This is a genomic window from Leisingera sp. SS27, assembly GCF_028368855.1.
In the GTDB taxonomy this organism is placed as follows: Bacteria; Pseudomonadota; Alphaproteobacteria; order Rhodobacterales; family Rhodobacteraceae; genus Leisingera.
Genome location: NZ_JAQNCY010000008.1, coordinates 1 through 112038 on the forward strand (window position 1 = coordinate 1; position 112038 = coordinate 112038).

The following is a 112038-nucleotide window of genomic DNA, read 5'->3' on the forward strand; positions in this document are numbered from 1 at the left end:
TGGCGTTCGCCTGCTTCCATTCCCAGCATTTCCATGAGTGCGGCGACGTCGGGCATGTGCTCCGCAAGCATCTTCTTCAACTTGACGTTCTCGGCCTCCAGGGCCTTCAGCCTCTTGGCCTCGAACACTTCCATACCGCCATACTTCGAAGAACGGCGTCTGCAAGAACTGCTCGTCGATCAGCCGCATCAAGTCGAGGTTCTGTTCGCTCTCCCCCTTCGGCTCGTAGTAAAAGGACGAGCGCGCGATCGACAGCAGCCTGCACTGTTGTCCGATCGACAGCTCCGGGTGGTCAGGCTCGATCATGCCGCGCCTCACTTCCCACCCCAAGACTTCAGCTTTCGTTCCGAAAAAGAGCTGGCCACCGCCAACTCCCCGACTTTGGCGAGAAGCTCCTTCACCTGCTTTTCGCCGATCCCGGGCTTTTTCCGGGCGCCGCGCTCAAACACACCGGAGGCGCCTTTGAGCAATGCCCGATTCCATTGATGGATCATCGTCGGATGCTCCCCGAACCGGCTCGCCAGCTCGGCTGCGGTTTCCTCGCCCTTCAGGGCCTTCAGCGCAACCTTCGCCTTGAACTCCGGCGCGTGCTGCTTGCGTTTCGGCATCTCTGATCTCTTTCTCCTCAAAGATCAGCAGACTGCAAACCGTAGCTTATGTCAGTGTCCGAATTTCGGGGGGAGATCAGTCCTTCTCGGGTTTCTTCGCCGCCACCTATGGTCCTCAGTTTTCTAAACATAGGGACGGGCAACTTCTTTGAGGGAGGCACAGGAGGTCGCCGCCGAGAGGCTGCGCCGTGCTGCAGAGGTGTACCGCATCGAGGGTGAGATCCGCGGCATGGTGGCCGGCCGGCGGCTGTCGGCCCGACAAGCCTGCATCGCGCCACTGGTCGCCGAGTTCGGAGAATGGCTGTAGAGCCAGCGCCACCGGATCTCCTCAAAGTCGCATTTCGTTGAGAAATTGAGCTACATCCACCGCCAATGAGATCGGCCGCAGACTTTTCTCCACGATGGCCGCGTCGAGATCGAATCTAACGCTGTCTAAAACCTGATCGGTCCGATGGTTCTGACTAAGAAGAACGCAATTTTTGCCGGTGACGTACGGGGAAGGCGACGGCGTCTAGTGTGATGCCGCACCGTTCACCGGTACGGCAAAGATCAAGGGCGTCGAGCCCCTTACCTACCTCAAGGCCACCTTTGAAGCCATCGCTGCAGGTCACACTGCCAGTCGGCTCGACGAAATCCTACCCTGGAACTTCCAGTGATCAAGTTGAAAGCACGGTGCTCTCCAGACGCCGCTTGCGCCAATAGTGCGTCACTCCGGGGCCTTCACCTTGCGCAGGTAGGGGAAAATGGTCTCGAACTCGCCGAACTTCGCCTTGGCGTCCTCGTTTGAGACGGTGGGCGGGATGATCACGTCTTCGCCGGGAACCCAGTTTGCCGGGGTGGCAACACCCTTGCCGATCGACATCTGCAACCCGTCCAGCGCCCGCAGGATTTCAGCAAAGTTGCGGCCAACTGTCATCGGGTAGGTCATCGAAAGCTTCAGCTGTTTATCCGGGCCGATAATGAAAACCGATCGCACGGTGGCGCTGTCGGCAGGGGTGCGGCCGTCGGGCAGGTAGGCTTCGGCCGGCAGCATGTCGAATGCCTTGGACACTGCCAGCCCGTCATCGGCAATGATCGGAAAACCCGGTGCTGCCTTGCCGTATTCCTCGATGTCTTTCTTCCACTTCTTGTGGTCCTCGACACCATCGACCGAAACGCCGATCACCTTGGTGTTGCGCTTGGCCCATTCTTCACCCAGCTGGGCAACTGCCGAAAACTCGGTGGTGCACACCGGGGTGAAATCCTTGGGATGGGAAAACAGAATCGCCCAGCTGTCGCCGATCCAGTCATGGAAAGTAATCGTGCCCTGGTCGGTTTCTGCGGTAAAATCCGGGACCGTGTCGTTAATGCGCAAACCCATGGCGGTATCTCCTTGTCAGTGAAATATTGAGTCGTCTTGACTGTTACCTAAGTACTCTAACGCAACGATAAAGCAGCCGTGCAAGGAAACCGCAAAATATCACGGCGCTCCGGGCCGAAAGTGGCCATGAAATGCCATTGACACCGCCTGCGGTAATTTGATCAAATTGCGAGGCGAAGACCCTTGCCCCCTCCGGGGCGCAGTGACAGAGTGGCCGCGAAACCGGCAAACCGGAGCCAGGAATACGTCTGAAACGGGAGTTCCCAGATGATCGAGAAACGTGACTTTTACATCAACGGCCAGTGGGTCGCCCCCTCTGCCGCCAACGACTTTGAGGTGATCAACCCCTCGACCGAAGAACCCTGTGCGGTTATCTCGCTGGGTTCTGAAGACGACACCAACGCAGCCGTGGCCGCGGCCAAGGCGGCTCTGCCTGGCTGGATGGCCACCCCAGTGGAGGAACGCATCGCGCTGGTCGAGAAGCTGATCGATGTCTATGAAGCCCGCGCGGAAGACCTCGCCCAGGCGATGTCACTTGAGATGGGTGCGCCCATCGATATGTCGCGCAGCTCGCAAGTGGGTGCTGGCAGCTGGCACCTGCGCAACTTCATCGCCGCGGCCAAGGAGTTCCCGTTTGACGCACCGTTGAATGAACGCAGCCCCAACGACCGTATCATTCACGAGGCAGTGGGTGTCTGCGCCCTGATCACGCCCTGGAACTGGCCGATGAATCAGGTAACGCTCAAGGTCGGCGCCGCCGCAGTCGCGGGCTGCACCATGGTGCTGAAACCCTCGGAACAAAGCCCGCTGAATGCAATGATCTTTGCGGAACTGATGGACGAGGCCGGCTTCCCGGCTGGCGTGTTCAACCTCGTGAACGGCGATGGCCCCGGCGTCGGATCGCAGCTGACCACCCATCCGGACGTGGACATGATCTCCTTCACCGGCTCCACCCGCGCAGGCATCGCCATTACCCAGGCGGCAGCACCGACTCTCAAGAAGGTGGACCTTGAGCTGGGCGGCAAGGGCGCCAACGTGATCTTTGAAGACGCCGACGAAAAGGCCGTAAAGCGCGGTGTGCTGCACATGATGCAGAACACCGGCCAGAGCTGCAACGCGCCCAGCCGGATGCTGGTCCAGAACAGCATCTATGACCGCGTGGTTGCCGAGGTGGCTGAAGTTGCTGCCAAGGTAGAGGTCGGCCCGGCAAGCCAGGAAGGCCGCCACATTGGTCCGGTTGTGAACGAGATGCAGTGGAACAAAATCCAGGATCTGATCCAGAAAGGCATCGACGAAGGCGCCAAGCTGGTGGCCGGCGGCACCGGCCGTCCGGATGGTCTGAATAAGGGCTATTATGTGAAGCCCACCGTCTTTGCGGATGTGAACAACCAGATGACCATCGCCCGCGAGGAAATCTTTGGTCCGGTGCTGTCTATCATTCCCTTTGAAACCGAAGAGGAAGCGATTGAGATCTCCAATGACACGCCCTATGGGCTGACCAACTATGTGCAGACCCAGGATGGCGCCCGTGCCAACCGCATGGCCCGTGCGCTGCGCTCCGGCATGGTGGAGATGAACGGCAAGTCCCGCTCGGCAGGTTCGCCCTTTGGCGGCATGAAACAATCCGGCAAGGGCCGCGAAGGCGGCAAATGGGGCATTGAGGACTTCCTGGAAGTGAAAGCCGTCGGCGGCTGGGCTGCCGAGTAATCCTTTTGCTTTGAGATGTTGGAGAGCCGCCTTCCGGGGCGGCTTTCTTTTTGCGCCATCGTGCGCGACGGGGCGGTGCTCCCGCGCCTTCAGGCCGCCCGGCTGCGCCGGACCGCATTCTGGCTTGGGCGTGGCCCGCGCTGCGCACGGGCAGGGGACTGCTGAGCGGTGCCTGACCCTCAATGGGTGCTGAGAGTTCTGGTCAGAAATAGGCTCTAAGCAAGCAGATTATGGCGATTCCAGCGCCCATCGTCAGCGGAAGGCTGCGGGTGATCAGTGCCACTGCCAAAGCGGCCGCGCCTGCGGTCCATTCCTGCGGCCCGCCCTGCATCAGCAGATAGGTGACCAGAGACAGGATCAGGCAGCCTGGCAATGCCTGCAGCCCTCGGGCCCAGGGACCGTGATCCGGCAGCCTCCGGCCCAGCAGGTAACCTGACAGCCGCACTGTGAAGGTGGCGGCAGAGAGACCTAGGATCAGGGTCCACGTCTCAGTCATTTCCCAGCACCCCGGCAATCGTGGCTCCGCTCAGCCCGCCCAGGATCAGCGTCCATGTGGGATCCAGGGGCGTTAGCTCCCCGGCCAGCAGCACAACAGCAACGGATCCGGCCCAGGGCAGCAGCATCGCCATGCCGCTCCACAATGAACGCAGGATGGCGATGAAGGCGGCGGTGAACGCAAAGTCCATGCCCAAGGCGCGCGGCTCGGGCACTGCCGAGGCGAAGCCTGCCCCCGCCACCGTGGCCAGCACCCAGACCGCAACCAGCCCCAAACCGCCGCCCACCAGATACCAGTAGCCCGCGGGGCGGCCGCGGCTGCGCGTGGCGTGCATTAGCGCCCAGTTCTCATCCGTGGCCAGATGCACTCCCAAGAGGATCTGCCACCAGGGGCGCCCGGCAAGCTCATCCCGCAAGGACGCGGTGATCAGCAACAGCCGCAGGTTCAGCGCGAGGCCCGCCAGCAGCGCAGCACCGGCACCTGCCCCTGCCACCAGACGTTCGACCGCGATGATCTGCGAGGAGCCGGCAAAGACGATGGTTCCCATCACCCCTGTTTGCAGCCCGCTCATCTGCGCCTGTGCAGCCAACAGCCCGAAGGCCGCCCCGTAGACGGCGACGCCTACCGCCAGCGGCACGATGTCCCGCAATCCCGCCAGCAGCTGGCTGCGGGCGGCAGGTAGAACATTCAAGTCTGGCAGGGCCATTGGCAGGCTCCTCTGGAAACAGGCGAAGCGTTCATTTAAACCGTTCGCGAGGCTTCTATACCGAACGAACGATTTGTTCGTCAAGTCGAACGATTGGATGAAATAGTGAACACATCAGCGCCCCACAAGATGATAGCCGCGGCCATCAAGCGCGAGCGCAGCCGCGCGGGAAAGTCGCTTTCCGCTCTGGCTGCCGAGGCCGGCATCGCCAAATCGACGCTGTCCCAGCTGGAGGCAGGCAACGGAAATCCCAGCGTAGAGACGCTTTGGGCCTTGGCCGCCGCATTGGATGTTCCGCTGAGCCTGCTGTTTGAAACCGAGGCGCCTGCCACCCGGCTGATCCGCGCGGATGAGGGCGAGGTGCTGGCATCGGAGCAGTCGGACTTCGCCGCCGTGCTGCTGTCCCGCAGTCCGCCGAACGTGCGGCGGGATGTCTACCGGGTGGTCATGCAGCCCGGAGAGATCCGCCGCGCCCAGCCGCATCCGCGCGGAACGGTGGAGCATATGCTGGTCTGTTCCGGTCAGATGCGCGCCGGGCCGGAAGGCCAGGAGGAGCAGCTTTGGCCGGGTGATTACTATACATATCCTGGAGACCATCCGCATACCTACGAGGCGAAACAGCCCGACACGATGTTTCTGATAGTCATGGAGGCGCCTTAATCAGGCTCTAAAACTGGGGTTTCACCCGGAATTTCAGCGACTCGCCGCTGTCGGGGTGCTTGATCCGCAGCTCCTCCGAATGCAGCATCAGGCGCGGATGCTCCAGCGCGGCGCCCGTGGCATAAAGCGGATCACCCAAAATCGGGTGGCCCAGCGACAGCATATGCACCCGCAGCTGATGCGAACGCCCGGTCTTGGGGGTCAGCCGCACCCGAGTGGCATCGTCCTCATACTTCATCACCCGCCAGTCGGTGACAGCAGGCTTGCCGGTCTCGTGGCAGACCATTTGTTTGGGCCGGTTCGGCCAGTCGACGATCAGCGGCAGGTCCACGGTGCCGCTGCGCGGCTCCAGCCTGCCTGCAATCCGCGCTACATAGGCTTTCTTCGCGGTGCGTTTCTCAAACTGCATCGACAGGTGCCGCTGCGCATGAGGAGTGAGAGCAAATACCATCACGCCGGAGGTGTCGCGGTCGAGCCGGTGCACCAGCAGTGCCTCGGGGAAGGCAGCCTGGATGCGGCTGATCAGGCAATCGGCCAGATGCTCGCCGCGGCCCGGAACTGACAATAGGCCTGCAGGCTTGTTCACCGCCAGCAGCTCTGCGTCATGGTGCAGGATCTCCAGCGGGTCCTGCGGCGGGGTGTATTCGCTTGAAACGGCCATGGCGGCTTGCCTACTGCGTGGTCCCGGCAAGAGCAAGCCGCGCAGCGCCGCTTTCCTGCCTGCCGTGCCTTTGCTAAATTGACACCGTCCCGGCGATCCGGTAACCGGCGCGCCTCACATACACATGGGGACGATGCATGGCACGCAAACGCAAAGGGCGCGATATTTCCGGCTGGCTGGTGGTGGACAAGCCCGCGGGCCTGACCTCGACAGCGGTTGTGAACAAGGTACGCTGGGCGCTTGAGGCCAAGAAGGCCGGCCATGCAGGCACCCTGGATCCCGAAGCGACCGGCGTTCTGGCTGTTGCGCTGGGCGAGGCGACCAAGACCGTTCCCTATATCACCGATGCCTTGAAGGCATATACCTTCACCGTGCGGCTGGGTCAGGCAACCAATACCGACGACGCTGAGGGTGAAGTGATTGCCGAAAGTTCTGAGCGCCCCACTGATGAGCAGATCAAGGACGCGCTGCTGCCCTTCCTGGGTGAGATCATGCAGGTGCCGCCCAAGTTCTCCGCGGTGAAGATCGACGGCCAGCGTGCCTATAAGCTCGCTCGCGATGGTGAAGACGTGGAGATCGAGGCCCGCCCGCTGTGGGTTGAGGAACTGATCATGCTCGATCGCCCGGACGCGGACCATGTGGTGCTGGAGATGACCTGCGGCAAGGGCGGCTATGTACGCTCCATCGCCCGAGACCTTGGTGCCGCACTAGGTTGCCATGGCCATGTCAAGGAACTGCGCCGGATCTGGTCCGGCCCGTTTGATGCGGCTGAGGACGGGATTTCACTCGAAGAGATCGACCGCCTCGCCCGCACCCCGGATCTGGACGCCTATTTGCGCCCGTTGGAGGAGGGGCTGGCTGACCTGCCCGAGGTCAAGTGCACCCCCGAAGGGGCTGTGCGGCTGCGCAATGGCAACCCGGGCATGGTGATGCCCAATGATGAGGTTGAATACGGCGATGAGGCCTGGGCCTCGCTCGACGGTCATGCGGTTGCGGTCGGCGTCTACAAATCCGGAACCCTGCATCCCAGCCGCGTCTTCAATCAGGACAGCAGCGCCGGTTAACAAAGCGTATCTTTTTGGGTCAGCTGCGTTGACCGGATGTTTCGCGCGCGAAACATTTGGGCAGTAGAGCTGACCTAATATCCTTGGGGGGGGGTGTTCTGCGGTCTTACCTAGGCTTGCCTGGCTGTACTGTTGTCTCCGAACACAGAGTAATACTCTTGAGCGGTCAGGAGGATACTGGCCTGCGCGCCCTCCTCGGCACTGATCTGATTGCCCGCCGCATCGCGCCAACGGTCCTCGCTGGTGGAGTAGTTGTCATGGAAGGCGATACTGAGCCCGGACTGATCCCCGGGCAAGGTTGCGATGGCAATACCGTCCATGGCGATCAGAGTGCTGTCCTGATCCGCGTCGTAGCTGACGCTCAGTCCGGCGATTGCATCTTCGAAGCTGTAGCTGGGAATGGACCCGAAGCCGGCAACGACCGGGAAGTCGATCCGCAACTGATCCTCTGACGGATCGAAATCGGTGATTTCCGCCTCCTGAGTTCCGGCCTCGTACACATTTGCAAAGGCGTGGAAGGTGTCCGCCCCTGCGCCGCCTGTGGCCGTTGTCCCGGGACCGATCCACAGGCGGTCATCTCCAGTTCCACCGTCGAGCACATCACCGTCGTCACCCGCACGGGTCAGGTCACCGGGGTAGTGATTGTAGGACCCTTCATAGTGGATCGAGCCACTGCCGCTGTAGAGCGTATCGTCGCCTTCGCCGCCGGTAAGGGTGTCGGCACCGCCTTCGCCAAAGATCACATCATCGCCTGCGGTGCCGTCCAGTGTGTCACTTTCCGAAGTGCCGCGGATCGCATCCAGGGCGAAGGGGGCGCTGAAGCCAGGGTTTTCAAAGCGCTCTGTCCAGGCAACGTCACCAATGCCGTTCAGAAAATCCACTTCCAAGACCTTTCCCTCTGCAAGCGAAACGCCGGGCAGGGTCAGGATCGTTTGGTTGTTGAGAGTGTCGATAAAGCGCAGGCCGCTGCCGTCCTCGGTCTCGATCAGTTCAACGTAACCGGAAGAATACGGCGTCAGTGCCAGCTGGTCGGTACCCAGTTCAAAATCCTCAATCACCGTTTCACGGCTGCCCGCATCGTCCAGAACGAAACGGTCCGCGCCGTGGCCGCCGGCGGCCGTATTGCCGGCACCCAGATGCAGTTCATCATCTCCGCGGCCGCCAGCCAGGAGATCAAGGTCACCGGCGTTGCCTGTCAGCGTGTCGTTTCCATCTGCGCCGTCCAGGATGTCGTTCGTCCCGGCGGTGCCGGACAAGCTGATGTTTTGGGGCAGCGGATCAGGGCCCGCCGGTATTTCGGGAACAACTGGCGGTTCCGGTTCAGACCGCTCAGACGATTCTTCTCCGGAAACGTCCGCGTTATCAAAACCAACCCCGATTGCGGAGCCAGCCAGTGCCAGAAAGATAAGAAGTTCCATACCGCTCAGGTCAATAAATTGGTCAAATCCTTTGCGGGAAAAATCTGGCCGCGGATCAGTTGGAGGATGGCGAAAGCGGGCTTGGAAGGCAACCTTTGCTGTTCTAAAACCGCTACCATGATCACCCGCAGCCATACCAAGGGCGATGCGCCCTCGACCGCCGTGTATTCCGATTGCGAAACGTACCGCTACAGCCTGACCCGGATCTGGGAACCTGCTGGCCTGCGGGTGATGTTCGTAATGCTGAACCCTTCGACTGCAACAGAGGTGCAGAACGACCCAACCATTGAACGCTGCGAGCGCCGTGCCCGGGCACTGGGATTCGGCGGATTCCGCGCAACCAACATCTTTGCCTGCCGCGTCACTGACCCGCGGGAGATGCGCAGGCTGGAAGCGCCTGAAGGGCCGGATAACATGGCGGCCGTTCTTGAAGGCATGGATTGGGCCGATACAGTCATCTGTGCCTGGGGCACACATGGCGCACACCGCGGACAGGGCGCGCTGGTCGAAGAGGCGCTCCGCTCGACAGGGAAGCCGCTGCATCATCTTGGCCTCAGCAAGGTAGGCCATCCCAAGCATCCCTTGTATATTCCCTACCGCCAGCAGCCGGAACTGTGGGCGGTCATCGCAGGCCACTGACCCGAATTAACCGGTGTTCCTGTTTTGTTTTGCAATTTGCCGTGCGCTGTGAAAGTGTGCTCGCGTGCGAGTAATACATCCGGGAGTTGATAGCCAATGTTGTGGCTTGCAAGCATGTTGGGACTGGTGGCAATGGGCAGTGCGGTCCTGGTCAATGTCGACGGCACAGAGGATGAAGAGGGCGCCGGGCCTGAGGAGGATGGCCTGGACGGCGGTTATATTGAGCCTGGCGGTGAAGCCCCCGGTGATGGTGACACCATAACTGGCACTGATGCTGGCGATGTGCTGGCAGGCAGCAGCGGATCAGACAGCATCAGTGGCGGCGGGGGGGATGACCAGATCGGTGGTTACGGCGGCGATGACTGGCTGGCTGGCGGCGAAGGCCACGATGTACTGCATGGCGATGGCGGCGACGACAGCCTGTTTGGCGGCGGCGGCGACGACCTTCTGCACGGAGAGGACGGCGCCGATATTCTGGAAGGCGGCGATGGGGCTGACAGCCTGTACGGCCATTTCGGAACGGACAGCCTGTTTGGCGGCGGCGGTGATGATGTGCTTCACGGCGGTCAGGACGGCGACTGGCTCGAGGGTGGCGGCGGCACGGATTCGCTGCACGGCAATGACGGCGACGACAGCCTGACCGGCGAGGCCGGCCAGGATGCGCTGTTCGGCGGCACAGGCAATGATGTTGTATCCGGTGCCGGAGATGGCGCTGAGCAGGATTTCTTGAACGGCGGCGATGGCGACGATACGCTGATCGCCGGGGCCGCGGATGTCCTGACCGGCGGAGCAGGCGCGGACCAGTTTGCCGCAGGCATCTGGACCGGCACGTCGGAAGCTGTCCAGTTGATGGATTACGATGCCGCTGAGGATCAGCTGGTGCTGGTCTGGGACTTTGACGGCGGTGCCGAGCCATCCGTGGAGGTGCAGCAGAATCCCGATTTTGAGGGCGAGCACCTGGTCCTGGTGGATGGCGAGCCGGCTCTGCGTGTGTCTGGTGCCGATGAGCTGACCGCCAGCGATGTGGTGCTGATGGATACTGCCTCGGCTGCCGCAGCAGGAATGCTGCCGCAATAGAGGCGGCAATCCCGGCGGGGATACCCGCACATATCCTTTGCCTTTGCTCTGGAATCATCTTATACGCCCGCATCTGCTTCGCTACGCGGCAGACAGCTCCATGGGCCTGTGCTGGACGACATCCCGGCCTGCGCCATCCACTCTAACCTTATGAAGGAGACCCCGATGTCGATCACTGCGGAAGAAAAAGCGCGCCTGATGAAAGAATTCGCAACCAAAGAAGGCGACACCGGTTCTCCGGAAGTCCAGGTTGCAATCCTGACCTCGCGCATCAACACCCTGACTGAGCACTTCAAAACCCACAAGAAGGACAACCACGGCCGCCGTGGTCTCCTGAAAATGGTTGCTCAGCGCCGCAAGCTGCTGGACTACACCAAAGGCAAGGATGAGGCCCGTTACCAGGACCTGATCAAGCGCCTGGGCATCCGCCGCTAATCCGCGCGTATCCGGATTTCTGCGCCCGTTCCGAAAGGAGCGGGCGTTTTCTTTTGCGCTGCTCCGTTTGGTAAAGGCGTACGCCCGCGTCCATGGGCTCACTTGCTTGGCCGGGCTCCCCTTGGCTTTGGGCGCTGCGCACGCGCGGTTGTTGACGAAGGCAAGCCGAGTGATCTGCCCCCTGCGAAATCCCTCGCCATGATGCAGCGTCTGAGCTGGGTGCTCTGATGCGGATCTACGGTAAGCCCGAATGCATTGCGATTGAGCCATTGAGGCACCATTGGCTCGAGCCCAATGGCGAGTGGGCGGACTACACCATCCGGGCCGCACAGAAATTGGCGGACCGGAATGCAATTCCGCGCCCCGCGCTTGCCCAGCCTGAAACGGCGGCTATCAAAATCAAACCCGAAGCTTCCCGATTTGAACGGGGAACCAGTGGAGGCAGGCCCTCTTCATCAATCCAGTGACGCTCCTGCGATTATTTCATTCCCCGGATGTGCAGCAGAGTAGTTTCGACACACTGCAAGCGTTTGAGCCTCGTCAGCTCACCACTGCTGAGCGCGAAAGGGCGGACTTGAGGTGCACGGGCAGTCACGACACACTCTGGGTCCGCTTTGGTGTGAAGGCGAACACCTAGAACCACTGACCGGGTTCCATCAGTCCCAGATCCAGAAGCTGGCGCGAATGCCATTCAAACGGCGCGGAATTATGCCAGCGGAAGGTTTCGATATCGAACGTGGAGCCAGGATTCCGCTTGAGCGCTTTTGCGGTGCGGAAGGAGCAGACCGCAGCTGTCAGGTTGTGATGCCAGGGGCATGCATATGTGTTGTATTCCTGATCGTTAAAGGTGTGGTCCGGGCGCAGTTTCAGGCCCGGTTTGGCGCGAAACAGTGAAATCCGGTCTATTTTTCGGCTGGCTGCAGGGATGTGTTCTTCGAACCGCCAGCGAACTCCGCCAAAGAAATCCAGCTGCCGCTCGCGCGGATGTCCAGTTTCCTGATCTTTGCGCGACTGCGCATAGTAGCCGGATTTGTCGAGATACGCCTCTTCAAGTGACACCGCGCTTGGCCAAGTATTCAGATCGCCGGCATAGAGGTCAATTACATAGGTGAGCATCGCATCCCGGCGTTCCTCGGTGTGAAAGGTGAGCATCTCTCCGATCCCGCGGGACTCGCAAAACGGGTAGAACAAGTATTCCGCATTATAGCAGTAGTAGAGCCAGCACCCTGGCTCAGCCGCAGCGATAACTGCGTTAACGGCGCCTGTGACTGCCCCGTCCTTTCCGCAATCAAATGGCACCCTATGCACCATTGCACGCACATCCGGAGGCAAGTCGAAGGCATCCGGCATCAAGGCTGCCACCGCCGTGAAGCCGCTTTGAAGGTGATGGCGCAGAGTGGTGGCTATCTCCGTTTCATCTTCTATGAAGACCAGCGCCACCGGTCCCTTGGCGAGTAGCGTTTTGCCTTGTTTCAGGAAATCCTGCAGCGAGGAGTACATCATGCCGTTCTGCCCTGCCTTTCTGGCCTTTGCAGCCAAAATCGGGTAAATGCCGCTCCATTGCAAGCTGCGGCATTTGCCTGTATTGCAAGCCGCTGTTTACCCACCCTGGCTGGAAGGCTGACCCGCATGAGCGCCCCGAAAAAGCTGTTTATCAAGACCTATGGCTGTCAGATGAATGTCTATGACAGCGAACGTATGGCCGAGGCGCTGGGCGGCGAAGGTTATATCGAGACAAAATCTGCCGATGACGCCGATATGATCCTGCTCAATACCTGCCATATCCGGGAAAAGGCGGCGGAAAAGGTCTATTCTGAACTGGGCCGCTTCAAGGGGCTGAAGGCTGAGAAGCCGGATCTGAAGATCGGCGTCGCTGGCTGCGTCGCCCAGGCCGAAGGCGAGGAGATCATGCGCCGCCAGCCGCTGGTCGATCTGGTAGTGGGCCCGCAGAGCTACCACCGCCTGCCGGAGATGGAGGCCAAGGCACGGACAGGGGAGAAGGTGCTGGATACCGATTTCCCCGAAGAAGACAAGTTCGAGAAATTGAAAAACCGCCCCAAGGCCAAGCGCGGCCCGACGGCGTTTCTGACGGTGCAGGAGGGCTGCGACAAGTTCTGCGCCTTCTGCGTCGTGCCTTACACCCGGGGTGCCGAAGTCTCGCGCCCGGCAGACCGTATCCTGCGCGAGGCGCAGGACCTGGTCGAACGCGGTGTGCGCGAAATCACCCTGCTGGGCCAGAATGTGAACGCTTACCACGGTGCTGGGCCTAACGGTGATCTGACATTGGCGCAGCTCATTTGGGAGTTGGATAAGATCGAAGGTCTGGAGCGTATCCGCTTCACCACATCGCACCCGAACGACATGCAGGACGATCTGATTGAGGCACACGGTACTTGCGCCAAGCTGATGCCCTATCTGCATCTCCCGGTTCAAGCGGGCTCAGACAAGATCCTCAAACGGATGAACCGCTCCCACACTGCCGAAAGCTACATCCGCCTGATTGAGCGCATCCGTGCCGCGCGGCCTGACATCCTGATCTCCGGAGACTTCATTGTCGGTTTTCCGGAAGAGACTGAGGAAGACTTCCAGGCCACGATGGACCTGGTGGAGGAAGTGAAATACGGCACGGCCTATTCCTTCAAATACTCAACACGCCCAGGCACCCCGGCTGCAGAGCGCGCGCAGGTGGATCCTGCCGCGGCAGACGACCGGCTGCAGCGCCTGCAAACCTTGCTGACCCGGCAGCAGCGCGAAGTGCAGGACAGCATGGTTGGCCGTGAAGTCGGTGTGCTGTTTGAAAAGGCGGGCCGCTTGCCCGGGCAGATGGTGGGTAAGTCCGACTACCTGCATGCCGTGCATGTTGCTGATTGCAGCCGTGGTATCGGCGAACTTGCCCGGGTGCGTATTGTGTCTTCCGGAGCAAACTCCCTGGCTGGTGAACTGGTCGGCTGACACCTTGTTTCGCTCGGCGAATCGCTGCGGCGACGGGCGGGAACAGTTGCAAGTCCGGGCGGTCCGGCTGATCTTCAGGAAGCGATTTGCATCGCGACTGGCAACAATGCCCCGGAGTTGGGTTGAGTGTTTTGCGGAAGTGTTTAATCGGCTTGTGCATTCGGCCGATTTTGAGAATGTTTTAACTAAAAATCAGGTAGATTTACCCGTATGGCCTAAGGGGTGGCCAGGTTTGAGACAGCTCCCTGGGGGGACTTAGGTGAAGGAATTTCGGTTGTGTTGACATTTAAACTGCACAAGGCGATTGCGCTGGCCGCTGCTGCCGCGGCTGCGCTCAGCATCGCCGCTGCGCCCGCGAGCGCCCAATCACAGCAGCGAACCATCAAAGGCGAACGCTATGTGCCGACCATCTGGGTCGACCCGGATGGCTGTGAGCATTGGGTGATGGACGATGGCGCTGAGGGCTACATGACGCCTCATGTCAAACCGGATGGCAAACCCGTTTGCCGCCGCGGCAATATCTGCGGTGTGATGCCGACGGACCAGTTCTTTGCCACTGACAAACACTACATCAATGCAGCAGGCAGACAGCGCCTGCGGCAGTTCTTCCAGCAGGCGCAGGGCAACGGTGCGCGCGCCTTCATCGTTGCGGGCCACACCGACAGCAGAGCATCGGATGAATACAACATCCGCCTGTCCGAGCGCCGCGCAAATGCGGTGGCAGCGGTTGGCCGTTCGGCTGGTGCGCGCATTTCAGGTGTGCGTGCCTACGGCGAGCGCGATCCGCGGGTGCCCAATACCAGCGCTGCCAACATGGCACAGAACCGCCGTGTCGAAATCTATTGCCTGCGCTGAGGGGGAAGCATGATGATGAAAAGAACGCTTGGTCTTGTTGCGGTTATTTCACTCCTTGGAGCCTGCAGCGAAGCATTTGATAAAACCCGCGATGGCCACGTTGGCGATGGCAGCAACAATCACCTGTCCAACCTGACAGCCGGCATCTGGGTTGACCCGAACGGTTGTGAACACTGGATCATCGACGATGGGCTTGAGGGCTACGCTGACCTCCGCCGCACGCCCGACGGGAAGCCGGTCTGCAACAGTGATATTCCGCCCACCCTGGCGACCGGCCCCTTCAAGGACGGTTCGACTTTTGGCGACCCGATCTGAGACATACAACTTGCTTGATTTGCAGCCGCCCTCCGGGGCGGCTGTTTTTGTTTCAAAAATGTGATTTTGCGCAGCGCCTGCTTGCGCAAACGCTGCCGCAGAGGCAGACTGAAGAGGCAACGCCAGATTGAGGAGATCAGCTTGGCCATCAGCGCCCTGAATGACCCGCAGACCCAGACCGCAACCCACGAAGTGCTGCTGGAATTTCCTGACAACCGATTGCTGATCGACCTGTGCGGCGAATATGACCGCAACCTGGCTGACATTGAACAAAAACTGGGTGTGCAAATTGTCCGCCGCGGCAATCAATTGTCAGTGATGGGTGAGGATTCCGCACGGGAGCAGGCTGCTGGGGTGCTGACAGCGCTTTATGACCGCCTGGAAACCGGCCGCAGTGTCGAAAGCGGCGACATCGACCGCGAATTGCGCATGGGGACGGACACGGATGATGCCGAACCCGATGGCCAGCTGCAGATGTTCCGCGGCGGCCGGGTTGAGATCAAGACCCGCAAGAAACTGGTGGAACCGCGCACTGACGCGCAAAAGGCCTATGTTCAGTCCCTGTTCGAGCACGAACTGGCTTTTGGCATCGGCCCCGCTGGCACCGGCAAAACCTATCTGGCCGTTGCCGTGGGTGTTTCGATGTTCATCACCGGCCATGTCGACCGCATCATCCTGTCGCGCCCGGCGGTGGAGGCCGGGGAAAAGCTCGGCTACCTGCCCGGCGACATGAAGGACAAGGTCGATCCCTACATGCAGCCGCTTTATGACGCGTTGAACGATTTCCTGCCGGGCAAGCAGCTTGCCAAGCTGATTGAGGACAAGCGGATCGAGATCGCACCTTTGGCCTTCATGCGCGGCCGCACACTGTCCAACGCCTTTGTGGTGCTGGACGAGGCGCAAAATGCCACCACCATGCAGATGAAGATGTTCCTTACCCGCCTGGGCGAGGGCTCGCGCATGGTGATCACCGGCGACCGCTCGCAAGTTGACTTGCCGCGCGGAGTGCAGTCGGGCTTGGCCGATGCTGAGCGGCTGCTGAAAAGCATTCCCAAGGTCAGCTTCAACTACTTCACTGCCCGTGATGTGGTGCGCCACCCGCTTGTGGCCGCGATCATTGAGGCCTATGACGCGGATTCGACACCGGCCTGACGGACGCACTCAATCGGGCTTCATCTTTGTGAAAATACTCCGGGGGTGCGGGGGCTGGCCCCCGCGTATGCAACCGCATCATGACGCTCGACATCTCTATCGAAGACAGCCGCTGGCAGAGGGGCGGCCTTGAGCCGCTGGCGGAAGAAGCCATCGCTGTTGTGCTGGCGCATTTCGGCCTTGATCCGGAAGTCTGCGAAATCTCGCTCTTGGCCTGCGATGACGCCCGGATCGCTGAGTTGAACGCTGAGTTCCGGGAAAAGGACAAGCCTACCAATGTTCTCAGCTGGCCGGCAGAGGAGCTGGCGGCCGAGGAGGACGGCGGCACGCCTTTGCTGCCAGAGGCCGATTTTACCGGGGAAATCCCGCTGGGTGACATTGCCATTTCCTATGATACCTGCGCCCGGGAAGCTGCCGGAGCGGGCAAAAACCTGGCCAACCATACCCGTCACCTGCTCATTCACGGACTGTTGCATCTTTTGGGCTATGATCACATTCGTGACCGCGATGCCGCATTGATGGAAGGGATTGAGGTCCTGCTACTTGGCAAACTGGGTATCGCGAACCCATATAATAGTTAGGACGCCCCGTGACCGGGGTTTTTGGAATGGAAAGATGGGCGACATAGAAGGCAGTTCTAACGCGGCGCAGGGCGCGCTGAAGGACATCAACGGCACGGCGGCGGATGCTCCGGCCTCGGAAAATACCGGATTGTGGACGCGGTTGCGCAACATGTTCAGCGCCGATCTGCAGGAAGGCCAGGACACCTGCGGCGAACAGCCGGCGCCGGGATCAGCTCCGCACGGAATGATCAACCTGCGCCGGATGCGGGTGGAAGATGTCGCAATCCCCTCTGCTGAAATTGCCGCGGTGCCGGTCACTGTCGCCAAGGATGATCTGGTCGGCATTTTCCGGCAAAGCGGTTTTACCCGCATTCCCGTTTACGAAGGCACACTCGACACGCCTCTGGGCTTTGTCCACCTCAAGGATTTTTCGCTGACTCATGGGTTCAACGGCGGCACCTCGGAGTTCGATCTCTCCAAGATGCTGCGTCCGCTGCTGTTCGTGCCGCCGTCGATGCCGATCGGCGTGCTGCTGACCAAGATGCAGGCCGAACGCCGCCACATGGCGCTGGTGATCGACGAATACGGCGGTGTTGACGGGCTTGTCACCATCGAAGACCTGATTGAACAGGTGGTGGGCGAAATCGAGGACGAGCATGACGCCGACGAACTGCAGACTTGGTTCGAAGAGAAGCCCGGTTGCTACATCGCGCTGGCCCGCACCTCGCTGCCGGAGTTTGAGGCGGAGACCGGCCATTCGCTGACCAGCCACGATGACGTGGATGAAGAGGAGATCGACACGCTTGGCGGGCTGGTCTTCATGTTGTCCGGCCGCGTGCCTGCGCGCGGCGAGGTGATCGAACACCCCGAAGGTGCCGAGTTCGAAGTCATGGATGCCGATCCGCGCCGGATCAAGCGGCTGCGGGTACGGCTGCCGGACGCCGCCGCTTGATGGCACTGGGGCTGCGGCAGGCCGCGCGCCAGCTGCGTCTGGCCCAAGCGGCTCTTGCCTTTGGCAGCGGCGGGCTGCTGTCCTTGGCGCTGGCTCCCTGGCATATGCTGATCGGGCTGCCGGTCGCACTGGCCGCGGCTGGCTGGCTGGTGATGCATGCGCACTCCGCCCGCTCCGCTGCGCTGGCTGGATGGCTGTTCGGGCTGGGCTATTTCACTTTCGGCCTTTCCTGGATCATAGAGCCGTTTCAGGTTGACCCCGACCGTCACGCCTGGATGGCCCCCTTTGCGCTTGTTTTCCTGGCAGCGGGTCTCGCCTTGTTCTGGGGGTTGGCCTTCGGCCTTTCTGTCCGTTTCAGCCGGGCTGCCGCACGGATACCGGTGCTGGTGTCACTGTGGTCCCTGGCGGAATTTGCCCGCGCCTATCTGCTGACCGGTTTTCCCTGGGCTGCTTTCGGCCAGTTCTGGATGGATACGCCTGCCGCTGATCTGCTGCCCTGGATCGGGCCGCAGGGGCTGGCGCTGCTGACACTTGTCGCAGCCTTGCCGCTGGCCTTGCTGAGGACGAAACCTGCCGCGTCTCTGCTGCCGCTGGGATTGGCTGTGGCCGCAGTTGCTGGCGTTCCCCGTCCCAGTGAAACAGCACGGACAGACCGCATAGTGCGGATCGTTCAGCCCAACGCGCCGCAGGAGCTGAAATGGCATCCGGAGCACAGGTGGGAATTCGTCCGCCGCGCGCTGGCATTCTCTGCCGAGGAGCCGCGTCCTGACTTGATCGTCTGGCCGGAAACTGCGGTTCCGCAGCTGATGAACTATGCCGGAGACACTCTGCAGGCCATTTCTGAACAGGCCGGCGGGGTCCCGGTCCTGCTGGGTATCCAGCGGGAGGAGGGCGGTGCCTACTTTAATTCTGCGGTGCTTCTGGATGCTGATGGCCTGCCAATAGCAACTTATGACAAGGCGCATCTGGTGCCGTTCGGGGAGTATGTTCCCTTTGGCGACTTTATGGCCCGTTTCGGGATCCACGGTTTTGCCTCCCAGGCCGGAGCGGGTTATGCCGCTGGCCCGGGGGCCAGGGTAATGGATCTGCCTATCGGCAGTGCGTTGCCGCTGATCTGCTATGAGGCCGTTTTCCCGCAGGATGTGAGCGCCGCCGAAACCCGTCCGGACATGCTGGTGCAGATCACCAACGACGCCTGGTTCGGCACCCGCTCAGGTCCCTATCAGCATCTGGTTCAGGCGCGGATGCGGGCGCTGGAGCAAGGGCTGCCGATGATCCGGGCGGCCAACACCGGTGTCTCGGCCATGATTGCGCCGGACGGTTCGCTGCTGGATCAGCTGCCGCTTGGGGAAGCCGGCTTCATTGACGCGGCCCTGCCCGCGCCGTTGCCGCCGACGCTCTACAGCCGGACCGGGGACTGGCCTGTTCTGTGGTTGTGTTTCTTGATCGCCGGTGCGGCAATCTTTCTTCCCCGTGCTCTTGCGCCGCGGTCATAGGTGCTTAACTCTATCGGAATATAGATTGACCCGCGCGGATGGGCCGCGTAATGCGGCTTGATACCTGCCACAACGGCTTCCTGGCGTGGCAAGGATAAAACAATGGAGCACTTTTCATGACCCGTACGAACTACACCTTCACTTCGGAATCGGTTTCCGAAGGCCACCCGGATAAGGTCTGCGACCGCATTTCCGACGCGGTTCTCGATGCTTTTCTGGCGGAAGAACCCGAAGCACGCGTGGCGGCTGAGACCTTTGCAACCACGAACCGCGTTGTGATCGGGGGGGAGGTCGGGCTGTCCGATCAGGACAAGCTGCACGATTACATGGGCAAGATCGAAGATATTGCCCGCGCCTGCATCAAGGACATCGGCTACGAGCAGGACAAGTTTCACCACGAAACCGTGGAAGTGACAAACTTGCTGCACGAGCAGTCCGCCCACATCGCGCAGGGCGTTGACGCCTCGGGTGAAAAGGACGAAGGCGCCGGCGACCAGGGCATTATGTTCGGCTTTGCCACCAATGAAACCGACGCGCTGATGCCGGCCCCGATCCAGTTCAGCCACGCGATCCTGCGCCGTCTGGCCGAAGTGCGCAAGAACGGCGCCGAGCCGGTGCTTGGCCCGGATGCGAAATCCCAGCTGTCGGTGGTCTACGAGGATGGCAAACCGATTGGTGTCAGCTCGCTGGTGCTGTCGACACAGCATCTGGATGAAAGCCTGACCTCGGCGGATATCCGTGCCATTGTTGAACCTTACATCCGCGAAACCCTGCCCGAAGGCTGGCTGACAGATGCCACCCAGTGGCACGTGAACCCGACCGGCAAATTCGTGATTGGCGGTCCGGATGGCGACGCAGGGCTGACCGGGCGCAAGATCATCGTGGATACCTATGGCGGTGCAGCACCGCATGGCGGCGGCGCGTTTTCCGGTAAGGACCCGACCAAGGTGGACCGTTCGGCGGCCTATGCCGCGCGTTATCTGGCCAAGAATGTGGTGGCCGCGGGCATGGCTGAGAAATGCACGATTCAGCTGTCCTATGCCATTGGCGTCTCTAAGCCTCTGTCGATTTATGCCGAAACCCATGGCACGGGCGAGGTTGACCCGGCGGCGATCGAACGGGCGATTGATCAGGTCATGGATCTGACCCCGCGCGGTATCCGCTCGCATCTTGGCCTGAACAAGCCGATTTACCAGCGCACCGCAGCCTATGGCCATTTCGGGCGCGAGCCGGAAGCGGACGGCGGCTTCAGCTGGGAGCGCTTGGATCTGGCCGACGCTCTGAAAAAAGCGGTCTGAGACCAGCAACGAAATTGGGGAGCGGGCCGTATGGCCCGCTCCTTTTTTTGTTTTTGCGGGCATGAAGAGCGGTGCGAAACATTCCTGCAGAATGCCTCAAGTGTTGGGGGTGGAGTGGCGCGAAAGCCTGCGCCATAGTGCCAGGCAGGATCCATTCAGCCGCCGGAGACGTGATGCTGCGCGTGATTTCTTTGCTTAGCTGCCTGCTTCTGGCGCCCGTCGCTGGCGCCAAGGAAACCTTGCCGCAAAAATTCAGCCTGAAGGGCAAGACGCTCGTCTATGACACAGAAACAGATGTGACCGGCGATTTGGCCGAGATGACCGAAGAGGACGTCTCAAACCTGCGGGACATCCTGAAGAAGCGTCCGGAAGTCACGGAACTGCAGCTCAACAGCGTTGGCGGCAGCGTCTATGCAGGTGAAGAAATCGCCGGGCTGGTGCTGGAATACGAGCTGGACACTCTGGTTGACGGCACCTGCATCAGCGCCTGTGTTGATGTTTTTCTGGCAGGCGGGCGCAGGCGGATGACAATCGGATCCAGTATTGGCTTTCACCAGCGCAACTGGCCGGCAGAGGCCGTGCACAAATACTACCGCAGCGAACGCAAACGCCGCCGCTGGTCCACTCCATTTGAACTCGGCTCCTGGATTTACCAAGACACCCAGAGCGAAGTCTACGAGCACCTCCGCTATATGGTGGAGCGCGGCGTCGATCCCGGCTTTGCCATTGAAACACTGCGCACGGACCCGGACGGCGAGTGGTATCCCAGCCGTCTGCGGCTGATCGCTGCAGGTGTCCTGCGTGAGCTGCGCCCGGGGCAAACCCCCTAGATGGCTTGACCCGCGGGCCTGCTTGCGGCACAGGGGCGGCCAGCCTTTCAAACAACGCCTCGAACAGGAGCCCAGACGCATGTCCGGCGACCAGAAGCCCCGCGACGACCAGTCCAAGGATGCCCGGCCCGCAGTTGAAAATGCGGCCGATAAACACGCCAGCGGTGCGCCCTGGCGCAATTTCTATGGCCGGTTCAAAGGCAAGACCCTGAAGGACAGCCAGAAACGTTACCTTGACGAGGACCTGGCCAGCCTCAGCCCGGGCGCTGTCGGCTGGGAGGAAAACCCGGACCGTAACCCGCTGGACATTGAGGCGCTGTTCGGCGGCAAGGATGTCTGGCTGGAGGTCGGCTTTGGCGGCGGGGAGCATCTGGTGCATCAGGCGGTCAGCAACCCTGGCGTTGGCATTATCGGCGCTGAGCCATTTATCAACGGCGTGGCGATGCTGCTGGGCAAAATCCGCAATGCGGGCGCAGACAATATCGCCGTGCATCCCGGCGATGCACGCGACCTGATGGATGTGCTGCCGGAGGCCTCCATTTCGCGTGCCTTCCTGCTGTATCCTGACCCCTGGCCCAAGGCGCGCCACCACCGCCGCCGCTTTGTGACCCAAGAACATCTGGAGCCGCTGGCCCGATGCCTGAAGCCCGGCGCAATCTTCCGGGTGGCGACCGATATCCCCGACTACGTGCGCCAGACGCTGGAGGAGGTGCCAAAAGCTGGTTTCGAATGGCTGGCCGAAGACCCCTCTGACTGGCGCCAGTCCTGGGATGACTGGATCTCCACCCGCTACGAGCAGAAGGCCCTGCGCGAGGGGCGCACCCCGCATTACCTGACCTTCCGCCGTTTGGACTGAGGCCAATTACGCTGGACCGGCCAGACCCAATCCGTTACCGATAGCGCAAACGAACAGACGAACGACCGACAGACGAAGGAAGCCCCATGTCCGGACACGGCACGCCCATCCCGATGACCTCCCACCGTGCTGACCCGCTCAAGGGCATGGCAGAGGTGCCCGGCGACAAGTCAATTTCGCACCGGTCTCTGATTTTGGGCGCACTGTCGGTTGGCGAAACCAAGATCTCCGGCCTCTTGGAAGGGGAGGACGTGCTGGACACCGCCAAGGCGATGCAGGCCTTTGGCGCAGAGGTGGTCAATCACGGCGGCGGCAACTGGTCGGTGTTCGGCGTCGGTGTTGGCGGTTTTGCGGAACCGGATAATGTGATTGACTGCGGCAACTCCGGCACCGGGGTTCGGCTGATCATGGGGGTGATGGCAACTTCGCCGATCACGGCGACCTTCACCGGCGATGCCTCCCTCAACAAGCGCCCGATGGCGCGGGTGACCGATCCGCTGGCGCTGTTTGGCACCCAGTCCGTGGGCCGCTCTGGCGGCCGCCTGCCGATGACCATCGTAGGGGCTGCCGATCCGGTTCCAGTGCGTTATGAGGTGCCGGTTCCGTCCGCGCAGGTGAAGTCAGCGGTACTGTTTGCTGGCCTCAATGCACCGGGCAAAACCGTGGTGATCGAGAAGGAAGCCACCCGCGATCATACCGAACGGATGCTGGCCGGTTTTGGCGCAGAGATTACCACCGAGGAAACCGACGAGGGCCGCGTTATCACCCTGACGGGCCGACCGGAGCTGAAGCCGCAGGTCATCGCCGTGCCGCGCGATCCGTCCTCCGCCGCTTTCCCGGTCTGTGCGGCGCTGATTACACCCGGCTCTGACGTGCTGGTGCCGAATATCGGCCTCAACCCGACCCGCGCCGGCCTCTACTACACTCTGCAGGACATGGGCGCGGATCTGACGTTCGAGAACATGCGCGAGGAGGGCGGCGAGCCGGTTGCCGATCTGCGCGCCAAGTTCTCACCCAATATGAAAGGCATCGAAGTGCCGCCAGAGCGTGCCGCCTCGATGATTGACGAATACCCGGTGCTATCGGTGGTCGCTTCCTTTGCCGAGGGCAAGACCATGATGGGGGGCGTCAAGGAATTGCGCGTCAAGGAAAGCGACCGCATCGACGCGATGGCCAAAGGGCTGCGCGCCAATGGCGTCACCGTCGAGGAAGGCGAAGACTGGTGGGAAGTCGCCGGTCTCGGCATCGATGGTGTGCCCGGCGGCGGCACCTGCGAGAGCTTCCTGGACCACCGTATCGCGATGTCCTTCATGGTCATGGGCATGGGTGCGCAGAACCCGGTCTCTGTTGACGACGGCGGCCCGATTGCCACCTCCTTCCCGATCTTTGAAAGCCTGATGGGCGGGTTGGGTGCCAAGCTGGAGCGCACATGAGCGAAAGCTTCACTATCGCAGTCGACGGCCCCGCCGCCGCAGGCAAGGGCACACTGTCCAAGGCGCTCGCGGCCCACTATGGTTTCGGCCACCTGGATACCGGTCTTCTCTACAGGGCGGTCGGAGCCAGGATGCTGGATGGCGCTGCACCTGTAGAGGCTGCGCAGAACCTGACACCAGAGGATCTGGCGCGTGATGACCTGCGCGGGCCGGAAGTGGCCCAGGCCGCCTCCAAGGTGGCGGTGATTGCCGAGGTACGCGCTGCACTGGTCGATTTCCAGCGGGCCTTTGCCCGCCGCGCAGGCGGCGCGGTCCTGGACGGGCGCGACATCGGCACCGTGATTTGCCCGTATGCGCAGGTGAAGTTCTTTGTCACTGCCAGCGCCGAAGTGCGCGCACGCCGCCGGTTCCTGGAACTGGCCGCTGCAGGCAAGGTGACAACCCTCGAAGAAGTGCTGGGCGACGTGAAGGCCCGCGACGACCGTGACATGAACCGGGCCGAGGCCCCGCTGCGTCCGGCAGCGGATGCCATACTGATCGACACCAGTGATCTGAGTATCGAGGAGGCCCTGGCCAAGGCGATGTCTGTGATTGAGGCGCGCCGCAAGGCCGGAGAGAAACTGCCCTAAAGGCCCGCGGATCGGCAAAACCCGCAACTGACGCATCAGTTGCGGGCCAAAGGTGTTCAAGGTGAATTCTATACTTGCCCGCCGTCTGTCAGCCCGGATTAGAGTGCACCAACGGCGGTGTGCTTGATTTCCGACCACTGGCTGTCTGCGGTCTTGGCAGTGCCAGCCACGTCTTCCAGGAAAGCAGCGCGGGTGGCAGCGTTCAGGAACAGGAACAGCTTGCCGTCATGCACCAGATACTGGTCCGGGTCGCCATCGAACTTTTTGCCCACTGACACGCCATAGGAGCAGAAGCCGCCGTGCTGCGGCAGGTACTGCGCCGGGTTGGCTTCAAACGCGGTCTTGTTTTCCTCTGACGCGAAGTAATAGGAGGCGCCGTCGACGGTTGCGGAATAGGTGGCAACGCCCTCAACCGGGTTGCGGCTGTCCACCAGCGCCACCAGGTCGACACCATGGGCCGCCAGCGGCGCGCCGCCGGCTGAGATGCCATTGGAGACGTTAACTTCATCGGCGGCAAAGGCCGGCGCAGCAAATGCTGCGGAAAGTGAAATCAGGGCGGTTGTCAGAAGTGTCTTCATGATTTTCCTCATCTGGTTCAGTGTGCAATCAGGCTCTACAGCCCGGTAATCTGAAGCTAGATCCGATGAGCGGGACGATTAATCTCCGATCGTTCGTCTGAGTATGCAGATCGTTCCAAACTGTGCACTGGAGCAGCGCTTCGGGGTTCACTCATCTGTGCATGGCGGCCTGAGCCAGAGCGCATTAGCCTGAGAGGGAATGCGGAAAAGGGGTGTTTCCATGGGTTGGCTGAGGGCAGTTTTTGTGGCGGGTATTCTGGCGGCGCCTGCGCTGGCGCAGGAGGAACCCGAGCCGCCGATGAGTTATGAGCGGCTGGGCCGGATCCTCTTTGCCCTCGATGACGCAGCGCAGCCGGTGGGGCGCGGGTTCCAGCTGACGATCTCAGGTGTTCCGGTGCTGGTGGTTACTGACCCGGCAGCGGACCGGATGCGGGCGATGGTGCCGCTGCGCCCTGCCGAAGGACTGACGGCAGAGGAACTGCTGCGGATGATGCAGGCGAATTTCGACACCGCGCTGGACGCGCGCTACGCGGTGGCCAAGGGGCAGCTCTGGGCGGTCTTCATTCATCCGCTGTCACCTCTTGAGAAGGACCAGCTGATTTCTTCGCTCGGCCAAACAGTCAATATCGCCCGGACCTATGGCACGCTCTATACCGGCGGGGCCATGCAGTTCGGCGGCGGCGACAGTCCGGGGATTCAGCGGCAGCTGATCGAGGAACTGCTGGAAAAGGGGGAAGAAATCTAAAGTCAGCGGCCACCGCCGCAGTACGAGTTTCGACACGAAATACTGAAACAAGGACGAAAATCGTCTCCTGACGGCCTGAATTCTATGCACCAAGTCGCAGTTTGCAGCCTAATGTCGCTGCAAACGGCTTGGAGAGCGCTGATGACCACATTTCAGGACCGCCTGACTGCACTGCGCCGGGATTTCCACCGCCACCCTGAGCTTGGCTTTCAGGAGGAGCGCACCAGGGCCAAGATCGCGGAGCATCTGCGCAACTTGGGGCTGGAGGTGCACGAAGGCGCCGGTGTTATAGGGTTGCTGCGTGCTGGCGGCGGAAACCGTGCCATCGGACTGCGGGCGGATATGGACGCCCTTCCGATCACCGAAATCTCAACCCACGGCTATGTCTCGGAAACACCAGGCAAGATGCACGCCTGTGGTCATGACGGGCATATGGCAATGCTCCTGGGCGCCGCCGAACGGCTGGTGCAGGAGCAGGGGTTTGACGGCACTGTCGTGTTGATCTTCCAGCCCAACGAAGAACACGGTCTGGGCGCCCAGGCGATGATTGCCGAGGGCGTGCTGGAGCAGTTCCCGATTGAAGAGGTTTATGCGATCCATAATCTGCCGGGCGCACCGGTAGGGCAGATCTCGACCCGCTCCGGCCAGATTTGCAACAGCGAGAGCCTGTTCGAAATCGCGATCCAAGGCCAGGGAGGCCACGCCTCAATGCCGCAGGCAGGGGTGGACGCCATCACTGTCGGTGCCGAAATGGTGCTGGCGCTGCAAACCATCGTGGCGCGCAAACTGGCGCCCGGATCCGGGGCCGTGGTGTCTGTGACGGAATTTCTGACCGACGGCCAGCGGAATGTGCTGCCGGGTCACGCCGTGCTTAAGGGCGACGTGCGTGCACGTGTTCCCGAAGACCGTGAGGCGGTTGAGCGCTTCATGCGCCAGATCGCAGCCGGTGTTGCCGCGGCGCATGCAGTCGAAGCCGAAGTGAGCTTCAACACCGAGTTCGTCGAAACCATCAACGCAGATGGTCCGGCGGAGGCTGTCTACCGCGCTGGTGAGGCTGCAGGCCGCGAAGTGGTCCGTAACCGCCCGCCGATGAGCTTTTCCGAAGATTTTGCTCATTTCTCGGCGGCCGTCCCGGGCTGCTTCCTGCTGTTGGGCAACGGCGAAGAGGGGCCGTGCGGCCAGCCGCTGCATTCGGCGGATTATGATTTCAACGATGCTCTGCTGCCGATTGGCGCAGAATTCTGGGTGCAGCTGGTGCGTGACCGGCTGCCCGTAGGAAAGGACTGACCATGCTTGAAAAATTTAACGTTGCCATCCGCCATGCGGCGGGAAATCCGAACACCGTAGAAGCGGCCTATTCGGTTCTCTCTGAGCAGGATTTTGCGAATGCGCAGGCGGAAATAACGGCCTGGGAGGGTTATGAGGCGACGCCGCTGGTGTCCTTGGCGGGTCTGGCCGGACAGATTGGCGTCGGGCGGATCGACTACAAGCACGAAGGCCCGCGGTTTGGCCTCGGCAGCTTCAAGGCGCTGGGCGGGTCATATGCGGCGCTGCGGGTGCTCCAGCGCGAGCTGACCAAACAGCTGGGCCGGGACGTCAGCCTGGAGGAAATCCGCAACGGTGCCCACAAGGACGCCTGTGCCGGGATCACCCTGGTTTCCGCCACCGACGGCAATCATGGCCGTTCTCTGGCCTGGGGCTGCCAGCGGTTCGGCGCGCCTTGCCGCATCTACATCCATGCCGAGGTCAGCGAGGGGCGCGCTGTGGCGATGCGCGAACTGGGCGCCGAAGTGATCCGCATTACAGGCGATTATGACGAATCCGTCCTGCTGGCCAAGAAAGAGGCGGAGGAAAACGGCTGGTTTGTGGTCTCAGACACCTCCTGGGAAGGCTATACTGAGCCGCCGCGCGACGTGATGGCAGGCTATAGTGTGATGACCCGCGAGGCCTGCGAGGCACTGGCACAGGCGCCGACTCACGTATTCCTTCAGGGGGGCGTTGGCGGCTTGGCGGCATCGGTCGCTGCGGCGCTGCGGCAGTTCTACGGTACGGCTTCCCCGCGGGTCGTGATTGTCGAGCCGGAGCTGGCGGCTTGCCTGTTCGACAGTGCCAAAGCCGGCAAGGCGACCAATTTCGCCATTCAGGAGGAAACCATCATGGCGGGCCTCTCCTGCGGCGAGCCGTCGGAAATGGCTTGGGAAATCCTGGCCGAGGAGGCTGCGGACTTCGTGACGATCCCTGACAGTATTGTAGCTCCCGCGGTGCGCTTGCTGGCAAATGCTGAAACCGGCGATCCGGTGGTGGAGGCAGGCGAAAGCGCGGTGGCGGGTCTGTCTGCCCTGATCGCCGCCTGCCAGTCGCCGGAAATGAAGGCTACCCAGGGTCTCGATGAAACCTCCCGCGTGCTGCTGATCGGCTCCGAAGGTGTCACCGACCCGGCGATTTTCGCTGCGATCATGGAAGGCAAAGACCATGTCTGACGCGCCTGTGCGCGGCTTCCCCGAGGCGGAATTCGCCGCGCGCACCGAAAAGGCTCAGGCGCTTATGGCGGCGCAGGGTTTGGACGGGCTGCTGCTGCTGACAGAACCGGAGGTGCGCTATTTCAGCGGGTTCCACACGCTGTTCTGGCAAAGCCCGACCCGGCCCTGGTTCCTGTTCGTGCCGCCTGCGGGCAAACCGATTGCCATCATTCCAGAGATCGGCGCGGACCTGATGCGCCGGACCTGGATCAAGGACATCCGCACCTGGAGCGCGCCGGCTCCGCAGGATGATGGCATCAGCCTGCTGACAGAGCTGCTCGAGCCCATTGCCGGGCGCGGGGGCACCATTGGCCTGATGAAGGGGCACGAAACTTCGCTCAGAATGCCGCTGGGGGACTACGAGCGGCTGATCGCGGGGCTGCCGGGGCTCAAGGTGGCGGATGCCACGCCGATAGTGCGCGGCCTGCGGATGGTGAAATCCGCAGCCGAAATTGAAAAGCTGCGCCACATCTGCGGCATTGGCTCCCGCACCTTTGCCCAAGTGCCTCAGATCGCCCATGCAGGGCAGCCGTTCGAGGATCTGTTCCGCGCCTTCCGGCGCGAGGCGCTGGCGCAGGGGGCGGATGACGTGCCCTACCTGGTCGGCGGTGCTTATCAGGGCGGCTACAGCGACGTGATCTCGCCGCCGACCACGCGGCCGCTTCAGGCAGGCGATATCGTGATGCTGGATACCGGCGCCACCTGGGACGGGTATTTCTGCGACTTCGACCGGAACTTCGCCATCGGCCGTGCTGATGATCTGTCGCGCCGCGCCTATGATGTGCTGTGGCGCGCCACAGAAGCAGGTATTGCTGCAGCCAAACCCGGCGCCACCTGCCGCGATCTGTTCCGGGCGATGCAGTCCGTGATTGCCGAAATGGACGATCAGGGCGGTGACGTTGGGCGTCTCGGCCATGGGCTGGGGATGCAGCTGACCGAATGGCCCTCGCATGCGGCATTCGATGAGACCGTGATTGAGGAAAACATGGTGCTGACGCTGGAACCCTCGCTAGGCTATGGCGATGGCCGTATCATGGTGCATGAAGAAAACATCGTGGTGCGTGCGGACGGCGCAGAATTGCTGACCGTCCGTGCCGCGCCGGAACTGCCGGTGATCTGAAGGAGGCCCCGCGCCATGAAGCTCCCCTATGACACGGACGCAGGTATTGGCAGCCGCGCCACCCTGGGTGTGATCGTGCTGGAGACCGACGAAACGCTGGAGCCGGAATTCTCCCGGATGATGGCGCAACCCGGCGTGGCGCTCTATCACAGCCGCATCCCGATGGTGCCGGAGGTGCGCCCGGAGACGCTGGCGCAGATGCAGGCAGACCTGCCTGCTTCGGCGCAGCTGTTTCCCTCCACGCCGGACTTTGACGTGATCGGCTATGGCTGCACCTCGGCCTCGACCGTGATCGGCTCCTCCAAGGTGGCTGAGGCCGTGCAGACCGTTCTGCCGAACGCCAAGGTGACCGATCCGCTGGCCGCTATCATCGCGGCAGGCAAGGCGCTGGGCGCTGCCAGGTTTGGATTTGTAACGCCATACCTGCCGGAGGTTTCGGCGCAGATGCGCGCCAAGCTGGAAGCGGCAGGTTTTGACATTGCAGGCTTCGGATCGTTCGAGCAGATGGACGACCGGGTGGTGGCCCGGATCTCCGAGTCGGCAATTGCGGAGGCAGCCGCCCAGGTCGCCGGTCAGGAAGACTGCGATGCAATCGTGATCTCCTGCACCAACCTGCGCTGCCTGCGGATCATACCCGGGATTGAGGCTCAGACGGGTGTGCCGGTCATCTCCAGTAACCAGGCGCTGGGCTGGCACATGCTGCGGCTGGCAGGCGTGACAGATCCGCAGCCGCAGTTCGGTAAACTGTTCACTCTGCCGCTTGCTGGCTGATCGCTAAAATTGTCCGGGAATTGCCAGCTGGCAACCTGCGGCAGGCTGCCCCACGGGAGCGGCGCAGTCTGCGCTTGTAATCCGCGCGCAGGCTGCCACAGATTGTCTCCGGAAACCTGATTTGCTCCAGCGAGGAAGCCCGGATGCCTGCCGCACGCCCCGAAAACCGGAATGTCCTGTTCGTTATCATTGACCAACTGCGCGCGGACTGCCTGTCGGGTGCGCTGGCGGACCATGTGGACCTGCCGAACATCCGCTCCTTCATGCAGGAGGCGGTATCGTTCAACCGGCATTTTTCTGTGACCAACCCCTGCGGACCATCGCGCGCGTCGATCCTGACCGGGCAGTACGCCATGAACCACCGCTCGGTCCGCAATGGCACGCCCCTGCGCCACGACACGCCGAATATCGCCACCGAAATGCGCAAGGCCGGCTACCTGCCGATGCTGTTCGGCTATACCGATACATCGCAGGACCCCCGCGCATTTGACGCCAACGATCCGGCGCTCCGGACCTATGAATACCCGATGAACGGGTTTCATGAAGTGACCGAGATGCGGCTGGAGATGTCCTACCCGTGGCAGTCGCATCTGATGAGCCGCGGCTACGAATTCGAGACCTACTGGGACGTCTACAAGCCGGTTTCGCCGGACGGTGCTGCGCTCCGTCTGAACGGCCCGGCGCTGTACGCGGCAGAGGACAGCGATACCGCATTTCTCACCAACTCATTTCTCAACACGATGCCGGCCCACAGCAAGGACAGCTGGTTTGCGCATCTGACCTACATCCGCCCGCACCCGCCGCTTGTGGCGCCGGCGCCCTACAACAGCATGTATGACCCCGCCAGCCTGCCGCTGCCGCAGCGGCTGGCAAATCCGGAAGAGGAAAGCGCACAGCACCCGTTCTTCGGCCCGCTGCTGCGCAAAAGCACCGCTGCCAGCTTTGTCGAAGGCTTCCCGGATCTGGAGCCAACGGATGAAAACATTCAAACCCTGCGTGCGGTCTACCTGGGGCTGGCAACGGAAGTCGATCATCATGTCGGGCGGGTAATCCGGTTCCTGAAGGACAGTGGGCAGTATGACAGTACTATGGTGGTGATCACCGCTGACCATGGCGAAATGCTGGGCGACCGGCATTCCTGGGGCAAGATGACGGTCTATGATGCCGCCTACCACACGCCGCTGATCATCCGGCTGCCGGGCAACGAGCAGAACGCGGGCGCCTGCCTGTCTCAGATCACGGAATCCATTGATGTGACACCGACCATTCTTAAGTGGGTGGGGCAGGAGGTCCCGAATTCCATGGACGGGCGGTCTCTGCTGCCGCTCCTGCGCGGAGAGACACCGCAGGACTGGCGGCAGTATTCCTTCTCGGAGCTGGATTTCTCGGAGCCGCTTGAGCCGACACTGTGGCAGCAGGAGCTGGGCGCCACTGCCAGTGATTCCTGCCTTGGTATCCTGCGGGATGAGCGGTTCACGCTGGTCGAGTTCGCCGCCGACCTGCCGCCGATGCTGTTTGACAGCCAGGGACGGGGGGAAATGGAGAACGTGGCTGGGCAGGCGGAATATGCAGATGATCTGAACCGGCTGACCCGGCTCATGCTGCGCCACCGGATGAAGAACATGGACCATACGCTCTCGCTGACGGCGATCACGGGTGAAGGTCCCCGCAGCAAGCCTCGCTATCCGCAGTAAGCGCTTCGGCATGAACGACCCGCTTTTGCAAATCATTCTCAATTTCATTGACAGTTGCGAATGATTTGCAATAACAGTGCATCAGACACGCCTTCCAAGGGAGAATCGGATGTTTCCGAAGTTGCTCAAGACCGTATCCGCCGCTGCCATCGCAGCCGTTGCTGCCAGCACCGCAATGGCTGAAGACAAGATGAAGGTCGTTACCACCTTTACCGTGCTTGCCGATATGGCCGCCAATGTGGCGGGTGACGCGGCTGAGGTCGTCTCGGTCACCAAGCCCGGGGCAGAGATCCACGGCTATGAGCCGACCCCGCGCGACATTGTGCGTGCATCTGATGCAGACCTCATCCTGTGGAACGGCATGAACCTGGAGCTGTGGTTCGAGCAGTTCCTGTCGAACATGGAGGATGTGCCCTCTGTCACCCTGACTGACGGCATCGACCCGATCCCGATCGCAGCTGGTTCTTATGAGGGCAAGCCCAACCCGCACGCCTGGATGGGTTTGGATAACGCGCTGATCTATATCGACAACATCGTCGAGGCCTTTGCCGAGCATGACCCGGAAAACGCCGCCGTCTATGTAAAGAACGCTGGCGAGTACAAAGACCGTTTGCGTGCCACCATCGAGCCGCTGCGCCGTTCCATTGCGGAAATCCCCGAGGACAAGCGCTGGCTGGTGACCTGCGAGGGTGCCTTCAGCTACCTGGCACGCGATTTCGGCATGAAGGAGCTGTACCTGTGGCCGATGAATGCCGATCAGGTCGGCACCCCGCAGCAGGTGCGCGGCGTGATTGATGGCGTGCGCGACAATGACATCCCGGTGGTGTTCTGCGAAAGCACCGTGAACACCGCCCCGGCCGAACAGGTGGCCCGCGAAACCGGTGTGGCCTATGGCGGGGAGCTTTATGTCGACTCGCTCAGTGAGGCGGACGGCCCGGTGCCGACCTATTTGGACTTGCTCAGGGTCACATCGGAAACGGTCGCCCGCGGATTGACCGAGGTCACCAACTAAGCCTGTTTTCGTATCCAAGTGCCCCGCAACGCAGGTTGCGGGGCGTTTCATTTCACAAAACACGATTTCTGTGTGTAACTCAGCAGGACAGCCCATGCTTGATGCCAGCGAGACCCGCACCATGAACACCAGCGCCGCACCTGCGGATGGCGGTATTGCCGCCAGTAACGTCACGGTCACCTACCGTAACGGCCACACCGCGCTGTGGGATGCCAGCTTTGCCATTCCCCGCGGCACCGTGACGGCACTGGTGGGGGTGAACGGCGCCGGTAAATCGACCCTGTTCAAGGCGATCATGGGGTTTGTTCCGGCAGCGCAGGGCGAAATCCGCATCCTTGGCATGACGGTCAAGGACGCGCTGCGCAAGAACCTTGTGGCCTATGTGCCGCAGTCCGAGGAGGTCGACTGGGCCTTCCCGGTGCTGGTCGAGGACGTGGTGATGATGGGCCGCTACGGCCACATGGGCTTTCTGCGCCGCCCCAAGGCGGCCGATCACGAGGCGGTCGATCAGGCGCTGCGCCGGGTCAACATGCAGGACTTCCGCCACCGCCAGATCGGCGAGCTGTCCGGCGGCCAGCGCAAGCGTGTGTTTCTTGCCCGCGCCCTGGCACAGGACGGGAAAGTGATCCTGCTGGACGAACCCTTTACTGGCGTGGACGTGAAGACAGAGGAGCAGATCATCGCCCTGCTGCGCGAGTTGCGGGACGAGGGCCGGGTGATGCTGGTCTCCACCCACAACCTGGGCAGCGTGCCGGAGTTCTGTGACCGAACCGTGCTGGTGAAGGGGACCGTGCTTGGGTACGGGCCGACTGAAACCACATTTACCCGGGAAAACCTGGAACACGCCTTTGGCGGCGTGCTGCGCCATTTTACCCTGGGCGGCGATGCGCTGCATGACGATGGCGACACCCGCCAGGTCACCATCCTGACCGACGACGAGCGCCCCTTTGTCCAGTACGGCGAGAAGACCCAGACCAGCGAAAGCCAGGGCGAGGGCGGGGGGCAGCAGTGATGGAATACCTGCTGGAGCCCTTTACCTATGGCTATATGACCAACGCGATGTGGGTTTCGGCGCTGGTGGGCGGCGTCTGCGCCTTCCTGTCGGCCTATCTGATGCTCAAGGGCTGGTCGCTGATTGGCGATGCGCTCTCACATTCGGTGGTGCCGGGTGTGGCTGGTGCTTACATCCTGGGCCTGCCCTTTGCGCTTGGTGCCTTCATTGCGGGTGGGCTGGCTGCAGGAGCGATGCTGTTCCTGTCGGAACGCTCTGGCCTCAAGGTCGATGTGATTATCGGCCTGATCTTCACCTCCTTCTTCGGGCTTGGCTTGTTCATCGTCTCGATCAGCCCGATGTCGGTCTCGGTCCAGACCATCACCATGGGCAATATCCTGGCGATCACGCCGGAGGACACGCTGCAGCTGGCAATCATCGGCTTTGTTTCACTCGCCGTGCTGCTGGCCAAGTGGAAGGACCTGATGGTCACCTTCTTTGACGAAAACCACGCCCGCACCATCGGCTTGCGCCCCGGCCTGCTCAAAGCGGTGTTCTTCGTGCTGTTGTCGGCCTCCGTGGTGGCGGCGATGCAGACCGTAGGCGCATTCCTGGTGATCGCCATGGTGGTAACGCCGGGGGCGACCGCCTACCTGCTCTGCGACCGCTTCCCGCGGCTGATCCTAGTCTCGGTGCTGATTGGTGCCCTCACCAGCTTCTTCGGCGCCTATGCCAGCTACTTTCTGGATGGTGCCACCGGCGGCATCATCGTGACGCTGCAAACCGTGATCTTCCTTGTGATCTTTGTCTTTGCCCCGAAACACGGGCTGTTGGCGGCCAAGCGCAAGGCGCGCGAAGCGCTGAAGCGCGGCCCGGCCGCACAAGGGGGTGCTGCGTGATGGACCTCGGTACGCTGCTGATGCCGTTCCAGTTTGCGTTTATGCAGAACGCCTTTCTGATCTCGCTGATCGTCTCTGTGCCGACGGCTCTCTTGTCCTGCTTTCTGGTGATGAAGGGCTGGGCACTGATGGGCGATGCGGTCAGCCATGCAGTGCTGCCGGGGATCGTGCTGGCCTATATCGTGGGCCTGCCGCTGATCCTCGGGGCCTTTGCCGCCGGTATGCTCTGTGCGGTCGCCACAGGCTTTCTGTCCGGCAACAGCCGGGTCAAGCAGGACACCGTGATGGGGGTGGTGTTTTCCGGCATGTTCGGGTTGGGCATCGTGCTTTACGTCTCGGTTGAGACCAACGCGCATCTGGATCACATCCTGTTCGGCAACATGCTGGGGGTGGAAGGGCATGAGCTCTGGACCGCGGGCATTATCTCTCTGGTGGTTGGTGCAGCGCTGGTCCTGAAGTGGAAAGACCTGCTGCTGCACAGCTTCGACCCTGCGCAGGCGCAGGCCTCCGGCCTGCCGGTCACGGTTCTGCACTACGGGCTGCTGGCGGCCTTGTCGCTGACCATTGTGGCGACGCTGTCGGCGGCGGGGCTGATTTTGGCCATCGGCTTGCTGATCGCGCCGGGTGCAATTGCCTTCCTGGTGGTGCGCAAGTTCTCAACCATGCTCTGGGTATCGGTTCTGGTCTGCATGGTCTCGATGCTGGCGGGAACTTATGCCAGCTTCTTCCTCGACAGCGCCCCGGCACCGACCATCGTGCTGATCCTAAGTGCGCTGTTCATCCTGGCTTTTGTGCAGCGCTTGTATTTGACCCGCAAAACCTCGATGCAGCGCACCAGGGAAACCTCCGGAACCGCATGAGTCACTCGGTCCCGGGCCGGGCCATTTCCAGCAGCCATTGCCGCACCAGTTCTGCATTAGGAACCAGGTCCTGCGTCTTGGACCATACCAGATAGAACCCTGATCCGGTGGTCCAGGACCAGTCCTTGCGCGCTGCCAGCAGCCCCTGTTTGATCAGCGGTTCGGTCACATGCTGCCAGCCAAAGGCAAAACCCTCGCCCGCAATCGCCGCCTGCAGCACCAGCGCATAGTCGTTGAGGCGCAGGCCTGCAGCGGGCAGCCGCCCTGTGACCCCGAAATGGGCGAACCATTGCTGCCACCGGGGACGCTCCCGGATCGGCTCCTCCAGATGGATCAGCCGCTCATGCAGCAGGTTCGGCACGGTTGCTAGGTTCACCGCAGAAGCCATTACCCGCGGGCTGGCCACCGGAAAGATCACCTCAGGTGCAATCAGGGCTGAATGGCAATCCGGCCAGTTTCCATCCCCGCGCCGCACCGCCAGTGAAATGCCTTCGGTATTGATATCAGGCTCCCGGTCAGAGCTTTGCAGCCGCAGGTCGATATCGGGGTGCGCCTCGTGCAGCTGGGCCAGTCTTGGCATCACCCAGTAGTATGCAAAAGCGGAGGAGCAGTTGAGCGTCACATGGTCATTGCGCCCGAACTGCCGCACCGCTTTGGCTGATGACAGGATGTCCTCCAGCGCTTTGGAGACATCTGTGTAAAGCCGCATTCCCGCCCCGGTCAGTTCCACCTTCCGGTGGCCGCGGCGGAATAAAACAACGCCCAAAGACGCCTCCAACTGCTTGACCGCCGCACTGACGGCAGGCTGCTGCACGTTCAGTTCCTCCGATGCACGGGTGAATGAACCGTGCCGGGCGGCGGCTTCGAACACGATCAGGTGGCGGGGGCTGGTGAGGAGTTTCCAGAGTTCTTGCATAACTGTGCATTATCTAAATCATCAGATTTTTCAACCGTCACAACATCCGCGCCGGGTCTTATTGTTCCGCAACGCCTGAAGATGGAGAGCCCCATGGCCCGACGCGCCCGCGCATCCCGTGACAGAAACACTGCCCCCGCCGACGTTCCGGCGTCGCCCTGGATCCAGCGCACGCTGCCGTTCTTTGACGCTCTGGATGAGGAGAAGCTGGTCAAGCTGGAAGCACAGGTTGACTGGATATTCGAAGAAGTCGGCATTGCCTTCCGCGACGACCCGGAGGCGCTGCGGATCTGGAAGGAAGCCGGCGCCAGGATCGACGGCGATACAATCCGGGCTGATGCGCAGTGGATCCGCTCCCTTTGCGCCAAGGCGCCGCGGGAGTTCACGCAGCTGGCCCGCAACCCGGCGCGGTCGGTCACCATTGGCGGCAACAACCAGGTGTTTGCCCCGATCTATGGCGCGCCGTTTGTGCGGGATCTGGAGGACGGGCGGCGCTATGGCGATATGGCGGCGTTCGAGAAACTGGTGAAGCTCACCTATATGCATCCGAACCTGCATCACGGCGGGTTTGTGATCTGCGAACCTTGTGACGTGCCGGTGAGCAAGCGCCACTTCGACATGCTGTTTGCCCATATGACGCTGAGCGACAAACCGCATCTGGGCGCCATCACCGAGATGTCCCGCGCACAGGACAGTGTCGACATGGCCGAAATCGTCTTTGGCAAGGACGTCATGGACAACAACTGCGTGATCATGGGCAATGTGAACACCAATTCACCGCTCCTGGTGGACAAGGTGGTGACGGAGGCAATCAGGGTCTATTGCGGGCGGAATCAGGGAATTGTGGTTGTTCCCTTTATCCTCTCGGGTGCCATGGGGCCGGTCTCTACTGCCGCCTCGGTGGCGCAGGCGATGGCGGAGGCGATGATGTGCTGCGCCTTTGCCCAGATCGTCCGTCCCGGCGCACCGTTTGTGCTGGGCAACTTCCTGTCGTCGATGTCGCTGAAGTCCGGCGCGCCGACGTTCGGGATGCCGGAGCCGGTGGTGTCGAACTATGCCATCGGCCAGCTGGCGCGCCGGGCCGGGCTGCCCTTGCGCTGCGGCGGGTCACTGACCGCCTCCAAGATCGAGGATGCGCAGGCGGCCTATGAAAGCGCCGACTCGATGCATTCCACCATGCTGGCCGGGGCCAATTTTGTGCTGCATTCGGCGGGCTGGCTGGAAGGCGGGCTGTGCACCGGGTTTGAGAAGCTGATCATGGATGCGGACCGGCTGGGGTCCTACCAGAAGGTGCTGAGCCAGGGGCTGGATACCAGCGACGAGGCGATGGCCCGTGATGCCTACGCCGAAGTGGCGCCGGGCGGGCACTTCCTGGGTTCCGGTCACACCATGCGCAACTACCAGACCGCGTTTTATGAGCCGAAGCTGAGCGACAGCGAGAATGTCGAGAGCTGGGAAGAAGGCGGGTCCAAGGACATGCGCCAGCGCGCCTATGAGCGCTGGAACCAGATGCTGAACGAGTATCAGGCGCCGCCAATGGATGAGGCGGTGAAAGAGGAACTGGCCGCCTATGTTGCCCGCCGCAAGGAGGAGATCCCGGATGCGTGGTTCTGAGTTAAGAAACTCTTCACCCATTTCCACAGCTTATGCAGGAAATGCCGGATTGACCCGGCACCCCCTGTGCACCCCCCGTACACCACTTGTGCACCCCCTGGGTGCCGTTTGCCGCAATTCCCGCCTTGTGCCCCAGATCTGAGGACAAACCCATGTCAGACAATTTTGCCCAATCGACGCTCAACATCCACAAGGAGGAGAGCACCGGAGACAAGAAACTGCCGAGCCACGCCAAGGCGGTGATCATTGGCGGCGGTGTGGTTGGCTGTTCGATCCTGTTCCACCTGGCCAAATTCGGCTGGAAGGATGTTGTGCTGCTGGAACGGGATGAGCTGACCTCCGGCTCCTCCTGGCACGCGGCGGGGCAGATCCATACGATTTCGTCCGATCCCAACATCTCGCGCCTGCAGTCCTACACCATCGACCTGTATAAGGAGATCGAGGAGACCTCCAGCCACTCCGTCGGTCTGCACATCACTGGCGGGTTTTATCTGGCGTCGAACAAGACCTGGTACGACTACCTGAAGCGGGAACGCTCCAAGGCGCGTTACATGGGTTTGAACCAGGAGTTCATCAGCCCCAAGGAAGTGGCCGAGCGCCATCCGCTGATTGATCCGAAACATTACCACGCGGCGCTGTGGGATGATCAGGACGGCGATCTGGACCCGTCGGGCGCGACCTATGCCTTTGCCAAGTCCGCCCGCGTGCATGGCGCGCAGTATTTCACCCATACGCCGGTGACCGGTACCACTCAGCGCGCCGACGGCAGCTGGGATGTGACCACTCCGCGCGGTGTGATCAATGCCGAGCACATCGTGAACTGCGGCGGGCTGTGGGCGCGGGAAGTCGGCCACATGCAGGGCGTCAACCTGCCGGTGCAGCCGATGGAGCACCATTACCTGATCACCGACAAGATCGACGCGGTGGCCAACCACCCGACCCGCCTGCCGGCCGGCATCGACTATGAAGCCAACATCTATTTCCGGCAGGAACGGCAGGGGATGCTGCTGGGCACCTATGAGCCGAAGGGCACGCCCTGGAAGGTGGGCGGCACGCCCTGGGATTTCGGGCATGAGCTGCTGCAGCCGGATCTGGACCGGATTGCCGACCGTCTGGAGATGTCGTTTGAGCGTATCCCGGCCATCGGGGAGGCGGGCATCAAGGATATGATCAACGGGCCGTTTACATTCGGTCCCGACGGCAACCCGATGATCGGCCCAGTGCCGGGCATGAAGAACTACTGGTGTGCCGTGGGCGTGATGGCGGGCTTCTGCCAGGGCGGCGGCGTGGGCCTGACCATGGCCGAATGGATGATCGACGGTGAGCCGTCCATCGACGTCTGGGCGATGGATGTGGCGCGGTTCGGTGAGTTTGCGACGCCCGACTGGGGTACCGTGAAATCGACCGAGAACTACGAGCGCCGGTTTGTGATGACCTTCCCGAACGAGACGCTGCCGAAGGGGCGGATGCAGAAGACCACTGCGTTGTACGACCGTCTGGTCGCCAAGGGCGCGCGGATGGGGCAGGGCTTTGGCCTGGAGAATGCGCTGTGGTTTGCTGATGGGCCGGAGGATGCGCATGAGGAGCCGACGTTTGAGCGCAACCGCTCGCATGAGTATGTGGCGCGCGAGGTGAAGGCGGTGCGCGAGGCCGTGGGCGGCATCGAGATTGCCAACTTTGCCAAGCATGAATTCAAGGGCGCAGGCGCGCGGGCCTATCTGGACCGCGTGCTGGCGGGATACGTGCCGAAGCCGGGCCGCCTGACCCTGACACCGATGCTGACGCCGAAGGGAAAGCTGTACGGCGATCTGACTGTGGCCTGCCTGGGTGAGGAGCATTTCATGCTGTTCGGCTCCGGCGCCATGCAGGAGGCGCACCGCCGCTGGTTCGAGAAGGACCTGCCCGCGGATGTGTCGTACCAGAACGTCTCTGACGACTGGCATGGTATTGCCCTGTCGGGTCCGAAGTCGCGGGAACTGCTGCAGCGGATTACGCGCGAGGATGTCTCGGGCGAGGCGTTCAAGTTCCGCGATCTGCGCCAGACCTTTGTCGGCGGCGTGCCGGTGATCCTGAACCGGATCAGCTTCTCGGGCGAGCTGGGCTATGAGATCTACTGCAAGCCGCAGTACCTGCTGCGCCTGGCGGAGGCGATCGAGGAGGCGGGCGCCGATCTGGGCTATCGCTGGTACGGGGCGCGCGCGCTGATGTCGATGCGTCTGGAGAAGGGCTGGGGCGTCTGGACGCTGGACTTCCGCCCCGATTTCGACGCGGCGGAGAGCGGCATGGATGTCTTCATCAACTGGAAGAAGGATTTCGTGGGCAAGGAAGCCGCGCTGAAGGCCAAGGAGGCTGGGGCAAGCCGCAAGCTGGTCACCATGACCATCGACGTGGACGGCATAGATGTGTCGAACGACGAGGCGATCCTGAAGGATGGCGAGGCGGTTGGCTACATCTCCTCGGGCGGCTATGCGCATCACGCAAAGACCTCTATGGCGATGGGCTATGTCTCGGCGGAGCACGCCGCGGCCGGTACCAAACTGCAGATCGAGATCCTGGGCGAGATGTATGACGCCGAAGTGCTGGGCGCGCCGATTTATGACGCCAACGGCGCCAATATGCGCGCGTGAGCCAAGACGGGGAGCGGATATCATGACCCAAGCCATGCGAACGCTCCCCCAAGCTGCTGAGGCCGTTCCGGCCTGCCGCTGCATCTTCCTGCTGCTGCCGACCTTCTCGCCGCTGGACCTGTCCAGTGCGGTGGCGGCGCTGGAGGCGGCGAACATGCGTGACGGGACCGCGCGCTATGACTGGCGCGTGGTGAGCGAGGACGGGCTGCCGGTCACTGCCCCGAACGGGCTGGGCGTGGCCGTCGATGGCGGCCTGCCGGACCTGGTGCGCGGCAGCATGGTGTTTGTCTGCGGCGGCCAGGGGGTGGAGCCGGGCATCTCGCTGAAGGTGTTGGGCTGGCTCAGGAAGGCGCAGCGCATGGGGCTGCCGATGGCGGCGCTGGGCGGCGGCATCATGGCGCTGGCACGGGCTGGGCTGCTTGCCGGGCGTCAGGCCTCTGTCCACTGGGCGCAGCGGGCCACTTTGGCTGAGATGCACCCGGATGTGGAGGTGAAAAGCTCGCTGTTCACCATCGACGGTAAGCTGATCACCTGCGCCGGCGGCACCGCCACGGTGGACATGATGCTGAACCTGATTTCAGATCATCACGGATCGGACGTGGCAACGGCGGCGGCGGATCTGATGGTGTGTTCCTCAGCCCGCAAGGGCAGTCAGGACCAGACGGTTTCAGAATTCGGGCGCGCAGGCGTGCGGCATGAAAAACTGGCTGCAGCCCTCAGCCTGATGCGCAGCAATCTGGAAGAGCCGCTGACCCCCGGCGGCATTGCGGATCTGGTTGGCCTGTCGGTGCGCCAGCTGGAACGGCTGTTTTCCAAGTATCTGCAGACCACGCCCAAGGTCTATTACACCAAGCTGCGTCTGGACTACGCGCGCAGCCTGCTGCTGCAGACCAACATGCGGATTATTGATGTGGCGCTGGCCTCAGGCTTCAACAGCCAGACCCACTTCGCCAAGGTCTACCGGCGCTATTTCGGCAAGTCTCCGCATCAGGAGCGGCCGTTCTGAGGGCGGTTGGCTTGCGCGGCGGTCGCATCCGTTGAAGCATCTGGAAAAACCGCGGTGCGGCAGGTGAAACGCGTCCGCATCAGCACAAAACTTTGCTGTTGTGCATTCTGTCATTTCGGGAAGGGTGGTAGCGGAGGAGGGACTTGAACCCCCGACACGCGGATTATGATTCCGCTGCTCTAACCAACTGAGCTACTCCGCCGCTCTGTGTGGAGGCGATTTACGGAATGCCGCCAGCCGGGTCAAGCAGAAAAGCAGAAGAATCCCCGATTCTTCTGAGATTTTTCGCAGTGATAGGATTTCTATATATTTTTCAGCGGGTTGGTTGCGCCTGGGGCCGGGTGCGATCCATCAGGGCGGCTGTTGCGGCGCGTGCGGACGGATGGCGGCAGTGCTTATTCGGACAGGCTGTCGAGGGCCGCGAGATCCGGACGCGGCAGCTTGTCCAGCAGGGCAAACACCAGGGCGCGGCAGGACTCGCCGGTCCAGTCCGCCGGGTGGAAACCGGATGGCAGATCCGGGTGGCGCAGGACCACACGGCGCCAGCGGTGCACAATCAGGGTCCGCAAGGTGCCGGTCTGCACAGGTGTCAGGACGGCGGGCGGTGCAGAGATTTGCTGCAGGTCCCGCTGCAGGGCGCCACAGGCCTGGCACAGGTGGTCCGGGAACAGGCGTGATTTCAGCCAATCAGGCACCGCAATGGAGCTGACGCCCGCCGCAAGCAGATCATCCAGGTTTTGCGGCACAGGGCCGCGGCCCAGAGCGGTGGTGCGGTTGACCGCCACGTAGCTGGGCAGCATCAGCACCTCATCCAGGGTGGCCTGGCCGGCGCCGTCCTCTGCGATCAGCAAGTGCCATTCGCCTGGTACCGCCGCGCGGCGTTCATAGATCCGCGGGGTGACTGCGGCGGATTGCTTGCGGCCGTATTCTGTCAGGTAGTGGACCGAGGCGCGGCCTGCGCGCGCGCTTTCGATCCAGCCGTCCTTGCGCAGCCGGTGCAGGGCCACGCGGATGGCCTCGGGCTTGATCCCCATCGGGGTAATGATGCGTGTCAGCGCCCCGCCGCTGATCTGGGCACCCTTGTCCTGGGCCAGATCACCGAACAGCGAAACAATGACCGACCAGACCCGCTGGTTCTGCGGGTCGTTCAGCTGTTGGACAGTGGCGTCAAACCAGGGGTTATGCTGTTCGTTCATGGGGATAAATATAGAACGCCCGGACTGGATAGACCAGTCCGGGCGCACGGCTGCGTTACCGCAGCCTGCCGCTTTTGCGCAAGTCAGAAGGCGTTCATGGTCAGCAGTTCATATTCCGCCGCGATCTCATCATCCTGATTGGTCAAGGTCACGTGCCAGCGCACCTCGCCGTATTCCTCGTTGCGGGGGGTCTTCTTCTTGACCGACAGGCGGACCTTGATGCTTTCGCCCGCCGAAATAGGCTTCATGAAGCGCAGATTGTCGAGGCCGGTGTTGGCCAGAACCGGGCCCTCGTCCGGCTGCACGAACAGGCCTGCGGCAAAGGACAGGAGCAGGTACCCGTGTGCCACGCGGCCCGGGAAGAACGGGTTCCGCCTGGCGGCGTCGTCGTCCATGTGGGCATAGAAGGTGTCACCGGTAAAATGGGCGAAGGTCTCGATATCCTCCAGCGTCACGGTACGCGGTGCGGTGTGCAGGGTCTCGCCGATGGACAGCTCGCCGAACTTGCGGGTGAAGGGGTGCGCCGGGCCTTCGATCTCGGTGCCGCCGGGGACCCATTTGTCTCCAATCGCGGACAGGATGTCGGGCGAGCCCTGGATGGCGGTGCGCTGCATGTAGTGTTTGACGCCGCGCACGCCGCCCATCTCCTCGCCGCCGCCGGCGCGGCCCGGGCCGCCGTGCACCATGTGGGGCAGGGGGGAGCCATGGCCGGTCGATTCCTTCATCGAGTCGCGGTTGTTGAAGTAGAGGCGGCCGTGATAGGCGCCGGCGCCGATGGCAACCTCGCGGGCGACATTGGCGTCATGGGTAATGACAGAGGCCACCAGCGAGCCCTGGCCGCGGTTGGCCAGATCAATGGCGTGGTCCAGATCGCGGTAGCCCATGATGGTGGAGACGGGGCCGAAGGCCTCTGTGTCGTGCACGCGCTGGGCGTTGTCCGGATCGGCGCAGTGGAACAGCATCGGCGGGACAAAGGCGCCTTTTTCGGCGTCGGCGTCGGCGCCGTCGACTGAGAAGTTTTCCGGGTCGCCAAAGACGCGCTCCGCCTCCTGGCCGATGATTTCAGCCTTTTCCAGCACGTCGCGTTTCTGGCTATTGGAGACCAGCGCGCCCATGCGGGTGGTATCGAGGCGCGGATCACCGATGACAGTCTTGGACAGGCGAGCGGACAGTGCCTCGATCACCGCGTCCACCTGCGCTTGCGGCGCGATGATGCGGCGGATGGCGGTGCATTTCTGGCCCGCCTTGGTGGTCATTTCGCGGCTGACTTCCTTGACGAACAAGTCGAACTCCGGCGTGCCGGGCTGCGCGTCGGGGCCCAGGATGGACGCGTTGAGGCTGTCCTGTTCGGCCACAAAACGGACCGAGTTTTCCAGGATCACCGGGTTCGCGCGCAGTTTCAGTGCGGTATTGGCGGAGCCGGTGAAGCTGACCACGTCCTGCATGGTCAGGTGGTCCAGCATGTCGCCGAGGCCGCCGGAGACCAGTTGCAGCGCGCCCTCGGGCAGGATGCCGCTGTCGAGCATCAGTTTTACTGCCAGTTCCGTCACATAGCAGCTGTTGGTGGCGGGCTTCACGATGGCGGGAACACCGGCGAGCAGGGTGGGGGCCAGTTTCTCCAGCATGCCCCAGACAGGGAAGTTGAAGGCGTTGATATGAACCGCGACACCGCGCAGCGGGGTGCAGATGTGCTGGCCCAGGAAGGTGCCGTTGCGGCTGAGCTGCTCTACGTCGCCGTCGAGGTAGACATGGCCGTCCGGCATCTCGCGGCGGCCCTTGGAGGCGAAGACGAACATGGTGCCGATGCCGCCGTCGATGTCGATCATATGGTCGGACTGTGTGGCACCGGTGTTGAACGACAGGTCATAAAGCGCCTGCTTGTGCTGGTTCAGGTGGCCTGCCAGCGCCTTCAGCATCCGGGCGCGGTCGTGGAAGGTCAGCTTCCGCAGGTTGGCACCGCCCACCGCGCGGGCGTAGTCGAGCATTCCTTGCACGTCGAGTGCGTCATTGCCGGCTGACGCGATCACCTCGCCGGTGATGGCGCTGGCGATGTTGCGGGCGCCTGTGCCCGGTGCGACCCATTGACCCGCTGCAAAGCTGGAAATCTCTAGAAGGCTCATCCTGTCGTCCTTTTCATCAGGCCGGCGCGGAGCCGGCTGGCTGGAATCCGATGCTGAGATATATTGACCGTCCGGTCGGTTTATGCAAGAAATTTGTCAGATGCGCCGCTGACGAGGGTGAGGGAGCGATGAGCGATACGATTCTGGTTGAGGACCACGGCACCTGGGTGGAGATCACCCTGAACCGCCCGGACCGGCTGAACAGTTTCAACGAGGAGATGCACAACGCCTTGCGCGCCGCGCTGGAAGGCGCGCGCGACGGCGGCGCCCGCGCGGTGCTGCTGACCGGCGCCGGGCGCGGCTTCTGCGCCGGCCAGGATCTGGGCGACCGCGACCCGCGCAAGATGGACGGGCCGCCGGACCTGAGCCAGACCGTGCGCAAATTCTATGCGCCGCTGGTGCGGCTGATCCGTGAATTGAACTTCCCGGTGATCTGCGCGGTGAACGGCGTGGCCGCGGGGGCAGGCGCCAACCTGGCGCTGGCCTGCGACATGGTGCTGGCAGCGGAAAGCGCCAAGTTCATCCAGTCGTTTTCCAAGGTGGGCCTGATCCCAGACACTGGCGGCAGCTGGCATCTGCCGCGGCTGCTGGGCGAGGCGCGGGCCAAGGGTCTGGCGCTGACCGCTGAGCCGCTGCCTGCGAAGAAGGCAGAGGACTGGGGCCTGATCTGGAAAGCGCTGCCGGACGGCGAACTGATGGCAGAGGCCCGCGCCATGGCAGAGAAATTTGCCAATGGCCCGACGCTGGGGTTGGGGCTGACCAAGCAGTGCATCCAGGCCGCGGCGGTCAACACCCTGTCCGACCAGCTGGAGATTGAGGCGGACGCGATGAAGACCTGCGGCGAAAGCGCGGATTACGCCGAGGGCGTCGCCAGCTTCCTGGAAAAACGCGCCCCCGCGTTCAAGGGCAAATGACCATGACCCCCAAGGAACGCGCCGAAAAATCTGCTGCCGCGATGTGGGCAGAGGACCAAGCGTCCAAATGGGCAGGGATGGAGATCACCCATGTGGATGAGGGCGAGGCCACGCTGGAGCTGACCATTGCGCAGCACCACTGCAACGGCCACGGCATCTGCCACGGCGGCGTGACGTTCATGCTGGCTGACAGTGCCTTTGCCTTTGCCTGTAACAGCCGCAACCAGTCGACCGTGGCGCAGCACAACGTGATCAGCTTCACCGCGCCGGGACGGCTGGGTGACAAGCTGATTGCCACGGCCCGCGAGATTTCCCTGACCGGGCGCAGCGGCATTTACGACGTGACAGTGACCAACCAGGACGGCCAGCAGATCGCTGAGTTCCGGGGCTTCTCCCGGGCGGTCAAAGGCCAGTTGTTTGACGAATAAGGTGTGGAGGACGCCATGGAAGACCTGAGCCCCAAGAAGGGTGAATTGGACCCGATCGAGATCGCCTCGATCGACGAAATCCGCAGCCTGCAGCTGGAGCGGCTGAAGTGGTCGGTGCGCCACGCCTATGACAACGTGGCGATGTACAAGCAGCGGTTTGACGAGGCCGGCGTGCATCCGGACGACCTGCAGGAGCTGTCCGACCTGGCCAAGTTCCCTTTCACCTACAAGAACGACCTGCGGGACAATTACCCCTTTGGCTTGTTTGCCGTGCCGCGCAGTGAAATCATCCGCCTGCATGCGTCCTCCGGCACCACCGGCAAGCCGACGGTGGTGGGCTATACCGCCAATGATATTTCGAACTGGGCGGATCTGGTGGCGCGGTCCCTGCGGGCGTCCGGCCTGCGCAAGGGCGACATGGTGCATAACGCCTATGGCTATGGCCTGTTCACCGGCGGCCTGGGTGCGCATTACGGGATCGAACGGCTGGGGGCGACTGTGGTGCCGATGTCAGGCGGGCAGACCGAGAAGCAGGTCGGCCTGATAACCGATTTCAAACCCGATGGGATCATGGTGACGCCCTCCTATATGCTCAACATCCTGGAGCAGTACCACAAGGTTGGCATGGACCCGCGCGAGTGCTCGCTGAAGGTGGGCATCTTTGGTGCTGAACCCTGGACCGACGCAATGCGCAAGGAGGTTGAAGACGCCTTTGATATGCATGCGGTCGATATTTATGGCCTCAGCGAGATCATGGGGCCGGGTGTCGCCAACGAATGCGTTGAGACCAAGGACGGCCCGGTGATCTGGGAGGATCATTTCCTGCCGGAGATCATTGACCCGCAGACCGGCGAGGTGCTGCCGGACGGGGAGCTGGGCGAGCTGGTGTTCACCACGCTGACCAAGGAAGGCCTGCCGATGGTGCGCTACCGCACCCGCGACCTGACCCGCCTGCTGCCGGGCACCGCGCGGTCGATGCGGCGGATGGAGAAGATCACCGGGCGCAGCGACGACATGATCATCCTGCGCGGCGTCAACGTGTTCCCCAGCCAGGTGGAGGAGCAGCTGCTGGCGACCGGCGGCCTCGCGCCGTACTATCAGATCGAGCTCTACAAATCCGGCCGCATGGACGCGATGCGGGTGTTTGTGGAGGCCAACCCGGACGCAACCGACGAGCTGAGCAAGACCGCGGCAGCGCGGATGCTGACCAAGCGGATCAAGGATATGGTTGGCGTTTCGACCGAGATCATTGTAGGCGACCCGGGGTCCGTCGAGCGCAGCCAAGGCAAGGCCAAACGCGTCGTCGACAACCGCAGCCAGTCCTGAACCGGGAGAGTGAGCCTTGGCCCGTACGATCGCAAAAGACCACGATGAGAAACGCGCACAGATCCTGAAGTCGGCAGCCAAGGTGTTTGCCGACTCCGGCTACGACCGGGCGTCGATGACCCAGCTGGCGCGCGAATGCGGGATCTCAAAGGCGAACATCTACCATTACTATGACAGCAAGGATGCCGTGCTTTATGGCCTCCTTGATACCTACCTTTGCGAGTTGCGCGACAGGGTCTGCGGAGTGGATCTGGCGGGCCTGAACGCAGAGGACCGGCTGCGCCGCATCGTGTCGGAGATCATGCTGGCCTATCAGGGCGCCGACCATGAGCATCAGGTGCAGCTGGGCGCAATGGGGGCGCTGCCGGAGGAGCAGCAGAAGCATCTGCGCGGCTACCAGCGCGAGATGGTTCAATTCATGAGCGATGCGCTGAAGGATGTGGCGCCGGAGATTTTCAATGGTGACGCCGCCAAGCTGCGTGGCGCCACCATGTCTGTTTTTGGCATGCTGAACTGGTATTACATGTGGAACTCCGGCGCCGGCTCAAAGGCGCGCGAGGATTACGCCGGGCTGGTGGCGGACCTGACGCTGAGCGGGGTCAAGGGGCTCTGACTGCGGCGCGGTTTTGCGTTTCCGCGTTTCTGCGCTAGCCTGTCCGGATACCGGAGGGTGCCATGCAGAAACCTGAGAACTTCGAAAACTTCTATTACAAGAAGGTGGGACTGGGCGAGGCCTGCGGCTGCGCCGAACGGGCCATCGACATGTATGAGTTCGACCGCACGGCCGGGAAGCCGAAGGCGGCCAGCGGCCGGCGCCGGTTCAGCTGGAAGGGTTTTGCGCTGAAATACGGGCTGCTGTCGCGCAAGAGGACACCGGCAGAGTAACAGTGAAACACCCGGCGGAATGTCCCGCCGGGTGCTGTTTCTTCTCAGATCCGGTCAGTTTCAGGCCTGTCAGCCCGGGTTGCCCAGCAGCCGGGTGATACGGCGCACCGCGACGCGGCGGTTGGCGCGTTCGGCTGCCAGGGTGCTGACCGCCAGGTCGCTTTCGCCATAGCCCTGCACAACCATGTTTTCCGGTGCCACGCCGAAATACTCCGTCAGCGCCAGGGCCACGGTTTCCGCGCGCCGGTCCGACAGGGCCAGATTGTAGGTCGCGGCGCCCACGGCATCGGTATGGCCTTCGATCAGGAACACCTCGCCCGGGTTGCGGTCAATCAGCTCGCGCAGCGCGTTGCCGAGGGTTGCCAGTTCTTCTGCCTCTTGCGGTCGGATCACTGAGGAGCCGGTGTCGAAATTCACCGAATCCACGTTGATCACCGGGGTCAGGCGGCGCACCGCGTCAATGTTGCGGATCTGCGCCAGCGAGAAGCGGCGGTCAACGGTCTTGGCGTCCTGTGCGGCCAGTGCTGCGGCCAGATCCTCAGCCGAGACCGTGCCGGTGCTGGAGAAGGCGCGGCGGTTGTCCTGCGCCTGCGGCAGCTCATTGACCACCACGCGCTCAGCCTTCCGGGTGTCGTCGAACAGCACCACACTGCGGCCGTCCGGCAGCAGCTTGGTGCGGCGCAGCACCCGGCCGTCGGCGGAGCGGATGGTTTCCACCTCGACCCCGTTCTCGCGCACCACCACGGTGCGGGTTGAGCCGTCCTGGAACCGGTAGGTGGTCACGTTGGAGCCCGGCTGGCGCAGCAGTGCATCATCATCTTTCAGGACGCGGTACTGGCCGTCCTGCTCGACGATGGCGCGGTCGCCGGAGTTCGAGACCACCTTGCCGCCATTGTTCAGTAGCGTGCCGATTGCCAGCGCGCCAAGGCCGAGCAGGGCGTTGCGCTCGCGAGTGGAGAGGCCGCTGTCATCCTCAGTGGCGGCGTTGACCTGCGGGGCAGGTGCCTGGGCTTGTGCCTGGGCGGTTTCATTGACCCCGGTCTCGAATTCCTCGTCAGAGCTGCGCGCGGTTTCCTCGGTGACCACTTCTTCGGTTACTTCGGCCTCGCCTTCGGCAACAGCGCCGTCCGCGGCCGCGGCGGCGGCTGCAGGCTCACCGGTTTCTTCGGCCAAAGCATCAGCCTGGGCCTGGCTGTCCTGTTCCACCAGCTCGGGATTGTCCGTTTCTTCAGCCGTCCCGCCTTGAGACTGTGCAAGGTCCGCTGCGATTTCCTCGGCGCTGGCGCCGGCGGATGCCTCGCCGCTGATATCAGCCTGAGGATCGGTTTGCACCTCAGCCTCTGCCTGGGCCTGTTCCTCGGCTGCAGCCTGAGCCGCCGCTTCTGCTTCCGCCTGAGCCTGTTCTGTTGCAGCTTGTTCTGCAGCTGCGGCCTGTTCTTCTGCCGCAGCCTGCGCTTCTGCTTCCGCCTGAGCCTGTTCAGCTGCGGCTTGAGCTTCGGCCTCGGCTTGCGTTTGTTGCTCAGCTGCAGCCTGCGCTTCAGCTTCTTCTTGCGCCAAAGCCTCTGCCAGTGCCTGCGCTTCGGCTTCAGCCTGAGCTTCGGCCTCTACTTGCGCTTCGGCCTCTGCAGGCTGTTCCTGCGCGTCCTGCTGTCCTGTGGCTTCCGCCGCAGCTTCTGCCTGGGACTGATCTTCGCTGACGGTTTCGGTCTGGGCTTCTGCTGCGGCCTCTGCCTGCGCTTCGACGGCCTGATCCGCGGTTGCCGTTACCTCTGCCTCCGCAGCGCCGATGCCTGCCAGAACACTGGCAGACTGGAGGTCTGCGGGCAGGGCGGGGTCAAAGGCGCCTTCGCCATAGGCCTGGCAGAACTTGGCGATCTTGCCGGCCTTTTCCTCGACGTCCTGGCCGGCCTCCAGTTTCTTCTGCCGCCGTTCAGCACGCTTGCGGCAACGGTCCACAAGTTCGCCGATTTCTGCGGCGGACATCTGGCTGAGGTCAATCTGCTTGCCGCTCTGGTTCTGCGACAGGGCGGGCAGCGGGGCCGCCAGCGAGATCATCACTGCCAGCGCCGTGGATGATTTGAAAATTCCCGGTTTCATTTCGGTTCCTTTCTTGTTCCGGCACATGGCCGCACAAGGATAACGGATAAACACCGGGTTAGTTGCGCATCGCAGGCCAAAAAGAAAAGCCGCCCCGGGCCGGGGCGGCTTGGATCAGGCTGTTTTCCGCTGGCGGATGACGTGGCGGGCGTCAGACCGCCGGCGGCGGCACCATGCCGATGATGTCATAGGTCTGGCGCAGGATCGGTGCGGTGATTGCGCGGGCGCGTTCGGCGCCGCGGGCCAGGATCTTGTCGATCTCGTCCTGATGCTGCATCAGCCGCGCCATCTCGGTGGAGATCGGCGCCAGCTTGGAAACCGCCAGATCCGCCAGCATCGGTTTGAATTCGGAGAACTGGCGGCCGCCCACATCAGCCAGCACCTGTTCGACGGTCTGCTCGTTCAGGGCGGCGTAGATGTTCACGAGGTTGCGCGCTTCCGGGCGGTCCTCCAGTCCCTTCACTTCGGAGGGCAGCGCCTCGGGATCGGTCTTGGCCTTGCGGATTTTCTTGGCGATGGCGTCGGCGTCATCGGTCAGGTTGATGCGGCTGGCGTCCGAAGGGTCGGACTTCGACATTTTCTTGGAGCCGTCGCGCAGGGACATCACCCGGGTGGCTGCGCCTTCGATCACCGGCTCGGTCTCCGGGAAGAAGTTGACGCCGTAGTCATGGTTGAACTTGATCGCGATGTCGCGGGTCAGCTCCAGGTGCTGCTTCTGGTCCTCGCCCACCGGCACATGGGTGGCGTGATAGACCAGAATGTCGGCGGCCATCAGCGCCGGATAGGCAAACAGGCCCAGCGAGGCGTTCTGCTGGTTCTTGCCTGCCTTGTCCTTCCACTGGGTCATCCGCTGCATCCAGCCCATGCGGGCGACGCAGTTGAACACCCAGGCCAGCTGCGCGTGCTCGGGCACCTGGGACTGGTTGATCAGGATCGAATCCTCAGGGTCGATGCCGGCGGCGATGAAGCCCGCGCAGAGCTCGCGGGTGGATTTCTGGAGGTCCGCGGGATCCTGCCAGACGGTGATCGCATGCAGGTCAACCATGCAATAGATGGTCTCAACGTCCTTGGCCTGCCAGTCGACGAAGCGCTTCAACGCACCGAGGTAATTCCCCAAGTGCAGGTTGCCCGAAGGCTGGATCCCCGAAAACACGCGCGGGGTGAAGCTGGTTTCGCTCATCGCGGAAACTCCCGTCTGGAATTATGCACCATCGTCGCTTACCCATGGGGCCAGGATAGGTCAACAGGCGCGGGGCATTCCGTGCCGCAAGGAGTCCGGATGAGCAGTGAGCCCCATAACGCCCCCGTCAACCCGCTGCCCGCCGCCGTGGTGGCGCTGGTGCTGATCATCATCGGCATCGAGGCGGTTTTCTCGCTGGGTGCGCGCGGCATCCTGGGCGGGCCGGAGGCAATCGGCTGGCGGCTGGAAGCGATCCAGTCCTATGCGTTTTCCGGTGATATCTTCTGGTGGATGCAGGAAAGCGGCCGCTGGGTGCCGGAGCATCTGATGCGTTTCCTGTCCTACATATTTGTGCATGGCGCTTTTACCCACGCGCTGTTTGTCTGCGTCTTTGTGCTGGCGATGGGCAAGATGGTGGGCGAAGTGATGGGTGACCTGGCGATGGTCGTCATCTTCCTGCTGTCCGGCGCCGGCGGGGCGCTGGGCTATGCGCTTCTGGTCAGCTCACCTGCGCCGCTGGTGGGCGGGTTTCCCGCGGTCTACGGGCTCATCGGCGCCTTCACCTTCCTGCTGTGGCGCTCGCTCGCGCTGGTTGGGGCGCAGCAGAGCCGGGCATTCACGCTGATTGCCTTTCTGATGGGGGCGCAGCTGTTGTTCGGGCTGCTGTTTGGCGGCCAGAAGGACTGGGTGGCGGACCTGGCAGGATTTGCCACCGGCTTCGGCCTGTCGTTTTTCCTGGCACCGGGCGGCTGGGCACGGATCAGGAACCGCATCCGCCACGATTGAAACCGGGCTTCTCCCGCCCGCTGGTGACGCCCCTGGCGGGGCATCGCCAGCCGTTGGGCCGGGCCGCGCTGCCGCGCGGCGGCTATGCCGCCCTTGACACGGGACTGGCCGGGAGGGTCAGCCCTGTTTTTTGAGCGGGCAGGTGCTGAGGCCGAGAACCTGATATAGCGGGCAATAGCCCATGAGGCCGGTCGCCAGCGGCACCAGGCCGATGAGGCCCCACAGGGTTTGCGGGCCGATGAACACCAGCGACAGCAGGATCAGGCCAAGAAGGATGCGCAGGGCGCGGTCGAGGGTGCCTTCGTTACGGGGCATTGCGTGGTCCTTTCGAACTCAGGTTGGAAATTCTGAGTCTATTTTAGACCGTGGCGGCACTGGCTGTCGGTGACAGAGTCACCAAAGCTCAGGTTTCATCCTCAGCCACCCGCTCCAGCCCGGCGCGGTCCAGGATGCGCAACTGCCCGCGCTGTGTTTCCACCAGGCCAAGGCGGGCGAATTCGCGCAGGCGGCGGGTCACGAAAGCGCGGCCCGAGGCGGTTTCGGCAGCCAGCGCGTCATGGGTTATGCGGACTTCGTCGCTTTCCTGTGCCAGCCGCAGCAGCACCCGGGCGAGCCGGGCGTCAAACCCGGTCAGGGCGACGTCCTCGACCAGTTGCTCGTAGTCGGCAAAGCGGCGGGCGACGGCGGTCAGCACTTCGCTGCGGAACGCCCCGTCCTTTGACATCGCCTGGCGAAAGGCAGCATGCGGGAGGATCTCGCCCTCCAGCGCGGTCTCTGCCACGCCTTCCGCGGCGTAGCTGCGGCCGTCGGTGAGGCAGGCAAAGGTCTGCAGGCAGACGTCGCCCGGGCCGACGCGGTACAGCACGACTTCGCGGCCGTTGGCGGCGGTCAGGGTGACCTTAATGCGGCCTGCGGTGAGCCGGACAAAGCCGGGGCAGTCCTGCCCGGGGCGGAACAGCACGGTGCCAGCAGGGCAGGACAGGCGGCTCATGCGCGGTTCCGGCGGCTTAGGGCGGTGCGGAACTCCGACAGGCGGAAAGCGCCGAAGGCCTGGCCCGCGGCGAAGTAGACCGCGCCGCCCAGCAGCACCAGCCCCAGCAGGGACAGGTACCGCCAGTAGTCCAGCGTGAACAGCCAGCCCGCTGTGTGCGCCACCGCGTAGAGCACCGCGCCCATCACGGCAGAGGCTGCGAGGATGCGCCAGGCGCGGCGGCGGAAGCGGGTGTCGAACCGGGCTTCCTCGCCCATGCCGAGGGCACCGAGCGCCAGCAGCGCCACCATCGCCCAGCCAGCTGCTGAGGCGGCGATGGCGGGAGCAATCCAGCCCAGCACCGGTTTCAGCCCGAAGGCCAGTCCAGCGTTCACCACCATGGCAACCAGGGCATAGCGGAACGGGGTCCTTGTGTCCTCGCGCGCGAAGTAGAGCGGCTGCAGCACCTTCTGCAGCATGAAGGCCGGCAGTCCCGCGCCATAAATGGCGACCGCAACGGCAATTGCGGCGACGTCCTCGGGGCCGGTGGCGCCGCGCTCGTAAAGCACGGAGACCAGCGGCACCGGTACGGTGATGAAGGCCACAGCGGAGGGAACGGCCAGCAGCAGCGAAAACTCACCCGCGCGGGACAAGGCGTCTTGTGATCCAGAGGTGTCGCCGGCGCGCAGGCGGCGCGACAGGGCGGGCAGCAGAACGATGCCGACCGCGATGCCCACGACCCCCAGGGGCAGCTGGTACAGGCGGTCGGCGATGAACAGCCAGCTGGCGGCCTTTTCGATATCGGAGGCCACATACTGGCCGACGACCAGGTTGATCTGAGTGACCCCCATGGCGAGCGCGGCTGGCAGCGCCACCCGCATCAGATCGCGCATCTCAGTATTCCAGCGGGGCAATCCGGGCCGCAGCGGGATGCCGGCCCGTTCCGCCGCTGACCAGACCAGGGCCAGCTGTGCAACACCTGCAACCGGAATGGTCCAGACAAGCCAGACAACAACGTCGCCGCCCAGAACGGCCCCGGCTGTCATTGCAGCGCAGGCAAAGATGTTGAGGAGTACAGGAGCCGCGGCGGCGGCTGCAAACCGCCCCGTGGCGTTCAGCACGCCGGAAAACAGCGCCGCCAGCGACATGAACAGGATGTAGGGGAAGACGATGTAGCCGTATCCTACTGCCATATCAAACCGAGCGTCTCCGACGAAACCGCCGGCGGTCAGCCAGACCAGCCCGGGCATGAACACCATGCCAAGACCAACCAGTGCCAGCACCGCGGCGGCCAGCAGGTTGAAGGCCTGCTGGGCATAACTCCGGGCATCCTCGCCGGCCTCAAAACGCTTGGAAAAGGCCGGGACAAAGGCAGCGTTGAACGCACCTTCGGCAAAAAAGCGGCGGAACATATTGGGCAGGCGGAAGGCCACGATAAAGGCGTCCAGTACCGGCCCCGGACCGATGAAGGCGGCAATCAGAATCTCACGGGCAAAGCCCAGCAGACGGCTGGCCAGCGTCCAGAACCCGACGGTCAGGAAGCCCGACAGCAATTTGATCGGTTTCATGTATCCGCCCGTTTTGCGCCCTCGGCAATTGCCTCGCGCAGTTTCTTTTCCAGCGTCCGCTGCTTGGATTCGGCGTAGTATTTCAAGCCGAACATGTCCTTGACATAGAAGGCATCCACCACCTGCTCGCCATAGGTCGCGATCACCGCATTGGCAATGTAGACGTTGGCAGAGGCCAGGGTCCGGGCCAGATCATAGAGAAGCCCGGGCCGGTCGCGGGTGTCGACTTCGATAATGGTGTAGATTTCCGACCCTTCGTTGTCGAAGGTGATATGGGTCGGCACCTTGAAGGCTTTTTCGCGTTTCTTGATCTTGTCGCGGGATTTCAGCGCGTCGCGGGTGATCACCTCGCCCTTCAGGGTCTTTTCGATCATCTGTTTCAGCCGGTGCAGGCGGATCGGATCAAAGGGGTGGCCTTCGCTGTCCTGGATCCAGAAGGCATCGGTCACGTAACCGTCCTTGGTGGTGTAGGAGCGGGCATCGACCACATTGGCCCCGACAAGGGCAAGGGCACCGGCGATGCGGGCAAAGATGCCGGGATGGTCTTCCATCACGAAACAGGCGCGGGTCGCGTCGCGGTCCACATCCGGATAGAGCCGGATCATCACCTCGCCCGGGTCGCCCTTGGCGATGTATTCGCGCAGCATTTCGGCGAAATCCACATGCGCCGTAACGTGCAAGCCGTGCCAGTAGGGCGGATAGTGGCGTGCGGTCTCGGTCTTGAGGTCGGCCTTGGACCAATCCGGCAGTGCCTCGCGCAGGGCCTTCTTGGCGGACGCCCCCCGGTGCTCGCGGTTCAAAGCCTCCATGCCGCCCTCAAGCGCGGCGCGGGTTTGGCCATAGAGCGCGCGCAGCAGGGCCGCCTTCCAGTTGTTCCAGGTGTCCGGCCCGACGCCGCGGATATCGCAGACGGTCAGCAATAGCAGCAGATCAAGCCGTTTCACCGTTTGCACTGCCTTGGCAAAATCGCGCACTGTCCGCGGGTCGGCGATGTCACGCTTCTGCGCCATGTCCGACATCAGCAGGTGATAGCGCACCAGCCATTCCACGGTTTCGCATTCCGAGGGCTTCAGCCCCAGCCGTGGCGCGACCTTGCGGGCGATCTGGGCGCCCAGGATCGAATGATCCTGCTCGCGGCCCTTGCCGATGTCGTGCAGCAGCATCGCCACCATCATCACCTTTCGGTTGAGGCCTTTGCGGAGAATTCCAGACGACAGCGGCAGCTCGTCCTCCAGCTCGCCGCGTTCGATGGCAGCAAAGTTGGCGATCACCTGAATGGTGTGCTCATCCACCGTGTAGGAGTGATACATATTGAACTGCATCATCGCCACGATGGGTTCGAATTCCGGAAGGAAAGCGGACAGCACGCCCAGTTCGTTCATGCGCCGCAGGGCGCGTTCGGAGTTTCCGTGTTTCAGCAGCAGGTCCAGGAAGAGCTTTCGCGCCTCCTTGTCGTTGCGCATGTCCTCGTCGATCAGATGCAGATTGGCTGTCACCAGCCGCATTGCATCCGGGTGGATCAGCATGCCGGTGCGCAGGGCTTCCTCGAACAGCCGCAAAAGGTTCAGCCGGTCTTGCAGGAATGCCTTGGGGTCGATCACGTCCAGCCGGTTGTGCACCACCTTGTAGCCGGGCTTGATCCGCGGGCGGCGGCGGAAGATCCGCTCCAAGAGCGGCGCGTTTTTCTGCTGGCTGGCCTCCAGCTTGGTCAGGAAAATGCGGGTCAGGTCGCCGACGCGGGTGGCGTGGCGGAAATACTCCTGCATGAAGACTTCCACGCCACGGCGGCCTGCCTTATCCTCGTATCCCATGCGGCTGGCGACTTCGACCTGCAGGTCAAAGGTCAGCTGTTCGGTGGCGCGCCCGGTTGCCAGATGCAGATGCGACCGGACCGCCCAAAGAAAATTGGCGGCCTTGGTGAACAGCTCCATCTCCTCGGCGTGGAACAGTCCAAGCGGCACCAGCTCCCTGGCGTCCTTCACCTGGTAGAGATACTTGGCGATCCAGAACAGCGACTGCAGGTCGCGCAGGCCGCCTTTACCCTCTTTCACGTTGGGCTCAACCATATAGCGCTGCCCCTGTTTCAGGTGGCGGGCATCGCGTTCGGCCAGTTTGGCCTCGACAAACTCCGGGGCGTCCTGGGAAAACAGCTCCTTTTTCAGGCGCTTGTCCAGTTCCTTGGCCAGCGGCGCATGGCCGGCCAGGAACCGGTGCTCCAGCATTGCGGTGCGGATGGTGTAATCCTCGCCGCCCAGCCGGATGCAGTCCTTGATGGTGCGGCTGGAATGGCCGACCTTCAGCCGCAGGTCCCACAGGATGTAGAGCATGGATTCGATCACGCTCTCGGCCCAGGCGGTGATCTTGTACGGTGTCAGAAACAGCAGATCGACGTCCGAGGCCGGTGCCATTTCCCCCCGTCCGTAACCGCCAACCGCCATAACAGCGATCCTTTCGCCCCGGGTCGGGGTTGCCAGCGGGTGCAGCAGTTCGCTGGCCACGTACAGGGCTGTGGTCACCAGCCCGTCGGTCAGGAACGTGTAGGAGCGTGTCAGATCCCGTGCCGCAAAAGGTTTTTTGGCAAAGGCCTCAGCAATGGCCGCGCGCCCGGCCTTGTTGGCCGCCTTGAGGATCTTCACGGTTTCCGCGCGCAGAGCCGCAGGGGCAGTGTCCTCTGCCAGTGCTTTGATCTGCGCGCGGATGCTGGCAGCGTCAAAAATCTCCGCCGGGCCGCAGATCAGCGGGCCCAGCGGTTCAGGATGGCCGTTAACCGAGGGTTGCGCCAGGGCGGCAGGCTCAGAAGCCTGCGCCGCCGAAGCTGCTGGGTGCTGGGTCAATGATCACGACTTTCTGTTCCTGGATGGTGGCAACGGCCAGCCCGCGCTCATTGGTGCCGTCGGGCCGCAAGCGGAAGATGCCGCCCGCACCCTGGAAGCCAGCGCCCTGGGTCAGGGCACCTGCGGTCAGCGCGTCGGACTTGCCGGCCGCAACCAGCGCGCCAATGGCGGCAATGCCGTCATAGGCCAGGCTGCCGATGGAATGCGGCGCAGCGCCGTAGCTGGCCTGGTAGCGGGCGCTGAACTGCTGAACTTTGCCCTGATCAGGCAGCGCAAACCAGCCGCCCTGAACGCCAGGCAGAGCCAGGGTCTGGGGTGGAATATCCCAGCGGGTCAGGCCGATGTACTGTTTATCCGCCGGGTCAACTCCGGCCTCGGGCAGCAGCTGCGCCAGCAACGGCAGCGCGCCTGCGGTGGTCGAGGTCAGGAAAACCGCATCTGCGCCACTTGCCTGAGACCGGATGCTGGGAATGGCGTTGATAACACCCTGCTGCGACAGCTCGTAACCGACGCTGCCGGTGATGTTCACGCCGCTCTGGCCCGCGGCACGCTGGATCGCGCTGCGCCCGGCGCTGCCTGCAGCGTCATTGCCGCCGACAACCAGAATGTTGCGCTTGCCGTTGCGGGCGGCAAAGCTGGTCAGCCGGCGGGCCGTGTTGTCAAAGGTCGGTCCAAGGATAAAGACATTGCCGCCTGCAATTGCCGGGTTGTTCGAAAACGCCAGCACATTCACGCCGCGCTGGCGCGCCGCGATACCGGCGGCATTGGCAGCCTCGGCGTAGACCGGGCCGAGGATCACGCGGGCCCCGTCCTTCAGCGCCTGCTGCGCGGCGCCAGAGGCCACTTCGGGGCTGCCTGCGGTGTCATAGACCCGCAGGTCGATCAGCACGCCGTCCAGATCGGCAATGGCCATGCGGGCTGCGTTTTCCAGGCTCTTTGCCAGCACGGTGTCACCCTGCTGGGCAGAGCCGCGCGGCACCAGCAGCGCCACCGGGACCGGCTTGGAGGTGTTGATGGTCGGGCCGGTGCCGACGGCAATCGGGTCACAGGCGGTCAGGGCGATGGCGGAAATGGCGGCGGCGGCAGTCAGTGCTGCCTTGCGGGCGCGTTTGAAAACAGCAAACATAATGGCTTGAAACTCCGTTCTCCCGGCGCTGCGGCGCCGTGTGGGTTTAAGGGCGGATCATAAACGACCAAAAAGGCGGGTCCAGCGTTGAATCACCAGAATGTCATATTGTCCCCCGGGCTTTACTTTGTTGCCACGCCGATCGGCACCGCCCGCGACATTACCCTGCGGGCGCTGGATGTGCTGGCCTCGGCCGATGTGCTTGCAGCTGAGGATACACGCTCGCTGCGCAAGCTGATGGAGATTCACGGCGTGCCTTTGGGCGGGAGGCGGATCATTGCCTACCACGACCACAGCGGCACCGGCGCGCGGGCCAAACTGCTGGAGGCGATAGGCGAGGGGAAGTCGGTTGCCTACGCGTCAGAGGCCGGGATGCCGCTGATTGCCGACCCGGGTTTTGACCTCAGCCGTGCGGCGGCAGAGGCGGGCCATTCCGTCACGTGCGCTCCCGGCGCCTCTGCTGCGGCCACAGCGCTGACGCTGGCGGGGCTGCCCACGGATGCATTTTTCTTTGCAGGTTTCCTGCCGAATGCCTCTGGTGCGCGGCGCAAGCGTCTGGAAGAGCTGCGCGAAATCCCCGGCACGCTGATTTTCTATGAATCCCCGAAACGGGTTGCGGCCTCTGTTGCGGATATGGCGGCAGTGCTGGGCAATCGTCCTGCCGCGCTGTGCCGTGAGCTGACCAAGAAGTTTGAGGAGGTGCGCCGCGCGCCGCTAACGGAACTGGCTGCCGGGCTGGAGGAAACCCCGGTCAGGGGCGAGATCGTGCTGCTGGTCGACCGCGCGCAGGAGACAGAGGTCAGCGACGGCGATCTGGAGAGCGATCTGCTGGCCGCATTGCAGGGCAACTCGGTCAAGGATGCCGCGGGGATCGTTGCCGAGATGCACGGTCTGCCCCGGCGCAAGGTCTATCAGCTGGCGCTGCAAATGGCGAAGGGGGCGTGAGCCATGAGCCGGATCCGCCAGCACCGCGGGGCCCGCGCCCATCTGGCCGGTGAAGCGGCGGAGGAGATTGTCGCGCGCCACTATGAGAGCCGCGGCTACACCGTGGCTGAACGGCGCTGGCGGGGTCCGGGCGGCGAGATTGACCTCATCCTGCGCGGCCCCGAAGAACTGGTTTTTGTCGAGGTGAAACACAGCGCCACCAGCGCCGGCGCGGCGCTGCGGATCACACCTCGGCAGGCAGAGCGGATCTATGCCAGTGCAGGGCAGTACCTGGACAACGAACCGCAAGGCCAGCTGACGCCGGTCCGGTTTGACGCGGCGCTGGTCGATGGCACCGGCGCGGTAGAGATCATCGAAAACGCTATCGGCTTTGACTGATCCGCAGCTGCCCCATTGAACCCCGGCGTTCTGTGGGCCATGTATTCGGTCAGCTTACGAGGGATACTGCCATGAAAATCGCCTTCCAGATGGACCCGGTCATGGGCGTGGACATCAACGCCGACAGCAGCTTCCGCCTGGCCGAAGAAGCCCAGGCGCGCGGCCATGAGCTGTTTTTCTATGGCCCGGATCAGCTGGCATACCAGGAAGGCCGCATTACCGCCCGCGGCCAGGACATGACCGTGCAGCGGGTGGCTGGCACACCTGCGGTTCTGGGCGAGGAACGCGAGGTTGATCTGGCGGATTTCGACGTGGTCTGGCTGCGCCAGGATCCGCCGTTTGACATGCATTACATCACCTCGACCCATCTCCTGGACATGCTGAAGGGGCAGGCGCTGGTGGTGAATGATCCGTTCTGGGTACGAAACTACCCGGAAAAATTGCTGGTCCTGAACTTCCCTGAGCTGACACCGCCGACCACCATCGCCCGCGACCTGCAGACCATCAAGGCGTTCAAGGAAAAGCATGGCGACGTGATCCTGAAGCCGCTGTACGGCAATGGCGGCGCCGGCGTGTTCCGGCTGGACGCAAACGACCGCAACCTCACCTCGTTGCATGAGCTGTTCACCGGCTTCAGCCGCGAGCCGCTGATCGTGCAGAAATTCCTGCCCGATGTCAGTAATGGCGACAAACGGGTGATCCTGGTCGACGGGGAGCCGGTGGGCGCGATCAACCGGGTGCCCGCGGCGGGTGAAACCCGGTCGAACATGCATGTGGGCGGCCGGCCTGAGAAGATCGGGCTGAGCGAGCGCGATCTGGAGATCTGCGCCGCCATCGGTCCGCTCTTGCGCGAGAAAGGCCAGATCTTTGTCGGCATCGATGTGATCGGCGATTACCTGACAGAGATCAACGTGACTTCGCCGACCGGCATTCAGGAGCTGGAGCGGTTCGACGGTGTGAATATCGCGGAGAAAGTCTGGCAGGCGATCGAAGCGAAGGTCTGAGGTTCAGCCCGGCAGCCGGAAGCTCAGCGCCTCGGCGAAATGCTTGCGCTGCACTTGCTCCTCGCAGGCGAGATCCGCAATGGTGCGTGCGACCCGCAGCACCCGGTGATAGCCGCGCGCGCTGAGGCCGAAGCGTTCAGCCGCGCGGACCAGCAGGTCGCGGCTTTCTGCGTCAGGGGCTGCGATTTCCTCAAGCAGCGCGCCTTCGGCATCAGCGTTCTGGCGCAGGCCGGAATGGCTGCTGAAACGGGCGGTCTGCATTTCCCGTGCAATCGCCACCCGCTGGGCAATTTCGGCAGAACCTTCGGCACTGGGCGGCAGCTCCAGGTCGGCCACATCCACCGGCGGGACGTCCAGATGCAGGTCGAACCGGTCCAGCAGCGGGCCGGATATCCGGCCCAGGTAGTTCGCGCCGCATATGGGGGCCTGGGAACAGGCGCGGTTGGCATCCGCCAGATAGCCGCATTTGCAGGGGTTGGCGGCGGCCACCAGCATGAAGCGGCTGGGATATTTCACATGGGCATTGGCGCGCGCTACCATCACTTCACCGGTTTCCAGCGGCTGGCGCAGGGTTTCCGGCACCGGGCGGCCGAACTCAGGCAATTCGTCCAGAAACAGCACGCCGTTATGGGCCAGGCTGATCTCGCCCGGCTGCGCCCGCCGCCCGCCGCCGGCAATTGCGGCCATGGACGCGGTGTGGTGCGGCTCACGGAACGGGCGTGCACGGCTGATGCCGCCTTCGTCGATCAATCCGCACAGGGAATGGATCATCGAGGTTTCCAGCGCCTCTGCCGGTGTGAGCGGCGGCAGGATCGAGGGCAGCCGCGCCGCCAGCATCGACTTGCCCGATCCTGGCGGGCCGACCATCAGCATATGGTGGCGCCCGGCGGCGGCGATTTCCAGCGCCCGCTTGGCAGTCTCCTGCCCTTTCACATCACGCAGGTCCTTGCCTCCCAGGCTGAGAATGGCCTCACCCGGCCTGGCAGGCTCAATGCGCCGCTGTCCTGTGAAATGCTGCACCACCTCTGTCAGCGTGGCGGCCCCGATCACCTGCGCGGCGTCGACCCAGGCGGCCTCCGGCCCTGAGGGTTTCGGGCAAAGCAGCATCCTGCCCTCCTCAGCGGCCGTGACCGCAGCGGGCAGCGCGCCGGCCACCGGCATCAGCTGGCCGTCCAGCGACAATTCGCCAAGTGCAATGGTTTCCTCAGCCTTTTCCGCCGGAACGATGCCGATGGCGGCCAGCAACGCCAGCGCAATCGGCAAGTCGAAATGACTGCCTTCCTTGGGCAGGCCGGCGGGTGACAGATTGATGGTAATCCTGCGCGAGGGCAGGGCGATGGACATCGCCGCAAAGGCGGCGCGTACCCGCTCGCGCGCTTCCTGAACCGCCTTGTCAGGCAGGCCGACGACTGAGAAGGCAGGCAGCCCGGGCGCGACGGCGCATTGGACCTCGACCTGGCGGGCTTCGACGCCTTGAAAAGCAACCGTGTAGGACCGTGCTGTCATCTCTCCCCGCCTCCTGAAAGGTCAGGGAGAGATGCTTGGAAATCGTGGTTTCCAATTGGTTAACGGGAGTGGCGATGTGCCGCGAATTCACGCAGATTTCGCGGAGGCTTCAGTTTCAATCCAGCGACCAGGGCCGCTTCGGCAGATCCATCGCGTAGGGTTGCGGGTCATAGCTGACCTCATGGGCCAGGGTCTGCCAATGCAGGACCGCCGGATCGGAGAGCAGGAGCTTGCAATAGGCGCGGGTTTCTGCGGAAACCGGCAGGCCATATCCTAAGATCCGGGCCGCAACCGGTGTGTAAAACACATCTGCCAGAGAATAATCCCCGAACAGGTAACCGCTGCTGTGGCCGGACACCTTGCGGGCGTGGGCAAACAGCGCCTCGATCCGCTCCAGGTCGGCGTTTACACTGCGCGACACCTCGAAACCTTCGCAGATGTGCGCCAGCTGCATCGGGCATTCGCCGCGCAGTGCTGAAAACCCGCCAACCATTTCCGCTGCCAGCCAGCGCGCCGTTGCGCGCTCCGCCGGATCGGACGGCCACAGGCCGGCATCCGGGTGGCGTTCGGCCAGGGTTTCGGCAATGGCCAGGCTTTCGCCCACCACCAACCCATCCGGCGTGCGCAACGCGGGCACCAGCCGCGCCGGGGCCAGATGCGCCATGTCCTGCGCCATGGTTCCGGAATACAGCCCCACCATATGCACGGTGTGGGGCAAGGAGAATTTTTCGAGCATGAGCCAGCCGCGCAATGACCAGCTGGAGAACATGCGGTCGCCAATATAGATTTCATAAGCCATGGCTGGAGGCTAGCGCGGGGCCGCGCATTTCAAAATGGAATGTTTGTGATGGCACACGTCACGGCAGGTGATTGATCTTTCCGGCCTTCCAGCCATCCGGCCCGAGGGAAACCTCACTGACCGAAAGGTTGTCGATCCGGTGGGCAAAGGCTTCCTCTGCCGTTAGCATCTCCGCCCGCTGGATCTGGGTCAGGATCTGCCCGAAATGGCCGACCACGATCAGGTCGCGGCCCCGGTGCGCATCGACCAGCCGGTCAATCGCAGCGTTGACCCGGTTGCAGACCTGATGCCAGCTTTCACCGTCAGGCGGGGTCACGTCTCCCGGAGTTTCCCAATAGGCGCGGATGCGCTCGGGGTCCTCGGCGTCGACTTCGGCCCAGCTGCGCAGTTCCCAGGCGCCGAAATGGATTTCGCGCAACGCCTCGGCGTGGGGCAGGCGTTCCCGGCTGCCCTGAATCGCACTGGCAGTGTCAACCGCCCGGGACAGGTCCGAGGAGACCACCAGCGCCCCGGCAGGAAGATAGTCCGACAAGCGGCACAGTGCTGCGGTGTCCGACAAATCCGCAGGCAAATCGGACCAGCCGACCATGCATTTCGCGTGGGTTGGCCCATGCCGCACCAGGAACAGGCGGGTGATCACAGCGTGCCCTTCAGAACCAGCGGCAGCCCGGCAGTCACCTGAACCACAGTGTCCGCCCGTGCGGCCAGCGCGATGTTCAGGCGCCCCTGGGCCTCGCGGAAGCGGCGGGCCAGCTTGTTTTCCGGCACGATGCCCAGCCCGGTTTCATTGGAGACAATCACCAGGTCGGCCTGGCAGCGGTCAATAGCTGACAGCAATTCTCGTGTGGCCGCCTCCAGATCGTGTTCCGCCAGCAGGTGGTTGGTCAGCCACATGGTTGCGCAGTCCATCAGGCAGATATGGCCCTGTGCCAGAGGGTCCAGCACTTGCGCCGCTGTTTCCGGTTCTTCAATAGTGGCCCAGCCTGAGCCTCTTTGTTCGAGGTGCCGGGACACTTTTTCGCGCATTTCAGCGTCGAAAATTTGTGCGGTTGCCCAGTAAATTTTATCTTTTCCGGCGGTTGCGCACAGCTTTTCGGCGAATGCCGACTTGCCCGAAGCAGCGCCGCCAAGAATAAAAGTTACATTTAACGGCATTTTTTGCTAACCTATGAGTCCGAAGCCGTTCCTGTGGGTAACTGCAGGGCCCGGTGAAGACAAGAGACCGCAGCGTCCCGGGGTTCCACTTATTAAGGCCGGGATAGGCTGCGCAGGGGCCAAGATACAATTTAACTTTTCCATTTTGGCCTTTGGATGAGCCGTAAGCCTTATCCGCTGCGCTGTTGCTGCCGGCCTATGAATGCCGGGCCTCCATTTGTTCTAAGCACGCCTGCAGGCGGCAGTTTGTTAATTAGTTTCCGGGGGGAAATCACAATGGCACTTGATCAAACAGCCGAAAACCCATTGCCGAGACAAGCAATGAAGGCGGAACTTCTGGATGCAGAGACTGAACGGCGTCTGGCTTATGCCTGGCGGGATGACCGCGACGTGCAATCGCTGCACCGGCTTATCAACGCATATATGCGCCTGGCCATTTCCATGGCGGCCAAGTTCAAGCGGTATGGGGCGCCGATGAACGACCTGATCCAGGAGGCAGGCCTGGGCCTGATGAAGGCGGCAGACAAATTCGATCCGGACCGCGGTGTGCGGTTCTCGACCTATGCGGTCTGGTGGATCAAGGCGTCGATCCAGGATTATGTGATGCGCAACTGGTCGATGGTGCGCACCGGTTCCACTTCGTCGCAGAAGTCGCTGTTCTTCAACATGCGCCGGGTGCAGGCGCAGTTCGAGCGCGAGGCACGGGCGTCGGGAGTGAAGCTGGACCGGCACCAGCTGCATCAGAAAATCGCCACGGAAATCGGAGTGCCGCTGCGCGACGTGGAAATGATGGAGGGGCGCCTGTCCGGTGCGGACTTCTCGCTTAATGCGATTCAATCCGCTGATGAAGAGGGCCGTGAGTGGATCGACGCGCTGGAGGATGAAGCCTCGCAGGCCGAGGAACTGGTGCAGGAGCGCCATGACCGGCGCCAGTTGCGCAAGTGGCTGGTGGGGGCGCTGCAGGCGCTGAACGACCGCGAGCGGTTCATCATCACCGAGCGCAAGCTGCGCGAGCGCCCGCGCACGCTGGAAAGCCTGGGCCTGGAGCTGGGCCTGTCCAAGGAGCGGGTGCGCCAGCTGGAGGCAGGTGCCTTCCAGAAGATGCGCAAATGCCTTGAAGGCCAATCGCGCGAGGTGCACAAACTGCTTTCATGAGAAAGCGATTGAATGGCCTGAAAATGATTGCAAGCGCCGCCGCACTGGCGGCGCTTTGCGTGTCCGGTGCCGGTGCGGACGAGCTGTCCGGCGCAGCTGAGACACTGCGGGGCGCGGATGTGGTGATTCTGGGCGAGGTGCATGACAATCCGGTCCATCACCAGCGGCAGGCGCAGCTCCTTCAGGCGCTGAATCCCAGGGCCGTGGTTTGGGAGATGATTACTGCGGAACAGGCTGCGGGGCTGGCTCCGGATACGCTCGCGAATGAGGGGCAGACGGCAAAACAGCTCGATTGGGCTGCAAGCGGCTGGCCGGAGTTCCGCCTGTACGCACCGGTGTTTGCCGCGGCGAAAGGAGCCCGGCAATATGGTGCTTTAGTGCTGCGCGATGATACCCCCAGCGTTATGGCCGAGGGGGCGGCAGCCTATTTCGGGGCGGAAGCCTCTGCGCGCTTTGGCTTGGACCAGCCGCTGCCTGAGGCGGAGCAGGCAGCGCGGGAAGCGGACCAGCAGGCCAACCACTGCAACGCGATGCCACCTGAAATGCTGCCGGTCCTTGTGGACTTCCAGCGCTTGCGCGATGCAAGCTTGGCCGCCGCGGCGGACAAGGCGCTGGCGGAGACCGGCGGGCCGGTGGCGGTGATCACAGGCAACGGCCATGCTCGCACTGACCGGGGACTTGCCGTCTATCTGGCGAAGGCACGTCCCGACGCAGAGATCCGCAGTTTGGGGCAGTCGGAGGACGGGCAGATAAGCGGGCAATTTGACCTGGTGCTGGATGCTCCTTCGGTTGAGCGGCCTGATCCCTGTCTGGCCTTCCGCAAGGACGGCTGACTGCTTCACACTTTTGCCGCGCCGCAGTAAGGTCGCGGGAAACCGGGCGAGGATGCGCAGATGCTGGCTGGCAAACATATTCTACTGATCATCGGCGGCGGCATTGCGGCCTATAAGTCGTTGGAGCTGATCCGCCGCCTGCAGGATCAGGGCGCGCGGGTGACGCCGGTGCTGACCAGGGCCGGCGCTGAGTTCGTGACGCCCCTGTCGGTTTCGGCGCTGGCCGGGACTGCTGTGCATCAGGAGCTGTTCGACCTGACGTCCGAGGCCGAGATGGGCCACATCCAGCTGTCGCGCAGCGCCGACCTTCTGGTGGTGGCGCCGGCCACCGCCGATCTGATGGCGAAAATGGCGCAAGGGTTTGCAAATGATCTCGCCTCGACGCTGCTGCTGGCAACCGACACCCCGGTGCTGCTGGCGCCTGCGATGAACGTCCGCATGTGGGAGCATCCGGCAACGCAGCGCAATCTTGAAACCCTGAAAAAGGACGGTGTGTCTTTCATCGGCCCTAACGACGGCAGCATGGCCTGCGGTGAGTTCGGGCCCGGCCGGATGGCGGAGCCGGATGAGATTCTAGCGGCTATTGCCGCCAAACTCGCGGACGGTCCGCTGAAGGGAAAGCGCATTCTGGTCACCTCCGGCCCCACGCATGAGCCGATTGACCCGGTGCGCTATATCGCCAACCGCTCCTCCGGGGCGCAGGGGGCAGCGGTGGCCCGTGCTCTGCGCGACTTGGGGGCTGAGGTCGTGTTTGTCACGGGCCCGGCAGAGGTGCGTCCGCCTGAAGGCGTGCAGGTGGTGCCGGTGGAAAGCGCCCGCGAGATGGAAGCCGCCGTGCAGCAGGCACTGCCCGCCGACGCTGGTGTCTTTTCCGCCGCGGTGGCGGACTGGCGGGTGGCCAGCGCCTCTGACCGGAAGCTGAAGAAATCCAAGGACGGGCTGCCGGTGCTGGAATTCGCTGAAAACCCCGACATTCTGAAAACCGTCTCGCAGATGAAGCAAGGCCGCCCCGGGCTGGTGGTCGGCTTTGCGGCGGAAACCAACGACGTGATCGAGAACGCTACCGCCAAACGCAAGCGCAAGGGCTGTGACTGGATCGTGGCCAATGATGTCTCCCCCGCGACCGGCATTATGGGCGGCAGTGAAAACGCGGTGATCCTGATTTCTGACGAAGGCGCTGAGGAGTGGCCGCGGATGGGCAAGGACGAAGTCGCCCGCAGGCTGGCGGACCGGATCGCGGCGGCGCTGGCCGGGTGAACTTGAGTATTTTTGGAAAGATGAAGGGGGAGCGGGGATGGTGACTATCCGTGTGATCCACGATGAGGGTGCGGACCGGGACGTGCCGCTGCCGTCTTATGAAACTGCTGGTGCCGCCGGCGCCGATGTGCGCGCCAACCTGCCGGACCGCGGCTGCCTGATGCTGCAGCCAGGGCAGCGTAAGCTGGTGCCGACCGGTCTGCGGATTGAGATCCCAGCGGGCTATGAGGTGCAGATCCGGCCGCGTTCCGGGCTGGCGCTGAAGCATGGCATCACCCTGCCTAACACACCGGGCACGATCGACAGCGATTACCGCGGCCCGCTGGGGGTGATCCTTATGAATGCAGGGCAGAAACCCTTTGAGGTTCATCACGGCGAGCGTATCGCCCAGATGGTGGTGGCCCCTGTACTGCAGGCGCGGTTTGAAGTTGTCGACTCGCTGGCAGGCACTGAGCGGGGCGACGGCGGCTTCGGCTCCACCGGGCGCGGCTGATGCTGCGCATTGTCATCCTTGCCGCGCTGATCTGGTGGGGCGGGCGTTTTGCCCATCTGCCGCGCAGTATCCGCGTTGCGATGCTTGTTCTCTTGTTTGCTGCGGTTCTAGCCATTCAACTGACGCTGCCGGACGGGCACCCGCTGCGCGAAAGCACCGGCGGCTCGGCAGCACCCTGGCTGATGCTGGGCGGCTTTGCCCTTGTTGCCGGGTTCTATGCGCGTATCGTAACGGCTTTGAAAAACCGCGCCCAGCCTCAGGACCCAGAGATGAACCAGCCCGCCAGCACCTTCACCGAAAGCGAGCTTGACCGCTATGCCCGCCATATCGTCCTGCGGGAACTGGGCGGGCCGGGGCAGAAGAAGCTGAAGAAGGCCAAGGTGCTGGTGATCGGAGCTGGCGGGTTGGGCGCGCCTGCGCTGCAATACCTGGCCGCGGCCGGCGTCGGCACTATCGGGGTGATCGACGACGATTTGGTCGATAATGCCAATCTGCAGCGCCAGGTGATCCACAGGGATGAGGACATCGGCAAGCCCAAGGTGTTCTCTGCCCAGGCCGCGATGCAGGCGCAGAATCCTTATGTCGATGTGCACCCCTACAACCGCCGCCTGACCGAAGAGATCGCGGCGGAGCTGTTTGCTGAATATGATCTGATCCTCGACGGCACTGACAATTCCGAAACCCGCTATCTGGCCAACCGCACCGCTGTTGCGCTGGGCAAGCCGCTGATTTCCGGCGCGCTGTCGCAGTGGGAGGGGCAGCTGAGCGTCTTCCATCCAGCCCAGGCCGGCCCCTGTTACCAGTGCATCTTTCCGGAGGCGCCCGCAGCCGGTCTTGCGCCCAGCTGTTCCGAGGCCGGGGTGGTCGGCCCGCTGCCCGGCGTGGTCGGGTCGATGATGGCGGTGGAGGCGGTCAAGCAGATCACCGGCGCCGGAGCAGTGCTGCGGGGCGAGATGCTGATCTATGACGGGCTCTACGGTGAAACCCGCAAGATCCGCCTGTCCCGCCGGGCGGATTGCCCGGCCTGCGGCGGTAAGGCGGAAAGCTGACCCCTGCCAGTGAACGAAGCCTATTTCATCGCGCTCCTTTGCGGCACCCTGTTCGGCGGCCAGCCGGAACAGGTGCACGATTTCACCTATCCCGGCGGCGCGGCCTCGATCCGCACCGATTGCGAGAACGGGAACCGGGTCATCGAGTTCGGTCTGGACAAGCGCAGCAGCCTCGACAGCCTTCAGCAGGCGCTGTTTTTGGCAGAGATCACCGGTAAGGAGCCGGTGGTCGTGCTGATCGACACCGATGGCAAAATGGGCCGGTTCGAATGGCGTATCGCCCGGGCGGCAAATATCGCTGACGTGCCCATCCGCATCATTCCGGCAGAGCTGACGGAGGGTGACGGGGCAGGCGGCTGAGGTGCCGGTGCCGCGCAAGGAAAGGTCAATTGCAGCCCCCGCTCTTTGCCGCTAGCGTCACCTGCAAAGGAGATCATTCACATGTCCAATCCGCTTCTGTCCCGCTGGGACACGCCGTTTGAAATTGCCCCGTTCGGCAGCATTTCCGATGAGGACTTTGCCCCCGCGCTGGAGCAGGCGCTGGAGGCGCACAAGGCACAGATCGACGCCATCGCCAACAGTTCCGAGCCGCCTGGTTTCGCCAATGTCATCGAGGCGCTGGAAACACCCTGCCGCGAGCTGGAGCAGGTGCTGGGTGTGTTCTTCACGGTGGCCGGCGCCGACAGCAATCCCAAGCGGGAAGAGCTGCAGCGAGAGTTCTCTCCGAAACTCGCGGCGCATTTTTCAGCTGTCACCGCCAACAAGGCGCTTTATGCACGTATCAAGGCGGTGTGGGATCAGCGGGCAGAGCTGGACCTGACAGATGAACAGCAGCGGGTGCTGATGCTGACCCACCGCGGTTTTGTCCGCGGCGGCGCGGCGCTGGAAGGTGAAGCCGACACCCGGATGCAGGAGATCAAGGGGCGGCTGGCCACCCTGGGCACCCAATTCACCCAGAACCTGCTGGCGGATGAGCGCGAGTGGTACATGGAGCTCAGCGAGGACGATCTGGAAGGCCTGCCGGAGTTTGTGGTCAAAGCGGCCCGTGCGGCCGGCGAGGACAAGGGCAAGGACGGGCCGGTGGTCACCCTGTCCCGTTCGCTGATCACGCCCTTTCTGCAGTTCTCGCCGCGCCGCGACCTGCGCGAGAAAGCCTTCAACGCCTGGGCCGCCCGCGGCGCCAATGGCGGCGGGACCGACAACCGCGCCATCGCAGCGGAGATCCTGCAGCTGCGTGAAGAACGCGCGCAGCTGCTGGGTTACGAAAACTTCGCAGCCTACAAGCTGGAAACCGAAATGGCCAAGACGCCGGAGGCCGTGCGCGGGCTCTTGATGGAGGTCTGGGGGGCCGCCAAGTCGCGCGCTGATCAGGATGCGAAGATCCTGACTGAAATGATGCAGGCGGACGGCGTCAACGGCGATCTGGAACCCTGGGACTGGCGCTACTACGCGGAGAAACGCCGCAAGGCCGAGCATGACCTGGATGAGGCAGCGCTGAAGCCTTACCTGCAGCTGGACCGGCTGATCGAGGCGTCTTTTGCCTGCGCCAGCCGCCTGTTCGGACTGGAGTTCGCGCCGCTGGAGGTGCCGCTTTACCACCCCGACTGCCGCGCCTGGGAGGTGACCCGGAACGGGCGCCATGTGGCGGTCTTCATCGGTGACTATTTCGCGCGCGGCTCCAAGCGCTCTGGCGCCTGGTGCTCTGCCATGCGCCAGCAGGCCAAGTTTCCGGATGTTCAGGCGCCGGTGGTGATCAATGTTTGTAACTTTGCCAAGGGCGATCCGGCGCTGCTGTCCTGGGATGATGCGCGCACGCTGTTCCATGAGTTCGGTCACGCGCTGCACCAGATGCTGTCCAATGTGACCTATGAAAGCATCTCCGGGACTTCGGTAGCGCGTGACTTCGTGGAGCTGCCCAGCCAATTGTATGAACACTGGCTGGAAGTGCCGGAGGTGCTGCAGGAGTTTGCCACCCACGCGGAAACCGGCGAGCCGATGCCGCAGGAAATGCTGGAGAAGGTGCTGGGAGCGGCCAATTTCGACATGGGCTTCCAGACGGTGGAATATGTCGCGTCCGCCCTTGTCGACCTCGCCTTTCATGACGGGGCGGCACCCGCCGACCCGATGGCCAGGCAGGCCGAGGTGCTGGCGGAAATCGGCATGCCGCGAGCGATCATCATGCGCCACGCCACGCCGCATTTCGCGCATGTGTTTGCAGGCGACGGCTATTCCTCGGGCTACTACAGCTACATGTGGTCGGAGGTGATGGACGCGGATGCCTTCGCCGCTTTTGAGGAGGCGGGCGGGGCCTTTGATGCGGAGCGCGCCAAGGCGCTTGAGGAACATATCCTCTCCACCGGCGGATCGGTTGATCCGGCAGAGCTTTACACCGCGTTCCGCGGGCGCCTGCCAGGTGTAGAGGCGCTGCTCAAAGGCCGCGGCCTGGCCGCGGAATAAGGAAAGCGCCCCGACGGGCGCTGCCTCCGGCGGGAGTATTTCGGGAAAGATGAAAGAGCGGGTGCTGGCCCGCTCTTTTGCGTTCAGTAGCCGAGGCTGCGGTCGACCAGATGCAGCAGCGGCTCCCCCGCCTCGGCGCGGCGGATGTTTTCGGCGATCACCTCCGCCGCGGTGCTTTCGCGGGTTTCCGAGGCAATGTGAGGTGTCACCGTCACATTGGGGTGCGCCCAATAGGGATGTTCGGGCGGCAGCGGCTCGATGCGGAACACGTCCAGCGTGGCATGGCCGATCTGGCCGCTGTTCAGTGCCGCCAGCAGTGCCGCGTCATCAATCAGCGGACCGCGGCCCGGGTTGATGATTTTGGCGCCCGCCGGCAGCAGCGCCAGTGTGTCCGCATTCAGGGCGTTTTCGGTGGCCGGCGTGTCCGGCAGCAGCAGGATGACGATCTCTGCCTGCGCCAATGCCGCCTTCAGCCCATCCGCACCGGAATGGCAGGTCACGCCTGCGATCTCCTTTTGCGTCCGGCTCCAGCCCGAAACCTGAAAGCCAAGCGCAGCCAGAGCCAAAGCCGAAGCGGTGCCGAGGGCCCCGAGACCCATTACCGTGACGTTCCTGTCCTTGGCCAGGGGAGGGGCCTTGGGCTCCCAGCGTCCGTTCTGCCGCAGGATATGGGCGTCCATGCCCAGATGGTAGCGCAGCGTGTGGCCCACTACCCATTCTGTCATGCCTCGTTCCAGCCCTGCGTCCACCATCCGCGTGAGCGGCATTCCGGCGGGCACGACAGGCACGATTTTTTCAACGCCGGCCCACAGGCTCAGCACCGCTTTCAGCCGGGTGAAAGGGGTGAGATCACTGACCGGCCCGCTGGGGGCGTAGACTATGTAGTCCACGTCTTCCGGCGGGAATTTGTTGCTCAGGCCGGCGTCTACACCTAAGCGGGTGAACTCCGCCTTCAATAGCGGCTCATAGACGGGCCAAGCATCGGGATGGCCTGCAAACAGAACATTGATCATGCAGCGAATACTCCGGACATATCGGCGAACCCTTTGATCTCAATCGGGTTGCCTGCGGGATCATGGAAGAACATGGTGCTTTGCTCCCCCGGTTCTCCGGCAAATCGGGTTGCGGGGGCAAGGGTGAACTCTACTCCAGCTTCAGTCAGCCTGTCTGCCAGTACCTGCCATTCGGCCAAGGGGAGGATCACCCCAAGATGCGGCATCGGCACCAGATGCGCGCCGACCTTGCCGGTGCGGGCGGTGGCCAGAACCGGGCCAAGGTGCAGAGAAATCTGGTGGCCGAAAAAATTGAAGTCAACCCAATTGTCCGTGCTGCGTCCCTCGGTGCATCCGAGAAGGCCGCCGTAAAAGGCGCGGGCGCGCTGCAGGTCGTCGACGTGATAGGCGAGGTGGAAAATGCTCATGCCGGGTGTCTCCCTTCTGAGAGCTGGGTGTTGTTGGACTGGATTCGGGCTGGTTTTACTGTGGCTGCTGGAAATGGCGTAGCTATTCTTTCTGCTTTCAGACATAAGAAAAACTATGGATCTGAAGTTTGTCTCCTGCTTGTTGTCGGTTGTTGAGCTGGGATCGCTTGCGGCAGCGGCGCGGGCCGAAGGGATCACCGCCTCGGCGGTGGCACAGCGGGTGGCTGCGCTGGAGGCTGAACTGAAGGCGCCGCTGCTGCGCAGGGCTGGGCGCGTGATGCAACCGACGCCGCAATGCCGCGCAGTTTTGCCGCAGCTGCGCCGGATGGTGGCAATGCAAGGGGCCGTGACCGCTGCGCTGCACCTGCGGGAATTGGCGGGACCGCTTCGGCTGGGGGCGGTTTCGACGGCGCTTGGCGATTACGCGCCGCATCTTGCGGCAGCATTGCGGAAGCATGCTCCAGAGGTCGGGCTGCATCTGGTGCCGGGTGCATCCAGCATACTGTTCAGCGCCTTCGAGGAAGAGCGCCTGGATGCCGCAATTCTTGTGCGGCCGCCGTTTGAGCTGCCGAAAACGATGCAGTTCAGAGTGCTGGCGCGGCAGCCGGTCTGTCTGATGCGGCCAGAGCATTCTGTGCCGGAGGCTGCCTTGCCGTACATTGTCTACAGCCGCGGCAGCTGGGGCGGCGCAGCCTGCTGGCAGGCGCTGAGCGCTCTGGCGCCGAAGCTGGAAATCCTTGCGGAGGCTGATGCGCCGGAGATGATTGCGCAGATGGTTCAGGACGGGCTGGGGCAGGCGGTACTGCCGGATTGGGCCGGGCGTCAGGCGCGGTTTCCGGGGATTGACGTTTCTGCCCTGCCAGCGCCTTCGCGGGATATCGGCGTGCTGACTTGGACCCGGGATGCGGAGCGTCCGGTGATAGAGTTCCTGGTGCGGCAATTGACCGGCCGGGGTAAAGCACTTGGAGGTGCAGGATCAATCCGGGGCTATGAGACCGTCCTGAATATCTAGCGTGAGGCCTGGCGCGGGCGGTGGATATGCGCGCTTTGCACAATGCCGAAGGCGCCCAGCAGCACCAGCATGGCTGAGCCGCCGTAAGAGACCATCGGCAGCGGTACGCCCACCACCGGCGCCAGCCCCATCACCATCGACATGTTCACTGCAAAGAACAGAAAGAAAGTTATGGCGATGCCCATGATCACCAGCGAGGAGAACCGGTCCTTGGCCGCAATGGCGGAGGCGATGCAGAACACGATGATCAGCATATAGATCGAGAGCAGGGTGACACCGCCGATGAAGCCGAATTCCTCCGCCAGGGTGGTGAAGATGAAGTCAGTGTGCTTTTCCGGCAGGAAGTTCAGCCGCGACTGGGTGCCTTGCATGAAGCCGCGCCCGGACCAGCCGCCGGATCCTAGCGCAATCTTGGACTGAGTGATGTGGTAACCGGCGCCCAAGGGGTCCTGTGATGGGTCGAGGAAGGTGTCGATGCGGCGGAACTGGTAGTCTTTCAGCAGCTGCCATTCGGTTCCGCGGCTTTGGAACACCGCGCTGACCAGCCCCGCGCCGGCCGCAATCACCGCCACGAAATAGGCCGAGTGCACACCCGCCAGGAACATCACGCCGCCGCCTGCAGCCATCAGCAGGATCGATGTGCCAAGGTCTGGCTGCTTCAGCACCAGTGCGGTGGGGATGAGGATCAGCGCCACCGGCAGCAGCACCCACAAGGGGCGCGAGGTCTTCTCTGCGGGCAGCCAGTCATAATACGCGGCCAGCAGCATCACCAGGGCGATCTTGGTGACTTCCGAGGGCTGCAGCCGCATGAAACCGATGTCGATCCAACGCTGCGCGCCCATTCCGACAGTGCCGAACAGCTCCACGGCCACAAGCAGCGCCAGCGATCCCAGATAGGCTAGCACTGAGATATTGCGCCAGAACCAGATCGGGATCATCGCCACCACGAACATCACGCCCAGCCCCAGTGCAAAGCGTTTGACTTGTGGTTCCACCCAGGGGCTGAAGGACCCGCCCGCCACCGAATAGAGCATCAGAAAGCCGACGCTCGAAACGGTAATCAGCAGGAGCGTCAGCCCCCAGTTCAAATGCAATACCTTGCGCAGGCCGGTGGGGGTCGATTTGGCGTGGTACTCAAGATAGCTCATGCCCGGCTGCTCCTGCTGCCCAGCGGGCGCTTGACGCGTTCGCGCTCCAGCCGTTCCTGCTGTGCCTTGATCCGGCTGCGGTCGGCCTTGGGGTAGGCCTCCAGCGGCGGGGTGCCGTTGTACAACGCCTGGAGCATCACGTCGCGGGCCACCGGTGCCGCCGCCTTGGAACCGCCGCCGCCGTGTTCAACCACCACAGCAACCGCAAATTTCGGCTTGTCATAGGGCGCAAAGCAGACAAACAGCGCATGGTCGCGCCGTTCCCACGGCAGGTCCTCGTTGCGGATCACACCCGCAGCGCGTTCTGCGGCAGTGATGTTGCGGACCTGGCTGGTGCCGGTCTTGCCGGCCATCTCCATCTCCTTGGGGACAATACGCGAGCGGTAGGCGGTGCCGCGGCGGTCGTTGCTGACGGAATACATGCCGCGACGCACCATCCGCAGGCTGTTTTCGCTGACCGGCAGCGGTTCGCCTGCACCGCTTGGCTGTTCCACCCCATCGATGGATTTCAGCAGTCGGGGCGTCACGCTGCGCCCGGTGGCTAGCCGCGCTGACATCACGGCCAATTGCAAGGGAGACGCCAGCATGTAACCCTGCCCGATAGAGGAGTTGGCGGTGTCGCCGATCAGCCAGTCCTTGCCGTAGGAGCTGGATTTCCACGCTTTGGTCGGAGTGATCCCCTGCGCCACCGCCGACATCGGCAGGTCATGCTTTATACCCAGGCCGAACAGATTGGCCATTTCGGAAATCTTGTCGATCCCGGTCTTGATCGCGACGTCGTAGTAGTACACGTCGCAGGACCGCTTCAGCGAGGTGTTCAGGTCCACATGGCCGTGGCCGGCCCGCTTCCAGCAGTGGAAACGGCGTCCTGCAACTTTCAGGTGGCCGGGGCACCAGACAGTTTCTTCGGGTCCGACCACCCCGTTTTCAAGTGCGGCCAGCGCGGTGATCATCTTGAAGGTGGAGCCGGGCGGGTATGTGCCCTGCACTGTTTTGTTAGACAGCGGCCGGTAATTGTCTTCGGTTAGCTCCCGGTAGTCTGCAACGGAAATGCCGCGCACAAACAGGTTGGGGTCGAAGCTGGGTGAGGAGCAGATCGCGCGGATGTCGCCATCCTCGCAGTCGATCACGACCGCAGCGGCGCTTTCCCGGCCCAGACGAGCCTGCACGTAATTCTGCAGCTCTGCGTCAATTGTCAGCTGCATGTCGGCGCCGGAAATCCCCTCGCGCCGGTCCAGCTCGCGCATCACCCGGCCGGTGGCGTTGACTTCGACCCGCTTGGCGCCGGCTTTGCCGCGCAAAAGATCCTCGCGCCGGGCCTCAAAACCGACCTTGCCGATCTGAAAGCGCGGGATCATCAGCACCGGTTCCGGGTCTTCCATCTTGCTCAGGTCATAGTCGGAGACCGGGCCGACATAGCCGATCACATGGGCAAAATCGCCAAGCTGCGGATAAACCCGGGTCAGGCCCACCTCCGGAGTGACGCCGGGAAGGGCAGGGGCGTTCACCGCCACCTTGGAAATGTCCGCCCAGCCGATCTGGTCCGCCAGGGTGATCGGCAGAAACGGCGGCGACCGGCGCATCTCAGTGCGGGCGCGCTCCAGGTCTTCCGGGTCCAGCGGCACCAGGCTGGATAACTTGGCAATCACCGCCTCCACGTCGCCTGCGTCCTCCGGCACCACTGTGATCCTGTAGGACGGCGAGTTTTGCGCAATGATCAGGCCGTTGCGGTCAAAAATCTGACCGCGGGCGGGCGGCAGCAGGCGGATGTTGATCCGGTTTTCTTCGGCCAGCAGGCGGAACTCATCGGCCTGATCAACCTGCAGATAGCGCATCCGGGCCGCCAGCCCGCCGGCAAAAGCCAGCTGCAGCCCGCCCAGGAACAGCGCCCGCCGGGTCATCTTGCCATGTGCGGCATCCAGATCCTTGGGATTGCGTTTCATCAGCGGGTCACCAGGGTTTCGGCTTCAGCGGGGGATAGCTTGCGCACCCCCAGAATAGACTGGCTGGCCCAAACTGCCAGCGGATAGGCGGCGATGGTCATCACAACCTGGATTACCGTCAGGCTTAGCTGCGCCTGGGCAACCCCGAACAGGGTCAGGACCAGCCGGTTCAGTGTGAAGATCCCGGTCAGCACCAGGGCAACAGCAATCCATTCGCTGGCAAAGGTGCTCTCACGGTGGGGAGCCGCTCGGCCCTTGAGGAAGCCGCAGCCCAGAACTGCAAGCAGCGCCAGCAGCCCCGGCGGGCGGTGAAACAGCAGATCCGCCAACAGTATCACCAGACCGATGGAGAGCGCGGGCACAAAATCCGGGCGGCGCAAGCTCCAGGCCATGGCCAGCGCCAGCAGCAGATCCGGCGGCGCCCAGAAGCGCGGCTCGGTTTCCAAGGGCAGAAGGTGGAAGAACATGATCAATAGCGCCAGTACGGGAAAAGCTGCGCGCATGGTCCAGATCCGGGCTGGCGAGGTGTTAGCCATTGCCGGCCTCAGCTGTGTCTTCGGCACTGTCCTCCCCCAGGGTTTCAGGCCTCGGCTGCGGCTGCGGGCTGCCGGGGGCGGCGCCGACCAGCCCGCCGGGGTCCTGGATCACTTGCGTGCCGTGATGACGCAGAACCCGCAGGAACTCCAGCCGCCCGTAGTCAGCAGACAGGCGCACCCGCATCCGGCCCGAGCGGTCCTTGGCCACCTGGCCGATCAGCAGGCCTGCCGGAAAGACAGATCCATCACCAGAGGAAATCACCCGGTCGCCGGGCCGCACCTGATCGGCGTTTTCCAGAAAGCTCAGAACCGGTGCGGCGCTGTTGTCGCCGGTGACCAGCGCGGTCTGGCCGGAGGGCTGGATGGTGGCCGGGACGGCGCTGGCGGCATCGGTCAGCAGGATCACCCGGGCGGTGTTGCGCCCGGTGCCGGAGATCCGCCCCACCAGCCCGATTCCGTCCATCGCGGCCCAGCCATCATGCACACCGTCGCGGCTGCCCACGTTCAGCAGCACCGACTGCCGGAACGGAGAGCCGCTGTCGGCCATCACCACACCGGTTATATAGGTGAGCTGCGGGTCCAGCCGCACGTTGTTGAGGTCCAGCAGCCTGGCGTTTTCCTGCTCCAGCTGCAGCGCGGCCTCCTTCCAGGCCCGCATCTGCCGCAATTCGCTGCGCAGCTCGCGGTTTTGCTCCGCCAGCCGCTGGTAGCTCTGGAAGTCGCGGATCAGGTTGATTGTGGCGGTGACCGGCACCATCGCCCAATCCATGCTGGGCACAACCGTGTCCACCACCTGGGCGCGGAAACGTTCCACCCGCGGGCTGTCGATCCGCCAGATGACAAATACCGCCGCGAGGCAAAGGCACAGGACCGCTGTCAGCAGACGCCGCAGCGGGGTTGCGTAATCGTCGCGCTGTGACTTGTCGTTTGCCACGTCTCTCCTTCCAGCCGCCACTCCAGCCTGTCAGCTGGCGCCGTTCTGGCGGGCGGGGACTGTTAGCTGTCGTAGTCGATGGCGTGGGCCAGCTGCTTCTCGAACTCCAGCGCCTTGCCGGTGCCAAGCGCCACGCAATTGAGGCTCTCGTCAGCGATGGAGACGGCCAGGCCGGTCTGCTCGCGCAGCGCAAGATCCAGATCGCCCAGCAGGGCACCGCCGCCAGTCAGCATGACGCCGCGGTCAACGATGTCGGCGGCCAGGTCCGGCGGGGTGGTTTCCAGCGCGGTCATCACCGCCTCACAGATCTGCTGCACCGGCTCGGCCAGCGCCTCTGCCACCTGGGCCTGGGAAATCTCGATTTCCTTCGGCACTCCGTTCAAAAGGTCGCGGCCGCGGATCTGCATCGACTGGCCGCGCCCGTCGTCGGGCATCCGGGCGGTGCCGATGGAAGTCTTGATGCGCTCGGCAGTGGATTCACCCACCAGAAGGTTTTGCTGGCGGCGCAGGTAGCTGATGATTGCCTCATCCATGCGGTCGCCGCCGACCCGGACCGAGCGGGCATAGACGATGTCGCCCAGCGACAGAACGGCAACCTCGGTGGTGCCGCCGCCGATGTCGACAACCATGTTGCCGGTCGGGTCGGTGATCGGCATGCCGGCACCAATGGCGGCAGCGATGGGTTCCGCAATCAGCCCGGCACGGCGAGCGCCTGCGGACAGCACCGACTGGCGGATCGCGCGTTTTTCAACCGGGGTGGCGCCATGCGGCACGCAGACGATGATCTTGGGCTTGGAGAAGGTTGAGCGCTTGTGGACCTTGCGGATGAAGTGCTTGATCATCTCTTCAGCGGTGTCGAAGTCGGCAATCACACCTTCGCGCATCGGCCGGATCGCCTCGATCGAGCCGGGCGTGCGGCCCAGCATCAGCTTGGCGTCTTCGCCTACGGCCAGCACCTTCTTCACGCCATCCTTGACGTGATAGGCAACCACGGAAGGTTCGGACAGGATCACCCCGCGGCCCTTGACATAGACCAGAGTGTTGGCTGTGCCGAGGTCGATGGCCATGTCCGAGGAGAACAGACCGCCCAAGTTTCCGAAAAGCGCCATATAGAAGGGATCCTGTGAGTGCTGCCAATATTCCTTGGGCGACTCCCCGCAGGAGCCGCCTTCACAAACCTTATAAGCGGCCCAGCAGAGCCGCGAAAGGGCGTATTATGGTGAAACAGCGCCTTTCCGCCCACTATGTAGGGCCTCAGCCAAGCCGCGTTCCTGCACTGTTCCTGCCGCGGCCGCCAGACAAACCGGATCGAAAACGGAGCCGTTGAGAAAAGCCCAGGCGTCAGCTTCGGAATATCCGCTTCATTTCGGTGTCGAAGTGAGCCCATGTCAGGCTGGCACTGTTGCCGGCATAGCCCTCATAATAGGATTTTCCACTGGAGACCGGCAGTCCGGCCCAGATCTTGGCCAAGTTCAGCATGAAGGTCTTGCGCGGCATCTCTGATGCCAGGAAGGCGCTATAGCCAGCCTCCTCGATCAGCTGATGCGCCAGCTGGTCCTGCAGCTCCGGCGTGAAGCGCGCCTGCGGTTTCACGCCCTGATGCTTAACCAGCCGCCGCAGTGTTGCGGGGATGAACTGATAGCGCCCGATGGCATGGGGCTGGCCGGGGGTGGCGTCGATCCAGGCGTTGATTTCGGCGATGGTCATGCTTGTCGGCTTCTTCGGCGGTTTGCGGGTGGCGCCGTATTGCACCGCATCATACTGCGCCTTGCCGGCCTCAGCGCTGGCGATCAGATCCAGAAGGCGCTTGACGCTGGGCGGGGCCTTCAGGATCGGGGCAAACAGCCCGCCGCCGCTGCGGCCGCGGAACAGGCTGGCTGCACCGGGGTTGAGCGATACCGCCCCGCGCCCCTGATCCGCGCCGGGCAAGGTGTCCGGCAGCAGGCTGGCAACCGCCTGCGGTGCAGGGGCCGCAGCGGCGGGCGCCGGTCCTGGCATCGGGGCAGAGGCCTTTTGCAGGAAGAAATTATTGCCAACCAGCGAATAACCTTGCGCGCTGACGGCGGCTGCTGTGCACATCAGCAGCGCCAGAAACGTCACGATCAGGGCAAGGGCGCTCATTCTGAGGGGCATGGGAACCTGCATTCTGCGGTATCTTGTCGGGATGCAGTCTGCCGCAGCGGGGTTGAGATTCCGTTTATCCAGCTTACGCGGCCTCTTCCGCCCTTTGAAAATAGCGGCTAGAGGGGGGCCTATGCTCTCATATCAGCACATCTACCACGCCGGAAACCTGGCCGATGTTCAGAAGCACGCGCTGCTGGCATGGATGCTGGCCTATCTCACCCGCAAGGACAAACCGGTCAGCTATATCGAGACCCACGCGGGCCGGGGGCTCTATCAGCTGGACGCACCTGAAGCTGTAAAGACCGGCGAGGCGGAGCAGGGCATCACCAAGGTGCTGGCAGAGCAGGGGCTGGCGGCGGACCACCCGCTGCACCGCGCACTGTCGGAGACCCGAAAGGCACACGGTGCAGCGGCCTATCCGGGTTCGCCGCTGATCGCGGCCTCTTTGCTGCGCGCTGGTGACTCGCTGCATTTTGCCGAGCTGCACCCGCAGGAAAATGCCGCATTACGCGCGGCGCTGAAGCCCTGGAAGGCCAAGGTGCACCAGCAGGACGGGTTCGAGCTCGCCATGTCGCTGGCACCGCCAACCCCGCGCCGCGGCCTCTTGCTGATCGACCCGAGCTACGAGATCAAATCCGACTATGCCCGCATCCCCGGCATCATCGGCCAGCTGCACAAAAAGTGGAACGTCGGCGTCATCGCGCTTTGGTATCCGATCCTGAGGGACGGCAGCCACAAACAGATGCTGAAGGCGCTGGAAAGCCAAGGGCTGCCTGATGCGCTGCGCCACGAGGTGTCCTTTCCGCCCGTGCGCGAAGGCCACCGGATGGTGGGCAGCGGCATGTTCGTAGTCAATGCTCCTTACGGCGCGGCGGCGGAAGCCGCGCGCATTTCGGAGCTGTTCGGCACGGTTTCCCGCAAGTAGCTCCGGATCGCGCGTTCCACCCGCGCAATCAGTGCTGCGCCGCCAGCCTCGCCGGCTCATGCAGCTGCGTTGATCATACCCTTGGCGATGGCGATGACGTCGCGCGCTTCTAACTGGCCTGCGGCCGGGCAAACCGGCGGATGGTTTTCAGAACGAGCTGCGCCATCTTCTCTGCCAGCGCCGCGATTGCCGGTGCCAGCTGCAAGTGCTGCTCGGCGTGCTCAGCCTCCATCGCCAGCGCTGGCAGCCCGGATCCTGCGCGGCTGAGTTTCTAATAGGTTTTGATATCCAGCGCTTTCCCGCTACGCTTCTCAGCAGGGAGGGCGCCAGATGGAACGCAGGCTGGCCGCCGTGCTGGCGGCAGATATGGTTGGCTACAGCCGTCTGATGGACGTGGATGAGCAGGGCACGCTGGCCCGGTTGCGCACCCACCGGATCGAACTCATTGACCCTGCTATCTCCAAGAACCGCGGCTCCATCATCAAAACCACCGGCGACGGAATGCTTGTCGAGTTTCCCAGTGTCTGCGATGCGGTGGCCTGCGCTGCCGAGGTGCAGGACCGGATGCGCCGCCGCAACGCCGATGTGGCGCCCGGCAAGCGCATCCAATTCCGGATCGGCGTGAACCTTGGCGATATCATCTTTGAAGATGGCGACATCTACGGCAGTGGTGTGAATGTGGCGGCAAGGCTGGAGCAGTTTGCTGGCACAGGGGATGTCTGCATATCCGCCGCGGTTTTTGATCAGGTCCGGCGCATGGGCAGCTTGCAGTTCGAGGATCTGGGACTGCAGCAGCTCAAAAATATTGCAGAACCGGTACAGGTCTACCGGCTTTTGTTTGAGGAGGATGCCGCCGGTACCACGCCGGATCCGGATCAAAACACGGCTGAACAGGCAGCCGTAGTCAAACCTTCCATAGCGGTGCTGCCCTTTGCCAATATGAGCGGGGACCCGGAGCAGGAGTTTTTTGCCGACGGGCTGACCGAGGATATCCTGACCGAACTCAGCCGCCGCCATGAATTGTTCGTGATCTCCCGCAATTCGACCTTTGTCTACAAGGGAAAGGCGGTGAACATCCGGGAAGTGGCGGAAAAGCTCGGCGCCCGCTACATCGTCGAAGGCAGCGTACGCAAAGGCGGCAACCGTGTCCGGATTACTGTGCAGCTGATCGACAGCTGCAACGATTCCCATATCTGGGCAGAGAAATACGACCGTACCCTCGACGATATCTTTGAAATCCAGGATGAGGTGACATCAGCGATTGTTGCCACCCTTCCCGGGCGGATCGAGGCGGCGCAGCAGGACGAAGTTTCACGCAAAAAGCCATCGAATCTGGCGGCCTATGAATGCGTACTGGCGGCCAAGGTGCTGCATCACCGCAGCACGGCTGAAGACAATGCCAAGGCGATGGAGCTGATCGACCGCGCGGTGGAGCTGGACCCGGAGTTCGCCCATGCGCACGCTTGGCGCGGCTGCATTCGCGGTCAGGCCTGGGGGTATGGCTGGTGCGATGATGTTGAGGGGATGCTGCAGCTTGCGCTGGAGGCGATCCGGAAAGCCGCGTCGATGGATGACAACGATGCGGACGTGCACCGGCTGATGGCGGCGGTTTCCATCCTGCAGGACAATCTTGACCAGGCGCAGTACCACCAGGAACGCGCCCTGTCGCTTAATCCGAACTACGATCTGGTTGTGGTGCAGATGGGCGAGCTCCTTACCTGGCAGGGACGGCCGGAGGAGGGCGCGGAATGGATCGAGAAGGCGATGCGCCTCAACCCGCATTTCCCTGTGCGGTTCTGGAGCCACCTCGGCAAGGCGCATTTCACCGCCCGGCTCTATGCGGAGGCTTTGACGGATTTCAAACGCTTGCCTGCGCTGGACGCGGTTCAGACAGGTTTGGTCGCGGCGTGCCACAGCTGGCTGGGCAATGCACAGCAGGCGCAGGACTGCGTGGCGCAAATCCGGGCGATGCAGCCGGGGGCCACAGCGGAGACTTTGCTGGCCGGTCTGCATTACGGCCGCAGCGAGGACAAGGAGCATTTCATTGAAGGGCTGCGCAAGGCCGGGCTGGAGTAGGCCGCTGCAGGTGCAAAGCAAAAGGGCGCCGCAGCGGGCGCCCTTTTTCTTTCAATGGAGCCTAGCTCAGGCGAGATCCTTATAGGAAATCTCCTTGGTGTCAGCGCCTTCGCCCACCCGGCCGCGGCGCACGATCAAGCGGTTCAGTGCGTTCACATAGGCCTTGGCCGAGGCCACAACCGTGTCGGTGTTGGCGCTTTCGCCGGTGGCGATATTGCCGTCCTCTTCCAGCCGCACAGACACGGTTGCCTGTGCGTCGGTGCCCTCGGTGACCGCATGAACCTGATAAAGCTGCAGGCGGGCGGTGTTCGGATAGATCTTACGGATCGCCTTGAAGGTGGCATCCACCGGGCCATCTCCCTCGGCGGTCTCGGTGACGTCGTTGCCGTCGATCTCCATCTCTACGGTGGATTCCGCCGGGCCGCCGGTGCCGCAGACCACTTTCATCGAAACGATCTTGAGGTGGTCGTTCTCCGCGTCAGTCCCGATACGCATCAGCGCAATGAGGTCGTCGTCGAACACTTCTTTCTTGCGGTCGGCCAGCTCTTTGAAACGGACAAAGACGTCTTTCAGCTGGTTGTCGCCCACGTCATAGCCGAGGTGCTCGAGCTTGTCGCGCAGCGCCGCACGGCCGGAGTGTTTGCCCAAGGGCAGCGAGGTGCCGGAGAGGCCGATGTCCTCTGGTCGCATGATCTCGAAGTTCTCACGGTTCTTCAGCATGCCATCCTGGTGGATGCCGCTTTCATGGGCAAAGGCGTTCTTGCCGACAATTGCCTTGTTGGGCTGCACCACGAAGCCGGAAACGGTCGAGACCCGGCGCGAGACATGCATGATCTTGGTGGTGTCGATGCCGGTCGACCAGGGCATGATGTCATTGCGCGTTTTCAGAGCCATCACAACTTCCTCAAGCGCGGTGTTGCCTGCCCGCTCGCCGAGGCCGTTGATGGTGCATTCGATCTGCCGCGCGCCGCCCGCCACTGCGGCCAACGCGTTGGCGGTCGCCATGCCCAGGTCGTTGTGGCAGTGGGTGGCAAAAACCACCTCATCCGCGCCCGGCACGGTCTCAATCAGCCGCTTGATCAGGTCGGCGCTTTCCGCGGGTGCGGTGTAACCCACGGTATCAGGGATGTTGATGGTGGTGGCCCCGGCCTTAATGGCGATCTCGATCACCCGGCACAGGTAATCCCACTCGGTCCGGGTCGCATCCATCGGCGACCACTGAACGTTGTCCACCAGGTTGCGGGCGTGGGTCACGGTTTCGTGGATCTTGTCGGCCATCTCGTCCATGGTGAGGTTCGGGATGGCGCGGTGCAGCGGCGAGGTGCCGATAAAGGTGTGGATGCGCGGCTGCGCGGCCTTGCGCACCGCTTCGGCGCAGCGGTCGATGTCCTTGAAATTGGCGCGCGCCAAGCCGCAGATCATCGCGTTTTTCGAACGCTCGGCAATCTCGGACACGGCGGCAAAGTCGCCTTCGGAGGCAATCGGGAAGCCGGCCTCGATGATGTCCACGCCCATCTCGTCCAGAAGCTCGGCAATCTCCAGCTTCTCGTCATGGGTCATGGTGGCGCCGGGGCTCTGCTCGCCGTCGCGCAGGGTCGTGTCGAAAATCAATACACGGGATTTGTCGCCGGAAATCGGGGATGCGTTTGTCATGATGGTATCTCTTGTCTCTGTCCTAGGCCCTTCCAGGGTATTCATAGCCTTCGATGGCGCGCGTGCGGCAATCCTCTGAGCGGGCGCGCCGGAAGGGCACGCTCAGAGGCGGGCTAGGATCAGTAGGGCGCGCAGAGCTGCACCGCGGGTGGCGGTGGCGGCAATAGTGGTATCTGCGCAAATGGTCATGGCAGGGATTTATACAGAGGCGGCACCGAATGGAAAGGGGGATTCTGCCCGCCGGGAATTCGGACGTTGCTGCCCGGGCACGCCACGGTGCCGGCGGTGCTGTATGCGGGTGTATGCGGTAAGTGCAAGACAATATTGAAAAAGGGCTATAATATAAGTAAGGGCCTGCCGCAGTTTCAATGCGGCAGTTTGTCCGCACTGCGCCTTTTTTATGAGGCGGGAACGGCAATGGGTCTTGCGCTGGCGGCTTTTCCGGCGTTGACACCCCGGATCCGGCGCTCCCGTAGGGAAATGCGCCATCGATAGGAGGAAAAAGTGTCGAATAAAATTGTCCTTGGATATGACGACAGCGAAGCCGCCAAATCGGCGCTTGCTTTTGCCGTCAGCCTTGCCAAAGCGCAAGGGGCAGAGCTGGTGATCGCGCATGTGCTGGAATGGTCGCCTTATTCTTTCCTCACCCCGGAGGAGATCGAGCAGCGCCACAAGCGCCGCGAAGAAGAGCTGAAACGTGCAGAGGACGCCTTGCTGGCACCCGTGCGCAAAAGCCTTGAGGACGACGGTGTCACCGTCTCGACTGAGCTGCAATACGGCCATATCGCGGAAACCCTGATCGATGTGATCAAGAAGAGTGGCGCCAGCCACCTGATCATCGGCCGCACCGGCCATTCGGCCCTGTCTTCGCGGCTGTTCGGTTCTGTTGCGGGCAGCCTGGCCCAGGCGGCCCCGGTTCCGGTCACCATCGTTCCCTAAAGATAAACTCAGAGGACAGTCATGAGGAAATCAATTAAGGCGGCAGCCCTGTCTGCGCCGCTGCTGCTGGCCGCAACCGCGCCGGCGATGGCACAATCCGTCGATGAGCGCGTCAATGAGCTGTTTGCCAGCTCCACCGGCTGGTTCGTCAACCTGATCTTCAGCCCGTTTCCCGGCACCAGCTTCCCCTGGATCGTGGCCTGGCTGGTGATCGCGGCCACCGTATTCACACTCTACTTCGGCCTGATCCAGTTCCGCGCTTTCCCGCACTCGATTTCGCTGGTCAAAGGCGACTACTCCGACCCCAACGATGCGGGTGAGGTCAGCCACTTTCAGGCGCTGGCAACCGCGCTTTCAGGCACGGTCGGCCTCGGCAATATCGCCGGCGTTGCGGTGGCGGTCGGCATCGGCGGCCCCGGTGCAACCTTCTGGATGATCCTGGCCGGCCTGATGGGCATGGCCTCCAAGTTCACCGAATGCACCCTGGGCGTGAAATACCGCAATGAGTTCGAAGACGGCCACGTCTCCGGCGGCCCGATGTATTACATGACCAAGGGCTTTGCCGAGCGCGGCCTGCCGATGGGTAAGTTCCTGGCGGTGCTGTTCTCGGTGTTCTGTATCCTCGGCGCCTTTGGCGGCGGCAACATGTTCCAGGCCAACCAGGCGCACGCGCAGATCTCCGGCGTCGTTGGCGACTATCCGGGCTGGATCACCGGTGTGGTGTTTGCTGCGGTGGTCTTTGCCGTGATTGTCGGCGGCCTGAAATCCATCGCCCGGGTGACCGAAAAGGTCGTGCCGTTCATGGGCGTCATGTATGTGGCGGCGGCGCTGGTTATTCTTGGGATGAACGCCGACAAGATCGGCTGGGCATTCGGCGAGATCTTCAACGGCGCCTTCACCGGTGCAGGTGTTGCCGGCGGCATGGTCGGCGCGCTGATCCAGGGCTTCAAGCGTGCGGCCTTCTCGAACGAGGCGGGCGTTGGCTCCGCGGCGATCGCGCACTCCGCGGTGAAGACCAAGGAACCGATCACCGAAGGCTTTGTGTCGCTGCTGGAACCCTTCATCGACACCGTGGTGATCTGCACCATGACCGCGCTGGTGATCATCATCACCGGTCAGCTGATCCAGGATCCGAACACCGGCCTCTACCTGCTGGACGAAGGCGCAAGCACCATTCAGACCGTGGACGGCAACAAGGGCGTGGCGCTGACTTCTGCGGCGTTCTCCTCGGCCTTCAGCTGGTTCCAGTACGTGCTGGCGCTGGCAGTGATCCTGTTCGCGTTCTCCACCATGATCAGCTGGTCCTACTACGGCCTCAAGGCCTGGACCTTCCTGTTCGGCGAAGGCCAGACCACCGAACTGGTGTTCAAGGTGATCTTCTGCATCTTCGTGGTGATCGGCGCAGCGGCAAACCTCGGCCCGGTGATCGACTTCTCCGACGCGGCAATCTTTGCCATGGCGGTGGTCAACATCATCGCGCTCTACTTCCTGATGCCGATCGTCAAGAAAGAGCTGAACAGCTACATGGCGCGCCTGAAATCGGGTGAGATCAAGAAATACAGCTGATCGGCCCCATCCTGATCAAAGCTGAATGAGACAGGCCTTCCCGGGCATCCGGGGAGGCTTTTTCTTTGGCTGGCCCCTAGCTGGTGTTCTCCACAACCCGGCGCAGCCCGGCGATCTGGTTTGGCAGGTCCTCAGCCTGCGACTGGCAGAACCCGATCAGCAGTCCCTGTGCTGCGCCGTCCGGGTCGTGCGCAGACAGCGGCCGGATGCCAAACCCTGCTGCAGCGGCGCGCTGGCAAATTTCAGTGTCGTTCTGCCTGTCCTTCAGATGAAAGGCGATCTGCATCCCGGCATTGTGGCGGTGAAAATTTCCCAGCGCCTCCGGCCAGCCCGCCAGCGCCTCAGCCGCTGCGGCATAGCGTTCTGCATAGAGCCTGCGGGCGCGGCGGATGTGGCGGTCGTACTGGCCCGTCGCCATGAATTCTGCCAGCGGGCGTTGTGCGGTGATGGCAGCACCGGCACTCGGGTGGATGAACTGCGCCCGGAACTGCGGCACCAATGCTAGCGGCAAGATCGCATAGCCCAGCCGCAGCGCATGGGAAAACGTTTTGGAAAACGTGCCGACGTAGATGCACCGCCCCTCGCGGTCCAAAGCGGCCATCGCTGGCACCGGCTGTCCTCCATAGCGGAACTCGCTGTCGAAATCGTCCTCGATGATCCAGCCGCCGCGCATCTTGGCGGCTTGCAGAAAGGCCTGCCGCTGCGGCACCGGCAGGGTGCCGCCCAGCGGGAACTGATGCGAGGGCGTCAGCAGCGTGACCTTGGCCATCTGCCGCGGCACCGCTGCGCCGCGCGCACCCGCCTGCAGCCAGTGCACCGGCCAGCCGCGGGCCTGCGCAAACCGCCGGGTGGGGGTGAAGCCGGGGGCTTCCAGCGCGATGTCCTCGCCCTCCACAAGAATGACCATTGCCAGCTCCAGCGCCTCCCGTGCGCCGCTGGTCACCAGCACCTGCTCTGCACTGCAGTCTATTCCCCGCCACCGTGCCGCATAGGCGGCGATCTCGCGCCGCAATTCCGGGTCGCCAAAGGCATCCTCCTGGTGGCTCAGGCTCAGCGGGTTCATTCTTGCCACACGTGAAACACAGCGTGCCCAGGGACGGGCCGGGAAAACCCCCGGATCCGGTGCGCCGGGCAGCAGCATTCCGGGGGCGGGCGGCGGGACTGCTGCAACTGGCGTTGCTGGAACCTCAGGCGGGCGGATTGGGGCCACGTCGCAGACAAAGATCCCGGCGCCCTGCCGGGGTTCCGCAAACCCTTCTGCTACCAGCTGGTCATAGGCCGTCACCACGGTGGAACGCGCAACCCCCAGATCCTGTGCCAGCGCCCGCGAAGAAGGCAGCCGGGTGCCAAGCCTCAGGCGGCCGTCGCTGATCCGGCGTCGCAGCGCAGAGACGATCTGCTGATACAGCGGCTCTGCGCGGCCTTCAGAAACCATGCCGGACAGGTCGATCATATTGGACTGCTCATTTTGTCGGAAACTGGAAGTTAAAGCAGGTCCAGTTTGCGCATAGCTGTCGCGGGAAACAACAAGAAATATGAGGTCAGCCCATGCGCCAGCCCGAACAAGAAGCCGCCCTGAAATCGGACCGCAGCCGCCTGCGCCGCGCCCATGAACGCGGGCTCTATGACCGCGAAAGCCTGTATCAGGTGCTCGACGCGATGCCGCTGGCCCACATCGGCTATCAGATCAACGGCGCCACCTCGGTGCTGCCCACCCTGCAATGGCGCGAGGGGGATCACGTTTACTGGCATGGCTCTGCCGCCAGCCGCGCCATCCGGGCGATGGCCGGGGCAGAGGTCTGTCTGAGTGTCACCTGCATGGACGGCTACGTTCTGGCGCGCTCGGCGTTTCACCACTCGGTCAACTTCCGCTCTGCAATGCTTTTCGGGGTGGCGGAGCAGGTCACGGACGAGGACGCCAAGGCCGCCAGTCTCAAGGCGATGGTGGACCACATCTTCCCGGGCCGCTGGGAGACCCTGCGCCCGATGAGTGCTCAGGAGCTGAAGGCAACCGCTCTGCTGCGCATGCCGATTGAGGAAGGGGCTGCCAAGATCCGCTCCGGCCCGCCCAAGGATGACGAGGAGGATTACGCCCTGCCGATCTGGGCCGGGGTGGTGCCGATGGCGATGGAGCTGAAACCGCCGCAGCCCGACCCGGCCAATCTGGAAGGGGTCGCGATGCCCGGCCACCTGAGCCGCATCCGTATCGGCTGAAACAAAAAAGGCGCGCCGTCCTGGCGCGCCTCTCAATCTGTCAGGGCTACTCGGTCTGCCCTGTTTCCGTCTGCCCTGAGGCCCCGGCACCGCCGCTGACCAGCGCACCGTTTTCCCAGGATCCGTCTTCCTGCACGCCGGAGGCATATTTCATCGTGCCTGCCCCCTGCCGCTTGCCGTTGACAAAGCTGCCCTCGTAGACATCGCCGTTGGCATAAGTCGCAACGCCCTGGCCCAGGATCTTGCCCTCCTGCCACTGGCCTTCATAGATGAAGCCATTGGGCATCACGATCTTGCCCTGTCCGTGGCGCTGGTTGTTAACAAACTCGCCAGTGTAGACTGAGCCGTCGGCGTAGGTCACTGTTGCCTGCCCATGGCGCTGCGAGTCTTGCCAGCCGCCTTCATACCGGTAGCCGTCGGCATAGGTCATCACCCCTTGGCCATGGTTCTGGGCACTTTTGAAGCCGCCGGTATAGGTCAGCCCATTGGGATAGACTGTGGTGCCTTGGCCCTCGATTACTCCGGCCACCCAATCACCTTCATAGGTTGCGCCGTCCGGATAGGTGATCTTGCCCTTGCCTTCGGCCAGATCATCGCGGAACTCGCCCTCATAGACTGAGCCGTCGGGGTAGGTCATTGTCCCTTTGCCGTCGATCTGGCCCTTGGCCCAGTCGCCGGTGTAGGTATAGCCGTCTTTCTCGGTGATCGTGCCTGTTCCATGGCGCTGGTCGTCGGCAAATTCACCGACATAGACATCACCATTGGCATAGGTCATTTTCCCATGGCCATGGCGGCGGGTGTTTTGCAGCTCGCCTTCGTAGATATCGCCATTGGGGTGCACCTGGCGCCCGGTGCCCTGCATCTGGCTGGCTGCCCACTCGCCTTCGTAGATCAGACCCTCCGGAGTTTCGAGCCGGCCCTGGCCTTGCAGCTGGCCGTCCGCGACCTGGCCCTCGTAAACAGTGCCGTCCGCATAGGTGATCTTCGCCAAGCCCTGCTGGCGGCCCTCCACCCAGTCGCCGTCATAGGTGTAGCCGTCGGTGGAGGACATCACCCCCTGGCCATGCCGCTTGCCATCGGCAAAGCTGCCCTGATAGCGCACGCCGCTGGCATAGGTGGAGGTTCCGTCACCATGGATCTGGCCGTCCTGCCAGCCGCCTTCATAGGTACTGCCGTCAGCGCGGGTCAGCTTGCCCAGCCCGTGCGGCTTGCCTTGCGCAAACTCGCCCTCATAGACCGAACCGTCGGGGAACCGGGCCACGCCCTGGCCGCGCACTTCGCCTTCGACCCATTCGCCGCTGTACTCATAGCCGTTCGGCAGCTTGTAGGTGCCGGTGCCATGCTGCAGCCCGCCCTTGAAGGTGCCTTCATAGACGCCGCCGATCTCGTCCTGGGTGGTAATGACCTCGCCGTCCTGCGCCAGCGCGGGGGCGGCCAGTGCCAGGAGGGTGGAAAGCGCGAATGCGGTGCCGAAACGGGTCATTGAAAACCTCTGCCTGCCCAGGGATTACGGTGCTGCTGCCATATTGGGTTGCTCGCCCGGAAACTAAGCTACAGCAACACGGGCCGCAATGTCTTTTCCCGGGCTTAGGCCCCTTGCTCTTTTCCTTGGCCGTCAATCTGGTAAATGGCTGATGGAGGAATGTTACAAAGGGCCCAAGCAGCATGGCAGACCGTTTCCGCGTGACACTGGCGCAGCTGAACCCAACCGTTGGCGACCTGGCAGGCAATGCTGCCAAGGCCCGCACTGCCTGGGAGGAGGGCCGCAAGGCTGGCGCCGATCTGGTGGCGCTGCCGGAAATGTTCATCACCGGCTACAACACCCAGGACCTGGTGATGAAGCCGGCGTTCCACACCGCCGCCATCGCCGAGGTAGAAAAACTGGCCGCGGACTGCGCTGACGGACCGGCGCTGGCCATCGGCAGCCCCTGGGTCGAGGGCACCAAACTCTACAATGCCTATCTGATCCTCAAGGGCGGCAAGATTGCCTCCCGCAGCCTCAAGCACCACTTGCCGAATGAGACCGTGTTTGATGAGGTGCGGATCTTTGATGCCGGCCCGCTGGGCGGACCTTACGCGGTTGGCAACACCCGTATCGGTTCCCCCATTTGCGAGGACGGCTGGCACGAGGATGTCGCGGAAACCCTGGCTGAGACCGGCGCAGAGTTCCTGCTGATCCCCAACGGTTCGCCTTATTTCCGTGATAAGATGGAGGTGCGCTTCAACCACATGGTGGCGCGTTCTGTCGAAACCCATCTGCCGGTGATTTACCTGAACATGGTCGGCGGTCAGGACGATCAGGTCTTTGACGGCGGCTCCTTCGTGCTGAACCCGGGCGGTTCGCTGGCGCTGCAGATGCCGGTTTTTGACGAGGCCTATGCTCAGCTCGATCTGGAGCGCACCGATGACGGCTGGCGTGCGGTTGAGGGCGAAAAGGCGCATCTCCCTGACGCATGGGAACAGGACTACCGGGTGATGGTGGAATCCTTGCGCGACTACATGGGCAAGACCGGCTTCAAAAAGGTTCTGCTGGGTTTGTCCGGCGGCGTGGACTCGGCCATCGTTGCGGCCATTGCGGTGGACGCTCTGGGCGCTGAGAACGTCCGCTGCGTGATGCTGCCGTCGGAATACACCAGCCGGGAATCCCTCGACGATGCCGAAGCCGTCGCCAAGGCGCTGGGCGTCCGCTACGACTATGTGCCGATCTCTGAGGGCCGCACAGCCATCACCAATACGCTGGCGCCGCTGTTCGAGGGAATGGAGCCTGGCCTGACGGAGGAAAACATCCAGTCCCGCCTGCGCGGTCTGCTGCTGATGGCCATGTCCAACAAGTTCGGGGAAATGCTGCTGACCACTGGCAACAAGTCGGAGGTCGCGGTCGGATATGCCACCATCTACGGCGACATGAACGGCGGCTATAACCCGATCAAGGATCTCTACAAGACCCGGGTGTTTGAAACTTGCCGCTGGCGCAATGCCAACCACCGCCCCTGGATGAAAGGCCCTGAGGGCGAAGTGATCCGCCCTAACGTGATCGACAAGCCGCCCAGTGCCGAGCTGCGCGAGGATCAGAAGGACAGCGACAGCCTGCCGGACTACCCGGTGCTGGATGCAATTCTGGACATTCTGGTCGATCAGGATGGCTCAATCGCAGATTGCGTCGCGGCAGGCTATGACCGGGACACGGCCAAGCGGGTCGAGCATCTGGTTTACATCAGCGAATACAAGCGCTTCCAGTCCGCCCCCGGTGCCCGGCTGACCCGGCGCGCGTTCTGGCTGGACCGCCGCTATCCGATTGTGAACCGCTGGCGCGACCCTTCCTGAGGAGCGCGTTAACCTGTTGAAGCGGCAGGTTTTTCCGCGCCTTGGCAACTTCAGGTCCGGGTTTTCGGTGCCAGTAACGCCCTGATATGCGGCGGAAAAATCACAATGGCCGAATGCGGCGCAACCTGTGTCGCATGCACGCTGGACCGGCGGTTTTTCACCGGGCATAGATGCCCGCATGCCCGGACCCAAGCTGCCCCATTTTCAATCCGATCTGGCCTTGCCCAAGGCCGTTGATGCCGTGGTGATCGGCGGCGGCATCATTGGCGCCAGCACCGCGCTGGAGCTGGCCGAACGCGGCCATTCGGTGCTGCTCTGCGAGAAGGGCCAGATCGCAGGGGAGCAAAGCTCGCGCAACTGGGGGTGGGTGCGCATCGCCTGCCGCGACCCGCGGGAGATCCCGCTGATGGCAGAATCCCTGCGCCTGTGGGACGGATTGGCAGAACGTACCGGCCATGAAACCGGCTTCACCCGTTCAGGCATCCTCTATACCGCAGAGACCGCCAAGCGCGAGGCTCAGCTCGAACGCTGGCTGCGCAACCTCGATGGCTGGGACCAGGGCGCTCGTATGGTTCGCGGCGAACAGCTGGCCCAGCTGATGCCGGGACACCAGACCAAGGCGCAGGCTGCGCTGCACACGCCGCTGGACGGGCGGGCAGAGCCGCAGCTGGCCACCCACGCAATCGCCTCCGCCGCCCGTGCAGCCGGGGCGAAAGTCATGACCGATTGCGCGGTGCGCAGTGTTGAAACCTCTGCGGGCCGCATCAGCGGTGTGATGACTGAACGCGGCCGGGTGGCCTGCTCTGCCGTTGTCACCGCAGGCGGAGCCTGGTCGCGGTTGTTTTTGGGCAATGCAGGCGTGGACCTGCCGCAGCTCAAAGTGTTGAACTCGGTCCTGCGCACCTCACCGGTGCCAAGCGGCCCGGAAACTTCCGTGCGCAGCGGCAATCTTGGCCTGCGCAAGCGGGGTGATGGCGGTTACACGGTGTCTGACGCGATGGAAAACGTGGTCGACATCGTTCCTGACAGCTTTCGCCTGGGCTGGAAATACCTGCCCAGCCTGCGCCAGGAATGGCGGGCGCTGCAGTTTCGCATCTCCGGCCGCTGGGCAGAGGAGGCCGCCCAGGCGCACCGATGGGACCCGCAGGACATCTCGCCCTTTGAGCAGTGCCGCGTCCTGGATCCGGCGCCATCGCAAAAGGCGCTCCGCAGCGGCTGGGCGGCCGCGCAAAAGGCCTTCCCGGTGCTGCAGGGCGCCGATGTGGTGCAAAGCTGGGCCGGGCTGATGGATGTGACACCGGATGCGATCCCGGTCATCTCGCAGGTCGACAGCCTGCCGGGGCTGTTCATTGCCACGGGTTTCTCCGGCCACGGCTTTGGCATCGGCCCCGCCGCCGGACGGCTGACCGCTGATCTGGTCACCGGCAGCGCCCCGGTCGTGGATCCGCATGCCTTCCGCCTGTCGCGGTTTACCGACGGCGGCGGTTACGGCCCGCAAACCGGCTGCTGATCCATTTAACCAGAATGGCCGCCCCGGACTGTCAGAGTGCAAGTGCTGCACTATCCTTACGGCAGGAGGGCTGGCGGATGAGCGGGAACAAGACTGCGCCAACAGGTGCCAGCGTTGAAGATTTTCTGCAAGCGGTGGAGCCGGAGCGCAAATCTGTAGAGGCGCAGGAATTAAATCGGCTGTTTTGCGAGGTGACGGGGTTCCAGCCGCAGATGTGGGGCCCGTCGATCATCGGCTACGGCAGATACCACTACCGCTACGCAACGGGCCGCGAAGGGGAGTTCCTGGCCACCGGATTTGCCCCGCGCCGGGCGCGCCATTCGATCTACATCATGCCGGGCTACCAGGACTACAGCGCAATCCTGGCCCGCCTGGGCAAGCACCGCCTCGGTAAAAGCTGCCTCTATGTGAATAAGCTCGCTGATGTTGATCTGGACGTGCTGGGCGAGCTGATCCGCGCGGGCCTCAAAGACCTCGATGCAATCTGGCCCGTGCAGCCTGGGTAACCTGGCATCATTATTCCAAAAATACTTGCGCCGCAGGCACGCTGCAAAGGCGCGTTAACCCTCGCGAAACTGGACAAACCGCGGCCCATGTGACAAGGGGCAGGGCAACAGGAGACTCGTGATGACCACCACCCGTTTTGCCCCGTCGCCGACCGGCTATATCCACGTCGGCAACCTGCGCACCGCGCTGATGAACTATCTGATCGCCCGCAAGGCCGACGGCACCTTCATCCTGCGTATCGATGACACCGACCCGGAGCGGTCCAAGGAAGAATATGTCGATGCGATCAAGCAGGACCTGGAATGGCTGGGCCTGACCTGGGACAAGGTGGAGCGCCAGTCCGAGCGCCTCGACCGCTATGTCGCTGCGGCGGAAGAGCTGCGCGAGATCGGCCGTTTCTACGAGGCGTTCGAGACCCCGACCGAACTTGACCTGAAGCGCAAGAAACAGCTGAACATGGGCAAGCCGCCGGTCTATGACCGGGCCGCGCTGAACCTGTCCGATGACGAGAAAGCTGCGCTCCGCGCCCAGCGCGGCGACGGCGTCTGGCGCTTCAAGCTGGACCATCAGCGTATCGAGTGGACCGACGGCATCCTTGGCGACATCTCCATCGACGCGGCCTCGGTCTCCGACCCGGTTCTGATCCGCGGCGACGGCCAGTTCCTCTACACTTTGGCGTCGGTGGTGGACGACACCGAGATGGGCGTGACCCATGTGGTGCGCGGTTCCGACCACGTGACCAACACCGCGACCCAGATCCAGATCATCGAGGCGCTGGGCGGCTCTGTTCCATCCTTCGCGCACCACTCGCTGCTGACCGGCCCGCAGGGCGAGGCGCTGTCCAAGCGCCTGGGCACCCTGGCGCTGCGCGACCTGCGAGAGGCCGGCGTGCAGCCGATGGCGCTCCTCAGCCTGATGGCGCGCCTGGGCTCCTCCGACCCGGTGGAACTGCGCACGGAACTGGCAGAGCTGATCGACGGCTTTGACATCAACCGTTTCGGCGCCGCACCAACCAAATTCGACGTCGAGGATCTCTATCCGCTGACCGCCCGCCATCTGCAATCGCTGCCGTTGGAGGCCGTGCAAAGCCATGTGGATGTGCTGGGCGTTCCGGCAGAAAAGCAGGCCGCCTTCTGGGATATGGCCAAGGAGAACATCACAACGCTCAAGGATCTGGCCGGCTGGTGGGAGCTGTGCCGCGACGGCGCTGAGCCGCTGGTGGCGGATGAGGACAAGGATTTCATCGCCGAGGCGATGGCGCTGCTGCCCGAAGGCCCCTACGACAGCGAAAGCTGGGGCAAGTGGACCGCCGCAGTCAAAGAGGCGACCGGGCGCAAAGGCAAGGGCCTGTTCATGCCGCTGCGCAAGGCCGTCACCGGCATGGAGCGCGGCCCCGACATGTCGGCGCTGCTGGCGCTGATGGAGACCGTCCGCGCCCGCGGCTGAGGTTTTTTAGACATCCTGTTGCAAAAGGCGGTGCCTCTGGGTGCCGTCTTTTTTTGTGTACGGAAGGCTCCCGCCCGCAGGGGCTGCATCAAAGATGCCGCCGCAGCGGTTGGGCCGCGCGCCGCGCTGCGGCGCGGCAGTGCATCCCGCCGGGTTGCACTGCCATGCCCAACTGTGAGGCGCATGGCACATGTGCCGCAGCAGGCGGGAGGCCCACCCGGCTGAATAACTGGCAGGTCAGTCCCAGCGGCCGTCCCGCACTTCCTGGCACATCTCTTTGGCGGCTTCCGCCATGTCCGGGTTCGGGTGGCCGCCAAGCGCGTCCAGCGACTTCTCCATCCAGCGCATCACCGAAGGGGAGTCGCTGCCGCAGCGGGCAATCGGCGGAAAGGCGCAGTGCAGCAGATGCCCGGCGGTGACAAGCGGTATGCAGACATTGGGAAACTCCGCCTGGCGGGTTTCGCTGGTCTCATCCGCGGGCATGTTTTCCCAGAGCAGCCGCTCCAGCCGTCCCATCACCTCCACTGCAGTGCCGGGATCGTTGACGCCGGGCGACAGCGCCCTTTGCGCGGTCTCTGCCAGCAGCGTCAGGCCAAAGGACGGGTCCTGATCGAAGCTGCGCACATCGCCGATGTCGATCGCGGCAGAGGCCGCCTTGCAGAAGTCATTGTCCCCCTCCGTGGCCCAGGCCACCGGCTGGCCGCGCAGGATATATTGCCCCGGCGCCCGCGCCAGGGTGATCTGGGTGCCGGCCTCCTCCGCCAGTTCATTCAGCCGTGACAGCCCCGCATAGCGGACAAAGCCGCTCTTGGCCGCCGGGATATCCACCGCGCCGTCCGGTTTGCCCTCCTCGCGTGCGCAGAGCCCGCCGAGGCAGGGCTTATCCATCCGGGCCTGCAGGCTGGCGCGGGTGCGGTCCTCGATGAGCCGCAGGGTGTGATCCATGCTGCCGAGGCTCGACAGGTGATCGATCCAGCGGAGGATGGCCCCCACGATCAGCACCACCACGATGACGGTTAGGCCAAACACCACCAGTGCGCCTTCCGGGGTGAAATAGCGGGCGCGGAACAGGATGACCGCGCTCAGTGAATAGATGAAGCCGCTCACGAAGGTCGCCAGCACCCGGTGGGTGACGGTGTCCTCCAAGAGCAGCCGGTAGACCCGTGGCGTCGCCATCGAGGCGGCGGTGCGGTAAGCGCTGACCATAACGTTCAGAGAGAAGGTGGTGACCGCCAGCATGCCCGACGCCAGGATTGTCAGTACCGGCAACACCGCCTCACGCCCGAAATCCTCACTCAGATTGTCCGGCAGCCAGGGTTTCGCCAACGGGGCCAGCAGCAGCGCCAGCACGGACAGGAGGGAAATCAGAACAACCCTGAACCAGAGCTGCCGCGCAATCCGGCCCAAGTGAAGCAGTATCTTTTCGATCATGCCTTGCAGACTATGCGGCGGGCGCCGGTGCTGTCGATCAGATCGTCAAAGATTTTGCGCTCGTCTGCGGAAATCACCTGATGGCGCGGATACCGCGGTGCTGCGCGGTCGTCCAGAATGGGGGCGTTCCAGCCGTCGGTGGTTTCCACGAAACCCTGCAGGCCCTCTGTGCCGAACACATGCAGGTAGCCCTGCAGAACAACATCCAGATAGCTCATCAGAACCGGGTGCCGTGTGCTGACACCGTTCTGCTTTTCCGCAGTCACCGCATAGACAGAGATTTCAGGGCTTCCCGCCAGCCCGTGCTGCACGCGGTCTGAGGCCGGCAGCCGCTCATAGGCAAATTCCCGTTCATCCAGCGCCGCCCAGTCGGCGCCCGGCACCTCGGCTATCAGCCCGTCGATTTCACTGTTTTCGCAGGGCACCGCCGACAGGAACGCCACCTCGCGCAGAGAGGTGTGCACCCAGGCCCGCCGCCAGCCCTGCAATCTGGCAGGGCGTGCACCGCCATAGCTGTGCGTCGCAGTGTTCACCAGGCTGCCATAACCAAAAAAGTAAGGTGCTGTCATTGCCTCGCCCTTCTGCCGCGTTTCCGCCAATTGATGTATGTCAAACCGCTTTTTGGCGGCTTGTGCAATAAGCTATGCAATCTAGCTTCGGGAGCACCCCATGCGCATTACCAAAAGGACCAACATTGCCGTGCGGCTGCTGATGTACTGCGCCGCGCATGAAGACCGCCTGGTGACCAAGGCTGAGATTGCAGAGTGCTGTAATATCTCGGAAAACCACCTGGCACAGGTGATCAATCAGCTCAGCCAACTGGGCTATCTTGCTACACAGCGCGGCCGCAATGGCGGTATGAACCTGGGCAAGAACGCCGCAGAGATTCGAATCGGCGATGTGTTCCGCGACGTCGAGGGCAACCTGCCGATGGTGGAATGCTTTGCCGATGCGGACAACACCTGCCCGCTGGCCTCGGCCTGCCGGCTCAAGGTGGCACTGGCGGATGCAGCTCAGGCCTTCTACACCTCGCTGGACGATATCTCGCTGGAATCGCTGGTTTGCGACAACCACGATCTGATGCGGATCCTGCAACCGGTCTCCTGCGGCGCCCGCTAAGGCAGGCCGCCGCAGTCCTCTTTCTTATTCCCGGGCGCGCAGAATGCGGGTCGGCTTGGCTGCGAGCGGCCGCAGGGCAAAGGCCAGCCCTGCCAGCAGCGTTGTCAGCACCCCGCCTGAAATCACCAGCAGCGCGTTCGGCCAGATCACCGCATAGCTGGTCTCGAACACATAAGCGTTGATGGCCCAAGCCCCGGCAATGCCCGCCGCCAGCGCAACCATTCCCGCAGCCGCACCCAAGAGGGCAGAGCGCAGGGCAAAGCTTGCCAGGATCTGACTGCGCGGTGCCCCCAGCGTTTTCAAGAGCGCCGCCTCATACCGCCGCGCGGGCTCCCCCGCCGCCGCTGTGCCAAGCAGCACCAGGAACCCGGTCAACAGCGTCGCCGCCGCGCCATAGGCGGTGGCCGCAGCCAGCTGCCTCAGGATGTCCGACACACGGTCGATGGCGTCGCGCATCCGGATCGCGGTGATATTCGGCATCTCCCGCGCCAGATCGCGCAGGATGGCCGCCTCCGCCTGCTCCTCGGCATAGACCGTGGCGATGAAACTATGCGGCGCGCCCGCCAGTGCGGCCTCGTTCAGCACCATCACAAATCCCATGCCCGCAGTGGAGAAATCCACGTTGCGGAAGCTGGTGATCGTGCCCGTGATATCGCGGCCCAGGATGTTCAGCGTCAGTGTATCGCCCAGCTTCAGCCCCAGTTCCTCTGCCTCCTCGGCGGCAAAGCTGATCTGCGGATCGCCGGAATAATCCTCAGTCCACCATTTGCCCGCCGTGACCTCCGTCGCCTCCGGCTGGGCGGCGGCATAGGTGATGCCGCGGTCGCCGCGCACCACCCAGTGGTCGCCCGCAACCTCTGTTGCAGGCTGTCCGTTGATCCGGGTCAGCACCCCGCGCAGCATTGGCGCGTTTTCCACCCGGGTGACGGAGGGATCGTTCTCCACCCGCTCGAGGAAGGCGGGCATCTGGCTGCGCTGGATATCGACAAAGAAATAGCTCGGCGCAACATCCGGCAGGTTGCCGGCAATCGCCCGGCGCATGTTGCCGTCGATCTGGCCGATGGCGGCCAGCACCGTCAGGCCCAGCCCCAGCGCCAGTACCGCAGGCACCGCGCCATCTCGGGCGCTGCCAATGGACGACAGCGCCCAACGCAGGGCAGGGCGCCCGCGCGACGCCCGGGTGCCGCGGCGCGCCAGAAATCCGATTGCCAGCGCTGCAATCAGCAGCACCATCAGCGCGCCCATCAGCCCGCCCGCGGTCCACAGCGTCAGCTGGGCTGAGCCGCTGAACCAGGCCGCCAGCCCGACCAGCGCCGCCAGCGCCGCCCCGGTTGCCAGCAGATAGCGCGGCGCGGGCAGCCTTGTGCGGCTGGCAAAGGCATCCCGGAACAGCGAGGCCGCGCGGATCCGTTCAGCGCGGGCCAGCGGCCACAGGGCAAAAATGAAGGCCGTCAGCACGCCGTAGACCGCGGCTTCTGCCAAGGCAGAGGGATAAAGTGAAAACACCGCCGGGAACGGCAGCTGCGCCGCAATCAGCGGCCCCAGCAGGACGGGCCCCAGCCCGCCCAGCACCAGCCCGATGCCCACGCCCACCAGCGTCAGCGCTCCGATCTGCAGGAAATAGGTGAGGAAGATTGTCTGCCGCTCCGCCCCCAGCGTGCGCAGGGTCGCGATGGTTGCGGTCTTGGTCGCCAGATAGGCGCGCACTGCAGCAGAGACGCCAACCCCGCCCACTGCCAGACCGGACAGGCCGACCAGCACCAGGAACCCGCCCAGCCGCTCGACAAAGGAGGTGATCCCGGGCGCGCCGTTCCGTGCATCGCGCCAGCGCATGCCGGTGGTTTCAAACAGCCCTTCGGCCTCTGCCTGCAGGGCGGCCAGATCACTGCCCGCAGGCAATTCCATCCGGTACTTTGTGTCAAACAGGGTGCCGGGTTCCAGCAGGCCGGAACCTCCCAGGTCCGCGGTCCGCACCATCGTGCGCGGCCCCAGCTCAAAGCCTGAGGCGGCTGCATCCGGCTCCAGCGCGATCATCGCCATCAGGCGGAAATCCTGAGTGCCCAGCCGGAAGATATCCCCCGGCTGCAGCCCCAAACGGTCCGCCAGCACCCGGTCCATCACGCCGCCAGGCAACCCGTCCGCACCCGCCAGCGCGGCGTCCAGCGGCATCTCCGGCGCCAGTTTCATCTCCCCCTTCAAGGGGTAAAGGCCATCCACCGCCTTCACCTGGGTCAGCCCGCGCTCTTCGCCCACGGTGGCCATGGAGCGGAACTCGGCAATCTCGGAATGGCGCAGCGCTGTCCGTTCCAGCCAGGCGCGCTCTTCTTGAGTGGCGAACCGGTAGGTGAAGTTCAGCTCCGCATCGCCGCCCAGGATGGTGGCGCCCTCGCGCTCCAGCCCGGTTTCGATGGAGGCACGGATGGAGCCGATGGCGGCAATCACCCCGACCCCCAGCGCCAGGCAGGCCAGGAAAATGCGGAACCCCTTCAGGCCGCCGCGCAGCTCGCGCAGGGCAAAACGCCAGGCAAGGCGGAAGGCCGCAGCATTCATTCCGCAGCCTCGCGGGCCGCGGCGTCATCCACCCGTCCGTCGCGCAGCCGCACCACCCGGTCGCAGCGCGCCGCCAGTTCCGGCGCGTGGGTAACCATCACCAGCGTCGCGCCATAACGGTCGCGCAAGCCAAACAGCAGGTCCATCACCGCGGCCCCGTTGGCCTCATCCAGGTTGCCGGTGGGCTCATCGGCCAGCAGGATTGCAGGCCGCGGCGCCAAGGCGCGCGCCAGCGCCACCCGCTGCTGCTCGCCCCCCGACATCTGCGCCGGAAAATGGCCCGCCCGGTGGCCGAGGCCAACCGCTTCCAGCTCCGCCTGTGCGCGGCCAAAGGCATCCTTGACGCCTGCCAGCTCCAAGGGCGTTGCCACATTTTCCAGCGCCGTCATGGTCGGGATCAGGTGAAAGCTTTGGAACACCACGCCCATGTTGTTGCGCCGGAACCGCGCTAGCGCGTCTTCATCCATCGCGGTCAGGTCCTGGCCCAGGGCGCTCACCGTGCCGCCGGTCGCCTGCTCCAGTCCGCCCATCAGCATCAGCAGGGATGACTTACCCGACCCGGACGGCCCCACCAGTCCCAGCGTTTCCCCCGGCCGCACGTCCAGCGAGATGCCGTGCAAAATCTCCACCGGGCCGGTATTGCTATTCAGGGTCAAACTCGCATCTAAGAGATGCAGTACGGGGCTGTTTTGATCGGTCATCGGGCCTGCCTGTTGAATGCACCTAACGGATATGGAGTGTTTGCCGCGATGCGCAAGACATTGGCACTGCTGAGTTTGCTGGTTTTCACGGGCGCCGCATGGGCGGAACCGCTGCGTATTACAGCGCTTGGCGACAGCCTGGTGCAGGGCTACGGGCTGCCGCAGGGCCAGGGGCTGGTGCCGCAACTGGAGCGCTGGCTGAACGAAAACGGTGCTGAGGTCATGCTGCAAAATGCCGGCGTTTCCGGCGATACCACCGCCGGCGGGGCAGAGCGCGCCGAGTGGACGTTGTCGGACGATCCCGACGGGCTGATCGTTCTGCTGGGCGGCAACGACATGCTGCGCGGGCTGGCCCCGCAGGAGGCGCACGCAAATCTGGAACGCATTCTGCAGACAGCTCAGGCCAAGGGGATCGAAGTTCTGCTGATCGGCATGAAGGCCCCGCGCAACTATGGCCCGGAATACAAGCAGGAATTCGACGCAATCTACCCGGAGCTTGCGGAGGAATACGGCGCGGTGTTGCACCCGGACGCTTTTGCCGGCATTGCGGCAGCGGCGGGGAACGACCCGGCTGCGGCGCAGGGCTTTATTCAGGACGACGGCATCCACCCCAACGCCCGGGGCGTTGCGCTGAACGTGGCCGCTATCGGCCCGGCTGCCCTGCAGCTGTTGGCTGCAATAGGCCAGTGAAAACAGCCCCGGCCGTCAGGGCTGTCTGAAACTCTCGGTGCAGATCAGAGGATCAGGAGACCAGCGCGATATCCACTGCGGATTCGCGGCCGTCGCGGCCCGCGCGCAGCTCATAGGTCACTTTCTGATTGTCCGCCAGGCCGGTCAGGCCGGAACGCTCAACTGCGGAAATATGGACAAAAATGTCCTTGCCGCCATCTTCGGGTGCAATAAAGCCGTAGCCTTTGGTGGTGTTGAACCATTTGACGGTGCCAGTGGCCATCGTCGTGTACTCCTAAGTCGTCTCAGTTCTCTGCCCGCTTATGCGGCAGTCCGGCAAGGTTTGCAGATGATCATCACCGTGCCGTAATCGGGACAGTGAGCGTATTTGCGTAACATTGCGGTGACAGGATTGGGTACGAATCCCCCTTAGCGCAAGAAAAATGCGCGGTGACGCGGGGTTCCGGGCCAGATTTCGGCGGCAGAGTGCCGAATGAACTGTAACATGTGCGGCTATAGCACAGTCACGACTGTGCCCAGCGGCACCCGTGCGTACAGGTCCACCACGTGCTCGTTCAGCATCCGGATGCAGCCGTTTGACACCGAATGGCCGATGGTCTGCGGCTGGTTGGTGCCGTGAATGCGGAAATAGGTGTCGATGCCGTTCTGGAACAGATACAGCGCCCGCGCCCCCAGCGGATTGTCCGGTCCGCCCGGCTGGATGTACTCATTGTCGACGAATTTGGCATAGGCCCGCGGGTCACGCTCGATCATCTCATCGGTGGGACGCCAGGTCGGCCATTCCTTCTTGCGCTCGATCACAGCCTTTCCGGTAAACTCCAGACCCGCCCTGCCGACGCCGACCCCGTACCGCATCGCCTTGCGCTTGTCGGTCACGAAGTAGAGGTAATAGGACCGCGGCAGCACCAGGATCTGGCCGGGGGCAAAATCCTTGCGGATGCGCACCTCCTGCGGTGTGGGGTCAAAGGGTGCAGGATCCTTCTTGCGGGCCAGCGCAGGCAGCGGCAGAGCGGTGGCAGCAGTGGCGGCCAGGAAATTGCGTCGGGAAAACATGAAACCCTCACTGGTCTATGGGACTGTCCTGACCAGTCTGAAAGCGGCGGGGACAGGCGTCAAGAGGGCCAAGAACGCCACAGCCTTGCCGGATCACAAAACCGTGATAGCTTTGTGAGCAAGGGCAGGCATTCCCGTCAGGCGTGCTGAAAAGCCCTGCAGAGGGACCGGGTTTTTCAGGAGTTTTTGTTATGGGGTATTCTATTCTGCTGCGCGCCCTTGGGGCGGCGATTGTTTTGGCGTCGGCACCGCTTGCTGCCGTCGCTCAGGACGGAACGGGCTTCCTTGGCACTAATCTGCGCTACTCCGAACGGATGTTCGACCGGCAGGAGGATGTGGCAAACAAGATCGCCACTGCCCTGCGGGCCCGTCAAAGCGGTGTGCTGGATCCTTACCGTCTGTACCTTGGCGGCCGTTTCCTTGGCACCGTGATCCACGAGGAAACCAACACACCAGGCAAGTTTCCCATCCTGTCACGGTTGCCGCCGACGCATACCAGCGGGTTTTCCGATACTTACGACGTAATCAACGACATCTCGCTGAATGCGACACTGACGCTTCCGATGGTTACGGCTTTTGTGCAGGGCGAGTACACCGAAATCGAATATCCCGGCCAGGATGAAACCCAGCTGCGCAAATACTGGGTTGCGGTGGGAGATCTGAGCCGGTCGCCGTTCTATCTGGCAGCGGGACGGAAAACCGTGAACTTCGGCAATTTCGCCACCTACGCGCCGTTCACCCATAGTCACAGCAACCACTATTTCTGGTCTCAGGTCGATGACCCGCTGGTTGAGCTGGGCTATGTCACAGAACGGACAGAACTGGCGTTCTCCCTGATCCGCAACCATCGCGGCCTGCGGGTGATCAGCAGCCCCGGCAATGACGGCGGCTGGGATAACTTTGCCTTCAACGCCGCCCATAGCTTTGACGCCGGGCAGGACATGCGCGTGCGGCTGGGCGCGGGCTACCTGCGTGGAACCATCTATGACAGCGTCATTGCGCACCATCCGCCCAGCCAGGGCATAGACCGTGGCTGGAACGGCGCCTGGAATCTGAACGCCACCCTCAGCGGGCGCGATTTTGACGTGATGGCGGAATTCACCCGGACCGAGGATATCTGGCCTGCCACCGGCCACCGGGTTCGTGCGCTGACGCTGCAGGGGCGCTACCGGTCACAGCTGTTCGGCAAGCCGGCCACTTGGTCGCTCGCGGCCAGCCGCGGTGTGCAGGGCGCCGACGGCACTGAGTGGGAGAAGATGGATCAGGTGATCTTCGGGCTCGAAGTCGAAGTTGCAGAACATGTGAAGCTGGGGGTGGAGTATCTCTACAACGATGGCTTCGTGCCGCTGATCCTGCCGACCGTTGTAGCGGATTCCGGGGTCCGCTCGGATACAATCATCATCGGTGCCAAACTGACTTTCTGACCGCTGCTGCCGGGCTTGCCCTTGCCGCCGCCCTGCGTGCGGCGGTATCTGCCGGGCAGGACACAGCCGGAAGGAGCCGTCATGGGCACCAAGACATTGACCTGCCTGACCTGCGCCCAGCTCAACCGGGTGCCGGAGGAGAAGCTGGGCAGCGGACCGAAATGCGGCAGCTGCGGTGCGGCGCTGATGCCATCCAAGCCTGTGGACGTGGATCCGGCCACGCTGCAAAAGGCACTGCAGCATGATGATGTGCTGCTGGTGGCGGACTTCTGGGCGCCCTGGTGCGGCCCTTGCAGAATGATGGCGCCGGAATATGCCAAGGCTGCCAAAGCCCTTGCAGGCAGCGCGCGGCTGGTAAAGCTCAATACCCAGGATCATCAGTCAACCGGTGCCCGCTACCGCATCCGCGGCATCCCGGCGCTGATCGCCTTTGAGCGCGGCAAGGAAAAGAAACGCCAGGCCGGTGCACTGCGGTCAGGGCAGATCGTCAGCTGGCTGCGCAGCTGAAACCGCAGCCGGCCTTTGCTGGAAATGGGCCGGATATCAGGATTGATCCAGCCGCCGTTCATGCTTGGCCCCGGGGCCGCTGCGTTTGCCGGTGCTGTTCCCCTGGCTGCCGGAACCGCCGCTGCGCCACAGCTGCAGGGCAAGCATCCCCAGCATCAGAAAAGCGGCGGCAAAGGGGTACAGGAGCACAATCAGCCACACCGGCCAGCCGCCTGCCGCACCGGCGGCCACGGCCAGCACCAGGCCGCCCAATACCCCGAACAATGCGCTGAACCAGGCCATACAGCCCTTCCCCTCAAGTCCCCACCTGCAAAAGATAGGGCATGCGTACAGGCCGGCAACTCTGCAATTGATACCCTGAGGTGATTTGCGCGCGGGCCGTTAAGTCAGAGGTAGTTCATCGGGCCGCTTCTGCGGAGGCGGTGCCGCCCGATTCAGGCGGCAGCCAGCTGACCGCCGGGGGTCACCCCGCTGCCGGGTCCCGCAGCCTCGCTGAGCCAATAGAGCAGGGCAGTTGCCAGGAGAGCCACCGCGGTGCCTGCCACCGGGTAAATCAGAAGGCAGGCCCACCAGGGCAGCCCGGCGAAGGCATAGCCCATCACTGCGGCACACAGGCCTGCAACCATACCCAGAATAATACCTGCCCAGGCCATGACGCCCCCTTCATCCGTGCAGCAGGGCCCCAATACCCGGCTGTTCCCGCGCCCATCATCCGGCCAAGAAGGTTATCAAAGCGTTAAGATTCCGGTGGTGCTTACAATCCGGTCTAAATAATTGGAACGCGGGCACTATTTTGAGGTCAGCGCCACCCCGTCCTTGGCCTTGGGCATCCGCCCCTTGCCCTGCTGCAGCACATGCGCCAGCTCATGCACCAGCAGTTCCGGGTTCTTGGCGTCGCCCGGTTTCATGAAGTAGATGTCGTTGCCATAGGTGAACGCCTTGGCCTTCAGCTCCTTGCAGACATCCTTGGCGTTGCCGCCCGAATGTACCTGCACCTTGGCGAGCTTCGCTTTGGAGAAGTGCGCCTCCAGCCCCTTGCGCACATCGCCGGGCAGCTTCCGGCCTTTGGTGCCTTCCGGTTCGCTCTTCAGCCGCTTGCGCTTGGCCTTCTTGCCATTCAGCGCCTCGACCTGCGCCTTCACGTCTTCCGGTTTCAGGGGCATGGGCAGATCCTTTGCAATGCTTCAATCAATACAAGGCACGTCGGGTGCCTGAGGGGATGATAGCGCAGAGCGGGGAAAAGGCGAAACGGAGAGAGCGGGACAATGTCGTCCGCAACGGATCAGTTAAACGGTTCAGAAGCGAATTTGCGCTGCATGCCCCAAACCGCCCGGGCCCGCCCAGGCAGCCGCTGTCCTGGTGTTCAGCACCTGCAGGGAGGTGAAGCGCCTGCCGCATGTCCTGCGCCGAATTCGAGGGCATCTGACCTGAATTGATCGATGCCGAAAAAGCCGCCTATCTGCTCTCCGGTGCAGGGGTCAGCTTTGTAGCCGGCATTTGTTCAGTCCGCGCATATCCATCCACTGAGAAACGCCGACTGCGAAATGGCTTCCGGATGCTGGTGCTTTTTGAAAGGTGACTTTGACGGCAACAAGCGGAGCATTGGTGTCAATCAGCCGGATACCGGAATTGAGCTGAGTGGCTGTCAGTTTGGCTTTAGTAGAATTGAAATGCTTGGACCAATTAACCCGGCAGAGGGATTGAGCGTCTTGCCGCAATGAATAGCCGCTGCCTGATACTGTGTATGTCAGTTCCAGAGTGTTACCTGCTGCAATCCCGCCGAACTTTTCAGGCGCCGTTACCAGAGCGGCACTCGAAAGATCAGCGCGGACACCAGACTTCAGACGCACCTCTTCCGCGTGAAGGGGGAGGGCGGCCGCTAAAGCCGCCCCCATAAGCCAGGACTTTCGCAGGGTCACCGCACAAACTTCTTGTGCTTCAACCGCTTGGGCTCCAGCGCGTCGGGACCCAGGCGGCGCTTCTTGTCCTCCTCGTAGTCCTCGAAGTTGCCCTCGAACCACTCCACATGCGCATCGCCCTCAAAGGCCAGGATGTGGGTGCAGATCCGGTCGAGGAAGAAACGGTCGTGCGAGATCACCACGGCGCAGCCGGCGAAATCGACCAGAGCGTCTTCCAGCGCCCGCAGGGTTTCCACGTCCAGATCGTTGGTCGGTTCGTCGAGCAAGAGCACGTTGCCGCCCTCTTTCAGCAGACGCGCCATGTGCACGCGGTTGCGCTCACCGCCGGACAGCAGGCTCAGCGGTTTCTGCTGGTCGCCGCCCTTGAAGTTGAACGAGGAGCAATAGGCGCGGGAATTGACCTGCGCGTCGCCCAGCTCGATGATCTCGGCGCCGCCGGAAATCGCTTCCCAGACGGTTTCATTATCCTTCAGATCATCGCGAGACTGGTCGACATAGCTGAGCTTCACCGTGTCGCCGTATTCCACGGTGCCGGAATCGGGCTGCTCCTGGCCGGTCAGCATCTTGAACAGGGTCGATTTACCAGCGCCGTTGGGCCCGATCACGCCGACAATGCCGCCCGGCGGCAGCGAGAACTCCAGGCCCTCGATCAGCTGCTTGTCGCCAAAGTGTTTGGCGAGGCCAGAGACTTCGATCACCTTGGAGCCGAGGCGCGGGCCGTTCGGAATGACGATCTGGGCGCGGCCAACCTTCTCGCGTTCGGACTGGCTGGCCATCTCGTTATAGGCGGCAATACGCGCCTTGGACTTGGCCTGACGGGCTTTCTGGCCCTGCTGCATCCATTCCAGCTCGCGCTCCAGCGTCTTCTGCTTGGCCTTGTCCTCGCGGGCTTCCTGCGCCAGGCGCTTGGCCTTCTGCTCCAGCCAGGCGGAGTAGTTGCCTTCGTAGGGAATGCCGCGGCCGCGGTCGAGCTCCAGGATCCAGCCGGTGATGTCATCCAGGAAGTAACGGTCGTGGGTCACACAGAGGATGGTGCCCTTGTAGTCGATCAGGTGCTGCTGCAGCCAGGCGATGGTCTCGGCGTCCAGGTGGTTCGTCGGTTCGTCGAGGAGCAGCATGTCGGGCGCTTCCAAGAGCAGCTTGCACAGAGCGACGCGGCGGCGTTCACCGCCCGACAGATCCTTGATCGGCGCATCATCCGGAGGGCAGCGCAGCGCTTCCATCGACACGTCGACCTGGCTGTCCAGATCCCACAGGTTTTCCGCATCAATGGCGTCCTGCAGCTCGGTCATCTCGGCCATCAGCTCATCGGTGTAGTTCTCGGCCATTTCCACCGCGATCTGGTTGAAGCGGTCGACCTTCTCCTTCTTCTCCTTGACGCCCAGCATGACGTTTTCACGCACGCTCAGGCTCTCATCCAGCTGCGGCTCCTGCGGCAGGTAGCCGACCTTGGCGCCCTCAGCCGCCCAGGCCTCGCCGGTGAAATCCTTGTCGAGGCCGGCCATGATCTTCATCAGCGTGGACTTACCGGCGCCGTTGACGCCGACCACACCGATCTTCACGCCGGGCAGGAAGGAGAGGTGGATGTTTTCAAAGCATTTCTTGCCACCCGGGTAGGTCTTGGAGACACCCTGCATGTGGTAGACGTACTGGTAGGAGGCCATGTGCTCGCTCCGTTAAGGGGGAAATTCGCTGGCGGGAGTGATAGCGGATGGGCGGCGGCGGGGCAATGCGGGAAGCAGGCCTGCGCAAGGGGGTGCCAGGCGTGCACCCCCTGTACACCCCCTGTGCACCGGGGGGGGCCGTTTGCGTGGGTTCAGAACGGATGCAAGATGTCCCTTGGGACGTGGCGCGGAGCGGCACGGCCCGCGCCTGACCTTCCCCCCGGTCAGGCGCCTTCGCGCCTTCCCAAGGTCAGGCCCGGGCCTTGTGTTGTGCCCGTGTTGCACCCGGGCAAAATTTAGTTACTTGTCCGAGGTCACGGAAACTTCTCTGAACGACCATCCTGCACAGCCAACTTCGGTTACAAAGTCACGGAAGGTTTCTGTGCACAGAACGTCTCTTGTGACCGAGTCCCGCCAGATAGACGCGTTCTCCAGCGCGCTTTCCAGAAGTGCGCTTTTCGAGGTGTTCGTCGTGTTGTAAGTTGTGCCGTCCTTGCGCGTCATCGAGTAGATGACCGATCTTTCTTTGTCCCATCCGTCAAGGCGCTTCAAGAGATTCGCCATGTAATAGGGACCACCCGGCAGGGGGCTGTCATGGACTTCGTTCCAAACTTGCTCGACCGCTGCAAATTCGAAAGTTCCGGCGAAACTGTCTTCTAGCGCTGATTTCAGACGGCTGTTCACCAATGGAGTTTTGTCCATGTTCACCGAAAAGCCGTCGATCGTTTCACGAGCGGCCCCGGACTGAGACTTCACAACACAGTACAGTTTAGCCAGTTCCTGTTTGGTCGTCTCTGTTAGGCGGCCGCCCTTCAGGATCGTACCGTAAGAGTGCACTCCGCCAGTTTCGAATCTGATGTCCCGCTCTGGCACCCATTCGTCCCATGGAAATGGCAACCGAAACACGCCTTCCCGCGAGGTGCTCCGAGACCAATTGTAGAACATCGGCATTTCCGGCTCGAAGTCCATCTCGATCAAAAAACACTTCATTCCTGTTCTCCAAAAGCCGCTGGCTGATGCAGGCAGCGACGTAAATGAGCGAACAAGACCCCGATCCGCCGGGGATAGCAAGGTCCGATCTAATACCGTCCCGAGGGCAGCGCAGGCTGCGCCTGCCGGCCCATCAAGCCGCAGGATTATCTAGGGTAAAGATGGACAGGCGCTGCCCCCGCCCCACTTAGAGGGTTCCCCTCACATCTTCCACTTCTTCTTGATGTTGTCCGGCACCGGGTAGATCAGTTTGCGGTTGTCGAAGTGGTGGCACTTGATGCCTTCGCTGTTGCGTTCCGCCAGGTAACGCAGGCAGGTGGACAGCGCGCTGATGATCTTGGGATCGGTGCGGGTGGTCACATCCACCGCCTGGCCCGACAGGTGGCGGGAGATGTATTTCCAGTTGGCCTTTTTGAACATGCACGCAATGAAGCCCTTCTTGTCCCCCGCCTGCACAAACCCGTCCAGCTCCAGCCGCAGCTCCTCGTTGCTCTTGAGGTAGGAATAGATCTTGCCGCGCTTCAGGTGGCTGTTCCAGCCGCCGTACATGGCGCTGGCCTGGCCTTTTTTGTCGCGCAGGCCGGAGACCACATGGATGGTCTCGCCGTAGTGGGAGGAGACCTCGTAGAGCACATCCAGGATTTTCTTCTTCACCCCTTGCGTCTTGCCTGTGAGCCGGCCCGGCTTGCACAGGCCGCCGGTGTCCACGGTCTTGATGACGTTTTCCGCGGCCTTCTT

At 63.0% G+C, this 112038-nt stretch carries 110 protein-coding genes, 1 tRNA gene, 1 pseudogene and 1 riboswitch (1 of these 113 only partly in view); of the genes and pseudogenes, 63 read left to right on the forward strand and 49 right to left on the reverse strand.

The features are described 5' to 3' along the window. Both N6L27_RS16175 and N6L27_RS16180 read right to left on the reverse strand, forming a co-directional pair. Positions 1 to 149, reverse strand: a pseudogene (locus N6L27_RS16175) (IS3 family transposase); the annotation flags it as partial. A 165-nt stretch (positions 150 to 314) separates the two neighbouring features. After that, positions 315 to 608, reverse strand: coding sequence for a hypothetical protein (locus N6L27_RS16180; protein ID WP_271908347.1), 294 nt, complete (start codon positions 606 to 608; stop codon positions 315 to 317). Between the two features lie 148 nt (positions 609 to 756). On the opposite strand from N6L27_RS16180, the gene N6L27_RS16185 reads away from it, so the two are divergent. After that, entirely contained in the window at positions 757 to 915 is a 159-nt protein-coding gene (locus tag N6L27_RS16185; protein WP_271908348.1) for a hypothetical protein, read from the forward strand. Between the two features lie 241 nt (positions 916 to 1156). After that, positions 1157 to 1264 carry a transposase domain-containing protein gene (locus N6L27_RS16190; RefSeq protein ID WP_271908536.1) on the forward strand — a complete coding sequence of 36 codons (108 nt, stop codon included), beginning with the start codon at positions 1157 to 1159 and terminating at the stop codon, positions 1262 to 1264. A 50-nt stretch (positions 1265 to 1314) separates the two neighbouring features. Here N6L27_RS16190 and N6L27_RS16195 read toward each other — a convergent pair whose 3' ends face one another. Beyond that, entirely contained in the window at positions 1315 to 1968 is a 654-nt protein-coding gene (locus N6L27_RS16195; RefSeq protein WP_271908349.1) for a peroxiredoxin, read from the reverse strand. Positions 1969 to 2235: 267 nt separating this feature from the next. On the opposite strand from N6L27_RS16195, the gene N6L27_RS16200 reads away from it, so the two are divergent. Further along, positions 2236 to 3675 carry an aldehyde dehydrogenase family protein gene (locus N6L27_RS16200; protein WP_271908350.1) on the forward strand — a complete coding sequence of 480 codons (1440 nt, stop codon included), beginning with the start codon at positions 2236 to 2238 and terminating at the stop codon, positions 3673 to 3675. A gap of 202 nt (positions 3676 to 3877) precedes the next feature. On the opposite strand, the gene N6L27_RS16205 is transcribed toward N6L27_RS16200, so the two are convergent. After that, positions 3878 to 4171, reverse strand: a complete 294-nt coding sequence (locus N6L27_RS16205; RefSeq protein ID WP_271908351.1) for an AzlD family protein — start codon at positions 4169 to 4171, stop codon at positions 3878 to 3880. Further along, on the reverse strand, positions 4164 to 4877 hold the full coding sequence (locus N6L27_RS16210) for an AzlC family ABC transporter permease (protein ID WP_271908352.1): 714 nt from the start codon (positions 4875 to 4877) through the stop codon (positions 4164 to 4166). Before N6L27_RS16210 ends, N6L27_RS16205 begins: the two co-directional genes overlap by 8 nt. Positions 4878 to 5006: 129 nt before the next feature. Between N6L27_RS16210 and N6L27_RS16215 the strand changes: the two genes are divergently transcribed. Continuing rightward, a complete protein-coding gene (locus tag N6L27_RS16215) occupies positions 5007 to 5537 on the forward strand; it encodes a helix-turn-helix domain-containing protein (RefSeq protein WP_271908353.1) in 531 nt (176 codons plus the stop codon). Between the two features lie 7 nt (positions 5538 to 5544). On the opposite strand, the gene N6L27_RS16220 is transcribed toward N6L27_RS16215, so the two are convergent. Then, complete coding sequence (locus N6L27_RS16220; protein WP_271908354.1) at positions 5545 to 6198, reverse strand: RluA family pseudouridine synthase; 654 nt, start codon at positions 6196 to 6198, stop codon at positions 5545 to 5547. A gap of 137 nt (positions 6199 to 6335) precedes the next feature. Here N6L27_RS16220 and truB point away from each other — a divergent pair, with 137 nt between their 5' ends. Continuing rightward, a complete protein-coding gene (gene truB, locus N6L27_RS16225) occupies positions 6336 to 7262 on the forward strand; it encodes a tRNA pseudouridine(55) synthase TruB (protein ID WP_271908355.1) in 927 nt (308 codons plus the stop codon). Positions 7263 to 7372: 110 nt separating this feature from the next. Here truB and N6L27_RS16230 read toward each other — a convergent pair whose 3' ends face one another. Continuing rightward, positions 7373 to 8680: a calcium-binding protein gene (locus N6L27_RS16230; RefSeq protein ID WP_271908356.1), complete on the reverse strand. Its 1308-nt coding sequence runs from the start codon at positions 8678 to 8680 to the stop codon at positions 7373 to 7375. Between the two features lie 117 nt (positions 8681 to 8797). Here N6L27_RS16230 and N6L27_RS16235 point away from each other — a divergent pair, with 117 nt between their 5' ends. The 3 genes from N6L27_RS16235 (at position 8798) to rpsO (ending at position 10831) form a co-directional block, all read left to right on the forward strand. Further along, positions 8798 to 9319: a DUF1643 domain-containing protein gene (locus N6L27_RS16235; RefSeq protein WP_271908357.1), complete on the forward strand. Its 522-nt coding sequence runs from the start codon at positions 8798 to 8800 to the stop codon at positions 9317 to 9319. A gap of 132 nt (positions 9320 to 9451) precedes the next feature. Then, a complete protein-coding gene (locus N6L27_RS16240; protein WP_271908358.1) occupies positions 9452 to 10396 on the forward strand; it encodes a calcium-binding protein in 945 nt (314 codons plus the stop codon). Between the two features lie 165 nt (positions 10397 to 10561). Further along, a complete protein-coding gene (gene rpsO, locus N6L27_RS16245; protein WP_019295116.1) occupies positions 10562 to 10831 on the forward strand; it encodes a 30S ribosomal protein S15 in 270 nt (89 codons plus the stop codon). A gap of 633 nt (positions 10832 to 11464) precedes the next feature. Here the strand turns inward: rpsO and N6L27_RS16250 are convergent. Further along, complete coding sequence (locus N6L27_RS16250; protein WP_271908359.1) at positions 11465 to 12334, reverse strand: hypothetical protein; 870 nt, start codon at positions 12332 to 12334, stop codon at positions 11465 to 11467. Between the two features lie 126 nt (positions 12335 to 12460). Here N6L27_RS16250 and miaB point away from each other — a divergent pair, with 126 nt between their 5' ends. The 12 genes from miaB to N6L27_RS16310 all read left to right on the forward strand — a co-directional run bounded on the left by miaB (position 12461) and on the right by N6L27_RS16310 (position 24162). Beyond that, positions 12461 to 13783: a tRNA (N6-isopentenyl adenosine(37)-C2)-methylthiotransferase MiaB gene (gene miaB / locus N6L27_RS16255; protein WP_271908360.1), complete on the forward strand. Its 1323-nt coding sequence runs from the start codon at positions 12461 to 12463 to the stop codon at positions 13781 to 13783. Between the two features lie 279 nt (positions 13784 to 14062). Then, positions 14063 to 14638, forward strand: coding sequence for an OmpA family protein (locus tag N6L27_RS16260; protein ID WP_442915787.1), 576 nt, complete (start codon positions 14063 to 14065; stop codon positions 14636 to 14638). A 9-nt stretch (positions 14639 to 14647) separates the two neighbouring features. After that, the gene (locus N6L27_RS16265; protein WP_271908362.1) at positions 14648 to 14953 is read left to right on the forward strand and encodes a hypothetical protein; all 306 of its coding nucleotides are present in this window, start codon (positions 14648 to 14650) and stop codon (positions 14951 to 14953) included. Between the two features lie 141 nt (positions 14954 to 15094). Next, positions 15095 to 16105: a PhoH family protein gene (locus tag N6L27_RS16270; RefSeq protein ID WP_271908363.1), complete on the forward strand. Its 1011-nt coding sequence runs from the start codon at positions 15095 to 15097 to the stop codon at positions 16103 to 16105. Positions 16106 to 16185: 80 nt separating this feature from the next. Then, entirely contained in the window at positions 16186 to 16686 is a 501-nt protein-coding gene (gene ybeY, locus N6L27_RS16275; RefSeq protein WP_271908364.1) for an rRNA maturation RNase YbeY, read from the forward strand. Positions 16687 to 16720: 34 nt separating this feature from the next. Continuing rightward, positions 16721 to 17620, forward strand: a complete 900-nt coding sequence (locus N6L27_RS16280) for a hemolysin family protein (RefSeq protein WP_271908365.1) — start codon at positions 16721 to 16723, stop codon at positions 17618 to 17620. Beyond that, positions 17620 to 19116, forward strand: a complete 1497-nt coding sequence (lnt, locus tag N6L27_RS16285) for an apolipoprotein N-acyltransferase (protein WP_271908366.1) — start codon at positions 17620 to 17622, stop codon at positions 19114 to 19116. The genes N6L27_RS16280 and lnt overlap by 1 nt, the downstream gene beginning before the upstream one ends. 61 nt (positions 19117 to 19177) lie before the next feature. Continuing rightward, positions 19178 to 19226, forward strand: a riboswitch (SAM-SAH riboswitch). Positions 19227 to 19232: 6 nt separating this feature from the next. Next, positions 19233 to 20414 carry a methionine adenosyltransferase gene (gene metK, locus N6L27_RS16290; RefSeq protein ID WP_271908367.1) on the forward strand — a complete coding sequence of 394 codons (1182 nt, stop codon included), beginning with the start codon at positions 19233 to 19235 and terminating at the stop codon, positions 20412 to 20414. A gap of 173 nt (positions 20415 to 20587) precedes the next feature. Continuing rightward, on the forward strand, positions 20588 to 21244 hold the full coding sequence (locus N6L27_RS16295) for a hypothetical protein (protein WP_271908368.1): 657 nt from the start codon (positions 20588 to 20590) through the stop codon (positions 21242 to 21244). Between the two features lie 79 nt (positions 21245 to 21323). Beyond that, positions 21324 to 22100 (forward strand): tRNA (guanine(46)-N(7))-methyltransferase TrmB, encoded by a 777-nt coding sequence (trmB, locus tag N6L27_RS16300; RefSeq protein ID WP_271908369.1) that lies wholly within the window; start codon positions 21324 to 21326, stop codon positions 22098 to 22100. Between the two features lie 86 nt (positions 22101 to 22186). Next, complete coding sequence (gene aroA, locus N6L27_RS16305; protein WP_271908370.1) at positions 22187 to 23533, forward strand: 3-phosphoshikimate 1-carboxyvinyltransferase; 1347 nt, start codon at positions 22187 to 22189, stop codon at positions 23531 to 23533. Further along, complete coding sequence (locus N6L27_RS16310) at positions 23530 to 24162, forward strand: (d)CMP kinase (protein WP_271908371.1); 633 nt, start codon at positions 23530 to 23532, stop codon at positions 24160 to 24162. Before aroA ends, N6L27_RS16310 begins: the two co-directional genes overlap by 4 nt. A gap of 98 nt (positions 24163 to 24260) precedes the next feature. Here N6L27_RS16310 and N6L27_RS16315 read toward each other — a convergent pair whose 3' ends face one another. Further along, complete coding sequence (locus tag N6L27_RS16315) at positions 24261 to 24740, reverse strand: YHS domain-containing (seleno)protein (RefSeq protein ID WP_271908372.1); 480 nt, start codon at positions 24738 to 24740, stop codon at positions 24261 to 24263. A 220-nt stretch (positions 24741 to 24960) separates the two neighbouring features. On the opposite strand from N6L27_RS16315, the gene N6L27_RS16320 reads away from it, so the two are divergent. The 10 genes from N6L27_RS16320 to N6L27_RS16365 all read left to right on the forward strand — a co-directional run bounded on the left by N6L27_RS16320 (position 24961) and on the right by N6L27_RS16365 (position 35351). Further along, entirely contained in the window at positions 24961 to 25485 is a 525-nt protein-coding gene (locus tag N6L27_RS16320; protein ID WP_271908373.1) for a hypothetical protein, read from the forward strand. A gap of 141 nt (positions 25486 to 25626) precedes the next feature. After that, entirely contained in the window at positions 25627 to 26772 is a 1146-nt protein-coding gene (locus N6L27_RS16325) for an amidohydrolase (RefSeq protein WP_271908374.1), read from the forward strand. A gap of 2 nt (positions 26773 to 26774) precedes the next feature. Continuing rightward, the gene (locus N6L27_RS16330; protein ID WP_271908375.1) at positions 26775 to 27965 is read left to right on the forward strand and encodes a diaminopropionate ammonia-lyase; all 1191 of its coding nucleotides are present in this window, start codon (positions 26775 to 26777) and stop codon (positions 27963 to 27965) included. Then, a complete protein-coding gene (locus N6L27_RS16335) occupies positions 27958 to 29124 on the forward strand; it encodes a M24 family metallopeptidase (RefSeq protein WP_271908376.1) in 1167 nt (388 codons plus the stop codon). Before N6L27_RS16330 ends, N6L27_RS16335 begins: the two co-directional genes overlap by 8 nt. 15 nt (positions 29125 to 29139) lie before the next feature. Beyond that, positions 29140 to 29895 (forward strand): maleate cis-trans isomerase family protein, encoded by a 756-nt coding sequence (locus tag N6L27_RS16340; protein WP_271908377.1) that lies wholly within the window; start codon positions 29140 to 29142, stop codon positions 29893 to 29895. Positions 29896 to 30038: 143 nt separating this feature from the next. After that, entirely contained in the window at positions 30039 to 31589 is a 1551-nt protein-coding gene (locus N6L27_RS16345; RefSeq protein WP_271908378.1) for an alkaline phosphatase family protein, read from the forward strand. A 109-nt stretch (positions 31590 to 31698) separates the two neighbouring features. Continuing rightward, complete coding sequence (locus N6L27_RS16350) at positions 31699 to 32601, forward strand: metal ABC transporter substrate-binding protein (RefSeq protein ID WP_271908379.1); 903 nt, start codon at positions 31699 to 31701, stop codon at positions 32599 to 32601. A gap of 94 nt (positions 32602 to 32695) precedes the next feature. Next, positions 32696 to 33613: a manganese/iron ABC transporter ATP-binding protein gene (locus tag N6L27_RS16355; RefSeq protein ID WP_271908380.1), complete on the forward strand. Its 918-nt coding sequence runs from the start codon at positions 32696 to 32698 to the stop codon at positions 33611 to 33613. Next, entirely contained in the window at positions 33613 to 34491 is an 879-nt protein-coding gene (locus N6L27_RS16360) for a metal ABC transporter permease (protein WP_271908381.1), read from the forward strand. The genes N6L27_RS16355 and N6L27_RS16360 overlap by 1 nt, the downstream gene beginning before the upstream one ends. Beyond that, positions 34491 to 35351 (forward strand): metal ABC transporter permease, encoded by an 861-nt coding sequence (locus tag N6L27_RS16365; RefSeq protein WP_271908537.1) that lies wholly within the window; start codon positions 34491 to 34493, stop codon positions 35349 to 35351. The genes N6L27_RS16360 and N6L27_RS16365 overlap by 1 nt, the downstream gene beginning before the upstream one ends. A gap of 1 nt (position 35352) precedes the next feature. Here the strand turns inward: N6L27_RS16365 and N6L27_RS16370 are convergent, their stop codons facing one another. Next, on the reverse strand, positions 35353 to 36267 hold the full coding sequence (locus tag N6L27_RS16370; protein ID WP_271908382.1) for a LysR substrate-binding domain-containing protein: 915 nt from the start codon (positions 36265 to 36267) through the stop codon (positions 35353 to 35355). Between the two features lie 93 nt (positions 36268 to 36360). Here N6L27_RS16370 and N6L27_RS16375 point away from each other — a divergent pair, with 93 nt between their 5' ends. The 3 genes from N6L27_RS16375 (at position 36361) to N6L27_RS16385 (ending at position 41514) form a co-directional block, all read left to right on the forward strand. Next, positions 36361 to 37881: a trimethylamine methyltransferase family protein gene (locus N6L27_RS16375; protein WP_271908383.1), complete on the forward strand. Its 1521-nt coding sequence runs from the start codon at positions 36361 to 36363 to the stop codon at positions 37879 to 37881. 152 nt (positions 37882 to 38033) lie between these two features. Beyond that, positions 38034 to 40508, forward strand: coding sequence for a GcvT family protein (locus N6L27_RS16380; protein WP_271908384.1), 2475 nt, complete (start codon positions 38034 to 38036; stop codon positions 40506 to 40508). A 22-nt stretch (positions 40509 to 40530) separates the two neighbouring features. Next, positions 40531 to 41514 carry a GlxA family transcriptional regulator gene (locus N6L27_RS16385; RefSeq protein ID WP_271908385.1) on the forward strand — a complete coding sequence of 328 codons (984 nt, stop codon included), beginning with the start codon at positions 40531 to 40533 and terminating at the stop codon, positions 41512 to 41514. A 125-nt stretch (positions 41515 to 41639) separates the two neighbouring features. Here N6L27_RS16385 and N6L27_RS16390 read toward each other — a convergent pair. The 3 genes from N6L27_RS16390 to paaZ form a co-directional block, all read right to left on the reverse strand. Then, a tRNA-Met gene (locus N6L27_RS16390) sits at positions 41640 to 41716 on the reverse strand. A 193-nt stretch (positions 41717 to 41909) separates the two neighbouring features. Further along, on the reverse strand, positions 41910 to 42710 hold the full coding sequence (locus tag N6L27_RS16395) for a PaaX family transcriptional regulator C-terminal domain-containing protein (protein WP_271908386.1): 801 nt from the start codon (positions 42708 to 42710) through the stop codon (positions 41910 to 41912). Between the two features lie 83 nt (positions 42711 to 42793). Next, positions 42794 to 44830: a phenylacetic acid degradation bifunctional protein PaaZ gene (gene paaZ, locus N6L27_RS16400; protein WP_271908387.1), complete on the reverse strand. Its 2037-nt coding sequence runs from the start codon at positions 44828 to 44830 to the stop codon at positions 42794 to 42796. A gap of 128 nt (positions 44831 to 44958) precedes the next feature. Between paaZ and paaG the strand changes: the two genes are divergently transcribed. From paaG to N6L27_RS16425, 5 genes are all read left to right on the forward strand, one after another. Beyond that, complete coding sequence (gene paaG / locus N6L27_RS16405) at positions 44959 to 45744, forward strand: 2-(1,2-epoxy-1,2-dihydrophenyl)acetyl-CoA isomerase PaaG (protein ID WP_271908388.1); 786 nt, start codon at positions 44959 to 44961, stop codon at positions 45742 to 45744. A gap of 2 nt (positions 45745 to 45746) precedes the next feature. After that, positions 45747 to 46172: a hydroxyphenylacetyl-CoA thioesterase PaaI gene (gene paaI, locus N6L27_RS16410; protein WP_039180842.1), complete on the forward strand. Its 426-nt coding sequence runs from the start codon at positions 45747 to 45749 to the stop codon at positions 46170 to 46172. A 15-nt stretch (positions 46173 to 46187) separates the two neighbouring features. After that, positions 46188 to 47498, forward strand: coding sequence for a phenylacetate--CoA ligase PaaK (paaK, locus tag N6L27_RS16415; protein WP_271908390.1), 1311 nt, complete (start codon positions 46188 to 46190; stop codon positions 47496 to 47498). Positions 47499 to 47514: 16 nt separating this feature from the next. Further along, entirely contained in the window at positions 47515 to 48111 is a 597-nt protein-coding gene (locus N6L27_RS16420) for a TetR/AcrR family transcriptional regulator (protein ID WP_260016449.1), read from the forward strand. 62 nt (positions 48112 to 48173) lie between these two features. Next, positions 48174 to 48383, forward strand: coding sequence for a hypothetical protein (locus tag N6L27_RS16425; protein ID WP_039180833.1), 210 nt, complete (start codon positions 48174 to 48176; stop codon positions 48381 to 48383). A 69-nt stretch (positions 48384 to 48452) separates the two neighbouring features. On the opposite strand, the gene N6L27_RS16430 is transcribed toward N6L27_RS16425, so the two are convergent. Both N6L27_RS16430 and trpS read right to left on the reverse strand, forming a co-directional pair. Next, positions 48453 to 50480 carry an OmpA family protein gene (locus N6L27_RS16430; protein WP_271908392.1) on the reverse strand — a complete coding sequence of 676 codons (2028 nt, stop codon included), beginning with the start codon at positions 50478 to 50480 and terminating at the stop codon, positions 48453 to 48455. Between the two features lie 151 nt (positions 50481 to 50631). Continuing rightward, the gene (trpS, locus tag N6L27_RS16435; RefSeq protein ID WP_271908393.1) at positions 50632 to 51660 is read right to left on the reverse strand and encodes a tryptophan--tRNA ligase; all 1029 of its coding nucleotides are present in this window, start codon (positions 51658 to 51660) and stop codon (positions 50632 to 50634) included. A gap of 99 nt (positions 51661 to 51759) precedes the next feature. Between trpS and N6L27_RS16440 the strand changes: the two genes are divergently transcribed. Then, positions 51760 to 52446: a rhomboid family intramembrane serine protease gene (locus N6L27_RS16440; protein WP_271908394.1), complete on the forward strand. Its 687-nt coding sequence runs from the start codon at positions 51760 to 51762 to the stop codon at positions 52444 to 52446. Positions 52447 to 52563: 117 nt separating this feature from the next. On the opposite strand, the gene N6L27_RS16445 is transcribed toward N6L27_RS16440, so the two are convergent. The 5 genes from N6L27_RS16445 to N6L27_RS16465 all read right to left on the reverse strand — a co-directional run bounded on the left by N6L27_RS16445 (position 52564) and on the right by N6L27_RS16465 (position 58944). Continuing rightward, the gene (locus N6L27_RS16445; RefSeq protein ID WP_039180824.1) at positions 52564 to 52761 is read right to left on the reverse strand and encodes a YgaP family membrane protein; all 198 of its coding nucleotides are present in this window, start codon (positions 52759 to 52761) and stop codon (positions 52564 to 52566) included. 88 nt (positions 52762 to 52849) lie between these two features. Further along, entirely contained in the window at positions 52850 to 53437 is a 588-nt protein-coding gene (locus N6L27_RS16450; protein WP_271908395.1) for a Crp/Fnr family transcriptional regulator, read from the reverse strand. Continuing rightward, positions 53434 to 54984, reverse strand: coding sequence for a murein biosynthesis integral membrane protein MurJ (gene murJ, locus N6L27_RS16455; RefSeq protein ID WP_271908396.1), 1551 nt, complete (start codon positions 54982 to 54984; stop codon positions 53434 to 53436). The genes N6L27_RS16450 and murJ overlap by 4 nt, the downstream gene beginning before the upstream one ends. Then, complete coding sequence (locus N6L27_RS16460; RefSeq protein WP_442915789.1) at positions 54981 to 57818, reverse strand: [protein-PII] uridylyltransferase; 2838 nt, start codon at positions 57816 to 57818, stop codon at positions 54981 to 54983. The genes murJ and N6L27_RS16460 overlap by 4 nt, the downstream gene beginning before the upstream one ends. Continuing rightward, positions 57778 to 58944, reverse strand: a complete 1167-nt coding sequence (locus N6L27_RS16465; protein WP_271908397.1) for a penicillin-binding protein activator — start codon at positions 58942 to 58944, stop codon at positions 57778 to 57780. The genes N6L27_RS16460 and N6L27_RS16465 overlap by 41 nt, the downstream gene beginning before the upstream one ends. 87 nt (positions 58945 to 59031) lie before the next feature. Here N6L27_RS16465 and rsmI point away from each other — a divergent pair, with 87 nt between their 5' ends. From rsmI to gshB, 3 genes are all read left to right on the forward strand, one after another. Continuing rightward, the gene (gene rsmI, locus N6L27_RS16470; RefSeq protein ID WP_271908398.1) at positions 59032 to 59889 is read left to right on the forward strand and encodes a 16S rRNA (cytidine(1402)-2'-O)-methyltransferase; all 858 of its coding nucleotides are present in this window, start codon (positions 59032 to 59034) and stop codon (positions 59887 to 59889) included. A gap of 3 nt (positions 59890 to 59892) precedes the next feature. Beyond that, positions 59893 to 60267, forward strand: coding sequence for a YraN family protein (locus N6L27_RS16475; RefSeq protein WP_271908400.1), 375 nt, complete (start codon positions 59893 to 59895; stop codon positions 60265 to 60267). A 71-nt stretch (positions 60268 to 60338) separates the two neighbouring features. Further along, positions 60339 to 61271: a glutathione synthase gene (gshB, locus tag N6L27_RS16480; protein ID WP_271908402.1), complete on the forward strand. Its 933-nt coding sequence runs from the start codon at positions 60339 to 60341 to the stop codon at positions 61269 to 61271. A 3-nt stretch (positions 61272 to 61274) separates the two neighbouring features. Here gshB and N6L27_RS16485 read toward each other — a convergent pair whose 3' ends face one another. The 4 genes from N6L27_RS16485 to cobU form a co-directional block, all read right to left on the reverse strand. Beyond that, entirely contained in the window at positions 61275 to 62777 is a 1503-nt protein-coding gene (locus N6L27_RS16485; protein ID WP_271908404.1) for a YifB family Mg chelatase-like AAA ATPase, read from the reverse strand. Between the two features lie 115 nt (positions 62778 to 62892). Further along, positions 62893 to 63576 carry a glutathione S-transferase gene (locus N6L27_RS16490; protein ID WP_271908406.1) on the reverse strand — a complete coding sequence of 228 codons (684 nt, stop codon included), beginning with the start codon at positions 63574 to 63576 and terminating at the stop codon, positions 62893 to 62895. A gap of 58 nt (positions 63577 to 63634) precedes the next feature. Next, positions 63635 to 64216 (reverse strand): histidine phosphatase family protein, encoded by a 582-nt coding sequence (locus tag N6L27_RS16495; protein ID WP_271908408.1) that lies wholly within the window; start codon positions 64214 to 64216, stop codon positions 63635 to 63637. Next, entirely contained in the window at positions 64213 to 64731 is a 519-nt protein-coding gene (gene cobU / locus N6L27_RS16500) for a bifunctional adenosylcobinamide kinase/adenosylcobinamide-phosphate guanylyltransferase (protein WP_271908410.1), read from the reverse strand. The genes N6L27_RS16495 and cobU overlap by 4 nt, the downstream gene beginning before the upstream one ends. A gap of 276 nt (positions 64732 to 65007) precedes the next feature. Between cobU and N6L27_RS16505 the strand changes: the two genes are divergently transcribed. The 7 genes from N6L27_RS16505 (at position 65008) to N6L27_RS16535 (ending at position 71975) form a co-directional block, all read left to right on the forward strand. After that, a complete protein-coding gene (locus N6L27_RS16505) occupies positions 65008 to 65886 on the forward strand; it encodes an RNA polymerase factor sigma-32 (protein WP_065266091.1) in 879 nt (292 codons plus the stop codon). Further along, positions 65883 to 66719, forward strand: a complete 837-nt coding sequence (locus N6L27_RS16510; RefSeq protein WP_271908413.1) for a ChaN family lipoprotein — start codon at positions 65883 to 65885, stop codon at positions 66717 to 66719. Before N6L27_RS16505 ends, N6L27_RS16510 begins: the two co-directional genes overlap by 4 nt. A gap of 60 nt (positions 66720 to 66779) precedes the next feature. Beyond that, the gene (gene coaBC / locus N6L27_RS16515; protein ID WP_271908415.1) at positions 66780 to 67976 is read left to right on the forward strand and encodes a bifunctional phosphopantothenoylcysteine decarboxylase/phosphopantothenate--cysteine ligase CoaBC; all 1197 of its coding nucleotides are present in this window, start codon (positions 66780 to 66782) and stop codon (positions 67974 to 67976) included. 37 nt (positions 67977 to 68013) lie between these two features. Continuing rightward, positions 68014 to 68469 (forward strand): dUTP diphosphatase, encoded by a 456-nt coding sequence (dut, locus tag N6L27_RS16520; protein ID WP_271908417.1) that lies wholly within the window; start codon positions 68014 to 68016, stop codon positions 68467 to 68469. Next, positions 68469 to 69518 carry a HesA/MoeB/ThiF family protein gene (locus N6L27_RS16525; protein ID WP_271908419.1) on the forward strand — a complete coding sequence of 350 codons (1050 nt, stop codon included), beginning with the start codon at positions 68469 to 68471 and terminating at the stop codon, positions 69516 to 69518. The genes dut and N6L27_RS16525 overlap by 1 nt, the downstream gene beginning before the upstream one ends. A gap of 9 nt (positions 69519 to 69527) precedes the next feature. Then, positions 69528 to 69878, forward strand: a complete 351-nt coding sequence (locus N6L27_RS16530) for a hypothetical protein (RefSeq protein WP_271908421.1) — start codon at positions 69528 to 69530, stop codon at positions 69876 to 69878. An 81-nt stretch (positions 69879 to 69959) separates the two neighbouring features. Further along, positions 69960 to 71975: a M3 family metallopeptidase gene (locus tag N6L27_RS16535; protein WP_271908423.1), complete on the forward strand. Its 2016-nt coding sequence runs from the start codon at positions 69960 to 69962 to the stop codon at positions 71973 to 71975. An 83-nt stretch (positions 71976 to 72058) separates the two neighbouring features. On the opposite strand, the gene N6L27_RS16540 is transcribed toward N6L27_RS16535, so the two are convergent. Together N6L27_RS16540 and N6L27_RS16545 are read right to left on the reverse strand one after the other, a co-directional pair. Continuing rightward, positions 72059 to 72988 carry a 2-hydroxyacid dehydrogenase gene (locus tag N6L27_RS16540; RefSeq protein WP_271908424.1) on the reverse strand — a complete coding sequence of 310 codons (930 nt, stop codon included), beginning with the start codon at positions 72986 to 72988 and terminating at the stop codon, positions 72059 to 72061. Next, positions 72985 to 73395 carry a VOC family protein gene (locus N6L27_RS16545; protein ID WP_271908425.1) on the reverse strand — a complete coding sequence of 137 codons (411 nt, stop codon included), beginning with the start codon at positions 73393 to 73395 and terminating at the stop codon, positions 72985 to 72987. The genes N6L27_RS16540 and N6L27_RS16545 overlap by 4 nt, the downstream gene beginning before the upstream one ends. A 115-nt stretch (positions 73396 to 73510) precedes the next feature. Here N6L27_RS16545 and N6L27_RS16550 point away from each other — a divergent pair, with 115 nt between their 5' ends. Further along, the gene (locus N6L27_RS16550) at positions 73511 to 74407 is read left to right on the forward strand and encodes a LysR family transcriptional regulator (RefSeq protein ID WP_271908427.1); all 897 of its coding nucleotides are present in this window, start codon (positions 73511 to 73513) and stop codon (positions 74405 to 74407) included. Here the strand turns inward: N6L27_RS16550 and rodA are convergent. The 6 genes from rodA to N6L27_RS16580 form a co-directional block, all read right to left on the reverse strand. Further along, positions 74404 to 75555 carry a rod shape-determining protein RodA gene (gene rodA / locus N6L27_RS16555; RefSeq protein WP_271908429.1) on the reverse strand — a complete coding sequence of 384 codons (1152 nt, stop codon included), beginning with the start codon at positions 75553 to 75555 and terminating at the stop codon, positions 74404 to 74406. The two genes, N6L27_RS16550 and rodA, sit on opposite strands and share 4 nt — an antisense overlap. Beyond that, the gene (mrdA, locus tag N6L27_RS16560; RefSeq protein WP_271908431.1) at positions 75552 to 77498 is read right to left on the reverse strand and encodes a penicillin-binding protein 2; all 1947 of its coding nucleotides are present in this window, start codon (positions 77496 to 77498) and stop codon (positions 75552 to 75554) included. Before mrdA ends, rodA begins: the two co-directional genes overlap by 4 nt. Then, a complete protein-coding gene (locus tag N6L27_RS16565) occupies positions 77498 to 78034 on the reverse strand; it encodes a rod shape-determining protein MreD (RefSeq protein WP_271908433.1) in 537 nt (178 codons plus the stop codon). Before N6L27_RS16565 ends, mrdA begins: the two co-directional genes overlap by 1 nt. Beyond that, a complete protein-coding gene (mreC, locus tag N6L27_RS16570) occupies positions 78027 to 78968 on the reverse strand; it encodes a rod shape-determining protein MreC (protein WP_271908434.1) in 942 nt (313 codons plus the stop codon). Before mreC ends, N6L27_RS16565 begins: the two co-directional genes overlap by 8 nt. 62 nt (positions 78969 to 79030) lie before the next feature. After that, positions 79031 to 80077, reverse strand: coding sequence for a rod shape-determining protein (locus tag N6L27_RS16575; protein ID WP_019297721.1), 1047 nt, complete (start codon positions 80075 to 80077; stop codon positions 79031 to 79033). 232 nt (positions 80078 to 80309) lie between these two features. Then, the gene (locus N6L27_RS16580; protein WP_271908436.1) at positions 80310 to 81089 is read right to left on the reverse strand and encodes a hypothetical protein; all 780 of its coding nucleotides are present in this window, start codon (positions 81087 to 81089) and stop codon (positions 80310 to 80312) included. 133 nt (positions 81090 to 81222) lie between these two features. Here N6L27_RS16580 and N6L27_RS16585 point away from each other — a divergent pair, with 133 nt between their 5' ends. Beyond that, on the forward strand, positions 81223 to 82017 hold the full coding sequence (locus N6L27_RS16585) for a 23S rRNA (adenine(2030)-N(6))-methyltransferase RlmJ (protein ID WP_271908438.1): 795 nt from the start codon (positions 81223 to 81225) through the stop codon (positions 82015 to 82017). A gap of 109 nt (positions 82018 to 82126) precedes the next feature. Here N6L27_RS16585 and N6L27_RS16590 read toward each other — a convergent pair whose 3' ends face one another. Next, positions 82127 to 82249: a hypothetical protein gene (locus tag N6L27_RS16590; RefSeq protein WP_271908439.1), complete on the reverse strand. Its 123-nt coding sequence runs from the start codon at positions 82247 to 82249 to the stop codon at positions 82127 to 82129. Positions 82250 to 82347: 98 nt separating this feature from the next. On the opposite strand from N6L27_RS16590, the gene N6L27_RS16595 reads away from it, so the two are divergent. Beyond that, positions 82348 to 84093, forward strand: a complete 1746-nt coding sequence (locus tag N6L27_RS16595) for an adenylate/guanylate cyclase domain-containing protein (RefSeq protein WP_271908440.1) — start codon at positions 82348 to 82350, stop codon at positions 84091 to 84093. Positions 84094 to 84159: 66 nt separating this feature from the next. Here N6L27_RS16595 and N6L27_RS16600 read toward each other — a convergent pair whose 3' ends face one another. Then, positions 84160 to 85746 carry a 2-isopropylmalate synthase gene (locus tag N6L27_RS16600; RefSeq protein ID WP_271908441.1) on the reverse strand — a complete coding sequence of 529 codons (1587 nt, stop codon included), beginning with the start codon at positions 85744 to 85746 and terminating at the stop codon, positions 84160 to 84162. 504 nt (positions 85747 to 86250) lie between these two features. Between N6L27_RS16600 and N6L27_RS16605 the strand changes: the two genes are divergently transcribed. Further along, on the forward strand, positions 86251 to 86685 hold the full coding sequence (locus tag N6L27_RS16605) for a universal stress protein (protein WP_271908443.1): 435 nt from the start codon (positions 86251 to 86253) through the stop codon (positions 86683 to 86685). Positions 86686 to 86706: 21 nt separating this feature from the next. After that, positions 86707 to 88251, forward strand: a complete 1545-nt coding sequence (locus N6L27_RS16610) for an alanine/glycine:cation symporter family protein (protein ID WP_271908444.1) — start codon at positions 86707 to 86709, stop codon at positions 88249 to 88251. 76 nt (positions 88252 to 88327) lie between these two features. On the opposite strand, the gene pdxR is transcribed toward N6L27_RS16610, so the two are convergent. After that, positions 88328 to 89704 carry a MocR-like pyridoxine biosynthesis transcription factor PdxR gene (gene pdxR, locus N6L27_RS16615; RefSeq protein ID WP_271908446.1) on the reverse strand — a complete coding sequence of 459 codons (1377 nt, stop codon included), beginning with the start codon at positions 89702 to 89704 and terminating at the stop codon, positions 88328 to 88330. A 95-nt stretch (positions 89705 to 89799) separates the two neighbouring features. Between pdxR and N6L27_RS16620 the strand changes: the two genes are divergently transcribed. Next, complete coding sequence (locus tag N6L27_RS16620; RefSeq protein ID WP_271908447.1) at positions 89800 to 90465, forward strand: pyridoxamine 5'-phosphate oxidase family protein; 666 nt, start codon at positions 89800 to 89802, stop codon at positions 90463 to 90465. A 46-nt stretch (positions 90466 to 90511) separates the two neighbouring features. Here N6L27_RS16620 and N6L27_RS16625 read toward each other — a convergent pair whose 3' ends face one another. Beyond that, the gene (locus N6L27_RS16625; protein ID WP_271908448.1) at positions 90512 to 91948 is read right to left on the reverse strand and encodes an MORN repeat-containing protein; all 1437 of its coding nucleotides are present in this window, start codon (positions 91946 to 91948) and stop codon (positions 90512 to 90514) included. A gap of 182 nt (positions 91949 to 92130) precedes the next feature. On the opposite strand from N6L27_RS16625, the gene N6L27_RS16630 reads away from it, so the two are divergent. The 4 genes from N6L27_RS16630 to gltX all read left to right on the forward strand — a co-directional run bounded on the left by N6L27_RS16630 (position 92131) and on the right by gltX (position 97252). Then, positions 92131 to 93789: an NAD+ synthase gene (locus tag N6L27_RS16630; RefSeq protein ID WP_271908450.1), complete on the forward strand. Its 1659-nt coding sequence runs from the start codon at positions 92131 to 92133 to the stop codon at positions 93787 to 93789. A gap of 178 nt (positions 93790 to 93967) precedes the next feature. Further along, the gene (locus N6L27_RS16635; protein WP_271908451.1) at positions 93968 to 95299 is read left to right on the forward strand and encodes an NAD(P)/FAD-dependent oxidoreductase; all 1332 of its coding nucleotides are present in this window, start codon (positions 93968 to 93970) and stop codon (positions 95297 to 95299) included. A 77-nt stretch (positions 95300 to 95376) separates the two neighbouring features. After that, the gene (locus N6L27_RS16640) at positions 95377 to 95805 is read left to right on the forward strand and encodes a DUF1801 domain-containing protein (protein ID WP_271908452.1); all 429 of its coding nucleotides are present in this window, start codon (positions 95377 to 95379) and stop codon (positions 95803 to 95805) included. Positions 95806 to 95926: 121 nt separating this feature from the next. Next, positions 95927 to 97252: a glutamate--tRNA ligase gene (gene gltX, locus N6L27_RS16645; RefSeq protein WP_271908453.1), complete on the forward strand. Its 1326-nt coding sequence runs from the start codon at positions 95927 to 95929 to the stop codon at positions 97250 to 97252. A 237-nt stretch (positions 97253 to 97489) separates the two neighbouring features. Here gltX and N6L27_RS16650 read toward each other — a convergent pair whose 3' ends face one another. Together N6L27_RS16650 and N6L27_RS16655 are read right to left on the reverse strand one after the other, a co-directional pair. Beyond that, positions 97490 to 98683 carry a DUF2254 domain-containing protein gene (locus N6L27_RS16650; protein WP_271908454.1) on the reverse strand — a complete coding sequence of 398 codons (1194 nt, stop codon included), beginning with the start codon at positions 98681 to 98683 and terminating at the stop codon, positions 97490 to 97492. Further along, positions 98680 to 99252 (reverse strand): gamma-glutamylcyclotransferase family protein, encoded by a 573-nt coding sequence (locus N6L27_RS16655; RefSeq protein WP_271908456.1) that lies wholly within the window; start codon positions 99250 to 99252, stop codon positions 98680 to 98682. Before N6L27_RS16655 ends, N6L27_RS16650 begins: the two co-directional genes overlap by 4 nt. Before the next feature lie 100 nt (positions 99253 to 99352). On the opposite strand from N6L27_RS16655, the gene N6L27_RS16660 reads away from it, so the two are divergent. After that, positions 99353 to 99802: an RrF2 family transcriptional regulator gene (locus tag N6L27_RS16660; RefSeq protein WP_019297740.1), complete on the forward strand. Its 450-nt coding sequence runs from the start codon at positions 99353 to 99355 to the stop codon at positions 99800 to 99802. Positions 99803 to 99826: 24 nt separating this feature from the next. Here the strand turns inward: N6L27_RS16660 and N6L27_RS16665 are convergent, their stop codons facing one another. Both N6L27_RS16665 and N6L27_RS16670 read right to left on the reverse strand, forming a co-directional pair. Continuing rightward, positions 99827 to 102352 (reverse strand): ABC transporter permease, encoded by a 2526-nt coding sequence (locus tag N6L27_RS16665; protein WP_271908457.1) that lies wholly within the window; start codon positions 102350 to 102352, stop codon positions 99827 to 99829. Then, positions 102349 to 103053, reverse strand: coding sequence for an ABC transporter ATP-binding protein (locus N6L27_RS16670; RefSeq protein WP_271908458.1), 705 nt, complete (start codon positions 103051 to 103053; stop codon positions 102349 to 102351). The genes N6L27_RS16665 and N6L27_RS16670 overlap by 4 nt, the downstream gene beginning before the upstream one ends. Positions 103054 to 103101: 48 nt before the next feature. On the opposite strand from N6L27_RS16670, the gene N6L27_RS16675 reads away from it, so the two are divergent. Then, positions 103102 to 103743, forward strand: a complete 642-nt coding sequence (locus N6L27_RS16675) for an arylesterase (RefSeq protein ID WP_271908459.1) — start codon at positions 103102 to 103104, stop codon at positions 103741 to 103743. A 52-nt stretch (positions 103744 to 103795) separates the two neighbouring features. On the opposite strand, the gene N6L27_RS16680 is transcribed toward N6L27_RS16675, so the two are convergent. Together N6L27_RS16680 and N6L27_RS16685 are read right to left on the reverse strand one after the other, a co-directional pair. Next, complete coding sequence (locus tag N6L27_RS16680) at positions 103796 to 104005, reverse strand: cold-shock protein (protein WP_008557431.1); 210 nt, start codon at positions 104003 to 104005, stop codon at positions 103796 to 103798. Between the two features lie 230 nt (positions 104006 to 104235). Further along, complete coding sequence (locus N6L27_RS16685; protein WP_271908460.1) at positions 104236 to 104796, reverse strand: L,D-transpeptidase; 561 nt, start codon at positions 104794 to 104796, stop codon at positions 104236 to 104238. 191 nt (positions 104797 to 104987) lie between these two features. On the opposite strand from N6L27_RS16685, the gene N6L27_RS16690 reads away from it, so the two are divergent. Together N6L27_RS16690 and trxC are read left to right on the forward strand one after the other, a co-directional pair. Then, complete coding sequence (locus N6L27_RS16690) at positions 104988 to 106220, forward strand: hypothetical protein (RefSeq protein WP_271908461.1); 1233 nt, start codon at positions 104988 to 104990, stop codon at positions 106218 to 106220. Positions 106221 to 106301: 81 nt separating this feature from the next. After that, positions 106302 to 106727, forward strand: coding sequence for a thioredoxin TrxC (trxC, locus tag N6L27_RS16695; protein WP_271908462.1), 426 nt, complete (start codon positions 106302 to 106304; stop codon positions 106725 to 106727). Positions 106728 to 106763: 36 nt separating this feature from the next. Here trxC and N6L27_RS16700 read toward each other — a convergent pair whose 3' ends face one another. The 7 genes from N6L27_RS16700 to N6L27_RS16730 all read right to left on the reverse strand — a co-directional run. Then, positions 106764 to 107009 carry a hypothetical protein gene (locus N6L27_RS16700; RefSeq protein ID WP_271908464.1) on the reverse strand — a complete coding sequence of 82 codons (246 nt, stop codon included), beginning with the start codon at positions 107007 to 107009 and terminating at the stop codon, positions 106764 to 106766. 152 nt (positions 107010 to 107161) lie between these two features. Further along, positions 107162 to 107380: a hypothetical protein gene (locus N6L27_RS16705; protein WP_271908466.1), complete on the reverse strand. Its 219-nt coding sequence runs from the start codon at positions 107378 to 107380 to the stop codon at positions 107162 to 107164. 135 nt (positions 107381 to 107515) lie between these two features. After that, the gene (locus N6L27_RS16710; RefSeq protein ID WP_271908467.1) at positions 107516 to 107890 is read right to left on the reverse strand and encodes an eCIS core domain-containing protein; all 375 of its coding nucleotides are present in this window, start codon (positions 107888 to 107890) and stop codon (positions 107516 to 107518) included. Between the two features lie 315 nt (positions 107891 to 108205). Then, positions 108206 to 108646, reverse strand: a complete 441-nt coding sequence (locus N6L27_RS16715; RefSeq protein ID WP_271908468.1) for a hypothetical protein — start codon at positions 108644 to 108646, stop codon at positions 108206 to 108208. After that, positions 108643 to 110310: an energy-dependent translational throttle protein EttA gene (gene ettA, locus N6L27_RS16720; protein ID WP_271908469.1), complete on the reverse strand. Its 1668-nt coding sequence runs from the start codon at positions 110308 to 110310 to the stop codon at positions 108643 to 108645. Before ettA ends, N6L27_RS16715 begins: the two co-directional genes overlap by 4 nt. Positions 110311 to 110610: 300 nt before the next feature. Next, positions 110611 to 111300: an imm11 family protein gene (locus N6L27_RS16725; RefSeq protein ID WP_271908470.1), complete on the reverse strand. Its 690-nt coding sequence runs from the start codon at positions 111298 to 111300 to the stop codon at positions 110611 to 110613. 201 nt (positions 111301 to 111501) lie between these two features. Beyond that, positions 111502 to 112038 carry the 3' portion of a peptidoglycan-binding domain-containing protein gene (locus N6L27_RS16730; RefSeq protein ID WP_271908472.1) on the reverse strand. Its footprint extends 525 nt past the window's final position, so 537 of the gene's 1062 nt are visible here — the last part of the coding sequence; its start codon lies off the right edge, out of view — the gene reads right to left on this strand; the stop codon is at positions 111502 to 111504.

Coding starts and splice junctions, on each gene's coding strand:
- N6L27_RS16180 (WP_271908347.1), bottom strand. CDS start 608: ATGCCGAAACGCAAGCAGCACGCGCCGGAGTTCAAGGCGAAGGTTGCG.
- N6L27_RS16195 (WP_271908349.1), bottom strand. CDS start 1,968: ATGGGTTTGCGCATTAACGACACGGTCCCGGATTTTACCGCAGAAACC.
- N6L27_RS16200 (WP_271908350.1), top strand. CDS start 2,236: ATGATCGAGAAACGTGACTTTTACATCAACGGCCAGTGGGTCGCCCCC.
- N6L27_RS16205 (WP_271908351.1), bottom strand. CDS start 4,171: ATGACTGAGACGTGGACCCTGATCCTAGGTCTCTCTGCCGCCACCTTC.
- N6L27_RS16210 (WP_271908352.1), bottom strand. CDS start 4,877: ATGGCCCTGCCAGACTTGAATGTTCTACCTGCCGCCCGCAGCCAGCTG.
- N6L27_RS16215 (WP_271908353.1), top strand. CDS start 5,007: ATGATAGCCGCGGCCATCAAGCGCGAGCGCAGCCGCGCGGGAAAGTCG.
- N6L27_RS16220 (WP_271908354.1), bottom strand. CDS start 6,198: ATGGCCGTTTCAAGCGAATACACCCCGCCGCAGGACCCGCTGGAGATC.
- truB (WP_271908355.1), top strand. CDS start 6,336: ATGGCACGCAAACGCAAAGGGCGCGATATTTCCGGCTGGCTGGTGGTG.
- N6L27_RS16230 (WP_271908356.1), bottom strand. CDS start 8,680: ATGGAACTTCTTATCTTTCTGGCACTGGCTGGCTCCGCAATCGGGGTT.
- N6L27_RS16235 (WP_271908357.1), top strand. CDS start 8,798: ATGATCACCCGCAGCCATACCAAGGGCGATGCGCCCTCGACCGCCGTG.
- N6L27_RS16240 (WP_271908358.1), top strand. CDS start 9,452: ATGGGCAGTGCGGTCCTGGTCAATGTCGACGGCACAGAGGATGAAGAG.
- rpsO (WP_019295116.1), top strand. CDS start 10,562: ATGTCGATCACTGCGGAAGAAAAAGCGCGCCTGATGAAAGAATTCGCA.
- N6L27_RS16250 (WP_271908359.1), bottom strand. CDS start 12,334: ATGATGTACTCCTCGCTGCAGGATTTCCTGAAACAAGGCAAAACGCTA.
- miaB (WP_271908360.1), top strand. CDS start 12,461: ATGAGCGCCCCGAAAAAGCTGTTTATCAAGACCTATGGCTGTCAGATG.
- N6L27_RS16265 (WP_271908362.1), top strand. CDS start 14,648: ATGATGATGAAAAGAACGCTTGGTCTTGTTGCGGTTATTTCACTCCTT.
- ybeY (WP_271908364.1), top strand. CDS start 16,186: ATGACGCTCGACATCTCTATCGAAGACAGCCGCTGGCAGAGGGGCGGC.
- N6L27_RS16280 (WP_271908365.1), top strand. CDS start 16,721: ATGGGCGACATAGAAGGCAGTTCTAACGCGGCGCAGGGCGCGCTGAAG.
- lnt (WP_271908366.1), top strand. CDS start 17,620: ATGGCACTGGGGCTGCGGCAGGCCGCGCGCCAGCTGCGTCTGGCCCAA.
- metK (WP_271908367.1), top strand. CDS start 19,233: ATGACCCGTACGAACTACACCTTCACTTCGGAATCGGTTTCCGAAGGC.
- N6L27_RS16295 (WP_271908368.1), top strand. CDS start 20,588: ATGCTGCGCGTGATTTCTTTGCTTAGCTGCCTGCTTCTGGCGCCCGTC.
- trmB (WP_271908369.1), top strand. CDS start 21,324: ATGTCCGGCGACCAGAAGCCCCGCGACGACCAGTCCAAGGATGCCCGG.
- aroA (WP_271908370.1), top strand. CDS start 22,187: ATGTCCGGACACGGCACGCCCATCCCGATGACCTCCCACCGTGCTGAC.
- N6L27_RS16310 (WP_271908371.1), top strand. CDS start 23,530: ATGAGCGAAAGCTTCACTATCGCAGTCGACGGCCCCGCCGCCGCAGGC.
- N6L27_RS16315 (WP_271908372.1), bottom strand. CDS start 24,740: ATGAAGACACTTCTGACAACCGCCCTGATTTCACTTTCCGCAGCATTT.
- N6L27_RS16320 (WP_271908373.1), top strand. CDS start 24,961: ATGGGTTGGCTGAGGGCAGTTTTTGTGGCGGGTATTCTGGCGGCGCCT.
- N6L27_RS16325 (WP_271908374.1), top strand. CDS start 25,627: ATGACCACATTTCAGGACCGCCTGACTGCACTGCGCCGGGATTTCCAC.
- N6L27_RS16330 (WP_271908375.1), top strand. CDS start 26,775: ATGCTTGAAAAATTTAACGTTGCCATCCGCCATGCGGCGGGAAATCCG.
- N6L27_RS16335 (WP_271908376.1), top strand. CDS start 27,958: ATGTCTGACGCGCCTGTGCGCGGCTTCCCCGAGGCGGAATTCGCCGCG.
- N6L27_RS16340 (WP_271908377.1), top strand. CDS start 29,140: ATGAAGCTCCCCTATGACACGGACGCAGGTATTGGCAGCCGCGCCACC.
- N6L27_RS16345 (WP_271908378.1), top strand. CDS start 30,039: ATGCCTGCCGCACGCCCCGAAAACCGGAATGTCCTGTTCGTTATCATT.
- N6L27_RS16350 (WP_271908379.1), top strand. CDS start 31,699: ATGTTTCCGAAGTTGCTCAAGACCGTATCCGCCGCTGCCATCGCAGCC.
- N6L27_RS16355 (WP_271908380.1), top strand. CDS start 32,696: ATGCTTGATGCCAGCGAGACCCGCACCATGAACACCAGCGCCGCACCT.
- N6L27_RS16360 (WP_271908381.1), top strand. CDS start 33,613: ATGGAATACCTGCTGGAGCCCTTTACCTATGGCTATATGACCAACGCG.
- N6L27_RS16365 (WP_271908537.1), top strand. CDS start 34,491: ATGGACCTCGGTACGCTGCTGATGCCGTTCCAGTTTGCGTTTATGCAG.
- N6L27_RS16370 (WP_271908382.1), bottom strand. CDS start 36,267: ATGCAAGAACTCTGGAAACTCCTCACCAGCCCCCGCCACCTGATCGTG.
- N6L27_RS16375 (WP_271908383.1), top strand. CDS start 36,361: ATGGCCCGACGCGCCCGCGCATCCCGTGACAGAAACACTGCCCCCGCC.
- N6L27_RS16380 (WP_271908384.1), top strand. CDS start 38,034: ATGTCAGACAATTTTGCCCAATCGACGCTCAACATCCACAAGGAGGAG.
- N6L27_RS16385 (WP_271908385.1), top strand. CDS start 40,531: ATGACCCAAGCCATGCGAACGCTCCCCCAAGCTGCTGAGGCCGTTCCG.
- N6L27_RS16395 (WP_271908386.1), bottom strand. CDS start 42,710: ATGAACGAACAGCATAACCCCTGGTTTGACGCCACTGTCCAACAGCTG.
- paaZ (WP_271908387.1), bottom strand. CDS start 44,830: ATGAGCCTTCTAGAGATTTCCAGCTTTGCAGCGGGTCAATGGGTCGCA.
- paaG (WP_271908388.1), top strand. CDS start 44,959: ATGAGCGATACGATTCTGGTTGAGGACCACGGCACCTGGGTGGAGATC.
- paaI (WP_039180842.1), top strand. CDS start 45,747: ATGACCCCCAAGGAACGCGCCGAAAAATCTGCTGCCGCGATGTGGGCA.
- paaK (WP_271908390.1), top strand. CDS start 46,188: ATGGAAGACCTGAGCCCCAAGAAGGGTGAATTGGACCCGATCGAGATC.
- N6L27_RS16425 (WP_039180833.1), top strand. CDS start 48,174: ATGCAGAAACCTGAGAACTTCGAAAACTTCTATTACAAGAAGGTGGGA.
- N6L27_RS16430 (WP_271908392.1), bottom strand. CDS start 50,480: ATGAAACCGGGAATTTTCAAATCATCCACGGCGCTGGCAGTGATGATC.
- trpS (WP_271908393.1), bottom strand. CDS start 51,660: ATGAGCGAAACCAGCTTCACCCCGCGCGTGTTTTCGGGGATCCAGCCT.
- N6L27_RS16440 (WP_271908394.1), top strand. CDS start 51,760: ATGAGCAGTGAGCCCCATAACGCCCCCGTCAACCCGCTGCCCGCCGCC.
- N6L27_RS16445 (WP_039180824.1), bottom strand. CDS start 52,761: ATGCCCCGTAACGAAGGCACCCTCGACCGCGCCCTGCGCATCCTTCTT.
- N6L27_RS16450 (WP_271908395.1), bottom strand. CDS start 53,437: ATGAGCCGCCTGTCCTGCCCTGCTGGCACCGTGCTGTTCCGCCCCGGG.
- murJ (WP_271908396.1), bottom strand. CDS start 54,984: ATGAAACCGATCAAATTGCTGTCGGGCTTCCTGACCGTCGGGTTCTGG.
- N6L27_RS16465 (WP_271908397.1), bottom strand. CDS start 58,944: ATGTTTGCTGTTTTCAAACGCGCCCGCAAGGCAGCACTGACTGCCGCC.
- N6L27_RS16475 (WP_271908400.1), top strand. CDS start 59,893: ATGAGCCGGATCCGCCAGCACCGCGGGGCCCGCGCCCATCTGGCCGGT.
- gshB (WP_271908402.1), top strand. CDS start 60,339: ATGAAAATCGCCTTCCAGATGGACCCGGTCATGGGCGTGGACATCAAC.
- N6L27_RS16485 (WP_271908404.1), bottom strand. CDS start 62,777: ATGACAGCACGGTCCTACACGGTTGCTTTTCAAGGCGTCGAAGCCCGC.
- N6L27_RS16490 (WP_271908406.1), bottom strand. CDS start 63,576: ATGGCTTATGAAATCTATATTGGCGACCGCATGTTCTCCAGCTGGTCA.
- cobU (WP_271908410.1), bottom strand. CDS start 64,731: ATGCCGTTAAATGTAACTTTTATTCTTGGCGGCGCTGCTTCGGGCAAG.
- N6L27_RS16505 (WP_065266091.1), top strand. CDS start 65,008: ATGGCACTTGATCAAACAGCCGAAAACCCATTGCCGAGACAAGCAATG.
- N6L27_RS16510 (WP_271908413.1), top strand. CDS start 65,883: ATGAGAAAGCGATTGAATGGCCTGAAAATGATTGCAAGCGCCGCCGCA.
- coaBC (WP_271908415.1), top strand. CDS start 66,780: ATGCTGGCTGGCAAACATATTCTACTGATCATCGGCGGCGGCATTGCG.
- dut (WP_271908417.1), top strand. CDS start 68,014: ATGGTGACTATCCGTGTGATCCACGATGAGGGTGCGGACCGGGACGTG.
- N6L27_RS16525 (WP_271908419.1), top strand. CDS start 68,469: ATGCTGCGCATTGTCATCCTTGCCGCGCTGATCTGGTGGGGCGGGCGT.
- N6L27_RS16535 (WP_271908423.1), top strand. CDS start 69,960: ATGTCCAATCCGCTTCTGTCCCGCTGGGACACGCCGTTTGAAATTGCC.
- N6L27_RS16540 (WP_271908424.1), bottom strand. CDS start 72,988: ATGATCAATGTTCTGTTTGCAGGCCATCCCGATGCTTGGCCCGTCTAT.
- N6L27_RS16545 (WP_271908425.1), bottom strand. CDS start 73,395: ATGAGCATTTTCCACCTCGCCTATCACGTCGACGACCTGCAGCGCGCC.
- N6L27_RS16550 (WP_271908427.1), top strand. CDS start 73,511: ATGGATCTGAAGTTTGTCTCCTGCTTGTTGTCGGTTGTTGAGCTGGGA.
- rodA (WP_271908429.1), bottom strand. CDS start 75,555: ATGAGCTATCTTGAGTACCACGCCAAATCGACCCCCACCGGCCTGCGC.
- mrdA (WP_271908431.1), bottom strand. CDS start 77,498: ATGAAACGCAATCCCAAGGATCTGGATGCCGCACATGGCAAGATGACC.
- N6L27_RS16565 (WP_271908433.1), bottom strand. CDS start 78,034: ATGGCTAACACCTCGCCAGCCCGGATCTGGACCATGCGCGCAGCTTTT.
- N6L27_RS16575 (WP_019297721.1), bottom strand. CDS start 80,077: ATGGCGCTTTTCGGAAACTTGGGCGGTCTGTTCTCCTCGGACATGGCC.
- N6L27_RS16580 (WP_271908436.1), bottom strand. CDS start 81,089: ATGAGCGCCCTTGCCCTGATCGTGACGTTTCTGGCGCTGCTGATGTGC.
- N6L27_RS16585 (WP_271908438.1), top strand. CDS start 81,223: ATGCTCTCATATCAGCACATCTACCACGCCGGAAACCTGGCCGATGTT.
- N6L27_RS16590 (WP_271908439.1), bottom strand. CDS start 82,249: ATGGAGGCTGAGCACGCCGAGCAGCACTTGCAGCTGGCACCGGCAATC.
- N6L27_RS16595 (WP_271908440.1), top strand. CDS start 82,348: ATGGAACGCAGGCTGGCCGCCGTGCTGGCGGCAGATATGGTTGGCTAC.
- N6L27_RS16600 (WP_271908441.1), bottom strand. CDS start 85,746: ATGACAAACGCATCCCCGATTTCCGGCGACAAATCCCGTGTATTGATT.
- N6L27_RS16610 (WP_271908444.1), top strand. CDS start 86,707: ATGAGGAAATCAATTAAGGCGGCAGCCCTGTCTGCGCCGCTGCTGCTG.
- pdxR (WP_271908446.1), bottom strand. CDS start 89,704: ATGATCGACCTGTCCGGCATGGTTTCTGAAGGCCGCGCAGAGCCGCTG.
- N6L27_RS16620 (WP_271908447.1), top strand. CDS start 89,800: ATGCGCCAGCCCGAACAAGAAGCCGCCCTGAAATCGGACCGCAGCCGC.
- N6L27_RS16625 (WP_271908448.1), bottom strand. CDS start 91,948: ATGACCCGTTTCGGCACCGCATTCGCGCTTTCCACCCTCCTGGCACTG.
- N6L27_RS16630 (WP_271908450.1), top strand. CDS start 92,131: ATGGCAGACCGTTTCCGCGTGACACTGGCGCAGCTGAACCCAACCGTT.
- N6L27_RS16635 (WP_271908451.1), top strand. CDS start 93,968: ATGCCCGGACCCAAGCTGCCCCATTTTCAATCCGATCTGGCCTTGCCC.
- N6L27_RS16640 (WP_271908452.1), top strand. CDS start 95,377: ATGAGCGGGAACAAGACTGCGCCAACAGGTGCCAGCGTTGAAGATTTT.
- gltX (WP_271908453.1), top strand. CDS start 95,927: ATGACCACCACCCGTTTTGCCCCGTCGCCGACCGGCTATATCCACGTC.
- N6L27_RS16650 (WP_271908454.1), bottom strand. CDS start 98,683: ATGATCGAAAAGATACTGCTTCACTTGGGCCGGATTGCGCGGCAGCTC.
- N6L27_RS16655 (WP_271908456.1), bottom strand. CDS start 99,252: ATGACAGCACCTTACTTTTTTGGTTATGGCAGCCTGGTGAACACTGCG.
- N6L27_RS16660 (WP_019297740.1), top strand. CDS start 99,353: ATGCGCATTACCAAAAGGACCAACATTGCCGTGCGGCTGCTGATGTAC.
- N6L27_RS16665 (WP_271908457.1), bottom strand. CDS start 102,352: ATGAATGCTGCGGCCTTCCGCCTTGCCTGGCGTTTTGCCCTGCGCGAG.
- N6L27_RS16670 (WP_271908458.1), bottom strand. CDS start 103,053: ATGACCGATCAAAACAGCCCCGTACTGCATCTCTTAGATGCGAGTTTG.
- N6L27_RS16675 (WP_271908459.1), top strand. CDS start 103,102: ATGCGCAAGACATTGGCACTGCTGAGTTTGCTGGTTTTCACGGGCGCC.
- N6L27_RS16680 (WP_008557431.1), bottom strand. CDS start 104,005: ATGGCCACTGGCACCGTCAAATGGTTCAACACCACCAAAGGCTACGGC.
- N6L27_RS16685 (WP_271908460.1), bottom strand. CDS start 104,796: ATGTTTTCCCGACGCAATTTCCTGGCCGCCACTGCTGCCACCGCTCTG.
- N6L27_RS16690 (WP_271908461.1), top strand. CDS start 104,988: ATGGGGTATTCTATTCTGCTGCGCGCCCTTGGGGCGGCGATTGTTTTG.
- trxC (WP_271908462.1), top strand. CDS start 106,302: ATGGGCACCAAGACATTGACCTGCCTGACCTGCGCCCAGCTCAACCGG.
- N6L27_RS16700 (WP_271908464.1), bottom strand. CDS start 107,009: ATGGCCTGGTTCAGCGCATTGTTCGGGGTATTGGGCGGCCTGGTGCTG.
- N6L27_RS16705 (WP_271908466.1), bottom strand. CDS start 107,380: ATGGCCTGGGCAGGTATTATTCTGGGTATGGTTGCAGGCCTGTGTGCC.
- N6L27_RS16710 (WP_271908467.1), bottom strand. CDS start 107,890: ATGCCCCTGAAACCGGAAGACGTGAAGGCGCAGGTCGAGGCGCTGAAT.
- ettA (WP_271908469.1), bottom strand. CDS start 110,310: ATGGCCTCCTACCAGTACGTCTACCACATGCAGGGTGTCTCCAAGACC.
- N6L27_RS16725 (WP_271908470.1), bottom strand. CDS start 111,300: ATGAAGTGTTTTTTGATCGAGATGGACTTCGAGCCGGAAATGCCGATG.